The organism is Ruegeria sp. YKSD179 (assembly GCF_059612885.1).
Window position 1 is genome coordinate 1 of sequence record NZ_JBXWRL010000002.1, and the last position, 115,098, is coordinate 115,098.

General features: G+C 51.0%; 109 protein-coding genes and 2 pseudogenes (1 of these 111 only partly in view). 50 read left to right on the forward strand and 61 right to left on the reverse strand.

Features of this window, described 5'->3' with window-relative positions; translation table 11 throughout:
- The 5 genes and pseudogenes from AC2FNE_RS00270 to AC2FNE_RS00290 form a co-directional block, all read left to right on the forward strand.
- Positions 1–250, forward strand: a pseudogene (locus AC2FNE_RS00270) (CpaF family protein); the annotation flags it as partial.
- Positions 251–253: 3 nt separating this feature from the next.
- Positions 254–1,225: a type II secretion system F family protein gene (locus tag AC2FNE_RS00275; protein ID WP_170476439.1), complete on the forward strand. Its 972-nt coding sequence runs from the start codon at positions 254–256 to the stop codon at positions 1,223–1,225.
- Positions 1,226–1,235: 10 nt separating this feature from the next.
- Entirely contained in the window at positions 1,236–2,237 is a 1,002-nt protein-coding gene (locus AC2FNE_RS00280) for a type II secretion system F family protein (RefSeq protein ID WP_170476438.1), read from the forward strand.
- A 228-nt stretch (positions 2,238–2,465) separates the two neighbouring features.
- Positions 2,466–3,320, forward strand: a complete 855-nt coding sequence (locus tag AC2FNE_RS00285) for a helix-turn-helix transcriptional regulator (RefSeq protein WP_170610358.1) — start codon at positions 2,466–2,468, stop codon at positions 3,318–3,320.
- Positions 3,310–3,795 (forward strand): prepilin peptidase, encoded by a 486-nt coding sequence (locus tag AC2FNE_RS00290; RefSeq protein WP_170476434.1) that lies wholly within the window; start codon positions 3,310–3,312, stop codon positions 3,793–3,795. Before AC2FNE_RS00285 ends, AC2FNE_RS00290 begins: the two co-directional genes overlap by 11 nt.
- Positions 3,796–3,927: 132 nt before the next feature.
- Here the strand turns inward: AC2FNE_RS00290 and AC2FNE_RS00295 are convergent, their stop codons facing one another.
- The 3 genes from AC2FNE_RS00295 to AC2FNE_RS00305 are packed head-to-tail and all read right to left on the reverse strand — an operon-like array spanning position 3,928 to position 5,976.
- Positions 3,928–4,986 carry an adenylate/guanylate cyclase domain-containing protein gene (locus AC2FNE_RS00295; protein WP_170604198.1) on the reverse strand — a complete coding sequence of 353 codons (1,059 nt, stop codon included), beginning with the start codon at positions 4,984–4,986 and terminating at the stop codon, positions 3,928–3,930.
- A complete protein-coding gene (locus AC2FNE_RS00300) occupies positions 4,983–5,372 on the reverse strand; it encodes a DUF1987 domain-containing protein (RefSeq protein WP_217362361.1) in 390 nt (129 codons plus the stop codon). The genes AC2FNE_RS00295 and AC2FNE_RS00300 overlap by 4 nt, the downstream gene beginning before the upstream one ends.
- Before the next feature lie 10 nt (positions 5,373–5,382).
- The gene (locus tag AC2FNE_RS00305) at positions 5,383–5,976 is read right to left on the reverse strand and encodes a SiaB family protein kinase (protein WP_170476430.1); all 594 of its coding nucleotides are present in this window, start codon (positions 5,974–5,976) and stop codon (positions 5,383–5,385) included.
- An 81-nt stretch (positions 5,977–6,057) separates the two neighbouring features.
- On the opposite strand from AC2FNE_RS00305, the gene AC2FNE_RS00310 reads away from it, so the two are divergent.
- Positions 6,058–6,435 carry a hypothetical protein gene (locus tag AC2FNE_RS00310; protein WP_170476428.1) on the forward strand — a complete coding sequence of 126 codons (378 nt, stop codon included), beginning with the start codon at positions 6,058–6,060 and terminating at the stop codon, positions 6,433–6,435.
- A 25-nt stretch (positions 6,436–6,460) separates the two neighbouring features.
- Complete coding sequence (locus AC2FNE_RS00315; protein ID WP_496804556.1) at positions 6,461–7,927, forward strand: SpoIIE family protein phosphatase; 1,467 nt, start codon at positions 6,461–6,463, stop codon at positions 7,925–7,927.
- Positions 7,928–7,993: 66 nt separating this feature from the next.
- Here the strand turns inward: AC2FNE_RS00315 and AC2FNE_RS00320 are convergent, their stop codons facing one another.
- Both AC2FNE_RS00320 and AC2FNE_RS00325 read right to left on the reverse strand, forming a co-directional pair.
- Positions 7,994–9,076 carry a phosphatase PAP2 family protein gene (locus AC2FNE_RS00320; protein ID WP_496804557.1) on the reverse strand — a complete coding sequence of 361 codons (1,083 nt, stop codon included), beginning with the start codon at positions 9,074–9,076 and terminating at the stop codon, positions 7,994–7,996.
- A 27-nt stretch (positions 9,077–9,103) separates the two neighbouring features.
- Entirely contained in the window at positions 9,104–10,990 is a 1,887-nt protein-coding gene (locus AC2FNE_RS00325; protein WP_170604192.1) for an adenylate/guanylate cyclase domain-containing protein, read from the reverse strand.
- Between the two features lie 169 nt (positions 10,991–11,159).
- On the opposite strand from AC2FNE_RS00325, the gene AC2FNE_RS00330 reads away from it, so the two are divergent.
- From AC2FNE_RS00330 to AC2FNE_RS00370, 9 genes and pseudogenes are all read left to right on the forward strand, one after another.
- Positions 11,160–12,542, forward strand: coding sequence for a S8/S53 family peptidase (locus AC2FNE_RS00330; protein WP_496804558.1), 1,383 nt, complete (start codon positions 11,160–11,162; stop codon positions 12,540–12,542).
- A gap of 199 nt (positions 12,543–12,741) precedes the next feature.
- A pseudogene (locus AC2FNE_RS00335) lies at positions 12,742–13,191 on the forward strand (3-methyl-2-oxobutanoate hydroxymethyltransferase); the annotation flags it as partial.
- 29 nt (positions 13,192–13,220) lie between these two features.
- Positions 13,221–13,478, forward strand: a complete 258-nt coding sequence (locus AC2FNE_RS00340) for a hypothetical protein (protein ID WP_170476417.1) — start codon at positions 13,221–13,223, stop codon at positions 13,476–13,478.
- Between the two features lie 15 nt (positions 13,479–13,493).
- A complete protein-coding gene (locus AC2FNE_RS00345; protein ID WP_170604184.1) occupies positions 13,494–13,829 on the forward strand; it encodes a Rieske 2Fe-2S domain-containing protein in 336 nt (111 codons plus the stop codon).
- Complete coding sequence (locus tag AC2FNE_RS00350) at positions 13,811–14,305, forward strand: HpcH/HpaI aldolase/citrate lyase family protein (RefSeq protein ID WP_170604182.1); 495 nt, start codon at positions 13,811–13,813, stop codon at positions 14,303–14,305. Before AC2FNE_RS00345 ends, AC2FNE_RS00350 begins: the two co-directional genes overlap by 19 nt.
- 2 nt (positions 14,306–14,307) lie before the next feature.
- On the forward strand, positions 14,308–15,657 hold the full coding sequence (locus tag AC2FNE_RS00355) for a selenium-binding family protein (protein WP_170476412.1): 1,350 nt from the start codon (positions 14,308–14,310) through the stop codon (positions 15,655–15,657).
- On the forward strand, positions 15,654–16,019 hold the full coding sequence (locus AC2FNE_RS00360; RefSeq protein ID WP_170476411.1) for a 2Fe-2S iron-sulfur cluster-binding protein: 366 nt from the start codon (positions 15,654–15,656) through the stop codon (positions 16,017–16,019). The genes AC2FNE_RS00355 and AC2FNE_RS00360 overlap by 4 nt, the downstream gene beginning before the upstream one ends.
- 1 nt (position 16,020) lies before the next feature.
- On the forward strand, positions 16,021–16,485 hold the full coding sequence (locus AC2FNE_RS00365; RefSeq protein WP_170604180.1) for a CoA-binding protein: 465 nt from the start codon (positions 16,021–16,023) through the stop codon (positions 16,483–16,485).
- A gap of 189 nt (positions 16,486–16,674) precedes the next feature.
- Positions 16,675–17,307: a cysteine hydrolase family protein gene (locus tag AC2FNE_RS00370; RefSeq protein WP_496804559.1), complete on the forward strand. Its 633-nt coding sequence runs from the start codon at positions 16,675–16,677 to the stop codon at positions 17,305–17,307.
- A gap of 75 nt (positions 17,308–17,382) precedes the next feature.
- Here AC2FNE_RS00370 and AC2FNE_RS00375 read toward each other — a convergent pair whose 3' ends face one another.
- The 8 genes from AC2FNE_RS00375 to acnA form a co-directional block, all read right to left on the reverse strand.
- Complete coding sequence (locus tag AC2FNE_RS00375) at positions 17,383–18,204, reverse strand: citryl-CoA lyase (RefSeq protein ID WP_170604176.1); 822 nt, start codon at positions 18,202–18,204, stop codon at positions 17,383–17,385.
- Entirely contained in the window at positions 18,201–19,394 is a 1,194-nt protein-coding gene (locus tag AC2FNE_RS00380; RefSeq protein WP_170604174.1) for a CaiB/BaiF CoA transferase family protein, read from the reverse strand. The genes AC2FNE_RS00375 and AC2FNE_RS00380 overlap by 4 nt, the downstream gene beginning before the upstream one ends.
- 156 nt (positions 19,395–19,550) lie before the next feature.
- On the reverse strand, positions 19,551–21,074 hold the full coding sequence (locus tag AC2FNE_RS00385; RefSeq protein WP_496804560.1) for a tripartite tricarboxylate transporter permease: 1,524 nt from the start codon (positions 21,072–21,074) through the stop codon (positions 19,551–19,553).
- Position 21,075: 1 nt separating this feature from the next.
- On the reverse strand, positions 21,076–21,567 hold the full coding sequence (locus AC2FNE_RS00390) for a tripartite tricarboxylate transporter TctB family protein (RefSeq protein ID WP_170604172.1): 492 nt from the start codon (positions 21,565–21,567) through the stop codon (positions 21,076–21,078).
- A 77-nt stretch (positions 21,568–21,644) separates the two neighbouring features.
- Positions 21,645–22,631 (reverse strand): tripartite tricarboxylate transporter substrate binding protein, encoded by a 987-nt coding sequence (locus AC2FNE_RS00395; RefSeq protein WP_170604170.1) that lies wholly within the window; start codon positions 22,629–22,631, stop codon positions 21,645–21,647.
- 29 nt (positions 22,632–22,660) lie between these two features.
- Entirely contained in the window at positions 22,661–23,161 is a 501-nt protein-coding gene (gene rraA / locus AC2FNE_RS00400) for a ribonuclease E activity regulator RraA (RefSeq protein WP_170476399.1), read from the reverse strand.
- A gap of 1 nt (position 23,162) precedes the next feature.
- A complete protein-coding gene (locus tag AC2FNE_RS00405; protein ID WP_170604168.1) occupies positions 23,163–24,311 on the reverse strand; it encodes a 2-methylaconitate cis-trans isomerase PrpF family protein in 1,149 nt (382 codons plus the stop codon).
- Positions 24,311–26,890 carry an aconitate hydratase AcnA gene (acnA, locus tag AC2FNE_RS00410; RefSeq protein WP_496804561.1) on the reverse strand — a complete coding sequence of 860 codons (2,580 nt, stop codon included), beginning with the start codon at positions 26,888–26,890 and terminating at the stop codon, positions 24,311–24,313. The genes AC2FNE_RS00405 and acnA overlap by 1 nt, the downstream gene beginning before the upstream one ends.
- Positions 26,891–26,979: 89 nt before the next feature.
- On the opposite strand from acnA, the gene AC2FNE_RS00415 reads away from it, so the two are divergent.
- On the forward strand, positions 26,980–27,651 hold the full coding sequence (locus tag AC2FNE_RS00415) for an IclR family transcriptional regulator (RefSeq protein ID WP_496804562.1): 672 nt from the start codon (positions 26,980–26,982) through the stop codon (positions 27,649–27,651).
- 102 nt (positions 27,652–27,753) lie between these two features.
- Complete coding sequence (locus tag AC2FNE_RS00420; RefSeq protein WP_170604341.1) at positions 27,754–28,629, forward strand: isocitrate lyase/PEP mutase family protein; 876 nt, start codon at positions 27,754–27,756, stop codon at positions 28,627–28,629.
- Between the two features lie 108 nt (positions 28,630–28,737).
- Here AC2FNE_RS00420 and AC2FNE_RS00425 read toward each other — a convergent pair whose 3' ends face one another.
- Both AC2FNE_RS00425 and AC2FNE_RS00430 read right to left on the reverse strand, forming a co-directional pair.
- Entirely contained in the window at positions 28,738–30,006 is a 1,269-nt protein-coding gene (locus tag AC2FNE_RS00425) for a HupE/UreJ family protein (RefSeq protein ID WP_496804563.1), read from the reverse strand.
- A gap of 4 nt (positions 30,007–30,010) precedes the next feature.
- Positions 30,011–31,726, reverse strand: a complete 1,716-nt coding sequence (locus tag AC2FNE_RS00430) for a MerC domain-containing protein (protein ID WP_170610351.1) — start codon at positions 31,724–31,726, stop codon at positions 30,011–30,013.
- A gap of 302 nt (positions 31,727–32,028) precedes the next feature.
- Here AC2FNE_RS00430 and AC2FNE_RS00435 point away from each other — a divergent pair, with 302 nt between their 5' ends.
- The 5 genes from AC2FNE_RS00435 (at position 32,029) to AC2FNE_RS00455 (ending at position 37,148) form a co-directional block, all read left to right on the forward strand.
- Entirely contained in the window at positions 32,029–33,129 is a 1,101-nt protein-coding gene (locus tag AC2FNE_RS00435) for a mandelate racemase/muconate lactonizing enzyme family protein (RefSeq protein WP_367648109.1), read from the forward strand.
- A complete protein-coding gene (locus tag AC2FNE_RS00440; protein WP_496804564.1) occupies positions 33,126–34,166 on the forward strand; it encodes a zinc-dependent alcohol dehydrogenase in 1,041 nt (346 codons plus the stop codon). Before AC2FNE_RS00435 ends, AC2FNE_RS00440 begins: the two co-directional genes overlap by 4 nt.
- Positions 34,163–34,933, forward strand: coding sequence for an SDR family oxidoreductase (locus AC2FNE_RS00445; RefSeq protein ID WP_170604156.1), 771 nt, complete (start codon positions 34,163–34,165; stop codon positions 34,931–34,933). Before AC2FNE_RS00440 ends, AC2FNE_RS00445 begins: the two co-directional genes overlap by 4 nt.
- Positions 34,934–35,160: 227 nt before the next feature.
- Positions 35,161–36,330, forward strand: a complete 1,170-nt coding sequence (locus AC2FNE_RS00450) for a fatty acid desaturase (protein ID WP_170604154.1) — start codon at positions 35,161–35,163, stop codon at positions 36,328–36,330.
- Positions 36,327–37,148, forward strand: coding sequence for a 3-methyl-2-oxobutanoate hydroxymethyltransferase (locus tag AC2FNE_RS00455; protein ID WP_170604152.1), 822 nt, complete (start codon positions 36,327–36,329; stop codon positions 37,146–37,148). Before AC2FNE_RS00450 ends, AC2FNE_RS00455 begins: the two co-directional genes overlap by 4 nt.
- Before the next feature lie 532 nt (positions 37,149–37,680).
- Here the strand turns inward: AC2FNE_RS00455 and AC2FNE_RS00460 are convergent.
- Complete coding sequence (locus tag AC2FNE_RS00460; protein WP_496804565.1) at positions 37,681–39,006, reverse strand: sensor histidine kinase; 1,326 nt, start codon at positions 39,004–39,006, stop codon at positions 37,681–37,683.
- A gap of 399 nt (positions 39,007–39,405) precedes the next feature.
- On the opposite strand from AC2FNE_RS00460, the gene AC2FNE_RS00465 reads away from it, so the two are divergent.
- Positions 39,406–40,752, forward strand: coding sequence for a cytochrome P450 (locus tag AC2FNE_RS00465; RefSeq protein ID WP_367648108.1), 1,347 nt, complete (start codon positions 39,406–39,408; stop codon positions 40,750–40,752).
- Between the two features lie 61 nt (positions 40,753–40,813).
- Here AC2FNE_RS00465 and AC2FNE_RS00470 read toward each other — a convergent pair whose 3' ends face one another.
- Together AC2FNE_RS00470 and AC2FNE_RS00475 are read right to left on the reverse strand one after the other, a co-directional pair.
- Complete coding sequence (locus AC2FNE_RS00470; protein ID WP_170604146.1) at positions 40,814–41,947, reverse strand: response regulator; 1,134 nt, start codon at positions 41,945–41,947, stop codon at positions 40,814–40,816.
- A 284-nt stretch (positions 41,948–42,231) separates the two neighbouring features.
- The gene (locus AC2FNE_RS00475) at positions 42,232–42,981 is read right to left on the reverse strand and encodes an acyl-homoserine-lactone synthase (RefSeq protein ID WP_254442452.1); all 750 of its coding nucleotides are present in this window, start codon (positions 42,979–42,981) and stop codon (positions 42,232–42,234) included.
- A gap of 557 nt (positions 42,982–43,538) precedes the next feature.
- On the opposite strand from AC2FNE_RS00475, the gene AC2FNE_RS00480 reads away from it, so the two are divergent.
- The 5 genes from AC2FNE_RS00480 to AC2FNE_RS00500 all read left to right on the forward strand — a co-directional run bounded on the left by AC2FNE_RS00480 (position 43,539) and on the right by AC2FNE_RS00500 (position 51,316).
- Positions 43,539–44,480, forward strand: coding sequence for a response regulator (locus AC2FNE_RS00480; protein ID WP_170476373.1), 942 nt, complete (start codon positions 43,539–43,541; stop codon positions 44,478–44,480).
- A gap of 505 nt (positions 44,481–44,985) precedes the next feature.
- Positions 44,986–46,896: a CHASE2 domain-containing protein gene (locus AC2FNE_RS00485; RefSeq protein ID WP_170604144.1), complete on the forward strand. Its 1,911-nt coding sequence runs from the start codon at positions 44,986–44,988 to the stop codon at positions 46,894–46,896.
- Positions 46,893–47,579 (forward strand): DUF928 domain-containing protein, encoded by a 687-nt coding sequence (locus tag AC2FNE_RS00490; protein WP_170604142.1) that lies wholly within the window; start codon positions 46,893–46,895, stop codon positions 47,577–47,579. Before AC2FNE_RS00485 ends, AC2FNE_RS00490 begins: the two co-directional genes overlap by 4 nt.
- A 42-nt stretch (positions 47,580–47,621) precedes the next feature.
- Complete coding sequence (locus tag AC2FNE_RS00495) at positions 47,622–49,454, forward strand: caspase family protein (protein WP_496804566.1); 1,833 nt, start codon at positions 47,622–47,624, stop codon at positions 49,452–49,454.
- A gap of 188 nt (positions 49,455–49,642) precedes the next feature.
- Positions 49,643–51,316: a caspase family protein gene (locus AC2FNE_RS00500; protein ID WP_496804567.1), complete on the forward strand. Its 1,674-nt coding sequence runs from the start codon at positions 49,643–49,645 to the stop codon at positions 51,314–51,316.
- A gap of 55 nt (positions 51,317–51,371) precedes the next feature.
- Here the strand turns inward: AC2FNE_RS00500 and AC2FNE_RS00505 are convergent, their stop codons facing one another.
- A complete protein-coding gene (locus tag AC2FNE_RS00505) occupies positions 51,372–51,842 on the reverse strand; it encodes a c-type cytochrome (RefSeq protein WP_254442467.1) in 471 nt (156 codons plus the stop codon).
- Between the two features lie 420 nt (positions 51,843–52,262).
- Here AC2FNE_RS00505 and AC2FNE_RS00510 point away from each other — a divergent pair, with 420 nt between their 5' ends.
- The 5 genes from AC2FNE_RS00510 to AC2FNE_RS00530 all read left to right on the forward strand — a co-directional run bounded on the left by AC2FNE_RS00510 (position 52,263) and on the right by AC2FNE_RS00530 (position 57,100).
- Positions 52,263–53,150, forward strand: coding sequence for an NAD-dependent epimerase/dehydratase family protein (locus tag AC2FNE_RS00510; RefSeq protein ID WP_170476361.1), 888 nt, complete (start codon positions 52,263–52,265; stop codon positions 53,148–53,150).
- Between the two features lie 237 nt (positions 53,151–53,387).
- Positions 53,388–54,497 (forward strand): HlyD family secretion protein, encoded by a 1,110-nt coding sequence (locus tag AC2FNE_RS00515; RefSeq protein ID WP_170604131.1) that lies wholly within the window; start codon positions 53,388–53,390, stop codon positions 54,495–54,497.
- Positions 54,498–54,786: 289 nt separating this feature from the next.
- Positions 54,787–55,689 carry a LysR family transcriptional regulator gene (locus AC2FNE_RS00520; protein ID WP_170476357.1) on the forward strand — a complete coding sequence of 301 codons (903 nt, stop codon included), beginning with the start codon at positions 54,787–54,789 and terminating at the stop codon, positions 55,687–55,689.
- Positions 55,686–56,429, forward strand: a complete 744-nt coding sequence (locus AC2FNE_RS00525; protein ID WP_170604127.1) for a sulfite exporter TauE/SafE family protein — start codon at positions 55,686–55,688, stop codon at positions 56,427–56,429. Before AC2FNE_RS00520 ends, AC2FNE_RS00525 begins: the two co-directional genes overlap by 4 nt.
- 44 nt (positions 56,430–56,473) lie before the next feature.
- Positions 56,474–57,100 (forward strand): glutathione S-transferase family protein, encoded by a 627-nt coding sequence (locus tag AC2FNE_RS00530; protein ID WP_170604125.1) that lies wholly within the window; start codon positions 56,474–56,476, stop codon positions 57,098–57,100.
- Here AC2FNE_RS00530 and AC2FNE_RS00535 read toward each other — a convergent pair.
- From AC2FNE_RS00535 to AC2FNE_RS00560, 6 genes are read right to left on the reverse strand one after another with little or no spacing between them, the layout of a single operon-like run.
- Entirely contained in the window at positions 57,097–57,762 is a 666-nt protein-coding gene (locus tag AC2FNE_RS00535) for a fumarate hydratase C-terminal domain-containing protein (RefSeq protein ID WP_170604123.1), read from the reverse strand. The genes AC2FNE_RS00530 and AC2FNE_RS00535 overlap by 4 nt on opposite strands.
- Positions 57,759–58,715 carry a fumarate hydratase gene (locus tag AC2FNE_RS00540; protein WP_170476351.1) on the reverse strand — a complete coding sequence of 319 codons (957 nt, stop codon included), beginning with the start codon at positions 58,713–58,715 and terminating at the stop codon, positions 57,759–57,761. The genes AC2FNE_RS00535 and AC2FNE_RS00540 overlap by 4 nt, the downstream gene beginning before the upstream one ends.
- Positions 58,712–60,472 carry an L-aspartate oxidase gene (locus AC2FNE_RS00545; RefSeq protein ID WP_170604122.1) on the reverse strand — a complete coding sequence of 587 codons (1,761 nt, stop codon included), beginning with the start codon at positions 60,470–60,472 and terminating at the stop codon, positions 58,712–58,714. The genes AC2FNE_RS00540 and AC2FNE_RS00545 overlap by 4 nt, the downstream gene beginning before the upstream one ends.
- Position 60,473: 1 nt before the next feature.
- Complete coding sequence (locus AC2FNE_RS00550) at positions 60,474–60,827, reverse strand: succinate dehydrogenase, cytochrome b556 subunit (RefSeq protein ID WP_496772308.1); 354 nt, start codon at positions 60,825–60,827, stop codon at positions 60,474–60,476.
- Positions 60,824–61,156, reverse strand: a complete 333-nt coding sequence (locus AC2FNE_RS00555) for a succinate dehydrogenase (RefSeq protein WP_170604118.1) — start codon at positions 61,154–61,156, stop codon at positions 60,824–60,826. The genes AC2FNE_RS00550 and AC2FNE_RS00555 overlap by 4 nt, the downstream gene beginning before the upstream one ends.
- Positions 61,156–61,878 carry a succinate dehydrogenase/fumarate reductase iron-sulfur subunit gene (locus tag AC2FNE_RS00560; protein ID WP_437436809.1) on the reverse strand — a complete coding sequence of 241 codons (723 nt, stop codon included), beginning with the start codon at positions 61,876–61,878 and terminating at the stop codon, positions 61,156–61,158. Before AC2FNE_RS00560 ends, AC2FNE_RS00555 begins: the two co-directional genes overlap by 1 nt.
- Before the next feature lie 124 nt (positions 61,879–62,002).
- Between AC2FNE_RS00560 and AC2FNE_RS00565 the strand changes: the two genes are divergently transcribed.
- Positions 62,003–62,845 carry a nitroreductase family protein gene (locus AC2FNE_RS00565; protein WP_170604116.1) on the forward strand — a complete coding sequence of 281 codons (843 nt, stop codon included), beginning with the start codon at positions 62,003–62,005 and terminating at the stop codon, positions 62,843–62,845.
- Between the two features lie 138 nt (positions 62,846–62,983).
- Here the strand turns inward: AC2FNE_RS00565 and AC2FNE_RS00570 are convergent, their stop codons facing one another.
- The 8 genes from AC2FNE_RS00570 to AC2FNE_RS00605 all read right to left on the reverse strand — a co-directional run bounded on the left by AC2FNE_RS00570 (position 62,984) and on the right by AC2FNE_RS00605 (position 71,614).
- Positions 62,984–64,018, reverse strand: coding sequence for a zinc-binding dehydrogenase (locus tag AC2FNE_RS00570; RefSeq protein WP_170476341.1), 1,035 nt, complete (start codon positions 64,016–64,018; stop codon positions 62,984–62,986).
- A gap of 232 nt (positions 64,019–64,250) precedes the next feature.
- Positions 64,251–64,721 (reverse strand): TspO/MBR family protein, encoded by a 471-nt coding sequence (locus AC2FNE_RS00575; protein WP_254442450.1) that lies wholly within the window; start codon positions 64,719–64,721, stop codon positions 64,251–64,253.
- A gap of 16 nt (positions 64,722–64,737) precedes the next feature.
- On the reverse strand, positions 64,738–65,250 hold the full coding sequence (locus AC2FNE_RS00580) for an aggregation factor core (RefSeq protein WP_496804568.1): 513 nt from the start codon (positions 65,248–65,250) through the stop codon (positions 64,738–64,740).
- A 208-nt stretch (positions 65,251–65,458) separates the two neighbouring features.
- Entirely contained in the window at positions 65,459–66,994 is a 1,536-nt protein-coding gene (locus AC2FNE_RS00585) for a cryptochrome/photolyase family protein (RefSeq protein WP_496804569.1), read from the reverse strand.
- A 173-nt stretch (positions 66,995–67,167) separates the two neighbouring features.
- A complete protein-coding gene (locus tag AC2FNE_RS00590; protein ID WP_496804570.1) occupies positions 67,168–67,749 on the reverse strand; it encodes a molecular chaperone TorD family protein in 582 nt (193 codons plus the stop codon).
- Entirely contained in the window at positions 67,746–70,211 is a 2,466-nt protein-coding gene (gene torA, locus AC2FNE_RS00595; protein WP_496804571.1) for a trimethylamine-N-oxide reductase TorA, read from the reverse strand. The genes AC2FNE_RS00590 and torA overlap by 4 nt, the downstream gene beginning before the upstream one ends.
- An 11-nt stretch (positions 70,212–70,222) precedes the next feature.
- Complete coding sequence (locus AC2FNE_RS00600; protein WP_496804572.1) at positions 70,223–71,278, reverse strand: NapC/NirT family cytochrome c; 1,056 nt, start codon at positions 71,276–71,278, stop codon at positions 70,223–70,225.
- Between the two features lie 162 nt (positions 71,279–71,440).
- Positions 71,441–71,614, reverse strand: coding sequence for a periplasmic nitrate reductase, NapE protein (locus AC2FNE_RS00605; protein WP_170476331.1), 174 nt, complete (start codon positions 71,612–71,614; stop codon positions 71,441–71,443).
- A gap of 394 nt (positions 71,615–72,008) precedes the next feature.
- Between AC2FNE_RS00605 and AC2FNE_RS00610 the strand changes: the two genes are divergently transcribed.
- From AC2FNE_RS00610 to AC2FNE_RS00620, 3 genes are all read left to right on the forward strand, one after another.
- Positions 72,009–73,901 (forward strand): amidohydrolase family protein, encoded by a 1,893-nt coding sequence (locus AC2FNE_RS00610; protein WP_170604106.1) that lies wholly within the window; start codon positions 72,009–72,011, stop codon positions 73,899–73,901.
- 310 nt (positions 73,902–74,211) lie between these two features.
- On the forward strand, positions 74,212–75,036 hold the full coding sequence (locus AC2FNE_RS00615) for a class I SAM-dependent methyltransferase (RefSeq protein WP_496804573.1): 825 nt from the start codon (positions 74,212–74,214) through the stop codon (positions 75,034–75,036).
- Positions 75,037–75,089: 53 nt separating this feature from the next.
- On the forward strand, positions 75,090–75,470 hold the full coding sequence (locus AC2FNE_RS00620) for a group I truncated hemoglobin (protein WP_170604102.1): 381 nt from the start codon (positions 75,090–75,092) through the stop codon (positions 75,468–75,470).
- Between the two features lie 96 nt (positions 75,471–75,566).
- On the opposite strand, the gene AC2FNE_RS00625 is transcribed toward AC2FNE_RS00620, so the two are convergent.
- Together AC2FNE_RS00625 and AC2FNE_RS00630 are read right to left on the reverse strand one after the other, a co-directional pair.
- Entirely contained in the window at positions 75,567–77,069 is a 1,503-nt protein-coding gene (locus AC2FNE_RS00625; RefSeq protein WP_170604100.1) for a winged helix-turn-helix domain-containing protein, read from the reverse strand.
- Positions 77,070–77,254: 185 nt separating this feature from the next.
- On the reverse strand, positions 77,255–78,115 hold the full coding sequence (locus AC2FNE_RS00630; RefSeq protein WP_170610337.1) for a LysR family transcriptional regulator: 861 nt from the start codon (positions 78,113–78,115) through the stop codon (positions 77,255–77,257).
- Between the two features lie 116 nt (positions 78,116–78,231).
- Here AC2FNE_RS00630 and acdA point away from each other — a divergent pair, with 116 nt between their 5' ends.
- Positions 78,232–79,452, forward strand: a complete 1,221-nt coding sequence (gene acdA / locus AC2FNE_RS00635) for a 3-sulfinopropanoyl-CoA desulfinase (RefSeq protein WP_170604096.1) — start codon at positions 78,232–78,234, stop codon at positions 79,450–79,452.
- 80 nt (positions 79,453–79,532) lie between these two features.
- Here the strand turns inward: acdA and AC2FNE_RS00640 are convergent, their stop codons facing one another.
- From AC2FNE_RS00640 to AC2FNE_RS00665, 6 genes are all read right to left on the reverse strand, one after another.
- A complete protein-coding gene (locus tag AC2FNE_RS00640; protein WP_496804574.1) occupies positions 79,533–80,537 on the reverse strand; it encodes a D-cysteine desulfhydrase family protein in 1,005 nt (334 codons plus the stop codon).
- A 16-nt stretch (positions 80,538–80,553) separates the two neighbouring features.
- On the reverse strand, positions 80,554–81,282 hold the full coding sequence (locus AC2FNE_RS00645; RefSeq protein WP_170610334.1) for a TSUP family transporter: 729 nt from the start codon (positions 81,280–81,282) through the stop codon (positions 80,554–80,556).
- Positions 81,283–81,357: 75 nt separating this feature from the next.
- Positions 81,358–82,098: an aspartate/glutamate racemase family protein gene (locus AC2FNE_RS00650; protein ID WP_170476317.1), complete on the reverse strand. Its 741-nt coding sequence runs from the start codon at positions 82,096–82,098 to the stop codon at positions 81,358–81,360.
- Positions 82,099–82,146: 48 nt separating this feature from the next.
- On the reverse strand, positions 82,147–83,385 hold the full coding sequence (locus tag AC2FNE_RS00655) for an NAD(P)/FAD-dependent oxidoreductase (protein ID WP_496804575.1): 1,239 nt from the start codon (positions 83,383–83,385) through the stop codon (positions 82,147–82,149).
- A gap of 4 nt (positions 83,386–83,389) precedes the next feature.
- Positions 83,390–85,603 (reverse strand): TRAP transporter permease, encoded by a 2,214-nt coding sequence (locus AC2FNE_RS00660; RefSeq protein ID WP_496804576.1) that lies wholly within the window; start codon positions 85,601–85,603, stop codon positions 83,390–83,392.
- Between the two features lie 84 nt (positions 85,604–85,687).
- Positions 85,688–86,692 carry a TAXI family TRAP transporter solute-binding subunit gene (locus AC2FNE_RS00665; protein ID WP_170476312.1) on the reverse strand — a complete coding sequence of 335 codons (1,005 nt, stop codon included), beginning with the start codon at positions 86,690–86,692 and terminating at the stop codon, positions 85,688–85,690.
- Positions 86,693–86,821: 129 nt separating this feature from the next.
- On the opposite strand from AC2FNE_RS00665, the gene AC2FNE_RS00670 reads away from it, so the two are divergent.
- From AC2FNE_RS00670 to AC2FNE_RS00685, 4 genes are all read left to right on the forward strand, one after another.
- On the forward strand, positions 86,822–87,784 hold the full coding sequence (locus tag AC2FNE_RS00670; protein ID WP_170610331.1) for a LysR family transcriptional regulator: 963 nt from the start codon (positions 86,822–86,824) through the stop codon (positions 87,782–87,784).
- A 160-nt stretch (positions 87,785–87,944) separates the two neighbouring features.
- A complete protein-coding gene (locus AC2FNE_RS00675; RefSeq protein ID WP_496804577.1) occupies positions 87,945–88,763 on the forward strand; it encodes a polysaccharide deacetylase family protein in 819 nt (272 codons plus the stop codon).
- Positions 88,760–89,626 carry a GNAT family N-acetyltransferase gene (locus AC2FNE_RS00680; protein WP_170604082.1) on the forward strand — a complete coding sequence of 289 codons (867 nt, stop codon included), beginning with the start codon at positions 88,760–88,762 and terminating at the stop codon, positions 89,624–89,626. The genes AC2FNE_RS00675 and AC2FNE_RS00680 overlap by 4 nt, the downstream gene beginning before the upstream one ends.
- 57 nt (positions 89,627–89,683) lie before the next feature.
- Complete coding sequence (locus AC2FNE_RS00685; protein WP_170604081.1) at positions 89,684–90,445, forward strand: FkbM family methyltransferase; 762 nt, start codon at positions 89,684–89,686, stop codon at positions 90,443–90,445.
- Between the two features lie 83 nt (positions 90,446–90,528).
- Here AC2FNE_RS00685 and AC2FNE_RS00690 read toward each other — a convergent pair whose 3' ends face one another.
- The 7 genes from AC2FNE_RS00690 to pobA are packed head-to-tail and all read right to left on the reverse strand — an operon-like array spanning position 90,529 to position 96,216.
- Positions 90,529–91,599 (reverse strand): 3-carboxy-cis,cis-muconate cycloisomerase, encoded by a 1,071-nt coding sequence (locus AC2FNE_RS00690; RefSeq protein WP_496804578.1) that lies wholly within the window; start codon positions 91,597–91,599, stop codon positions 90,529–90,531.
- A 32-nt stretch (positions 91,600–91,631) separates the two neighbouring features.
- Entirely contained in the window at positions 91,632–92,471 is an 840-nt protein-coding gene (locus tag AC2FNE_RS00695; protein WP_496804579.1) for a 3-oxoadipate:acetyl-CoA acetyltransferase, read from the reverse strand.
- Positions 92,472–92,485: 14 nt separating this feature from the next.
- Complete coding sequence (gene pcaG, locus AC2FNE_RS00700) at positions 92,486–93,106, reverse strand: protocatechuate 3,4-dioxygenase subunit alpha (RefSeq protein ID WP_170604077.1); 621 nt, start codon at positions 93,104–93,106, stop codon at positions 92,486–92,488.
- 3 nt (positions 93,107–93,109) lie between these two features.
- Complete coding sequence (gene pcaH, locus AC2FNE_RS00705; protein WP_170476298.1) at positions 93,110–93,838, reverse strand: protocatechuate 3,4-dioxygenase subunit beta; 729 nt, start codon at positions 93,836–93,838, stop codon at positions 93,110–93,112.
- Between the two features lie 28 nt (positions 93,839–93,866).
- A complete protein-coding gene (gene pcaC, locus AC2FNE_RS00710) occupies positions 93,867–94,265 on the reverse strand; it encodes a 4-carboxymuconolactone decarboxylase (RefSeq protein ID WP_170604073.1) in 399 nt (132 codons plus the stop codon).
- Positions 94,262–95,047 (reverse strand): 3-oxoadipate enol-lactonase, encoded by a 786-nt coding sequence (gene pcaD, locus AC2FNE_RS00715; protein WP_496804580.1) that lies wholly within the window; start codon positions 95,045–95,047, stop codon positions 94,262–94,264. Before pcaD ends, pcaC begins: the two co-directional genes overlap by 4 nt.
- Positions 95,047–96,216: a 4-hydroxybenzoate 3-monooxygenase gene (gene pobA / locus AC2FNE_RS00720; RefSeq protein ID WP_496804581.1), complete on the reverse strand. Its 1,170-nt coding sequence runs from the start codon at positions 96,214–96,216 to the stop codon at positions 95,047–95,049. The genes pcaD and pobA overlap by 1 nt, the downstream gene beginning before the upstream one ends.
- Positions 96,217–96,316: 100 nt before the next feature.
- Here pobA and pcaQ point away from each other — a divergent pair, with 100 nt between their 5' ends.
- Positions 96,317–97,237 carry a pca operon transcription factor PcaQ gene (pcaQ, locus tag AC2FNE_RS00725; protein ID WP_496804582.1) on the forward strand — a complete coding sequence of 307 codons (921 nt, stop codon included), beginning with the start codon at positions 96,317–96,319 and terminating at the stop codon, positions 97,235–97,237.
- Here the strand turns inward: pcaQ and AC2FNE_RS00730 are convergent.
- The 12 genes from AC2FNE_RS00730 to AC2FNE_RS00785 form a co-directional block, all read right to left on the reverse strand.
- A complete protein-coding gene (locus AC2FNE_RS00730) occupies positions 97,234–98,517 on the reverse strand; it encodes a flavin-dependent oxidoreductase (protein WP_496804583.1) in 1,284 nt (427 codons plus the stop codon). The genes pcaQ and AC2FNE_RS00730 overlap by 4 nt on opposite strands.
- 48 nt (positions 98,518–98,565) lie before the next feature.
- On the reverse strand, positions 98,566–100,116 hold the full coding sequence (locus AC2FNE_RS00735) for an acyl-CoA dehydrogenase family protein (RefSeq protein WP_496804584.1): 1,551 nt from the start codon (positions 100,114–100,116) through the stop codon (positions 98,566–98,568).
- Positions 100,117–100,118: 2 nt separating this feature from the next.
- Positions 100,119–100,586, reverse strand: coding sequence for a DUF3237 domain-containing protein (locus tag AC2FNE_RS00740; RefSeq protein WP_254442449.1), 468 nt, complete (start codon positions 100,584–100,586; stop codon positions 100,119–100,121).
- On the reverse strand, positions 100,583–101,458 hold the full coding sequence (locus AC2FNE_RS00745) for an amidohydrolase family protein (RefSeq protein ID WP_170476284.1): 876 nt from the start codon (positions 101,456–101,458) through the stop codon (positions 100,583–100,585). The genes AC2FNE_RS00740 and AC2FNE_RS00745 overlap by 4 nt, the downstream gene beginning before the upstream one ends.
- Before the next feature lie 15 nt (positions 101,459–101,473).
- Positions 101,474–103,291, reverse strand: a complete 1,818-nt coding sequence (locus tag AC2FNE_RS00750; protein ID WP_496804585.1) for a feruloyl-CoA synthase — start codon at positions 103,289–103,291, stop codon at positions 101,474–101,476.
- 2 nt (positions 103,292–103,293) lie between these two features.
- On the reverse strand, positions 103,294–103,776 hold the full coding sequence (locus tag AC2FNE_RS00755) for a MarR family winged helix-turn-helix transcriptional regulator (RefSeq protein ID WP_170476281.1): 483 nt from the start codon (positions 103,774–103,776) through the stop codon (positions 103,294–103,296).
- A gap of 4 nt (positions 103,777–103,780) precedes the next feature.
- Complete coding sequence (locus AC2FNE_RS00760) at positions 103,781–104,548, reverse strand: crotonase/enoyl-CoA hydratase family protein (RefSeq protein WP_170476280.1); 768 nt, start codon at positions 104,546–104,548, stop codon at positions 103,781–103,783.
- 10 nt (positions 104,549–104,558) lie between these two features.
- A complete protein-coding gene (locus AC2FNE_RS00765; RefSeq protein ID WP_170476278.1) occupies positions 104,559–105,323 on the reverse strand; it encodes an SDR family NAD(P)-dependent oxidoreductase in 765 nt (254 codons plus the stop codon).
- 90 nt (positions 105,324–105,413) lie between these two features.
- A complete protein-coding gene (locus AC2FNE_RS00770) occupies positions 105,414–106,727 on the reverse strand; it encodes a TRAP transporter large permease (RefSeq protein WP_170604057.1) in 1,314 nt (437 codons plus the stop codon).
- The gene (locus tag AC2FNE_RS00775; RefSeq protein ID WP_496804586.1) at positions 106,724–107,308 is read right to left on the reverse strand and encodes a TRAP transporter small permease; all 585 of its coding nucleotides are present in this window, start codon (positions 107,306–107,308) and stop codon (positions 106,724–106,726) included. The genes AC2FNE_RS00770 and AC2FNE_RS00775 overlap by 4 nt, the downstream gene beginning before the upstream one ends.
- 59 nt (positions 107,309–107,367) lie before the next feature.
- Positions 107,368–108,408 (reverse strand): TRAP transporter substrate-binding protein, encoded by a 1,041-nt coding sequence (locus tag AC2FNE_RS00780; RefSeq protein ID WP_170476272.1) that lies wholly within the window; start codon positions 108,406–108,408, stop codon positions 107,368–107,370.
- A gap of 338 nt (positions 108,409–108,746) precedes the next feature.
- Entirely contained in the window at positions 108,747–109,190 is a 444-nt protein-coding gene (locus AC2FNE_RS00785; RefSeq protein ID WP_170604053.1) for a MarR family winged helix-turn-helix transcriptional regulator, read from the reverse strand.
- A gap of 137 nt (positions 109,191–109,327) precedes the next feature.
- Here AC2FNE_RS00785 and AC2FNE_RS00790 point away from each other — a divergent pair, with 137 nt between their 5' ends.
- A complete protein-coding gene (locus AC2FNE_RS00790) occupies positions 109,328–111,265 on the forward strand; it encodes an FAD-dependent monooxygenase (protein WP_496804587.1) in 1,938 nt (645 codons plus the stop codon).
- Positions 111,266–111,305: 40 nt separating this feature from the next.
- Here the strand turns inward: AC2FNE_RS00790 and AC2FNE_RS00795 are convergent, their stop codons facing one another.
- Positions 111,306–112,226, reverse strand: coding sequence for a LysR family transcriptional regulator (locus AC2FNE_RS00795; RefSeq protein ID WP_496804588.1), 921 nt, complete (start codon positions 112,224–112,226; stop codon positions 111,306–111,308).
- 131 nt (positions 112,227–112,357) lie between these two features.
- Here AC2FNE_RS00795 and AC2FNE_RS00800 point away from each other — a divergent pair, with 131 nt between their 5' ends.
- The 5 genes from AC2FNE_RS00800 to AC2FNE_RS00820 all read left to right on the forward strand — a co-directional run.
- Positions 112,358–112,582, forward strand: a complete 225-nt coding sequence (locus AC2FNE_RS00800; protein ID WP_496804589.1) for a DUF1127 domain-containing protein — start codon at positions 112,358–112,360, stop codon at positions 112,580–112,582.
- Positions 112,572–112,865 carry a DUF1127 domain-containing protein gene (locus AC2FNE_RS00805; RefSeq protein ID WP_496804590.1) on the forward strand — a complete coding sequence of 98 codons (294 nt, stop codon included), beginning with the start codon at positions 112,572–112,574 and terminating at the stop codon, positions 112,863–112,865. Before AC2FNE_RS00800 ends, AC2FNE_RS00805 begins: the two co-directional genes overlap by 11 nt.
- 461 nt (positions 112,866–113,326) lie before the next feature.
- On the forward strand, positions 113,327–113,776 hold the full coding sequence (locus tag AC2FNE_RS00810) for a phasin family protein (protein ID WP_496804591.1): 450 nt from the start codon (positions 113,327–113,329) through the stop codon (positions 113,774–113,776).
- A gap of 58 nt (positions 113,777–113,834) precedes the next feature.
- The gene (locus AC2FNE_RS00815; protein WP_170604046.1) at positions 113,835–114,242 is read left to right on the forward strand and encodes a universal stress protein; all 408 of its coding nucleotides are present in this window, start codon (positions 113,835–113,837) and stop codon (positions 114,240–114,242) included.
- 125 nt (positions 114,243–114,367) lie between these two features.
- On the forward strand, positions 114,368–115,098 hold the 5' portion of the coding sequence (locus AC2FNE_RS00820) for a zinc-dependent alcohol dehydrogenase family protein (protein ID WP_174823137.1). It continues 244 nt past the right edge of the window; the window shows 731 of its 975 coding nt (coding positions 1–731); it begins with the start codon at positions 114,368–114,370; its stop codon lies beyond the right edge, outside the window.

The following is a 115,098-nucleotide window of genomic DNA, read 5'->3' on the forward strand; positions in this document are numbered from 1 at the left end:
CTTTATCGTGCACCTGTCGCGACTGGCGGATGGATCACGTCGCGTTACCAGCATCTCGGAAATTACGGGAATGGAAGGCGAGATTGTCACTATGCAAGACATTTTCGTTTTCCAGAAAAAGGGCCGTTCGGAAAGTGGAGAGGTCATCGGACAATTTGTTCCTACGGGAATTCGTCCAAAGTGCTTTGATTTCCTTACATCCGCCGGTGTCGATCTTGCGCCAGAAACTTTCCGTGTATCGAGAGGGTAAGCCATGGACAGCGTATATACCGCCGAATTGCTGAATTATCTGACGCTGGCATGCGTCTTCGTCGGAATATTCATGCTGGTAACCGGGTTGACCCACTTTGCCAAGCGTGGAGAAAACCGAGCTGAGGCCAGAAATCGCCGTCTGCGCATGGTTCAGCAGGGCGTTTCAGATGAAGAACGCCTTTCAATCTTGCTTCCAGATAACCAGACGGGCATTTGGGCACGGGTTCCGTTTTTTGGAAAGCTGCCAGAAACGCTTTTGCAAGCGGGAGTGAATATATCCCCGCAGAACTTTCTGCTGCTGTCAGCAATGGGAACAGCAGCGGCGGCCGTTGCCGGCGTCTTTTTCCTTCCTGCTTGGCAGGCTGTTCCGATTGCGTTCCTCTTGGGTGCAGTCGTGCCCGCGTTGATTGTCAAATCGCGTCAGGCAGAGCGCCAAAAGTTGCTGACGGGTCAGTTACCCGATGCATTGGAACTGATGGCGCGGGGTCTTAGGATCGGTCATCCGGTTAATACGTCGATCAAGGCCGTCGCGGATGAGATGCAAGATCCCATCGGGTCAGAATTTGGGATCATCTTCGATCAGATCAGTTTCGGTGACGAATTGACCGATGCCGTTCAAGATTTTGCAGACCGTGTAGGTTCCGAAGACGCGCAATATCTGGCTGCCAGTATGGCAATCCAGCATGGAACCGGTGGTGATCTTGAACGGATCGTTTCCGTCTTGGCCAACGTGATCAGAAGACGGATCGCATTGCGCGCCCGGATCAAAGCAATCTCGGCCGAAGGACGTTTGTCCGGAGTTCTTCTTTCGATCATCCCGTTGGTGATCATGGGACTGATGTCAATCAATGCGCCGGGATACTACACCGACGTCAGCGACGACCCGGCGTTCATCAAACTCGCCATTTTGGTCGTCGTTTTGATGATCTCTAACGTCATCATCCTGTACAGACTCGTTAACTTTCGGATTTGAGGACAGTTCCATGGATCGTATTTTGGAAATGATATCGCTGCGTTTCGGACTTCCTACCGAAACTATATTGCTTACAATTTTTGGGCTGGGCGTGTTGCTGGTTTTCTTTGCGGTGAGTTCGGCCCTGAGCCGACGCCACCCTGCAGCAGTCCGCATTGCTAACCTGCGTGCCCAAAGGTTCGATTCACGCAATGATCGCGGTCTGTTGCGCGAAACAGTTGCCACCCCCAAGGGCCTTTTCAAAGCGGCGCTTCCAAGCAGGCAGTCCGAGCGGCGCAAGATCGAAGAAAAGCTGCTCCAGGCGGGCCTGACTGGTCCTAATACACTACGTATCTACACGCTGACACGTGTTTGGCTGGGTATTTTCGTTCCTATGATCGTGGCCTTGCTGATAGTCGCGTCAAAAACACCGGGAATTCCTTTCCCAAGGTCGATTGCAGGAACATTTGAATCCATTAGCAAGGCGAATGCGATCCAGCTTATCGGGTTGCTGACGGCAGTCGGTTATTTTCTTCCGGCTTTCTGGTTGAACCGGCGTCAAAAAGAACGCCAACAAAAGATCCGTGACGCTTTTCCAAATGCGCTCGATCTGCTGCAGATATCGCTGCAAGCCGGACTTGGTTTTGATGCTGCGATGACACGTGTAGGAAATGAGTTGGCCGTTGCCTCACCGGACCTCGCCTTTGAGTTTTTGAACACACAACACGAAATCCAGGCTGGGCGACCACGCGCAGAAGCGCTGTCTGACATGGCAAAACGCACTGGCATCGACGAGATCCGGTCATTTGCGACCGTTGTGCAGCAATCCATGCGTTACGGAACCAGTATGTCAGAGGCTTTGACTACTTATGCCTCGGAAATGAGAGACTGGCGTGAGACCAGAGCGCAGGAATTGGCTAACCAGCTGCCCGTAAAAATGTCGGCTGTATTGGCGGCGCTAATGCTGCCCACGTTGATAATTATCACGGCGGCGCCTTCTATGATTCGATACTTCCGCGGCTTTGGGGCGTAGTATTCGACCCCAACCGCGCTACAATAGGCCCTTCAGTGCACCTATGTTGCCAATTTTGTGAACAAAAGAAGGTCTTCTTCTTCCACTTTTTGCGCAGGTACAGAGATTAGTTCAAAGTTAATTTTGTGAATATGTGGAGTCCGGCCACACAAAAAAAACCGAGACATATCGACGGGTGGGGGCGTCTGTCGAAAGGTGTTGGTCAAAGTTTGACCGATGGTAAATGGTATGAGTGTTATGTTTTCGGCGCATAATTCTGCGTCAGCTGCGGTGGCTCCTACACCAGAATTGCTAAAGGTTGTTGCTGTCCTGTGTCAGGCTTCGCAAGGGAAAGTTCCACTGTTAAACGCACTGCGTGAAACAGCCCTGGCGATTGGGGCAGATGTTATCTCAATTAGTCGCGTTGATCTGTCCTGCGAAAAAGGTTCTGCAAAGGTGCTCAGCGCCGATGTCAGACATCAGCGGCCCAGCTCCTCGGGAAGTTTTGATTTCTGCGTAGCGCCAGCCGTCTGCGGGGTGAATATGAAACGCGCCAAGTCGGGATCGGCGTGGTTCGGATCAATGAACGATTTTGCTGATCACGCTCGTCTGTCCGAACTTTATAAAAACCGCCGATTGTCAGAGTCAGTGTCCATATTGCTCGAAAGGCAGAATGGAGTATCGGACTTTTTGGAATTGCATTTTTGCCGTCCTATTTCTTCGGCTTTAGCGAACGCCTTGACGCTTATGGGCCCAGTTCTTTCGGACTGCTGGAAAAAAAGGTCTCTTGGCAGATTCTCTGAAACACAGCTTGTGAACGCGCGTAGAAAATCTGTGCGTACGGAAGTCAAAGAGATTTTGTCCATGGAAAATCCGTGCAGATTGAGCCGAGCTGAATATAGGGTCTGTCTGCTATTGGCTCGGGGGTTGAACAACAACGCGTTGCTTTCCGAGCTCTCGATCTCGATTTCGACCCTTCGTACACATTTGCGCAATATCTACATTAAGACCGGAACGTCTTCACAAACGGAACTAATTCACGACTTGCTTACTCCGATTGTGAATCCCAAGCCAGCATCGGCAGGAGGCGCGTATGTCGCCTGAGTTCGTTCAGTTGGGGCCACTGATATTGATCGCGCCTTTATTGATCATTATGGCATTGCACGATTTGAAGTTCCTAAAGATCTCAAATTTTCTGGTGCTTGCGATGATCGCGGTTTTCTTGCTTTCGGCGCCATTCTTTCTTACGTGGCAAGAGATTTCATATCGAATTCTTTTTGCGGTCGCCGTGTTCTTCCTTGGCTTCGCTGGTTTTGCGTTTCGCCTTTGGGGAGGGGGAGACGTAAAGGCAATTGCCGCACTGGTGCTCTTCGTACCGAGCTATAGCCTGCTATTATTTTTCTTTTGCTTTGCTGCTTCGATGGGTATCGGCATGTTCGTTGTTGTTTCTTGTCGCTTTCTTGTCTTGCCGCAGTGCGTTTGGAGCGCATTGCGTCCAAAAGCGGGTTATCCGATGGGGGTATCAATAGCTATGGCCGGTATTCTGTTGCCTTTTGCTTCGTTGATGCTTGCTGCGTAGGCTGTTTTCACAAAGAAAGAAAAATGGCGAAACATATAGGTTTACGGCCTAGATTATTCTTTCGAAGATTGGCGGTTAACAATTTCCGACCATTGTCTGCGGTTACGAGGGAATTCCATCCGGTTTCCAGATTTATGAATCAAAGTTGCGCAATGACGTAAGAGCGGATTGTAAGATACTGGTACTTTCAGCACGCTCTTCTGGCGACATGGCTGCTGGGTCCAAAACCAATTGAAAATTCGGCTTGTCGCACCGGACTTTTGTAGAAAGGGTGGGTGCCCCTTTTTGACCTAAAACGCGGTAGGTCATGACGGGCTGCGTAACACCTTTTACCTGTATCGGTCCCACCTCTTCGGTACTGATTGCGTCTTTTATGTGTGCCCAAGTCTCGTAAGAGATAAATATTTCTCCCTCATCGGCCTGATGTTCAAGCCGAGAAGCGATATTCACCGCTCCGCCAATAATGGTGTAATCCATTCGGTCTTCGCTGCCAAAATTTCCGACAGTACAGTAGCCTGTGTTGATGCCAATTCGGCATTGCAATTCTTGTCTTATTCCTTGGCGTTTCCATTCGACCTGCAATTCAGCCAACTTGTCCCGCATCGCGATCGCCATGCGTACACAGGCCAACGCATCTTCACGCACCCCTTTTGTTTCGGGATCACCGAAAAAGATTAGGATGGCGTCACCGATAAACTTGTCAATGGTGGCGCCATGTTGCAGCGCGACTTGCGCCATCTCTGTTAGATAACTGTTCAGAAGTTGAGTTAGGTCTTCGGACTCCAACTGATCAGTAAGCTCTGTAAACCCCGCTACGTCGGAGAAAAACACGGTTAGTTTTTTCCTTTGGCTCGCAAGTTTCACCTCCTGACGACCGGAAAAGATAGAATTATATACCTGGGGGGAGAGATACTTTGCGAGTTTGCCCGATAAGGCCTCAAGTTCGTTGTTTTTACGCGAGATTTCCTCTGCAGCGATACGCTGCTTTTCTGCCAAGGCATTCAGCTCCCGTTCGTTGCGATCACTCAATCGCATCATGCGCCGCGTGGTTTTTAACAGTTTTCGGTATTCCACGACGAGCCGTCGAATTGGATCTCGTGTCTCGTCACTAGGGAACTTTCCGCTGTCCAAGGCAGATTCGGCGCTCTCAAGAACCTGTTGTTCCCGAGAAAATAGATCGTCGAGTGTCATCTATCCGACAACTTTTTTAACGTGAACTTGGCGTGCTGAAGATCCTCGCCAAACTCTTCCCCAAGCTCTTCCATGGTTTCATCTTCTGGATCGTGAAACCAGAAAACCTCTATTTCTTTTCCCTTTTCGGCCGCTGAGTCCAAGAGTTCCATTATCATCATTATGGCTTTTGCGCTCGACGAATTGAAATAGATGAGCTCAAAATCAAACCGACATTTAGAACTTGCGTCACCCGATAACCATTCTTTCAGGGCTTGAAACAACGGGTTGTAGAACGTGGTAACATCTTCGGGATAGGATTCTCCGATTAGCTTCAAGCGACCTGAGTCAAAGTCAAATTCGACTGTCGGTGTACGGTTTGTGGCGGGGATCTCAATTTTTTCCATAAGTCCCCTCTTAAACTGTAGCTTTAAGTGCAAAAAATGCGTGTTGATCATCAACTCGCATAAAGTCGAACTCAATTGGTTTTGATGCTCTGCGCGCAATTTCAATCAGCCCTATGCCTGCACCTTTGCTGACAGTATCGGGTTCTGAACGAAGTTGGTCTTTGTAGGCTGCTTTAAGTTCTTCTCGGTTCATTTTTCGCAAAGCTGACAGTCGGCTTTGCATGTTTTCTACATCGCTCGAAAGGATCAGGTTTCCGGCATGAACCACATAACTGCCGGCTTCGTTCCCAATGGTCAGGATGCCATAACTTATGTCCAACCCATCTGAATCCGTGTCGGCGGGCAACCGTTCAACGGAATATCGTATAATATTTTGCATTTGTTCGACGAAAACCGCGAAGACACTGCGAAGGGTTTTTGTGTCCGCGTCTTCGGAAACCAGTTTTTGTTTCAATGCGTCGCCAACGCCGCTGAGAATACCTTCGGTCACATAGCCACTGTAGGCAAAAACAACACCTTGTTTGCGTAGACTGGCGCGCAGCTCGTAAACTTCGTTGGCAAGCATTTGTTCCCCTTGATCGCGCACGAAAAGAACCAAGTTCATTTCAAGCCTTAATATCACATGATACACATTTGTGCATTTTTAGTGTATCAATTGCGCTTAGAATTGATTGGGGAGGTAGATATGATCAGGATATTATCGTGGGTTACCGGCGTATTGATTTCTGGCCCGGTCCTCGCCGCCGATATACCAACGGAAGTAAAAGCAAAGCTTCAATCTGCCATGATTGCACATGTCGACGGAGTAATGGTTGATGGTGCTTATACTTATCTGGATACTACCACCAACGAGATTGCGACTGTTTATCCAGCAAATGTTCACCCAATGGTTATCCCAGCCGGAGGTGACTATTTCGTCTGTTCAGAAATGATAACGGAAGGCGGAGATACGGTAACGGCAGACTTTCTCGTACGCGAAATTTCCGGGGACTACAAAGTCGTGCAGATGATAGTCAACAACCGGGCGGCCCTGCAGTCCGCAATGAAGAAAATCGGGAACTAGATGCCTGAAGAAGTAGGGGCGTTCAGTGCGTAACGTCTGGGACTTTTTAACGCGCCGAATATTTTTGAAGCACATTCTGGCGACCCTCGTGATCGGAGGCGCGCTAAATGCCGTAGTGCTCCTATTCTACTATGAATTCAAAAGACAAGCGCAGACTGATCAAGTTGCCGCTGAAATGGCCACAATAGCTAATCGTATTGCGCGCCCATTGGCAGAACTTGTAATGTCAGGAAATCAGGCACAGGCTCAAAGCCTGTTAGCAGTTTACTCTGGGTTTCCCTATTTGATATGCGCTGAACAACGGCTGGAGCAAAACCCGGAAACACTTGTATCGTGGCCCGCCATCGGGTGCGAAAAGATTAAAAAAACTGGTTTGGATATATCCGTTTCCGTGCCAACGGCAGCAGGACCAGCCGTTATGTTGGCGCGAATAGACCAGGAAATTCTCAACAGGGAATTGCGAACAGAAGTTGGCGTGGTGGTCCTTTTGGGCGTTCTTGGAGGATTTGCACTGGTCGTTGCAGGTGCGGCAGCCTTTTTGTGGCTTATCAACAGACCTCTTCGTCAAATGTTAAGCGCGATTGAGAAGTTTGAACTGTACGACGATCCTCAGCGGGTTACATATCGATCCGAGGACGAGATTGGCAAAGTTGTTCAAAGCTACAACTCGATGTTGGACCGTGAAGTCGAGCGCGTCTCTGCGATAAGGGAAGCTCATCACCAAATTGTTGAAAGCGTGAATTACGCCACGCGAATTCAGCAAAGCCTTTTGCCGACAACTAAACAGTGCAAGACAGCTTTTTCGGATTTTGCGGTCAAATGGGAGCCCCGCGATTTGGTCGGCGGCGACATCTATTGGCTGAGAAAGGACGGACCAATTTCTACACTCGCCGTTATTGATTGTACGGGACACGGTGTTCCGGGCGGTTTCATGACAATGCTGGCGATCGGAATTCTTGAGCGGCTGTATTTTGAAGATGGCACACTCAGCCCCTCATCGGCACTTTCTAAACTGAGCGATTTGACCAGAACGTTGTTGAACCAAGACCAATCTGGTGCGACCTCCAACGACGGTATGGATGCTGCAATCTGCCAAATTGATGTAAACAAAGGAACAGCGATCTTTTCCGGAGCACACATGTCTTTGTTGATCAAACAAGGGGAAAAAGTGGAACGGTTGCGCGGAGACAAATTGAGTTTGGGCTACATGGACACCCCAAAATCACCAAAGCTTTCTGAACAAAATTTCCAATTCGACGAAAACACGTTTCTCGCGATTGCTACAGACGGATTGATCGACCAATTGGGTGGAGAAAAACGTCTGGCATTTGGATTTCAAAGGGTGATTTCGACGATGAAGCAAGGAAACTGGTCGAGCTCGGCAGAACTCTTAGAAGCCATCGACCGAGTATTTAAAAACTACACCAAAGACGAAAACCGCCTCGATGATTTGACGGTAATCGCATTTCGTCCAATTATTATTAATAATTGAATATTTCCGTGGGTAGCTATTCTTGTCTTAATCAATTTTAGCAGAAATTACGCAAAAATTGTGGGATCAAATACCAACGTTTTGCCACTCTGCCCTGGCCCTCGCTGCCAAACCTCCGCCGGCTATAGTACCTACGGTTGGGCAAGTCAGGATTAACGGAAGCGCGGCTCGGGCCAGTACTTCCCCGGCGCGGCTGTCAGAAGGATAGTGAACGCCAAGTACTTCTCGGTTACGAGAGATTCGGCTTGCCATGTCTTCCAACGCATTGCGGACCACGCCATCGGGATGGGTCGTCTGCAAGATTTTGTTGCCCGAATTATCCAGCATGACCGTGTCCAAACACAGGGCCACAAGCCAGGCTTCGGTTGCGTGAGCGCTGGGGAAGGCTGAATGATGCGGAACATCGATCGGCGGAAAAAGGGCCGGATGTAATTGAGATGGCCTGGGACGGTTAAATCTCATTTTAAAGTGAAAGGCCAAAAACTGTGCAACAGTCAGTGCAATATGGCAAAGTTGAAGGGTGTTGGGATGCGACAGGTAATTGAAAGGCATTATCCCCTGGAAATACCCAATTAAAGTGCCTCGTTGTTGCAACGCCTCTTGCAGAACACCGGGTCGATACTCGATCAGGCCTACAAGCTCGGTCAGTTCTTCTTCGATTGTCCATGTAACAGCAGCGACCGTTGTTGTATTTGATACATTTGATCCTGTGCGTGCAGGTTCTGTAAGGACAGCACCCAGTGGCAGAAGCGACAGCCAATCCGGAACATTGTCACCATCTGAATCCTGCGTGGTAAATTCTGACAGAAAGGCAATAGCCCTGTTCCCGGGCGACCAGCTTCTGAAAGTTGCAGTATTGAAAGAGCTGTAGATTTCATGAAGACGGACCGGGTCTGGATCAGCAAGGCCACCAGTTGCGACCGGATGCGTGTGCGGCCATTGATTTCCGGGCCACCAACGGTCCTCGACAGGTATTCCACCTGCACCGTCGTGTTCCGTGTGCGGCGATATGCCGATACTAAGATTAACGGGACTGCCGCCGTAACCGGCGTCACGGGCATCCCGCGCATCCCTGGCATCCCGCGCGTCGCGTGCATCCCTCGCATCTCTGGCGTCTAATGAACTGATCGGGCCTGACGGTCCTGTCATATCGTTCTCCCCTTGTGTTGGCGACTGCTAGTCAGGCAACCCTGCCTGACGCAACCGTTCGCAAAACAACACCGACTTTGCCGGGTCGCTGTAGTGTTTGTGAGTCTCTTTGTATTTGCCTAGGGAAAAGGCAGGCTCTAACTTCATCAAGTCCGCCGCGCTCTTTTGCGCCTCTCCCGCTTTTCCAGCCGCAACTTGGGCAACCACAAGCGTTCTAAGAGCGCTGGTGTAACGCGGGTTTTCCGCCAAACCCCGTTGAAGCCAGGAAATGGCCTTTTCGTATTCCCCGGCATCGTAGTAGACCGTGCCTAGAAAAGCGTAATAAACGAATAATCTTTGATCGAATGGCGAAAGTCTTAATGCTCGCTCCGCTGCTTTGATTGCGTCGTCGTTACGGCCAATGCTGGACAATGTTACGCTGGACAACAACCAAGCTATTGAACTGCTGGGGTTTGCTTCGCGCGCGCGATCCAAATAATCGATCGCCGTTTCAAAATCCCCGAACATGTATGATTGAACATGCCCATAGGTCGCCAGAGCAAGTGCATTTTGACGGTCAAGTCGAATGGCGCGTGCCGCCAAATCAGCTGCCTTGCGGGAATCTCCTTTGGGATCAGTGGACCAACCTTGTCCGACTTTCAAACTGTGCCAACGCGCGGCCCAAGCCAACGGTGAAGGGAACTCAGGGTCCGCCTCAATCGCGCGTTCTAACAAGGCACCTGCTTGTTCGAAAGTTTCGAATTCGAGGCTGCCAATAGTGTCCAGTGCTTTCAGGTACATGTCATAAGCCGAAAACGAAGCCAGACGTTTTCGCATCGTGCGTCTGCGCTCGGCCTGAAGCATTTTAGGCAAAAGGTTGATCAGTGTCGTTTCGACGATTTCATCCTGTACGCCGAAGGTGTCAATTTCGTCAAAATCCCGCTTCAATGCAGCCAGTATCTGGCCGTTCTCTGTATCCAAAAGCTCTGTGGAAACGCGCACCCTTCCGTCCCGACGACGCAGCATGCCCATGATCAGGTAACGAACTCCAAGCGTTCGTCCAACCACCTGCGGATCTACAGCTTGTCGGGCGAATGAAAGGGTCGACGATCTGGCAATCACTGTAAGGTCATGATGCTGGGAAAGTTGGGCAACTATGTCCTCGACAATGCCCCAGGCGAAGTATTCATCCTCTTGTTTGCCGCTGATATTGGTAAAGGGTAGCACCGCAATTGAAGGCAGCCCAGACTGGCGTTCTTCGGCAACCATGTGCCGCCCATCAGTCGTGAGTTCAAAGGCTGCGACTTTGACGCCCATTTTACGCAGCTCCAGCTCGCCAACAGGACGCGTTTGAATCTCGCTAAGGTGTGAGATGTTGTCTTGAACAGATTGCGTTAGAATTATCCCACCAGCGGCCACATGTTCCTGCAGTCTTGCTGCCACGTTAACACCGTCGCCCAGCAGATCTTGGCCGTCTCGCAATACCCGGCAGTAATTTAGCGAAATCCTAAGAGCCAACCCCTGACGTCGTTGTCGCGCCTGGATCTGTAATTCCTGCCCCCAACGCACGGCTGCCTCGGGGTTGTCGAATGTGGCAAGGATCCCGTCTCCGGTCGACTTGACAAGGCTGCCTCCAAATTCTTTCAAAAGCGGCATCACGAGTTCTTGCCGCATGTCGACCCACCTGAAAAATGTGCTTTCCTCGTCCTTGCGCATCAAGGCCGAGAATCCGACCACGTCAACAAAGCTCACGCACAGCAATTGACGCTCAGCTTCGTCAGCCAGCCACTTTTCACCAGAAATCACGTCTGCAGATACGTCTGATCCACCATTGCCCGGCACAGATGATCCTAAACCGCCACCGCCCTCAATAATCGAGCTTTGAGAGCTCGATCGTGGCGGGGATGGTTTACTCGTGTAATAATCAACACGCATGATCAAATACCCTCTGTGGTGCATTATGCGTCGATTCGTTGTAAAAGTTAATTAAAAGACAAAGGAACATAGCTGGCCCGAAACCCGCATCTGACCGCTGTCAGTGAGCTTATGGCTTTGAATGCCGCGGTCTTGGGGGGGGCGTCATACTCAGGATTGAGGACGCGAAATGGCAGAGAAACTTTTTTTGTTTGACCTAAGCAAGGATGCACTTACCAGCAACCTGGCTATCTGCGGACAAGATCTGAACAACTTGATCGTCGATTTTGGGGTGCCAGGATTCATCATTCCCCCCGGACCGAGCAACAACCCTTGGAGAGCATACAATCGCGACGGATCAGTGGATTCTAGTGGATCTGTTGAAAACCTGGGATACGGGATTCCTTTGCTTTTGCCAGACAAGACCAAAGCGCGGAACCTTCTTGACCAGATGCTGCAAAAGGCTACCGCCAACGGAAATCCTGAGGCTGCCCGAGTTGCCGGCGTGGACGTCACCCCGTACTCTATGAACCTTGCTCCGCAAGGGCAGCATTGGTGTGCGGGTTCAGGGCGCGGTTACAGCTACGCCACTCGCCGACGAGCGCATCAGCTCATTGAATCCGAAGCACTGGTCGACAATGAGTTATTTGGTCGTGATGTGAAAATCTTGGTTATCGATCAGGGATTTAATAAGGACTATTTGGGATCCCTAAACGGTATTTATGGCGGTGGCATGGGATGGATCGTCGATGGTAAGGTTAAAATCCCCGGCGAAGGTAAGTGGCCATACACTTCACTTGAACAGCGGCATGGCTCCATGCTCTTGCGTTCATTGGTAAAAATCGCGCCGAAGGCGGAAATACGTGATATTCCCCTTATTCCAGAAAGAATAACAGATGTTGGATACTTCGTTTTGCATGCGCTTTTTGCATTCGCGTTTATCAAAGCGCTTTATCTAAGCAAACAGGGACCTTGGGTCCTTTTGAATGCTTGGGGGGTGGTCGATCGGTTCGCCGAAGGGCTTTGGGGAAGCTATACCAACAATAGAGATCACTTTTTGAATTTGATGATTGCCAGTATAGCCGAAAAGCACGACGTAGTTTTTGCAGCAGGTAACAATGGCCAGTTTTGCGCGGACCCAAGAGCGACTGGTTATGACGCCGGGCCCGGTAATAGCATCTTTGGCGCCAACGGCCTGCCCGAGGTCACTTCGGTCGGAGCAGTAAGAGCTGACGGTGCATGGATCGGCGCATCTTCCCAAGGTCCTGGTCCTGAGGACTTCCAAATAGGCAATGGTACGGTGGAAAAACCGGATTTTTGTGTTCCAAGTTGGTTTACCGAGGATCACGATCATTTCTTGCGTAGTGGTGGAACATCAGCAGCTTCTGCGCTAACAGCCGGATGCATTGCTGCGCTTCGTCAGGGTTGGGGTACTACAGCGGTTTCGCCGGCAGAACTGCGGGCAGCTATACGAAATTCATCACGCCAAGTTGCCCAAACTGGATGGAGTGCGCGGACTGGTACAGGTGTTCTGAAACTGGGCAGTTTAATAGGCCAACCGCCAATCGTGTAGTGGGCTTTGTTGGTCTGGAACCACCGTTTTGTGTTTCGAAGTTGAGCCTGTCAGAAGTGATTTAGTCCTGGGAGTAAGTAGGCGGAAGTTGCCTTGGATAGAAAAGACTGCCCAAAAATTTCCAGCGGCTTGTCGTGACCATTTCCGCCTTGGCATAACTCGTGTCTGTTTCGCGCGTACTTAAGGGCGCGGAGCGCCAAACACATTCTGTCTTGTCTCAATGCCTTTTGGTTCTTACGCCACGCCAGAACTGGCGGTTCTAAACGCAACCCGCCTTATAAAAGTAGGCTGCGCCGAGGCTGTTAAATTGCAACTGGGTCGCGAGGGGGTCGCAATTATCTAAGCTGCAGCAGATGCAGGGCCACCCGTGATGAGCCATGTCGGCCTTCTCCCCCATGAGGTAAATTTGATGGGTGGTTTCAAAATGCAGGGTCGAACGGCCGAGTTAGCGATGGAAGTCATCGAAGATGCTCGCGCGATTGAGGCTGCTGGCGTCATCGGGCCAGAGACAAAGGCCTTGCCTTACGAGGTCGGCAAAGCGGTCGACGAAGCAGTTTCCATCTTTACGTTTTCCATAGGGGCCGAAGCCGCTGGAACCTGCCAGTTTTTTTTAATGGTTACGACTTGTTGGTCGCTTTTGACACTTTAAAGCGAAAGTTCGCAAAGCGTTACGCAAGTATGGCAGACATCGCGACCAAAGCGTTTGAAGCATTCGCCAAAGAGGTCCGCTCAGGCGAATTTCCGGATGCAGAACACAGCTATGAGATGAAGTCCGATGAGACCACCAAGTTCAACGAGATGCTAGCGATGGATCAAGATCGTGAAGGCACAGCGGTTAGAAAGAGTGGTCAGCGCATTCCCAACGGAATGCTGGAAGACAATTATCCTCGTAACATGTGGTGGGTGGCTGCGTGCCGGGATGAGGTTACTACATAGCTTCTGGCACGTTGGTTGCTTGAAACACCCATTGTTCCTTACAGACTAGAAGACAGCACGCCAGCCGCGCTCTATGATCGACGTCCGCACCGCTGGGCTCCGCTTTCCGAGGGGCATGTTGACGGTGACAAGATCATCTGTCCCTCCCACGGGATGGAGTTCAACGCAGGTGGTTACTGCACCAAGTCACCGACACAGACAATGATGCCAAAAACCGCGCAAATCCCGGCGTTTGAGGAGCGGGAAGCAGGCGCGTTTGTGTGGATATGGATGGGCGCAAAGGAGGCAATTGATTGCGATTCGCCGCGGGTTGACTATCAAATTGATCCGGATTGGAGCTTTATCTACTAATTATTGAAACAAACGAAGGACTTGAGGCCGCAATTGAGATTGCCCGATGTTCCGGTCGAATTGACGCGATGTTTTTCGGTGGAGTCGATATGGCGGCAGAACTGCGATGCAAAAATACCTTCGAGTCATTGATCTACGCCCGCTCCCGCGTCGTGCACGCATCGGCTGCGGCCGGTTTGGATGCTATTGATGTACCTTTCCTGGATTTGGACGATCCTGACGGAATGCGCAAAGAAGCAGAGAAAGTAAGAGATTTGGGATTTTCAGGCAAAGGGTCAGTGCACCCAAAGCAGATTGCCGCCTTAAACGAAGTGTTCACCCCGAGTGACCACCAAATCTCGCGTGCACGCCGGATCATTGCGAAATTTGAAGAGGCCGACACAGGTCTTGTTGTGATAGATGGTAAGTTAATAGAGAAACCTGTTTTGCGTGATATGTACCGGGTAGTTGAAATAGCGGACCGGATGGAGGTGTAAGCATGGAGTGTTGTGGCCCGGGTTATGCTTCTCCTCAGGAAGCCATCAAAGCGCCGCGTGAGAAGCTGCTTTATACCATTGCGATATACACAGGGACGGGGATTCAAAAACCAGACTACCTGGCGACTATCGACGTGGATCCTGACAGCCCAACGTACAGCCGCGTCATTCATCGACTTGATATGCCGGGTATTGGTGATGAGTTGCACCACATGGGGTGGAACGCATGTTCTTCATGTTTCGATGACAGTTCAATGTCCCGGAAATACTTGCTGCTACCCGGTGTCCGATCCAACAACATACATGTTGTGGATACTGCAACTGATCCCCGCGCGCCGCGTCTACACAAGGTAATTGATGGCGCCGAGATTAAGTCAAAAACAAACCTTTCAGGACCGCACACAGTACACTGTTTAGGCAGTGAAATCATCATATCGATGTTAGGCGATGCTAAAGGAGAGGCACCTGGCGGTTATCTTCATCTGAACAAGGATTTTGAGATAGTTGGCCGATGGGAAAACTCGATGGGAGATATCCCGTTTGGGTATGATTTCTGGTATCAGCCTCGGCACAATGTAATGGTCAGTTCCGAGTGGGCTGCGCCGAACACCTTCATGCCGGGCTTTGATCTCGAAGAAGTCGGTCACCTGAAATATGGGCGTCGGTTGCACCTGTGGGACTTCGAAAAGCGCGTGCCGGTCGAGACGATGTATCTGGGCGAGGATGGATTGATACCGTTGGAGGTTAAGTTTCATCACAATCCTGATAGCACACACGGGTTCTGCGGTGCAGCTCTTTCAGCCAATGTGATTCATTTCTGGAAGTCGGAGACAGGAAAGTGGGAATGGGAAAAGATCATCGACGTTGAAAATGAACCCCATCCCGAATGGCCAATTCCCGTGCCCGGCGTGATGTCGGCCATCTTGGTGTCTATGGACGACAAATACCTATATTTGAACAACTGGTTGCACGGCGACATGCGCCAGTACGACATAAGCGATCCGCACAAACCCATTTTGACCGGCCAAGTTTTTATGGGTGGTCTCTTGGGTAAGGCCCCTGATGTAAACGGAGTGGAAGTCGCTGGCGGGCCGCAAATGTTCCAACTTAGCCTTGATGGGCGACGTCTTTATGTCACCACATCGCTCTTTTCTACCTGGGATAACCAATTCTACCCGGAAATTCGTGAAAAAGGTGGTGTGATGGTTCAAATCGACTGCGATCCGGTAAATGGCGGAATGACCATAAACCCGGATTTTATTGTCGATTTTGGTCAAGAGCCGAATGGCCCTTCCAGATGTCACGAGGCTCGCTATCCCGGTGGGGATTGCACAAGTGATATCTGGCTATGAAGACTTACACTGTTACATTGGCTAATCGTGATGGCAGAACAGTTAGCGTCGATGCACGGCGCGCGCTGTTGGATAGCCTTCGGGATCAGGGTGTGGATCTGCCATACGGTTGCAAATACGGGGGCTGTATCACGTGCGCCGCAAAGCTGACACAAGGCAAGGTGGATCAGAGAAGGCAAGTTGCTCTGAACAATCGTCAAATCAATGATGGCTATATCATTTTGTGCGTGGCGAGACCTAAATCAGATTTGACGATTGAAATTGGAGTTGAAAGCCATGACCGGCTTTATCGCAATCCTTTTCTTGATCCTTTGAAACCTCATGAACTTAAGGCGGACATCGCCAAGCCGAAGGAAATCTGACGTGCCGGACGCAAATATAGATCACATCTATAACTATGAACCTGGCTATATCGCCGATATTTTAAGATCCGTTAAAACCATCGCTATGGTAGGTGCAAGCGGAGATAAGACCAAGTTCAGCTACGGCGTACTTCGGGTGTTGCACGAAACCGGATACGATATGATTCCGGTCAATCCAAACCCAAAACTGGCTGAAATCCGCGGTATTCCCGTCGCGCATTCGTTACAGGAAATCGATCGCCCGGTGGACATGGTTGAAGTTTTTCGCCCGAAAGAAGAGCTTTATCAAATTGCGGAGCAGGCCATCGAAATAGGGGCCAAGGTTCTGTGGGGGCAAATTGGCGTTTACGATGATGATGCAGCGCAATTAGCCAAAGATGCGGGTTTGAAAGTTGTCATGAATCGCTGCCCGAAAATCGAGTTGTTTCGTCCATTTTGGAAACCACGACTTGACTTACCCATATAACCGCTGGTTTGCCTTTGGACGAAAAAAATCTTGTACCATGAACCTGCGCTACGAAATCTTGGCGTTTGGATTTCTTGGCAAGCAACAAGCATCGAACCTTTTGTAATTCAGAGCGCTTTGGCACCATTTCGGGAAAGCGGCAAGAGTTCCCCGGGTTGATGCGCAATTCATCGAAAGGAGTAAAAGACATTGGCAAACACAAGCGTACCTGATCGACAACTGATTGAAGGCAAACCAGCACTGGTTGTGATCGATATTCAAAAAAGTACTTTCATAGACAACAGCGCAGTTAGGTCGATCGACAACATGCCTGGTTACAAAGAACGCATGATTGCAGCGAAAGATTTGATAGATTCAGCACATGAAAGAGACGTGCCAGTAATATTCATTCAGGAAGTACATCGCCCCGATTTTGTCGATTTTGGTCGTGAACTGGACGGTAGCGAGGGCATCCACTGTCTGGATGGAGACCCGCGAACAGAGATAGCCAAAGAGGAAATGGGATTTCTGGATGGGGACTATATTGTTCCGAAACGCCGATACTCTGCCTATTTTGGAACGGATTTTGAAATTCTTCTTCGAGGGCTTCAGGTGAATACTTTGATCTTGTGTGGTGGGCTGACTGATGTATGCGTTCATTACACATTCGTCGATGCGCACCAATCAGATTATGTCTGCCGTGTCGTCGAAGATTGCGTCGCCGGTTCTTCGATCGAAGCGCACGAGGCCGCGTTGAATGCCATGGAATATCTTCAGACCGGTGCGAGGCAACAACGCTCTGCCGTTATCGAGGCTATTTCCGAATACAATGCGGCTGCCTGAGGCTTCAACAACGTTAAAATAGTTTGCGCGCGAGTGACCGATCAGAGCTAACCGAAGCAATTTCACAGAAAGCAATTACTTGTCGACTGAAATCGGATTTGGGCCCCGATATGCCCAGCGATAGCTTGGCGGGGTAGGCCCTTTGTTTCGACCACCCTGGTTCATCTGCTCCCAGGAATGAGCAACAAACCCGACGGAACGTGAAATGCAAAAAAGGCCGCGCGCCAAGGGTCCTGAGAACCCAAGTTCCGCATATATTACAGCAGTCGCCCCGTCGATATTCATCGGCACAGGATTACCAAACCGCGCAAGCAGAGACTTTTCAATCAAACGTCCGTAATCGGCGTACTGTCCGCCAATCACCCCAGCCTTCGCTGAGCTATCGACGAGTTCCAGCAACCGGGGCGCACGCGGGTCAACTGGTTTATGAAATCGATGGCCGAAACCCGGAATAAACTTCGTTCGCTCCGTCTGCCAGACATCGATTGTTTGCTTGACTGCTGAGTCCAACTCCTGACCGTTTTGAACTCGCGCATCGACCAGCCCATAAAACTCCACAGCCTGTTCACCTGCACCACCATGGACATCATCCAACATGTTAACAGCGGACGCCATCGCACCATTCAAACCAAGACCGCAAGTTACAGCCATCCGAGCTGCTGCAATAGAAGGGGCTTGCGGACCGTGATCAACCGCGGCCACTAATGCGCTTTCAAGAAGCTTTGCCTGTTCGTCGGTCGGAATTTCTCCTCGGGTCATCAACCAGATCATTTTGGGGAAAGAAAGTTCTCCGATCAGATCCTGAATGTCATGACCGCGAATCCGGATTTGGCCCGGTGCCATGTCAATAATCTCGGTCGTCCACCAATCCGATACATCGCTGCCGTCTTGTTTCATATAACCCCATCCTTTTGAAGTTCGACCAAATCGTTTTGTGTGAGTCCAAGCTCCTCCCAAATTTCACTGTTATGCTTGCCGAGGATCGGCGGCGGAGTTTCGACCGTGAGCGGGCGGCCATCCAGTTTGAAACCTGTTGTAACGACTTCAATATTGCGGTCTACGCCTGGAACATTTTCGAATTCACGTAGGAAGCCTCGGTCTGCGACTTGAGGCATCTCCAATACTTCCGGGACAGTCAAAACGGCGCCGGATGGCACCCCGATCCGGTTCAATTCCTTTGCCCAGTCTCGCGCTGGGCGGCGTTTCAATACTTTTTCCAGTTCGGTTTTCAACTGAAACCGGTTTTTCTTTCGGTCCTCTCGGGTCGCATATTCGGGGCGTTGCCGTAAATCGGCCAGCCCAAGGTGATCGGTTAGGGCGACCCACTGTTCATCCTTGTTTGCGGCGATGTTGATTAATCCGGCACTAGCCTGAAACGTGCCTGAAGGTGCGGAAGTTACATTTTCGTTACCATTCGCCGACGGTTCAACCCCCGCGATCAGATAATTGGAAATAACCCAACCCATGGTAGCCAATACAGACTCCAACATTGATACGTCTATGAATGTCCCACGAGGTCTGCTGTTTAGCGCCGTGGAAATGGCAAATGCGGCAGTCAATCCACCCACGGTGTCGGCAACGGGAAACCCAACACGCAATGGCGCGCTTTCGTCGTCACCGGTAATAGACATAACGCCAGCAGCACCTTGTATGATCTGATCATACGCCGGACGATGCACCCAAGGTCCATCCTGCCCGAACCCGGAAATAGCGCAGTAGATCAGCTGCGGGTTGATGGATTTCAGAACGTCATACCCAAGTTCAAGACGGTTCATCACACCGGGTCTAAAGTTTTCAACGACGACGTCGGCAGTTTCCACAAGTTTCAGAAACAACTCTTTCCCTTGAGGATGCTTTAAGTTGATTGTGACAGATTTTTTCCCAGCGTTTTGCGCCAGAAATGAAACTCCCATGCTACTTGCGTTTAGGGTTGGATCAGCACCGAGTTGACGCGCAAGATCGCCGCGCCCCACTGCTTCGACCTTGATCACTTCAGCACCGAGATGCGCCAGATGGTGACAGCAAAACGGACCAGCCAACACGTTTGTCAGGTCCAAAACACGGATGCCGGAAAGTGGATGCGCCATAGAAGTCCTCTAGTCGATTTGGCACCTAAAGTGTGAGCGGGACAGGCGCCAGCCCAAGTAAGCCTACCGATTTGGGGCGCGTGCCGAAGTTTGGCCGATCCGCCCACGCCTGCAATAGTTCAGACCAGTTTGGTGACTTCCGCTTGATTCCGGCTATCAATCACCATCAGCCACGCCCTCGGCGCGCGCACGTGCGCGACGTTGACGATAACTGGGCAGAACAACAAGTATCACCGCAAGCGCCAGCAAACCCAGTGTCATCGGGCGTTCCCAGATAAAGCTCATTCCATTGTAAAGCTGCATGGCTCGAGAAAAGTTGTTCTCTAACAGCGGCCCCAAAATGAACCCAATCAGCAACGGAGCAAGCGGGTAATCTGCAAATCGCAATAGCGTTGCACATACTCCGAAACCAACAAGTATAAGCAGTTCCGTCGCGTTGTTTTGGCCGATATACGCACCCATCAGTGTGAAAAACAAAATGAACGGAATTAGGAAGTTACGCGGAACGGCCAGAATTTTGGCGATATAGGGAATAAGTGGCAGATTCAGGATCAAAAGAACCAAGTTCCCAAGATACATCGAGATTATGACCGCCCAGAAAATCTGCGGCTCATCCACCATAAGACGCGGGCCCGGAGACACGTTCAGCGCGATAAGGGCACCAAGCAGGATCGCGGTTGTTCCTGATCCGGGGATACCCAGTGTCAGCAGTGGAACGAAGGAACCAGTACAAGCCGCGTTGTTGGCGCTTTCAGGTGCGGCGATGCCTTTGACGGAGCCTTTACCAAATTGCTCTTGTTCCTCTTTGGATGCTATGTTGCGTTCGACGGCATAACCAAGGAACGACGCGATAGTGGCACCCGCTCCGGGTAGCACCCCTATAAAGAACCCTTGGATAGACTGTCGTCCGATGACCGGTGTGATCCTGCGGGCTTCGTCGCGGGTGATGCGCAGATCCTTGATCTCGCCCGCATTCTCCCCGTCGCCCGTCTTGGAACGGTTAGGATCGAGCACGAGATAGATAGCCTCTGGCAGCGCAAACATCGCCATTGCAAGGGTGATAAAGCCAAAGCCTGATTGAAGATCCATTATGCCCATTGTGAAACGTGGTGCATTGAACAAAACGCCTTCGCCGACAGTAGCCATGATTAGGCCTACAAATGTCATCAAAAGAGCTTTGCTGACCTGTCCGGTGCCTGCAAAGGCAGCGATTGCGGATAAGCCAACCACCATGAGGGCGAAATACTCTGAGGAGTGAAACAGCAGTGCGACGGAAGCAAGGGCTGGGGCAAAAATCATTAAGAGAACGGCACCGATTGTTCCCCCGGCAAAACTTGAGATCGCGGCAACGGTAAGCGCTTTGCCCGCCTTTCCTTGTCGCGTCATCGGGTAACCGTCAAAACTCGTCGCGACAGTTGACGCCACGCCCGGGGCATTAATCAGAATGGACGAAGTTGATCCTCCAAATACTGCGCCATAGTAGACGCCTGCCAGCAAGATCAAGGCAGCTGACGGATCGCCGATTGTAATGGCGACCGGAATCATGATGGCAATGATCGACATGGGGCCCAACCCGGGCAGCATCCCGATGAATGTTCCAATCAGGCACCCGCCGATCACCATGAGGATATTCGTAAATGTGAAAGCCGTTGAAAGGCCCGTCATTAGTCCTTCGAGCATTTCAGCCTCCGTTCATGAAAGAAGGCAGCGGGCTCAGGAAGATACCCAAAACGGCATCAACCAGATACCATATGCTGCCCGCAGCAATCGCCGCAACGACCGCCATCAGAACAAAGCGTCGTTCGCCTAAAATGAAGCTTCCGCAGGCCAGAAACAGGAATGTCGCCGCCAGAAAACCAAGTGGCCTCAGTAAAAATGCGTAAGCAACCATCAAACCCAACAGCATCAGGGCCTGACCGACCTTGTATTCGCCCAGCCGTGACAAGTTGATATCGGCCGCATCTTCCTTTTTGGGGGCTTTTTCAAACCCAAGAAGAATGCTTAACGACAGTATGATACCGCCAGCGGCAAGTACCTTTGGGAAAGTTGATGGCCAGATTGGACGTTGTTTCATAATCGGTGGCAGAAGCCCGTCCATAGTGAAATAGGCCGCATAGCCATATGCAAAACATAGCATCAAGATGACAAGCGCTATCCAGCGATCAATAGCCATCTTCCCCTCCCTCGTTTTTTTCGTTACGCGCCCGAAAAGACCGGGCGCGCACATTTTTTTCGACTACGTGTTGCGGATCACAGGAACCCAAGCTTACGCATCAAATCGCCGATGACCTGTTCCTGATTTTCAAGGAAGGTCTGGAAATCGTCGCCGGGGTTGTGGATGTTCACCCATCCGTTGCGTGCGCGAACCTCTTCCCATTCTGGTGTTTCGTACATTTTGGCAATAGCTTCCTGATAGGCGGCAAGTTGTTCTGCCGGAAGGCCTGGTGCCGCAAAGAATCCGCGCCAGTTGACAAATGTGGTGTCGTTACCTTGTTCAACCATGGTCGGAGCGTCGGGATAAGCATCCACGCGGTCCGAAGAAGTCACGCCGATAATGCGGACTTCACCGGCCTTGGCCAGTTCGACCGCCTCTGAAAACCCGGTGGAAACTGCCTGAACCTCACCCGAGAGCAGGCCAGCCATCGTCGCGCCGCCGCCATCATAAGGTACGTATTTCATTGCGACCGGATCGGCTCCGGCTGCCTGAAAGACCATTGCAGCGACAAGATGGTCCATTCCGCCTGGGACCGAGCCGCCGCCAACGGCGACATTTGCGGGGTCAGCATTAAATGCTTCGATCAGGCCGTTGACATCTTGAATATCGCTGTCTGCGGGAACAACAAGCGCTGCATAATCACCGATAGTTCCAGCAACCAAAGTCAAATCACGAAAGCTTTGGGGGAACACACCGGTCAGCGAGCGGATCACGATAGGCGTGGAATTCACCATCAGCGTACCATGGTTGCTGGCAGCGTTTTCGATTAGATACCCGATGGCTTTTCCACCGCCGCCACCTGACATGTTTTCGTAGCTTGCCGACCCAACCAGACCAGCTTTGGTCAACGCTTCGCCGGTTCCCCGTGCGGTTCCATCCCATCCGCCGCCGGCTCCACCGGGGATCAGAAAGTGGATGCTTTCAACAACCTGATGGCCATCTGCCAAGGCTGGGCTGCCTAGTGAAACCGCGGCAACAGCGGCTGCCGCGAATGCACGGCGCGTAAAATTGAAATAAGCCATTAATACCTCCCAAGGGCTTGTTTTCTTGCTCAAAGATTGAGCGGTTCGTCTGCGATCAGCACTCCATCCTCATCGCAGTAAATGCAATTTCCCGGTTCAAAAAGAGCGTTTCCAAAGGCCACCGGCAAGTCCAGCGCACCGATACCTGTTTTGCCTGACTTCACGGGCGTTGTGCCCAACGCCTTTATCCCTAAGTCGAGCTGGGCGAGTTGCCTGCTATCCCGGACAGCGCCGTTGATGACGATACCCGCCCAACCATTTGCGATTAGCCTTTCGGCCATTCTATCCCCCAACATGGCAGTGCACAGAGATCCTCCGCCGTCCAGTACGATAACACCTCCATTTCCTTGAGAAGTAAAGAGTTCTTCCTGAATCAGCTTGGTGTCCTCTAGGGTCACAGCGGTACGAATGCGCCCGGCAAACATCCGTTTCCCACCAAAATCACAAAATGGCAGTAAAACTTGCCGCGCTTTGCCGGGGTTTGCGTCGCTAAGATCAGTGGTGGGATAGCTTTTTAGTGCGAAAGTCAAATCACGCCTCCAACATCTCTGATGGAAACAGAACTGCGCCTTCCATGATCCGCCTCTGTGTTCGAAATGTGCCTGCAGAAATCGCTATTGGCCCAGAAACGCCGTGTTGTACATCTGCGGTTGTCGGAACTACTCCAGAAGGCGTGCCTATTCGAAGCTCATTGCTTTTCGGCTGCGCCAACTTCTCAACCAAAGTGCCTGGTATTTGAGCCGCGACGGCGGTGCACATCGCCCCGGTCAATGTAATAGCACGATGAAAGTTGCCCATCGAAACCAGCCGAACGTTCAGATCATGAGTGTTTGGTGCATGGGAGCTGCTGTCCAAAGCCGAAAACTCCCGCGCAGCACCAATAATGGCAACCTTTGGATTTGACTGTTTTACGGTTTGGTACGAGGTTGCCATGCCCATCGCCACAGCGCCTGCAGAACGGACACGCTCGATCAGGCCCATAAACTCTGTATCGTCGTCCAAGCGTTGCGGAAGTTCAGTCGCAGTCCTGCCCAGATCAGAAGCCCGGCAGAATACAACGGGGTTCGTGGCATCTACCATCGTTGCTTCGAGCGAACCAATTCCTTCAACTTCTAAAACGTCCAGAACGTTACCGGTTGGTAAAATCTTTCCTGTGCTGGAACCACCCGGCGCCAGGAAATCCAATGTGACCTTTGCGCCTGATCCTGACACGCCGGGGATAACAAAATCGCCTTGCTCAACAGGTTGTCCATCGCGAACCGGAAAGCGAGCATGATATATGCTTTGCGTGTTGGTGCTGTAAATTCTAACCAGTGCTTCTTTCTGATCGGCGCTGACCTTTATCATGCCTTCAGTCAGCGCAAACGGGCCGACGCAGGACGACATGTTCCCGCAGGCCGAACCATAATCGGTCACGGCCTCGTTCACGGCGACTTGGACGAAAGTGTAATCAACATCCGCATCTTCGCGTTGCGATGGGCTTACAATTACGACTTTAGATAGTGAAGACAGGCCGCCGCCCATGCCATCAAGCTGTCGACCGTAAGGGTCCGGACTGCCCAAAACATGCAAGAAAATGCGATCGCAGAGCGCAGGATCATGTGGCAGGTCCGCACCGTTGAAAACCACGGCCTTGGAAGTTCCCCCGCGATAAAATGCGGCGCGCAAGCGTTCAGGCATTATGCTGCTCCGGCCAAGAAGTTTCGGAACGCGCGAGGCAACAAGCCGCCTTCGGCAAAAGTCGCCCGTTCCCCTTCGTTGTATAGCCGCAGGTCCAAAGGCGTAGTCTCGATGCTTCCGTCTTTGCGGTGAATTGTAAGGGTGGCTCCGGTCAGATCTTCGTTTAGATCGATGTCGAAAGTCTCTGAACCATCCAACCGAAGCGTGTTTCTGTTAACACCGTCAAGAAAACAAAGGGGGGCAATCCCCATGTTAACTAAGTTTGAGCGGTGAATGCGTTCAAAACTTTCCGCGATAACCGCCCGGATGCCCGCCAACCATGGGGCTTTTGCTGCTGTGTCGCGAGAAGACCCGCAGCCATATTCCTTGCCTCCGATAACGACAAGTTTTTGACCCCGTTCCAAATAGGTTTCAATAGCTTGGTAGATGCTTGCAACCTGACCATCGGGTTCAATCCGGGTCCACGATCCTTCCCGGTCCGGTGTCATTTCGTTACGCAGCCTGTAGTTGGCAAAAGTCGAGCGAATGACCACGTCTGAACAGCCTCGGCGAGTGCCGAAGGAGTTGAAGTCTCGGGGTTCAACGCCGCTTTTTTGAAGAAACTGCCCCGCTTCGGATTCGGGAGTAATAATGCCAGAGGGAGAAATATGATCGGTCGTTACGCTATCGCCAAGAATGACGAGCGGGCGAAGGCCTTTCAATTGAGCGATGCGGGAGTTTGCCGACTGAATATCCTTAACAAAAGGTGGGAATGAAACGTAGGTCGAAGGAGCCCAATCGTACGTGCCTGTTCCAACCTTCAAAGCATTCCACTTTTCGTTGATCTCGCCAATGGAAGAGTAATTGCTTTGAAACTCTTCAGGTGTCACGTGTTTTTCAACAATCTCCGCAACTTCGTCCGCAGAAGGCCAGAGATCGGTCAGCATTACTGGTTCACCGTTCTTGTCCAAACCCAAAGGCTCAGATGTGATGTCCTTCAAAATAGTACCCATCAAGGCATAGGCTACGACCAGCGGCGGTGACGCAATCATATTACGCGAGGCCAAAGGATGGATGCGTCCAGCAAAATTTCGGTTTCCCGACAATACCGCGATGCCTTTGATGTCATTTTCCTTGATTGCCGCTTCGTGGGCAGGGTGCAGCGGCCCGGACATGCCATTGCAAGTCGAACAGGAAAAAGCGGCCACTTCAAAACCCAGCGCATCAAGCGGGTCTTGCAGACCGCTATCCGACAAGTATTTTGCGACGACCCTTGATCCGGGTGCCAGCGACGTTTTTACGTGTGGTTTCACCGATAGACCACGTGCCACCGCATTTCGCGCCAAGAGACCGGCCAGCACCATATTCCGCGGGTTCGCGGTGTTTGTGCAGCTGGTGATCGCAGCGATAATTACATCACCGTCGCCAATGTCATAGTCGGTTCCCGGCACAGGGACTCTACGTTCGACCTCGCCGTCGAGAGTCAAGCGGTCAGTCGCAGCAGCCAAATCAATACGTTGTTCAGGGCGGGAAGGGCCGGATACGGAACGGCCTATTTGGCTGAGGTCAAGCGTAACTACCTTTTCATACTCGATCTTGAGGTCCACCTCTTCAACCCAAAGGTTCTGCAATCGGCAGTATGCTTCGGTTCTGGCTACGTTCTGACCCCGGCCAGTTTGTTGCAGATATCCGGTAGTGCGTGCATCAACGGGGCAAAACACCATAGTTGACCCATATTCCGGCGCCATATTCGCGATCGTGGCACGGTCCGCGACACTGAGAGAGTTGTAGCCGCTGCCGAAAAGTTCAACGAAAGTGTCGACAACACCAATTTTCCGAAGCTTTTCAGCAATTACGAGTGCGATATCCGTGGCAGTAACGTCATCCGACGGTTTGCCTATGACTTCCAACCCGATAACCTGCGGAACGTTTACGGGTGTTGTCTCTCCAAATAGCTGCGCTTCGGCCTCAAGCCCGCCAATGCCCCAGCCCATAATACCAAGTGCATTGATCATAGGGGTGTGACTGTCCGTGCCTAGGCAAGAGTCAGGGATCAGAATGCCGGGATCTTCGTTGGAAGGAACAACAGTCTGGCCCAAGTATTCCAAATTTACCTGATGGCAAATCCCACCCCCTGGCGGAATAACCCTGAGCCTCGGGAATCGAGCCTCGCAAGCTTTGAGAAAGGCAAAACGCTCTCGGTTAACCTCGAATTCGCGATCCATGTTTTTAGTGAGGGCAAACTTGTCAGCCCAATGATTGATCGACATCGAATGATCGATGACCAAATCAACCGGGAGGCTCATGTCGACCTTTGCTGGATTGCCGCCTTGTTCTTCCAGCTTGTTTCGCATGGCCATTATGTCGATCAAGGCCGGGATTCCCAACATATCGTGTAGCAGCAATCTGGCGGGTCGGAATGGAACCGCCTGACCGTCTCTTGCCAGAACATCATGCGCCGCAGCGCCTTCCTGGGAATGCCGGGCAGCGTTTTCAGCCAACACTCTTAGCGAATAGGGCAGGCTGCGGTACCCGCTGCCGATCATCTCGCAGTAGTCAACTGCTCGATACTGGGTTCCTACTAGGTTCTTAAATCGCAAAGCCATTCTCCTGAATTTGCCGTTAACTAGACAGTCCGGGCCAAATGCAGCAAGATGTTTGGGGACTGATTTCACCTGGTAGAACACATTTGACAGCCAATCGCACCGAATCTGTAGAACGCGCGATGTCGATCCTGAGCGCATTTTCCACGCAACGGCCAAGCATGTCCCTAGCAGAACTTGCTGAGGAAACGGGTCTGCATAAAAGCACAATACTGCGGCTGACGAACTCGATGGATATTTACGGTTTCATTCGACGGGACAAAGACGGAAGATTCAGTGTCGGGCCCAGTGTTTGGCGTCTTGGGCTCATCTTTCGGCGCGACTTTACCAAAAGGGAACATGTTGCGCCTTCGCTTAAAATCCTTGTTGAAGCTACGGGTGAGACGGCTTCATTTTATGTGCGAAATGGTAATGAACGTATCTGTTTATACAGAGAAAATTCCCCAAATCTGTTGCGGTTCCATGTAGAGGAAGGGATGCGTTTACGACTTTCTACCGGAGCGTCTGGTTTGGTCCTGAGTCATTTTTCGGGCGAAGATGTCGGCGATTTGAGCAAGTTCAACAAAAATGGAACTGCCAGCTCAGTGGGCCACACCAACCCGAATATCTCTTCGATTGCGACTCCGGTTTTTGACGGGTCCGGTAACCTTATGGGCGCCCTTACAGTCTCGGGCCTAGTCAACAGATTTGATGAAGAGGCGCGAGCGAACGCAATCCCCCTTTTGGAAAGTCTGGCGCGTGGATTGTCCTCTGGCTGAAAGGTACGTTTCACCTGACAGAACGGAAAACTGCATCTCTTGCCAGAGGTGAGCCACGCTCGTAGGGAGGAACACGAAACAGCCGTAAAGGAGTTTGCAGCGATGCTGAACCATGAAATTAACAAAGCATTTCGCGAACGACTGAACCAGGGCGGAGCAATCCTAATGCCGGGCGCAGCCAATGCCCTTGCGGCTCGAGTGATCGATCAACTGGGATTTGAGGCTGTTTATATTTCAGGTGCCGGCCTGACTAACACCTACCTCGGCATGCCAGATCTCGGTTTTGTTTCGCTGACCGAGATTGCTCACCACACTTCTGCTATTCGTAACGCAACAAACCTTCCAATTGTGGTTGACGCTGACACAGGATTTGGCAACGCGCTGAACGTTCATCACACTGTGCGAACATTAGAACGAGCTGGAGCCAGCGCAATTCAAATCGAAGACCAGATCAATCCGAAACGATGCGGGCACTTTTCCGGAAAAGATGTGGTCGATTTGGACGAAGCACGCAGCCGGATAAAGGCTGCCGCGGACACGCGTCTGGATTCCAATTTTTTGATCGTGGCACGCACTGATGCATGCGCGACACAAGGCTTTGATGCAGCCATTGAGCGTGCGCAGGCCTTTATCGAAGACGGTGCAGATATTACCTTTGTTGAGGCCCCGCGAACTGTCGATGAAATTCGCGAAATTCCCAAACGGCTTATCGGAACGCCGCAATTGGTCAATTTGGTTGTAGGCGGTAAAACCCCGATTATTGACTTTGACGAGCTTGATCAGATGGGATTTGGCCTGGTCCTTTATGCTAACGTGGCGCTTCAGGGTGCGCTTAAAGGAATGCACGACGCTTTGTCCATTTTGAAATCCGATGGTCGAATGGATGAAAGCGGTCCTGTCGCACGGTTTGAAATGCGGCAGGGGGCCGTAAACAAAGACTTCTATGATGAAATGGAAGCGCGGTACTCTCGAATCTAAATACTCAAAGGGTTATTGCCGCTAAATTGCGGCACAATGTACATGTGGGGCATTCCTAAAACGAACCATCAAAAACAGGGTTTGCTCCCCGCGATAAGCATTGGACCTTTAGGCAAAAACGCCCGAGATGCGTTCAAACGCCCAAATCATTGCGATGACAGAAACCGAGACGGCTACGACGCCACGCGCGCCAATCCAAACTTTCGGTGGCATTCTGCGAAGAAATACCACCAGCGGCCATACCATTGCGACGATGAAAAGCTGACCTAATTCGACGCCCAGGTTGAATGCCAGCAGGCTTTGCCACACGTTTGTGGCATCCACCTGAAGAATATTGCGTAGCATAAAAGAAAACCCAAATCCGTGCAGCAATCCTATCGCGGCTGTCACTGTGACGGCAGCAGTGTTTGATTGCGCGCGCTCCGGTCGTTGGAACACGGCGTCGGCTGCAGCTAAAATTATCGTCAAAGCAATCGCCGTTTCGACAGCGGGGATGAACCATGGTGCAGAAGGCGCAAACCCAAAGAAACCCGCAATAAGTGTAACTGTGTGCCCCAATGTGAAGCCCGTCACCCGCAACAACAAAGCGGGCAACGTCGCCGCCCCGATGACCATGCACAAAACGAAAAGCACGTGATCAATGCCCTCGATAATGTGCCTAATACCTTCGATCACAAATGTAATAGCGGCCGATGTCGCCGCCCCGGAAATTTCAATAGGTGAGTGCAAAAGACCGGTCGCCCGGTAAGTTCTGATCTTGTCGCCCCTGTAATCCAAAACAAGGTTCGCGGTTTCATCCTGACCATCCAACTCCGGGTTGGCAGACATCGAAATTTCGTAGGTCCCGTCCAGCTTTCCTACAAACCGGATATGAATATCGACTACGGTATCACCGACATAGACGTCCTCGCTGCTGGGTGAAAATGTTTTAGGGCCGGAAAGGGCCAAGGTTGCTTCATCCTTGGTCGCAAAACCGGGTTCTGTACCAATGGGATAAGCGTTCGCCATTACTGTCGCGGGGATCAACCGCCGTTCGTCTACTGCAAAAACTAAATCATCGGCGAGTATGTCGGCCAAGTTCAGCCGTTCTTTGCGAAACATGTCGGCATCGACAAGGTGCATCAGAACCCCATCTTCGACACGATTAATTGTGAAAGGGGCAGGGGCCGGCAACCCGTCCGGGCCAACCGGACCAAGTTTATCAGCGACAAGATATGCCATCGGAGTGCGAATGTAGACGTCGGTCGCGTCCAGCCCATGAACAACATGAAAGATTCGCACATTCTGGTTCAGTTTGAAATGGGCAAGCCCTGAAGTTCCAACGAACGTCATAGCAAGCACTAGAAGAATGGTTAATCGAACGAGTTGATGGCGCATTTGGCTATCCGTCCACCTTTGAACTGAGCACGGTCAGCCCGTCAAGTTCCCAGGTGTCACCTGACCTAGACACGTCTACCAGCCCACGGTAGGCAATGGCACGACGATGCAAGTGACCCCAATGCCCGCCACTCACAGACGATGTCCAATTAGCAAGTATCTGATGCGTATCGTTGTCCGGTTCCGATGTTATGGTTTCGATATTCACGTTGGAAATTTTGTCCGTACGAGCACGAGCCCCTGAAGGCAAAGTTACGGCCAATCCGCGCTGAAGTTCGGCGCTGACGGCGTCTCGGCTTTCCTCTGGTACAAATGCTGCGATTGCGGCGTTGATACCATCGGTCTCTGGCTCCAGCATCGCCACACTTACGTTGTCCAGCAATCCGTGAACGATTTGTTTTGATGCTATGTCGTCTGGCATGCCTTTTCCCGGCATAGAGATCGTTTGTTTGACAGGGAACAACATGGCCGCCGCCATAAGGCATAATCCGCTTGCGCCCCAAAAAATGAAGCTTTTGCGCCCAGTGCCACGCCATGCGCCAATTCCCGCACAGATGCTGATTAAGGCGAAAATGACCGCAAGAGTTGGAAACGAGATGACACTAGCGGTTTTTACCTTTACCGGAACAGTGCGGGGGTTTTCCCATGTCTTCAAATGGTTTGTCCATTTGACGGTATCGTCGCCTCGAAGCGCTTGCGCGGGCACCCCGCCTGCGGGATCTGTTAAAGTAACCGGAACGGCATCAATCCCATCGGGGAAAAGCTCCCAACTCATCGAAACGGTATCTGCCAATGCCGCTTGCGGATAGGACAAAACCACACCCAAAAGCATTGTAGTTCGATCGGCGGGAAGGGTATCGGGAAGAACCTGAAGCCCCTCTGCCCCAACTGCAATTCGCGACACACTGACCGACGAAGGCTCAGAAAGCTCACCGTTTATCACGAGCGGGTTTCGCGCTTCAACGAAAGACGCAGCCGCAACCTTGATGTCAGCAACATCCTGAGGTGTCAGGCGCTCGGTGCCGGACAGTGTCAAGTCTGACCAAGCTTCCAGATCACGGAGCCTAAAAATGATTTCGTGGCGAACTTCCCTAGGCTCCATCGATAGGAAAGACATCACTGGTGACTTGTGGTGCCGCGTCAAGTTTGGGTTTTCAAAAGTACTAAACCACGGATCTTCCCAGTCTGGCAGAATGGTTTCAGTCTTTGACAGATATCGATAATCTGTAACCGGTACGCCCATGTGTTTGGCCAGTACACCCAATACAGCAAGGGGGAATCCATCTTCACGGAGTGGAGGAGTGAAACTTATCCGTTCAGGTTGACCCGAAAATGGAAACCGCATTTCGACGAATACGACGTCATCGCTTCGGGGTCGCGGTGGCACGGTTGATGACGCGGCAGTTCGGCGTGGTAATCTGGGTCTGACATCGACCGCGTCAATCACGCGATCAAGAGGAATACCATCAGCCGAAACTGAGAAAGTTTGTCCCGTGCGCTCGGCGAGCGAAACGCCTGATCCATCGTCTTCGGATACAAATACCGGATAATCGCTTAAGTCGATTTCCAAAGCGACGCGCACGTGGTCTGTGTTGACTTCAAGTTCGGTAAAATTTGGTGCCGTCTCACCGCCATAGGGTGAAACAAGATCGGCGTGCGTCAAATGTGGACCATAAATTCCCACAATAAGAACTGAAACTAAAATGCCGATACGCGGCATTGGTGATCCCCCAAAATCCGTAATTGGCCAAAGCGGTTATTGCTCTGTTCAGTAAACACTACCACTCATTGCCAGGAGAAGGGAACTCCTGCTCAAATACTTTAGTACCATCGAATAGTTTCGAAATTTGACGTTGCCTGCACTACCATCAAGGCCGCTTTCGCAATTGGCCCGGTTCTGAAAATGGGCTTTTCAAGTTAGCTTCATCGAACCGCACTAAGCGGTTGAACTTGGGGCTTCCTTTTTGCAGTTATCCTTCTACAGTCTCGCTTTATTGCCAGACAGTGGAAGGTTTAAAGATCGTGACACGTATTACCAATGTTTCAGCGCGCCTGTTCAACGTTCCGTTGGCTGAGGTTTTGGTTGACGCAAAACATGGGGATCACACTTTTTTCCAATTGGTAACAGTAACGATCCATACGGCGGATGGGATCGAAGGGACAGGATATACCTATACAGGCGGCAAGGGCGGACACGCTGTTCTTGCGATGATCGAACACGAATTGGCGCCGTTTTTGATAGGGAAAAACGCGGGTCAGGTGGAAGAGCTGTACGACGCAATGCAATGGCATGTGCACTATGTGGCGCGTGGTGGAATAGCATCTTTTGCGATATCGGCCATTGATATTGCGCTGTGGGACATTCGCGGTAAAGCGACAAGCGCGCCGTTGTGGAAAATGGCTGGTGGCGTTTCAAATCGGTGCAAAGCGTATGCTGGCGGGATAGATTTGAATTTCCCTTTGGAGAAACTGCTGGCCCAAACCGAAGGGTATTTGTCCCGCGGCTTCAATGCTGTAAAAATCAAAGTCGGGCAACCAGACCTGGCCGAAGATCTCGCGCGCGCAATAGCGGTGCGCGACATGCTTGGGCCTGATCGGTTTTTCATGGTGGATGCAAATTATTCCATGACTGTTGAAGAGGCGATAGTGGCTGCTCGCGGATTTGCCGAAACCGATATTCTGTGGTTCGAAGAACCAACGATTCCTGATGATTACAAAGGGTACGGCCGCATTGCGGACGCAACAGGCGTTCCGCTGGCGATGGGAGAAAACCTACACACTATTCATGAATTCGAGTACGCCTTTGACGATGCCAAACTAAGTTTTATCCAACCTGACGCCTCCAATTGTGGCGGTATCACTGGTTGGCTTCGGGTGGCAGCGCTCAGCTCTCGACATGGAATTCCCGTTTGCAGCCACGGAATGCAAGAACTTCACGTGAGCCTTGTGTCTGCGCAACCCAATTCCGGATGGTTGGAAGTGCATTCTTTTCCGATTGACCAATACACGACCCGTCCGCTGGTTGTAGAAGACTGCCTGGCCGTGGCCCCAGATACGCCTGGCACCGGAGTGGTGTTTGACTGGGAAAAACTGAATTCGGAGCACAAGGAGATGCATCCATGACTGCCCAGACGATTTCTGCGGCCTACTACAGAGGTAACAAGAGCTTTGCCGTTGAGGAAACCGCGGCAACCGCGCCTGGCCCCGGGGAGGCATCGATCCGAATTGCCTATTGCGGCATTTGCGGGACGGACATGCACGTCTATCACGGGAATATGGACGCGCGTGTTGGGCTGAACCGGGTAATAGGTCATGAAATGTCCGGAGTGGTCGAGGCAATAGGTGAAGGCGTGGATAGCGTCCAACCAGGGCAGAAGGTTGTTGTGCGGCCGCTGGACCATTGTGGTGAATGCCCCGCATGCAAGCGTGGACACAAACACATTTGTCAGAACCTGAAGTTTTTGGGGCTTGATACAGATGGTGCGATGCAGGAAATCTGGACTGTTCCGGCGCACACTTTGCATAGGCTGCCCGATGATCTGCGAATGGACCATGCCGCATTGATCGAGCCTGTTGCAGTCGCCTGCCATGACGTCCGACTGTCGGGCCTGCAGCCCGGGGAAGACGTGGTCGTCATTGGCGGTGGTCCAATTGGTGTGTTGGTCGCCATGGTCGCCCGCGATGCTGGCGGCAATGTAGTGATATCTGAAGTGAATCCAAATCGGTTAGCGATCGCTGCGAAACTTGGCTTTGAAACCGTGAACCCAACCGAAACGGATCTTGCTGCTGCAATAAATGACCGCACGGGTGACAAAGGTGCGGATGTGGTTTTCGAAGTTTCCGGAACTCAACCGGGCGTGGATGCCATGACAACAGTTGCAGCAACTAAAGCACGGATCGTGATGGTTGCGATCCACGCGACAAAGCCTCAGATCGACCTTTTTCAGTTCTTTTGGCGAGAACTGCAACTAATCGGAGCCCGGGTGTACGAACCCGAAGATTACGAGAAAGCAATTGCCGTCGTCACCTCCGGCGGTGTCGACGCAGATGTCGTAATTACCGATGTCAGCCCTCTGTCGGATATACAAGCCGCATTCGAAGCGCTGGATCGCAGCCCAACGGCCATGAAAAGTTTAATCAAAGTGGGATCGCGCGCATGAATGTTCTGCAAAGCTTCGACCTGACCGGAAAAACTGCGCTGGTCACTGGGTGCAAACGGGGCATTGGGCGAGGGATGGCCGAAGCGCTTGCCTCGGCAGGAGCCGATATTATTGGCGTGTCAGCTTCGCTAGAGTTGTCCGGTTCTGATGTTGAAAAGGCCGTAACCGAAATGGGGCGCACCTTCAGGGCTTACCAATGCGACTTTTCTGACCGCGCCGCATTACATGGATTCATTGATCAAATCAGGGCCGACGGGATCACGCCAGACATACTTGTCAACAACGCCGGAACCATCAAGCGTAAGCCTGCGGCCGAACATCCCGACGAATGGTGGGATGAGGTGATCGAGGTAAACTTGTCTTCGCAATTCGTGCTTTCCCGAGAGATCGGCAAGGACATGGTCGCCCGAGGATCCGGAAAGATTATTTTTACCGCGTCGCTGTTGACCTTTCAGGGCGGGATCACTGTACCGGGTTATTCGGCCTCAAAGGGCGGTATCGGGCAATTGACGAAAGCGCTGGCAAATGAATGGGCGGCACAGGGCGTTAACGTTAATGCCATCGCACCCGGATATATTGCCACAGACAACACACAAGCGCTGCAGGACGATCCGGTTCGCTCCAAATCAATTCTTGAACGAACACCTCAAGGCCGCTGGGGAACTCCTGCGGATTTTGCGGGCCCGGTTGTGTTTTTGGCTTCGTCGGCATCGGATTTTGTAAACGGAGAAATCCTTGTCGTCGACGGTGGATGGATGGGACGCTAGTGCTGTCGAGCGTCCAATAGAGCGTTTCCGCGAAAATATAGCTTGCTAACCTCTAATCTGTCTTTGTTTTGAAATCATGGGAAAACGAGTTTTCTCTTGGCGATGAAGCTCGCTTGGATACACTTTGTTCGAACGTGATCCACGGTGAAGAAACATCGTTTGTGATCAAGATAAGTTTGCAGTTTTATATTTAAGGGCATGAAGTCTGCGGGGGAGGCGCAGAACGAATGGCATATAAACCGTTGTCCGAGGCTACCGAAGACTTAAAGGTGCAATGGTATCGCTCAAAGATGCCGCCGGAGCGATTTCGTGAACTCTCCAAGAGAATTGATCGAAAAGGGTGGCTCCAAGCCGGCGGTCACCTGGTTTTGTTTTGCCTGACGGGTGCCGCCTTACTTTATACTTGGACGCAAAGTTGGTGGATACTCTTCGCTATCGCACTGTTTGCCCATGGGACGGTTGCCTCTTTTTACAAGGGCACAGCTGTACATGAGCTTGGCCATGGAACGGTGTTCGAAACAAAGTGGCTGAACCAGGCCTTCTTATATCTTTTCAGTCTGATTAGTTGGTGGAACCCGTTCGACTATGCCGCGAGCCACACCTACCACCACCGCTACACCCTGCATCCGGAAGGTGACCGAGAAGTGCTGCTGCCGATACATCCAAACGTGGGGCGTGCTTTCTTACTTCAAATGTTCACTTTCAACTTATTTACGCAGCCAGGGCGTACTTTTGGTAAAGGAGGATTCTTATCGACCGTTTGGCTCACCTGTCTTGACGCCTGCGGCAAAGTTGGAGCGACCAATGTCCCGGCCAACGAATGGCTTGATGCTTTGCATCGAGACCAGCCGGTTCAGCGCACAAGGTCGATTTGGTGGTCGCGACTTTTGATTGCGTTTCATTCAGTCGTGCTTTTGTTGGCTCTGACCACTGGTGTCTGGGTGCTTCCTTTGATTTTCACGGTTCCGAGTTACATCGCAAATTGGTTGAGCTACGCCTGTGGATTAACCCAGCACTGCGGATTGATCGAAGATTCCGCTGACTTTCGTAAGAACACCCGCTCAATAAGGCTGCCTAAGTTTGTCGAGTTTCTCTATTGGCACATGAATTGGCACACGGAACACCACATGTATGCTGGCGTGCCGTGCTATAATCTGCCAGCTTTGGCAAAGGAGATAGAGAACGACATGCCTGCCCCGCGTAGCTTGCAGGGCGCATGGCGTGAGATGTTGGAGATTTGGGATCGGCAAAAAACTGACCCGGACTATGCTTGGGACACGCCACTTCCTGCGTCGGCCAAGACGAAACGGAACAAGGAAAGTGTGCTGGCAGAGCGTTCGATCGGTGATTTGGCGCCAAAAGAAATGACGATTGCCAAGTCAGGGGAAAAATCGTGAAACGCATCTATGACTGGGACGCCAAGTTTTCTTTGCGCAATTACACCGCAGCAGACTTACGGGAATTTAAGGGTATCAGGAAACTGGTGCAGACTACCGCAAATTCTGAAGAAGAAGCCTCTGCCGCGGCTGACGCGGGTCTAGATTTGATCATGGGAAATGCCATCAACGCAGTGGCTGTAAGACGCGGTGCGCCAAATTTGTTCTATACAGCAGCGATCCCTATGCCGGATCACCCAACCGAGAAAGACGTTTTGGACCAAGCGTTTCTTGCCATGAAAAACGGCGCTGACTCTGTTTATACGGCGCGCGGTCCGCATATCGTTGAGCTATTGGCGCGCGAGCAGATACCTGTGATGTGCCACCTCGGCTTAGTTCCGCGCCGCTCGACTTGGAACGGTGGATTGCGCGCGATAGGGAAAACCGCTGATGAAGCTTTGGAACTTTGGCGGGCTTTTCGGCGAATGGAAGACGCCGGAGCCTTTTCAGTCGAGGCAGAGGTTATTTGTGATCGGGTCATGGCCGATATTAGCAAACGCACAACCCTCATTACGTCATCGTTGGGTTCCGGATCGGGTGGCGACATTATCTATCTTTTCCAAAATGACGTCTGCGGCGAGCAACCTGACAGACCTCGCCACGCGCGCGCTTTTGGAGATTTGTATGCGTTGCAGCAACAAATCAGGTCTGCTCGTCGATCGGCTTTGAAGGCGTTTAAAAAAGCCGCACAAACAGGGGCTTATCCCGACCAATATGAAACTGCAGATATCTCCGACTTAGAATACGAAAAGTTCGCTGAACATTTGGACAGAGAATAGTGAAACGCAGTTTAACAATCTGTTATAAAACGATTATATCCGATCGGTAGAGATGTCATCCTGCGGTAAATTACCAATGTTAGGGAAGTTTGGACATCAGCCAGTTCAATTCCTGCTGGGTTCCGCAAGAGTCATCCGCCCGAAAGTGCCGAATCGATGGCGTGGTTTCAAAACATTTACAATGCGGTGGCTGAGAGGTGTTTTGTTTCCCCATTCCGTCCCTGAAAACAGCTAATTGGCGTAAAAACCGGGATATTGCCAATGCGTAGATAACACTCCCTCTGTAGTGGGTAGTATGAGATCGCCGCCTAAACATTGGTGGCTTGTTAATCCGAATGATGTGGACCTACCGCAAGTTCGGAATTGTATATGGTAACGAGTGTGCCGTTCCGATCCCATTCGGAACGGCATTAACTTTTTGAAGCGTTAAGTGTTCATTTTTTGAAAACCTGCTTTCTCTGACGGCCAGCATGGCGTCGGTTTGGTAAGAGGCGTTTCGAAGACACGATGCAGCATTCTTAATATCTCCATGTTATTTGGATTGCGCGGCCCAAGGGTGTAACGAATGCGCGCGCCCAATGGATCGGGAATCGCCGGTATCCGCGACCGGAAGCTCAATGAAAAATTCTGTGCCTTTGCCGAGCGTGCTTCGGTAGTCAATTGTGCCGCCAAAATGCTCGACAATTTCTTTTGAGATGTTCATCCCAAGTCCAGTACCGCCCGCATGACGCTCATCAGAGGAGTCAATTTGGGAAAAGCGGTCGAAGACTTTGTTCCTGCTACCTTTCGGGATACCAATGCCTTGGTCTTTTACAAACAGACGAACATTTTCGCCGATTTTTTCGCATCCAACAGTGATCTCGCCACCGTCGAATGAAAATTTGGCAGCATTGGATATCATATTCGCCAAAACTTGCAGGAGACGCGATGAGTCCCCCTTGATGAAGACTTCTTCGTCTCCACGAATATCCTCTAAAATTTCGACGTTATGAGCGCTGACATAACCCAGATTGCAGGAAATCGCTTCTCTTACCAAAGAGTGAACATCGATTATTCCATCACGATAGTTCATTTCGCCGGCTTCCATTTTCTGAATATCCAATACGTCGTTGATCAGGGAAGCGAGGCGTTCGCTGTTTTTGCCAGCCAAGTGGATTAGGTTTTGCATCGACTCAGGAACTTCACCCAGGGCGCCAGTATTGATCAGGTCCAAAGATCCCTTGATTGATGTCAAAGGTGTTCTCAATTCGTGGCTGACCGTAGAAATGAACTGGGTTTTCGCTATGTAAGCCGCTTTCGTTCTTTCGTGCTCTTCCTTGAGCTTTTCGAGTTGTTCCAAGTTCTTGCGGTAAAGCTTTAAAAATACCAGCGAGCAGTCGATCAGAAAGTACATTACAAAAATCACCGTAAAGAAATGTAGCCATAGTTCGGAGGAAAGGTCAGGCCGTTCGACCCAGATGTCTTTCACTACAATCACCATGAAAGAGACACCGTACATCGCCAGGCGAACAATCATTGCCCACACGAACTGATGGTTGTTCATTGCTGCAAATAGAGCGGCGGCAAACAGGAAAAACAGTGGCGTAAAATGTCCACCCGTTGGCTGTTTCCAAGCCACCGAAACCGCGTACAAACAAATCGCGGTCGCACTTAGGATGGTGTTCAGCAAAATCCAAACAACCATCATCGCAATTGCTTTATGTTGATCAGGTCTGAGACGAGGTACCCGCTTAGCGAGCATCAAATCCTGCACTTCGCAAATGAGGATCGTCCCGTAGAACAACAGCGCGTTGATAGGATCAAAAAAGAATCCGGTGAGGATAGTCGTGGCAAGGAAAATAGCCTGCCGTTGCCACAAGAGCGCAAAGCTCATGGCAGTGTAATCTTTTATGTTTTGCAGAAGCCGGTTTTCCGGTTCCCCGGTATCCCGGTCCGGCAGCTTTGCATCGATGGCTGTCATTTAAAAGTCTTCGTTAATCGCGCTCTGGGCCAATTAGTAGCGGAACAATGAGGACTTAGTTGGTCGGAAATTGGTTCACAGTTTGGCACTAATTCAAAAAACAGAGTGTAACTGTTGCGTGACAAATGCGAGGTCTTCATCGTTGGCTAGTGTGCCGTTTTGTTGCTCAAGTGCCTAACTTGGCTGCAAAAATTTGTGATCGCGTTGCTAAAAGGGCAACTTTTCACCTAAATGGAACCGCAGGAAGGTGGAAATGCTCAAAAGGACCGAGCTGTGACTGCAATTGGGAAGACGAATGTGACGCAATTTGACGTCGTTCCAGTTTCGGCGAGACTGGCAGAAAAGCCTGTGTCGTTGCTTCAGTTTGCTAGGTCCGCTGGCCGAAACATGCTGGAAGTTATACCTGCCGAAACTTTGCGCGAAACTTATGTGCGTGGACCTTTGAATATCCACTATTTTTGCGACCCTGAAATGATCACCGAATTGCTGGTCGGGCAGGGACGGTCGTTTCCTAAAGCCAAGTTCACAAAAGACATTATCGGATCAGCGGTTGGTAACGGGCTGATTCTCTCAGAAGGGGAAAAGTGGCGTCAGCAAAGGCGCAGGTATTCTCCGTTGTTCGCTGCCAGAAACCTTCCGGTGCTTTCGCGTCATTTCGCTGAAACTGGGACTGAAGTTGCGGAGTCTCTGGCGGAACATCAAGGTCCCGTGGATATCGCACAAGTGGCGCCAGCATCGACTTTGACAAATATCTCCAGGGTTATCTTCTCGGGGAATAAGGAAGTCAGTTCAGAACAGATTCGCGTCGGGCTAATCAAGTACTTTGAGTATATCTCAGATATTTCATTGTTTGACCTAATGGGTTTGCCAAAGTGGTTACCGCGCAAAAAGTGGATACGAAGCATGGCCCCGGTCTCCACAATGCGCGACCTTGCCCGGCAGGTCATAGAACAACGGCGATCCGAAAACCGGGTTGAACCGCAGGACTTTCTTGATTTCATGATCGAAGCCCTGAAAACGGATTTCGAGGATGAAGAGACGACCGTAGACAATCTTCTGACCTTTGTTGTCGCTGGACATGAAACGTCGGCTAACGCATTGGCTTGGGGTTATTACTTACTTGCATTGAACCCGGAAATGCAGGCCCGAATTCGTCATGAGATTCGGTCGGTTCGCTCAGATGGGCCGATAGAGTTCTCGGACCTCGAGTCGATGCCGCTATTGCGCGCTCATATCAAGGAAACACTTCGCCTCTACCCTTCCGCGGCATTTTTCGCGCGGGACGCATCGGATGATGTCGAAATCAAAGGGGTAGAGATCAAAAAAGGGGACGCTCTGTTTTTTCCGGTTTATTCATTGCACAGAAACGAGAAACTGTGGGAGGCCCCGGAGCAATATCGACCCGAACGTTTCCTTGGCACATCTTTCCCGCGCGGGCAGTACATTCCGTTTGGCGATGGACCTAGGATTTGCATTGGTGCGCAATACGCCGAGACAGAGATCATGGTTTTGATGGCCTCAGTGTTGCGCCGCATAGAATTTTCATTTGCAGATGCGGAAATGCCCGAACCGGTTCTGACGTTTACCATGCGCACCAGTGGTCCTCTGATACTAAACGCTAATAAAGCTCGCGACAGCGATTGAACGCCATCCGAACTTGTTTGACAAGGGTCTAGCTAGGTCTCAGAACACTTGGTACTGGCCGCTATTTGCGGGCCAGATAGGTATTGTCGCCGTACATCTCCTTGAGCACTGTATCGAACAGCCTTCCCTCGACCTCTTGTTTGCGGCTGGTTGAGGAATCTGGATGATGCGTCGACAGTGCAGCCATGCCTTTTCTTAGTCCGCTTTCGCGCTCCTTCACGTTTTCCAGGGCCTTGTTCAAGGCGACAAACGCGCCTGACTTCGAAAACGAGCGCATCGCGACTGGCGAGCTCTTTACTGTTTTGAGATGAACAGAGGCGCAACGGTTGCTGAGAACCGTCCTCAATTTCCTATTGAGGTGCTCCTCGGTTGGAAGCATTTCAGTGTTCTTTCGTCCATGCGTTACTACTAGAAACACGCCAGCACCCCGATAGGAGTAAACTGCTCCGGCAGCTTGTGACGTTTTTTCAATGCACATGCCTATGTCGGAGATCGCATGCCGGAAGGCGCCAAAATCATTCAGGTCAAATCGATATTCGGCATCACGCAGCTTGATTGCGGTAACCCAGGAATCAAAACGGCTGCTCCGTGAGAGTTGTTCGATATAGTTATCAAATTCAACATAACGCAAACACCGCTCTAGACCCTCGATCGAGAGTGGATCCTCGAAGCTGAAACGCTGATTGAAGTCCAATTCTTCACGCAGGTTTTTAATCGAAGCCGAAGAAGACTGGGTCTTTATTCTTTCCATCATCAACAGATGAGCTGCGTTCATTCGGCTGCGCAGTTCAAAGAAATCGAAAGGCTTGGTGATATAGTCGAACGCGCCTTCTAAAAAGGCTTCTTCGATATAAGCCCTGTCATTCATGGCGGTTAGCATTATGACCGGCGTCTCAAGATTGCCAGGAGTGTTTCTGATTTGCCTAAGCAGCTCAATTCCAGTGGTTCCGGGCATTTGGATGTCTACAAGCAAGCAGTCAAAAGGCTTTTCGGCGGCTTCAATTTTTTGAAGCGCTTCTGCGGCCGAAGCAGCAACTGTCACGGTGCAATTTTCAAGTTCAGGAAGCGCCGATTGGAGCAATTCCAAGATACTAGGCTCGTCATCGACGGCCAGAACGTTCAGCGTCGCCTGTTTAAGAGCTCGGAGTTCCAACTTGCTTTGGAACCGATCATTACCGAGGGCAGAATGTCTCATCACTGGTGAACCGTTGTTATAGTTTTAACGGATGCAGCCTAGGAGACGAGTGGGACGAAACAGCGGCAAAAATACAGAAATCCCGTGGGAAAAGGGGTAATTTCTTGACCTTATTTTGGCAGGAGTCGGCACGCAGAGGGCTTGCGGGCTGCGGAAAACAAGTCACAGAACACCCAAAGCGCTAATTTCTGCGAGTTCAGATTTGGCTATGCTTTAGAACGGGTGGTCAATCGGTTCTTCTGAAATATGCCCCAAAAAGGTTTGTGAACAAGCCAAAACCGTTATTATTCTAATGCACTATTGATGTTGAACAAAACGGACTGACTTACGGTTCCATCAATAGAGAATTTAGCGCCGGCAGGAGACGCATTTACGCCCAACCGCCTCGACCAACGCGACCAAACTGATGGAACAATGCCCAGAATACTTGAGGCTCCATTTTCTCTCGCGACGACAGTCATTTGATGAAACAACTCTCGTTGCACTGCAAGCCTTCGAGTTGACGAAACACCATCTGCTACAAAAAATCTTGATGCTTCCCAAATGTTCGATTTTACCGGAGCGTCAAAAAAGAGGATGTCAGTGGGTATGCCTGCCAGCACCCCCCTTTGTGCATCCCGCAGCATGTAACTGTACACCCCGCATTTTGCCGTGGTGGGCAACAGGCGCACGCCAGCAAGGATTTCACCGAACTCATGAAGGACCACCCAGCTGCACGCCGGAGTGTCATACTGGTCGTATTCCATCCCATCCGCTTCGCAAACCTGCCACCTTAGCCGATCAATAAAGATGGACTTTCGCGTCTCGAGGTATCTGGCAAGAAGCGTTCCGTGTTCATGAATGTTGCGAAAATTCATAGTAGTCGCACGAATATCGCCCAGCTCAACCAGTGGCGTTGGCAAGCTACGATTGAATCCAAACAATTTTCGTCGCGCCGGAGCTTTCGGCGCGCCAGTGGTGTCATTGGCAGGGTTTAGGTCCGGAAAAACTTCCTGAACGGGGTACGCCTGCTCATACCTGAGTGGTCGGTCCATATTTTTCTCATAATTTCGCCACACTTATGGCAAGATTCCACTCGGTAAGTCCACAACCTTATGAGGAATATTTTTTAAATGCCAAACAAGTGTGGCTTAATCACCTCCCTGGAACAGAAAGGGTGGCATATTAAGCTTTAACCCTAGTGAAATCTTCGTGTTGCTTGCAGTTTCTGACAGCTTTTCTTATGCGCCAAGCCTTATAAGGCTTTGAAAAGGCAATATCTAAACCAGAAACAGTCCGAATCTTTCGCGTTCAACGCATTTTTGGATTGTTGTGTCGGCAGGTTATTCCTACGATCTTGACGCCGAACTCAGTTCGGGTCCTTCACCGGAAAAATATCGGTTATTTTCTGATAAGTGAAAGCGGTTAGGAACGCGTAGTTAAGCATACGCAAAAAATACGGGTAGTCACAGGGAAGCCTACCTTAGGTCACCGTTTTGCCGCCTTTGTCCGACAGGATTGCCCAACCCTGAGAGTTTTCTCACCGATCAACCGCTGCTCTTAGTCTGCAATGCCCGGCGGTTGGTTAGGTGGCAAAGTTTGGTGAATACTTATGCGTATACTAGCTGTAGACGACGACCCGAGCATTTTGGAATTGCTGAACAGCGTGTTAGCTGCTTTTGGCTACAAAGACGTGGTCACCGCCCGGAGCGGAGACGAAGCGCTTGAAATCCTTTCAAACCCTGATGAAGCTTTTGATTGCTTACTTCTCGACGTTCAGATGCCGCAAATGAACGGCATTGCTCTTTGCGAAGAGGCCCGAAAGCTTCCCGGGTATACGTATACGCCGATCATCATGGTAACCGCCATGGTTCAGAAGCAGTATATTGACGAGGCGTTCGAAGCTGGCGCGACAGACTATGTTACAAAGCCGTTTGAGTTTTCCGATCTGAAAAAGAGACTTTCGGACGCTTACAGAATGGCAGCGGAACGCAGAGCGGCCATCGAAGTGTTTGAAGCGGACGAACACGCAGATTTGGGTTCTGAAGTATACCCTGACGTTCGGCTTAGCGACCCGCAGTACTTTGGAGATTTGCCAGGGTGCATTGGGTTGGCTGAATTTGAGAACTACGTCATTCAGCTTTCGACAATGCACTCGAAAGCGGCAAAGATCGTCGCGGTTAAATTCGTGGACGCAGAGCGAGTTTACAAATCAAGCTCTGTCAGCGAATTTCGCAAGGCCATGGCGTCAGCCGGGGCGGCGCTTCTTTCTGCAACGCAAGAAGGGCGTAAAGTGGCGACATACTGGGGTAACGGCGTATTCCTGGTGATTTATGACAATCAACACGAGTCTAGTGCTGATCGATTGATTTCTTCAAATCCAGAAGTTTCGAAAAAGATAACGGAACGAGCTAAGACCGACCTTTCACTGGACTTCCAGGTGGGTCAAGAGGTTCCGCTGGAAGCTAAGACAAAAATGGAAGCTTTGTATTTGATCGACAAGGCTGTTGAAACGGCGGAAATGTCTGAAGGTCGAGCGGCGAACTTCGCCTAGCGGCAAACATCTATTTTTTAAATCTGAAAATGGAACTGGAAGAAGTACTTCTTCTTGTTCTAATGCGACTCCTCCTTGTCCTGCGAACCGGCAGCCACGGCCATCCTTTTGATGCCTGGGTGTGCAATCGGCAGTTGACGTTTTAGCAGAACATGGATTGGGAGCGACGCAAATGACAAACAAAGATCGTCGCTGACCCTGCAATAAGGATCATCAATGTCCCAAATGCCGCGTCGATGTTGGGGAAAGTTCCGGGAAAGTGCGCTGACTATGACGCCCTGCACACCGGATAGGCGTAATTCATGCCGGCAGCGACTGTTGCAGCTCCGCGCTGATAAGCTTTGACAAGAATGATCTGGGTGCCAAGAGGGCTTCAGTCCGTATCAGACAGGGGCGTTTCTATTGGGCTATTCACATCAAATGCTGCTGTAGCTGGTCTGGCTTCGCCAAAGCATAAAAATTTTAGAACCTACCCAAGCTAAAAAAAAGAAGCCATTGTTACAAAATGGAAAGCCGCGTTCTTAACCCGGTGCAATTGTTCTTGCTGGCAATCGTTGTATCGATAGTAATTTTTTCTGGTATTTTTGTTATCCGAGCTTCGGGTGCTCTGCAGCGGCTTGAATTTACACATTTTGACTGGATGATTGGTACAATGGCGTCTGAGCATCCAAGTAGCGACGCCGTCGTAATCGCAATTGTTGACGAGGATCTGCGTAACTGGGGTTGGCCGCTACCGGATCAAAAGCTTGCTGAGATAATCGAAACCCTTACCGATGCAAAAGTTGCTGCAATTGGGGTCGATATCTACCGGGACAATGCCGTTGTTGATGGAAGAGAACGTTTGAAGGCGGCCTTTAATGATGCCGACGCGGTGTGGGTCACAAAACTGGCTTCGTCGGGCGGATACAGTATCGAGGCTCCGGATTTTGCTCATGAATCCGACAGTGTGGGATTCGCTGACATCCCAGTAGATTACGATAGCGTGGCGCGCAGGGGCCTTGTTTTGGTGGGGCAAGAAAGTGGTTTGTCGCTTGCATTGGGTACCAAGCTTGCACTTTTGGCGTTAGCTCAGAACGAGCTTCAAGCCTGGAGTGATGATCCTAGCGTACTCTTATTCGGCGACACACCTGTTCCAAGGCTGGTCGACGGATTTGGGAGCTATCGAGGGTTAGACGACACCGGTTATCAAATATTATTGGAGTTTGGAAACGAATTACCCATAGCGGAAATGGTAAGAGCAAAAGACTTGCTTAACGGCGATGTCCCAATTGATCAACTCAGGAACCGGGTAGCAATTATTGGCGTTACCAGTGAATCTATAAAAGACGACTTTAGGACTCCGTTGAATAGCTCGGCAGGATCGCTGTTTACATATGGCGTGCAAATCCACGCTGCATTTGTTCAACAATTGTTAAACTATGCGGCCCAGCGTTCTATCCCTTTGAAAAGCCCGAACCGTGTGTCGCAAGCCGTGTTGTTCCTGATTACAGCGATTGGCGGCGCAACGTTGGGTGTCGTATCAAGATCAGCTATCGTCGCGCTTCTTTTGGGTCCAGGGTTTGGCTTGGCAATCTTTGCCGGGACATCCGCAATTATGTCGCGAGACCTTTGGTTGCCTGTAGTGCCGATGTCGCTTGCGTGGCTGCTTGCTTTTCTAATTACGTTTTTGATTGTTGGATGGATTTCGCGCAGTCAGAGACGCGCCATAGCGCAGTTGTTTTCAGATCACCTTTCGCCAGCGTTGGCGGATCAGATATGGAAAGAGCGCGATTACATAATTGCCGGTGGAAGATCACGCCCAATGCGTCTTCAGGTATCCGTGCTTTTTGCAGATCTCGCAGGTTCCACGACAGTCGGTGGTTCAGCCGACCCAGAGAAGTTCATGAACTGGGCAAGTCGAATTCTCAACGAAATGAGCCGCATCGCCCGTGAAAATGGTGGGTTCCTTGAGAAGTTCACAGGAGACGGTGTGTTGGTGGTATTTGGTGCACCAGTGCCCAGAACCACAAAAGATCAGATTACCGATGATGCCGTGGCCGCCTGCCGTACCGCACTTCAAATCGCCGACTCTGTTGAAGATTTTAACAGGCAAACGGGGCTATTGGCTGACTACAACGTAAGGATCGGTTTGAATAGCGGCACTGTATTAAGTGGTACGTTGGGAACTAAGGGTAGCTTTCAATACAACATCATGGGCGATACCGTGAATGTTGCTTCTCGGATTGAAGCTTTTGGAAAAACGCTGAAAGATCGACACAAGAACGCAACTCGAATATGTTTGAGCGAAGATTTAAAGGAGCTAACGGAAGGTCTGGTTGTTTGCGAACCCGTTGGGAAACTACGACACGACGACGAAAAAAGTGAAATTGAAATTTATCAGCTAATTGGAATGGCGAAACGGGGGGTTTCGCGATGATTTCGAAAAGGTCGATAGCGATAAGGTGTTTTTTCCTGAGCGCGCTAAGCGTTTTGTATTTTTTCGCAAGCCTTCCCGAGGCGACAGCCCAGCAGTCGACTAACGACCAGAAATCAAAGACAAAGCCAATCGTTTTCAAGCCCCCGCCCAATGGTGTACCGGCAGATCGAGTCGGTGCAGCAACCCGCGATATAGAACAGCAAGACGGTATCTTGACGTTGCTTGTTCCAAAGGGCGGGGGTCTTACGACACTTCAGCGACCACCTTTGGTTTGGTTTGTTGGTGAAACTTTTGGCGGACAAATGCACGCGCAGATTGCCCGAGTTGGAGTGCCACAAAATGGGGCAATGAAAACAAGTCAAAGCCGCTACCGAAAAGGTTATTATGCGCTGGATCTGGCGCGCTCCGACTTTGTTCTTGAGCCTGGAGCCATCTACGAATGGACCGTCGTGTTGTCCGATCCACAAACCGGTCAAGTAAACTCGCAAGTAACAAGTTATGTTGAACTGACAGATGGACTGACAATTGAATCGCCAGAAGACATAACGGCGTTGGCTGCAGAGGGTTTGTGGTTTGATGCGCTGGCACCCTTTGTCGAAACAGAATTGTCGGGTAGAGTCCGAATTGACGAGAATATGGCTTTTTGGGAATTGATATCATCTGCAGGTTTGTCCCTGCCATAACGCAAAAACCGTTTGCTATGCATGCCGAAAGAGGATCAGAAGATGTCTCAGTGGGCGATTTTTTCAGCATTTTTTCCGCGACTCTTGTTATTTGCTCTGATCTGTTTTTTGGCAGCGTATGACAATGCGGCCGCCGAACCAGAGAAACGTGTGGCTGTTGTAATTGGAAACTCTGCCTATCAGCATGTTTCCAGCTTACCTAATCCATCCAACGACGCCGAGGACATTTCGAGATCTCTGGAGCGCATCGGGTTCCAAGTTACCAGGGGTCAGGACTTGGATTATAACGGAATGCGTATCGCATTGCGCGACTTTGCCGAGGTTGCAGCCAATGCCGATGTTGCACTTGTGTATTTCGCAGGGCATGGGATCGAAATTGAAAACACGAACTACCTGATACCCGTAAGCGCGACTCTGAAAAGCGACCGAGATGTCGAATTCGAAGCTATTCGTTTGGATGCAATCGTCGGATCGATTTCCGACACCGCAGGACTAAAAATTGTGCTTGTCGACGCCTGCCGCAACAACCCGTTTGTGGCACAGATGGCAAGGGCATCCTCCACTCGCTCCATTGGTCGCGGATTGGCGGCAGTGGAGCCGGGCGGTGTAATCGTCGGCTATGCCGCTCGGGGCGGTACGTTGGCTCAGGACGGCGATGGCCGGAATAGTCCGTACGCAAAAGCTATTTTGGAACACATCGAGCAACCCGGATTAGAGCTTGGCAAGATGTTTCGACGTGTCAGAGATCGTGTTTTCGAGCTGACTGATGGTTTTCAGGAACCTTTCATCTATGGTTCTCTTCCTGGTGAGGACATTTATCTGGTTCCCAAAAGTGAACCGGTCGCGATGCAGTTGCCGAGTAATCAAGTCTCTAACGCTCCGATCAGCGAGGCAGCTCCGACGAAGACAGAAGACGTGATCGCCGCCGCCATGAAAACGAACACGATGCGCGGTTGGGACCTTATCCGCCAAAAATACCGATCCGTCCCGGTCTCGGAACCAGAAGTGTTGAAACGTATGACCGAGATCACTCCTGACTGGGCGAAAGAGAGAGGGCTGTTGCTTGCGCTTGAAGACACGCTAATACCGGGGCGCGAACGGAAAAAACAGTTGCAAGACAATCTCAATGATGCCGGGTTTGACGTTGGAGCCTCTGATGGTGCGCTGGGCCCTAAGTCGCGATCAGGGATAAAGGAACTTCAGGCGGCTCATGGCCTTGAGCAAACCGGATATGCCGACCCTGCGGTTCTTACAATTTTGGGTATGGGAACATTTCAACAGGGTGAGGATAGCTTTATTAGTAACCCATTCGCAGTGCGTCAGAACGCCGAAGATTTGGATTTGCTCGGCGAGTCCGAAGAAATCACGCGAATTTTAAAGTGCTTAGGTCTGCGCCAAAGTATTTACGGCAAGTTTCGCGGCAATCTATATGTCGTAATGGTGTATTCGGGCAACCTATTTGGCGCGCGCAACGAAGCGCAAAAGTGTGGCGTAGACCTTGCATCAATAACATCTGCCGAGGAGAACGCATTTATTGTGCGAATGATGGCCAACGATCCTTCGTTTTTTTCAGTAGGCTACGACAGTAAAACGAATGTCAGCTATAAGGCGGGGCCGTATTTCGGTTTCCGAAAGGATCCTAAAGAAGACAATGCCGTAATTGGTTGGAGATGGTACAGTGGTGAACCAGTGAAATACACGAACTGGTTGCCCTCAAAGCCTAACAGAACGCATGGCAATGGTAACAAGGCTTATGCGCAATTCCAGTACGAAGCACGCGGACGGCGTGACCTCAGTAACGTGGTGCCGACAAAATGGTTTGACGGATCAGGTGGTTACGTGCGTTCGGTTGTGCTGAAAGGCAGCCTGCAATGATGAACTGCATTATTAAAGGTTCTGCAATTTAGGTCGACTTCGGAGCATTGCAGAGTATTAATCGCCAAGTTTGAAATCGTTCATAGACCTAACGCGCTTTTTCGCAAAGAACCCAATTTGTGTTATCCTGAACAAGAGACAATTTGGGTTTCCCCGGGGGTAAATTGGTTTTCGGTTCGTTCTGGCTTTTGCGTAGACTGATTTTAACTTTGGCTTTCTTTGCGGCGTGGTTTGCGTGTTCAGTAATTGCCGCAGCTGGAACCGAGCGAGTCGCGCTGGTCATCGGAAACGCCAAATATGATCATGTCGCAAATCTGCCGAATGCAGGTAATGACGCCGCAGACCTTGCCGATGCTCTTGCAAGGATTGGTTTCAAAGTTTGGGAAAGCCAGAATCTGGATTATCGGGGAATGCGCCTTGCGCTACGGGACTTTAGTAGAGACGCAAGAGATGCGGAAATGGCCGTTATTTATTTCGCCGGCCACGGAATAGAAATCGACAATAACAACTTCCTCATCCCTGTAAATTCTGAGCTTCGAAGCGATCAGGATGTCGAATTCGAAGCGATCAGATTGGACGCTGTCATCAGTTCTATTTCGACCGCCAAGGGGCTTAAACTTGTTTTGATTGACGCCTGTAGGAACAATCCATTCCTCATTTCAATGCAAAGAGAGGCAGGAACAAGGTCCATTGAGCGGGGACTGGGCCAAATTGATCCAAGTGGTGTTTTGGTAAGCTATGCGGCGAAAGGGGGAACTTTGGCGCTGGACGGCGAGGGACGTAACAGCCCTTATGCTACAGCATTGCTGAGACACATCGAGGAACCCGGATTGGAACTTGGCAAGATGTTTCGCAAGGTGCGGGACACTGTTTATCAACTGACGGATGGATATCAGGAACCATTCACTTACGGCTCTCTGCCCAGCGAAGACATTTTTCTTGTTCCGACCGCCGCAGAAGTGCGGCCTGACCAAAGCGTATCTGAGAGCCTCTCCAGTCAGATTTATTCGGACTTCGAGTTGGCGCGATCGGTTGCCACACTGGAAGCTATTGATGCATTTCTGAAGCGTTATGAAAATCAAAATGAGCATTTTGCAGTAGCGCTTGCCCTTTCTATGAGGGATGACCTATTTGCAAAAGTTCAGCCCAAGACGTTTTCAGACGATGACGGAAATTCGCAAGAAATAGCTTTGGTGCCACCACCGACGGAGAAAGACAATGCCGAGCAAACTCGTAGCCTAATTCGTGATATTCAGACCGAGCTGAACCGCGTTGGATGCAGCGCTGGCGCAGCAGATGGCGTGGCGGGGCCTCGCACCAGATCGGCATTTTCGAGGTATCGCAGTGCGAGAAAGAATCTTGGGCTACGTGCCGATGGCTGGGAAACGCAGGAAACACTCTCAGCTCTCAGAAAGGAAAACGGGCGCGTTTGTGCGGAGGTTCCCACAGCGGTACCGAGGACCTTTAACGGAGATTATGTAATTTCGATTAGGCGTCGATGGGACGACGATTATTGGCAAACGACAAACCGCCCAGACTCGGCCTATTACCCCGGTAAAGTTGAACCGCTGGCCTCGATGAGGATTAATCGGAATGGAAACAGGTTGACTTTGGTTTCGGCTCAGGCGTTCACCGGAGGAGGGCCCTGGTTTAAGGACTTTAAAGGTTCATTTGACGATGACGGCCAATTGAACCTGCGTTTCACCCTCAGTTCGCATTTTGGCCCACCTGTGACGCCTTACAAAGTTCGAATTGATGTCAAACTACCCCAAGGCTTGGAGCCGGGTCGAAGGTTGGTCTACGAACCCCGCCGAATTGACGGTCAGTTCTTTCTGAATTTTTTAATCCGCCGAGCGAACTGACGCCTCTAAATATGTTCGCTGGCCGTTAGTTGCTGAGCGCTTGCCTGAGCGACCTTCAGGGTACGTAACTCTCGGGTTTTGGAGATTGGATGGCTTCCAAGTATTCAGTCAACGCTACAAGCTTGGCAGGAACTGACGTAACCAAACCGTTCCCAGTATCAAACTCTATAGTTGGACCTTCATTTAACTCAGTGATAACAGGCATATCATCGCGCGGGTTGGTGGATTTCAAATAGCCATCCAAAATTGACATTACCTCAAGCATTGGCCAAACACCGTTTCTGCGATCGGCTATTTTTTTCAAATCCAAGGGTTGGGTTTCTAGATCGGCGGCGTCAGGACCATTTCCGCCGGCATCGAGACCGTGGCATCTGGCACAGAAATCTATGTACAGGGTTTTGCCTTGAGTAGAATCTGTTTCTGCAAAAGACTGGGAGGCGATCAAGCACACGTATAGAACAACCGCGTTGCCAAATAATCTTAAAACGTCAGCCATTTGTGAAAAAATCTGACAGGTTCTTTTCATGTTTTGCACCAATCATTAGGCCGCTGCAGAATTGGTGATCTGCTTCGCGTTAACATCGCCAGCACAGAAGAGCCTGAATTGATATCCTGCTGATTGTGTCTTGGACCTTTAACAAAAGCCATTCTGTCATCCCGAAAAGTCTTTGGCTGCCGACTGTCAACAGCTCGATTTAAGCGATTTTACCACTTAACATTCACTTATTGGGGCTTTTATTCGCAAGTCGCCTTGATGTGGATCACATAACTCTCGCGCGACGCTAAAAACGGGTTCAGAGTGTTTTTTTCATCCAGGCTGTGATCATCTCCTTTGTCTGCAAATTTTCGCTATTCAGGTGGCTTTACCTTTTCAAGGGATTTATTGAATTAATAGTTGGGCGGACAAATCAGGTATTCCGCACAAGGCATAGTTAAGGGGGCTCCAATGCGCATTTTATTTACCGGCGGATCGGGCAAAGCAGGGCGGCATGCTGTCGCCTATCTCGCTGCTCAGGGCCACCGTGTCGTAAACGTCGATAAAGTGCCCCTGAACCACCCGGGAGTCAGCGACCGTTTGGCCGACATCACCGACGCGGGCCAAGTGTACGACATTATGGGCGCCTATGCGGGATACGATGAGTTGGAAGCCGGTACAGGTGTTCCGTCGTACGATGCTGTCGTGCATTTCGCGGCGGTGCCCCGTCTACTGATGACGTCGGACAATGAATGCTATCGAGTAAACACGTTGAGTACTTACAATATGATAGATGCGGCGGTAAAATTTGGTGTCCGTAAGATCGTATTTGCCTCGTCGGAAACCACCTATGGCGTTTGTTTTGCTGACGGCGAACGCAAACCGGAATACTTGCCAGTCGACGAAGAACATCCGGTTGTTCCCGAAGACAGTTATGCAATGTCAAAGGTCGTTAACGAAGTAACAGCACGAAGTTTTCAGTGCCGTTCCGGATTTGATATATATGGGCTGCGGATAAACAACGTAATCGAGCCACACGAATACGAACGCGACTTTCCACATTATATTGCTAACCCAGAAGTGCGACGCAGGAACATTTTTGCCTATATCGACGCCCGCGACCTTGGTCACATGGTTGAGTGTTGCTTAAAGACTGATGGTCTGGGTTATCAAATATTCAATGTATCAAACGACGATCATTCAGTCGATGTTCCGACCAGTGACTTGATCGAATCCTTTTATAAAGATGTTCCGGTAAAACCGATGGGGTCTTCTGAGACTTTTTACTCAAATAAGAAGGCCAAGGATTTAGTCGGATTTGAACCAAAATACAGTTGGCGTCAGATATTGGGAAAATAGGTATTTCCGACCATCAATATTTTCGATTGTAATCGATTGGGCACAGACAGTTTTCTCAATGTGGCGTCCTTGTTCTCAACTCGCCATTTGGGGGCCTTTTGAAGGGCCAACGCAGGTTCATGAGAACTCCCTTGAAAAGTTTCCAATTTGCCGTGTGTTAATGCATAGTTCGAACTTATTAGCGGTTGAGGGTTCTTTCACCGCTCCAGGTTGAAGCAAATATTGCGAGGTTGATCGATGCTGATAGTGCTTGGCCTCTATTTCGGTCTTATCTGGTTGCTATTTGCAAAACTGAAGCTCCTACCGTGGAATGGTTTTTGGAAGTCCGTAGCCTACGGAGGTGCCGCAGTGATTGCGCTCGTTGTTGTTGGTGCCTTGAATCACACAACGCCAACGGGACCAGTTTCGGTGCAAGGCATCGAGACAAATATTGCTCCAAATGTTTCGGGCACAGTCATTGAAGTTGCAGTCGAAGCCAATCAATCTGTCAGCGAGGGTGATCTTCTATTCAAAATTGATCCTGAAATTTTTGCCGCCGAAGTGTCGCGACTTGAGGCATCACTTGAAACTGCAAAGTCTTCGGCGGACAAGTTGATAACAGATCTTGCTGCGGCAGAAGCGGAAATCGATTCACTCAATGTGCAGCTTCTATTCGGAGAGCAAAGGCGTGATGACATAATAGAATTAGAGGAAAGAGGCGCTTCGACGACCTTTCAACTTCAAGAAGCCGTTGCCACCATTGACCAGCTTTCCGCCGGCATTCGTGCTGCGGAAGCTCGTAAAGCGGGACTGGAACGCCGGATTTCCGCAACGATCGACGGACGGGACGCTGAAGTCGTTGAAGCGGAAAAGGCGCTGGAGCAGGCCAAATGGAACCTTGAACAGACAGAAGTCCGTGCGCCTGGCGACGGTCTTGTCAGCGCGGTTACTTTGCGCCCCGGAAATCGCGCGACGACGCTTCAGGCAGCTATAACATTTATTGACCCGGCTGACTTTGCCCTTGTCGCTTCGCTACCACAGTCAAGCTTGGGCAATGTTGATGTCGGCGATGAAATCCGTCTTGCGCTGCGTACTCAGCCGGGGACTGAATTGGTCGGCACGATTACAGCAATGCCAGTTGGTTTCTCAGAGGGGACGATCGACTTGCGGACTGGCCTGCCGTCGATCCGGGAACTTGCCGGAATTTCCAGCTATCCTGTGTTGGTTGAATTGCCCGATAACGTTACGCTGAAAGCATTGCCTTTTGGAACGTCTGGTACGGCACTTGTGATGACTGAAAAGGCCGGTGCAATTGGTATTCTTGCCGAGATACTCTTCTGGGTCACAAAGAAACTGAATTACTTGTGATACCTCAGTCGACTGGGAGTGCGAGGCTCTATTCGCACCTAAGATACTCTTTTTTGTCGCAAACCCTAACCTTTAGTTCGACCGCCATAGGTTCGAACGTTCAAGCAAGGCTCGCTGTAAATTGGACACTTCTTAGTGGCCTAGTCCTGAAAGGTTGGGAATTTAAGCCGAAAAAAACCGTACTGGTGGATTAAAATTTTTACCAATGGCTTCGTTTGTAAGCATTCATTAACATTTATCTTAATCGAGATTCTTTATAGACAGTTTTTCTTAAACTTGGGCGCGAAAAATGACTATCCGAAGGCTTCGTACATTGGTCGCAATTGCAGAAGCGGAAACGTTTAGCGCAGCCGCAGACATTGTGCACGTGACGCATGCAGCTGTTAGTCAGCAAATGCAGGCCTTGGAATCTGATCTTGGGGTCGAGCTGTTCAACCGGGATACCAGAACACCGCAATTAACCCCAATTGCCCGTCAGATTGTTGTTAAGGCTCGAAACTTAATATCTGACTATGACAACTTGGTGCCTTCTGTATTAAATGACGGCGGATTGAGTGGCACCATTTCTTTGGGGGTACTTCGCACCACTTTGACTGGTTTAACACCAAGGGCAATGGCGGAGCTTAAGTCAAACTACCCGTATATTGGCTTGCATATTCGCCCCGGGTTGACCAGTTCGTTGCTTGCCGAAGTTGAACGTGGAAATCTTGATGCTGCGATCACGTCCAAGCCGCATCTGTTGCCAGCAGGCGTTGTTTTTCGCGAGTTAGCCCGTGAACCGATGCAGCTGATAGCTGCAATAGAAGAGCCAATCGAAGATCCTGTAGAGCTGTTGAAAATACGCCCCTTTATCCGCTTTGACCGCACCGCAGTTGTCGGAACGCTTATCGAAAACTGGATTATGGCGCATCGCATTCAAGTCAATGAGACCATGGAATTGGATAGCCCAGAAGCAATTTCCAGCATGGTTCACGCAAACCTTGGCGTTTCGATCGTCCCGGATCTTGCTGTCAAGCCGCAGGACGCGGTTCCCGTAAAACGTTTGAATCTTGGTTCAGATGCTCCCTTCAGAACGCTCGGTTTTGTGCATCAGGAAAACCAGCTAAAGATGCAGGCGCTTGATGAACTTTTTCGGGCGCTGACAAAGGTCATTAGCATAGCTTCACGAAACAAACCGATCGAGAACTTATGAGTGCAGAATTTGTCGTCTACCTTCTGATGGGTGCTTTTGCAGGCGGGTTTATCAACGGATTATCAGGTTCTGGCACTGCCCTCTTCGCGCTAGGGTTTTACCTAATGGTTCTCGACCCGATTAGGGCCGTTGCTATCGTTGCATTGATGTCGGTTTTGGCTGGTTTGCAGGGTCTTTGGATCGTTCGCCACGAAATTTTTGCGCAACCGCGAAGGCTATTCCGGTTTTTGATGCCGGGGCTTTTGGGTGTACCACTCGGCCTTTCATTGCTTGTGGTTATCGATGCTGGGGCATTGCGGATCGCAATCGCGGTAATGCTTATTCTTTATGGCAGCTATTTTGGGTTCCGCGCGTCTTTACCAGCTTTCACGCGTACGACACCGTGGATCGACTCGCTGATAGGGCTTGTCGGCGGAGTGCTTGGCGGTGCCGCGTCAGTCTCGGGTGCTTTCCCGGCAATGTGGCTATCCCTGCGGCCTTGGACCAAGGCAGAAACACGCGCGGTTTTACAACCTTATAACGTGGCTATTTTGACCACGACCGTCAGTCTTCTTTTTTTCAGAGGTGCCTATGACGACATCGCTTTAACGGCGTTACTAATAACGGTTCCCTGTGGGTTGATAGCGGCCCAGATTGGCATCGCAGTATTTCACCAGCTAAGCGATACTGGTTTTCGGCGGCTGCTAATTATTCTTACACTACTGATGGGATTGGGAATTTTAGCGAGCGAGATCTTATAGCCCTGCCATTGGCGGTTATTCCTTTTATTAGAGAGGCGCAGAAGATGTTGAAGTTTTATTATTCAAAAGGTTCGTCTGCGCTGGCTGCCCATATTTTGCTAGAGGAAGTCAGAGCGAATTATCAAGCGGTCGAGATTTCAATTTCCGACGGAGAGCATCTTTCTGAACCGTTCCTTAAGCTCAACCAAAAAGGTCGCCTACCAGTTTTGGAAACCTCCAAAGGAATTGTCACTGAAAATCCTGCCATTCTCGAATACATAGCGGCAATTCATCGGGACTTTGGTTTTCTGCCGGACGGCGCTTTTGTGCAGGCACAAGCCAGATCACTGTGCGCCTATTTATGCTCAACGGTGCATGTTGCTTTCGCTCATCACAAAAGAGGGAAAAGGTGGGCGGACCAACAAAGCTCAATTCGGGATATGAAAGACAAAGCACCCCAAAACTTACGTGAATGCGCGGAGTTTTTGGAGGCGACATTGCCGTTGTCACCGTGGGCATTGGGATCACGATACAGTTTCTGCGACCCTTATTTGTTCTTACTTCAGGGTTGGCTTCGCGGGGTTCATGAATCGTCGGTCGGTTTACGCCGCCTTCAGGCGCACGCGAAAGAAATGTGTGCAAGGTCAGCGACGCAAAAGGTTCTTGCCGAGCACGAAATCGAAGGTTTCTAAATCACCTCGTCTGTCCGGTCGTCACTCTCGCCATAGCGCTTTAGAACGGCGGGCTTGGTGCCTTCGTAAACGCGCGCCACGTTTTCGGCGATCTTAGCGTTCTCCCTTTCAAACAAGCATTCCCCGTTGAGGTTAGAGGCGACAATGAAAGGACCCATTTTGTTGCATTTGATTACCCACATTGCTTGGGCAAGTCCAAGTTCTTCGTTCCAATGCACGGCCTCTACATTCTCGACTCCTCGACCCAACAATGCGCCAGTACCGTAACCGACTGTGGAAAGATACACCGCGCCGTTCGGTACGAAGTAATCTTTATAATCCCTTGAGGTCATGCCGCCTTTGCCGACAATTAACTTTGCTCCGGTTTTCGCCATCCACTCTGGCAGCCATTTGGCAAAGCGGAATGAAGCAGTTGCTGTCACGGCCCCCATATCGAAAGAACCGTCTGCATTAATTCTGGCGGCCGGTGAACAATGGAAATTTGCTGCCGACTGGCTGGGCAACTCCATAGGGATGTTGGCCTTTTCTTCCAGCGCGCGCATGTAAACGCCTTCGCGAGCGGTGTACATCAGGCCGTCCAGATATACGACGTCGCCTAATTGCAGTCCTGCGATAGCTTCGGGGGTCGGGGTGGTTGATAGGTGGATTTCTCGTGGGCTCATTCTGCGGCCTCATGCATTGGTTCCCAATCGATCGTTTCCCGACGCTGATAATCTGTGAACCAGTCGGGATCCGTTCGATGTTCCACGCGCCCATCTGCGTAAACACGTGCAACTGCGCGACGGGATGACAAGCAAAAGGCATGCACGGACATTGGCATGCCGCCCGTGTGGCAGTACCCGACCTCGATATTACAATCTATCACCATGTTTTTTCCGACAAAGCCCATCGCACCCATACCAATGGAATTGCCTAAGTGCTTGAACTCGTCCTCCATCTTGGCGATTTCAGGGTCAGAGTTTCGCGATCCGACGACGCGCAGTGTCGAGGCGCGCTTGCCCAAAGTCATGCAAATATCTTTTGAACCCCCCAGTCCGATTCCAATGATCGCCGGCTGGCAAGCCAGTCCACGCTTACCGAATGCCATCAGACTATCGAGATAGAAACGTTTGATCCCCTGAATGCCATCCGATGGAAATAGCATCCTGTAATCCGTTCCAAAAAGGCCACCTTTGTGCACGGTGATCAGGTCGATCCAATCCCCCCCCGGTTCAAAACCATATTCGATTTCGGGAGCACCGATACCGACGTTGTTATCGTGATCTGTTCGCCAAAGAGGGTGGACACGATTGGGCCTAAGAGGAACGCCATTCGTCGCGTTGGCCGTCGCGCGGCGGAGCGCAGTTTCAAGCGCAACCATTCCCCCCTCGACCCGGGCCTCATTGCCTAACTTTACAAACCAGCGTGGAACGCCGGTATCACCGCACATCGCACGGCGGTCTTCTTTTGCTGCCTCATAGTTGTCGAGCATGGCCTTTAATACGAAGGATGACAGATCGCCGTCCTCTGTCCTCGCGGCCTCTTGCAGTCCGTCAAGATAATCTTGCGGAATCTCAATCGCGGCCTTGTCCATAAGGGTTTCCGCGGTTTCTTGGATAAGCTTTATCGGTATCATTGCGTCGCCACCAAGGTTTCGGGTGCATCTGCAGGCAAAACTGTCTCACCTGGTTTTACTATAGTAAATTCAACGGGTTCACGCATCACAGAGACGTTTCCGTTTTGCATCTGTGCTACAGTGAACTCACTGTCCTCCATCGCGCCGGGCTCAGGAAAGTCTTCCCTGTAGTGAGCGCCTCTGGAATTTTGGCGGGCAAGGCCGGCTTTGGTTATAACCTCAGATATATCACACAAGGATCGAAGGTTTAGCCAATCGTGCCACGTTAAGTTAAACGCCAGATTACTTCCGTCTACCCCGATGGTCATCAACTCTGCTGAAACTTGTGCAATTCCTCCCAACCCTTGCTTCATCCCGGCTTCGGTACGCATCACACCCACATTGTCCCACATGCAATCTTGCAGTTTACGGCGCAATGGCATGATCAGATCAGGTTTCTGACGGAGGGGATAAACCGCACGATCCAATTCCGCGGCGAGGACATCATTATCAGGATCGCGAAAATATACGTGTTTCTTTACATCTACACCCATAGTGTCGCCAGCTATGCCGCCATAAACCGTTGAGTTGGCAACTCCGTTACCACCCAGACGGTTTGAACCATGCGCTCCGCCTGCGTCTTCACCAGCTACGTAAAGCCCCTCCATTGCGGTGCGCGTGTCAACGTCGACCACGACACCACCCATGAAGTAATGCGCTGTCGGCACGACTTCGACCTTTCCTGCCGCCAGATCAAAGCCACTGTCGGCACAGCGCTTGACCATCCCTTTGAATTTCTGGCGCACGTTCTCGGGGCCAAGGTGCGACATGGAAATAAATACGCCTTCTTGGTCCGGGTTATTGTTCTTTCGCATCTCAGCATAAATGCCGCGACTTACAATATCGCGGGTCGCACGTTCGCCATTGGCATCGTAGTCAAACATGAACCGCTGACCCGCATGGTTGACCAATTGACCGCCAGCACCTCGCAAGCCTTCTTCAAGAACGGTACCGGTCATTCGCGTGTGATCGCCGGCCAACAGGCCCGTCGGGTGAAACTGCACCATTTCCATATCCCGCAGTTTGAGGCCTGCGCGTAACGCCATGGCCAACCCGTCCATCGTTTTGTCACCAGACGGCGTATGGTACTTGTACATTGTCGGCCCGCCGCCTGTAGCCATCAAGACAGTCTTGGCGCGCACGAAACGAAATGCGCCAGTGCGCATATCGATCATTAGAACACCTGCAAGTGCCGCACCGTCTTTCGTTGGTATCAGCCCAACGGCGCGGTGCTCCTGCAGTTTTTCTACGCCGGAAGCGAGAACTTTTTCCATCAACCGATTAATGATCTCGATGCCGGTCAGATCCCCCTTGTGAACGGTGCGATCCGCTGTTTGTCCAGCGAAAGCCTTTTGGTGCAACGAGCCGTCTGCGTTGCGGTCAAAGAAACAGCCAACCTCGTTTTCCAGCTCCCGTATTCGCACAACGGCCTGCTCGCACAACCGCCAAGCCATGTCTTGATTGGGCAACCATTTGCCGCCGTTGATAGTATCCATAAAGTGACGCTCGACCGTGTCGCCGCCGCCCAAGGCAACGTTGTAACCGCCCTGTACCATCCTTGTGCAACCGCACTTGCCGATTAACCCCTTGACAGCGATGGTTATTTTCGTGGCCTCGGGCGCGGTTTGCTTTGCGTGCAACGCAGCAAAGAGGCCCGCGCCGCCGGTGCCAAGGATCAGTATATCTGTGTCGTGTCTTTCGATTTCGGAAACACGCATGTTAGATAGCCTTCAAAAGGAATAGTGTTGCAACCATGAACGAAACAGCAGCGGCACCTGCAGCCAAGGATTTTTGTGGTGCGGTCCAAGGTAACCATTCCAGCGCGATCAGCCGCAAGCCGCCGAAAAAGTGGACAGCAAGCAGAAACACCAATCCGAATTCTGCCAGCTTTACAATCCCAGAATCCGTGAGCTGCAAAAACCTGTCCAGCTGCCCGGGATTTGTCACAGCCAGTGCCAATACCCAAAAATGCAAGGGTAGGAACAAAGCTAAACCCAACCCCGATAACCTGTGCAGTGCGTAAGCGAGCCAGAGAGGATGCGCACGCGGCGTGATGCTCTTGGACGCCTTCATGCGAAAGTCACCGCCCAAACGGCGCGCGCTCCCAATACAAAAAGTCCCACGTATGTCAGCCAACCAAAGCAGTTCAAAGCCAAGCCTTTTAGTCCCGCCCATTCAGAGACGATCGTTCGCAATCCAATGGCACCGTGGATCGAGGCGGCAAGTACAAAGGTGCCATAGAACAGGAACCAAAAAAACGACCCTTTGGTTCGCCCCAGAATTTCGGCTGTGCTTAACCCTCCTTGTACGGCGTATATCATCACTAACAGGTGCCCTAGAACCAAAGGCGCCATTGCTACAGCGGTAATTCTCTGAAGCATGTAAAGACGCATGCTGAGCATCAACGACCCTTTCTGAAAAATGACTTGGCGCTTTCCCTCTTTAGCCCTGCAATTGCGGACATCGGGTCAAGCTCGTTCGGGCAGTAAGCTGTGCACGAACCCATTGAGTGACAATTTTGGCATCCTCCGGCTCCTGTCACCGCATCAAGGATTTTTTCCCGCCCGTTGTCCTTGGTGTCATTCAACAACGTCCATGCGCGTTGCAGAGCCGCTGGGCCTAGGTATTCTTGATTGACTGAAACCGTGTCGCATGCAGCATAGCAGACCGCGCAATTGATGCATTCAACCCCCGCATCCGATGCAACTCTGGCAGAGGATGTGGGGTCAACCTTTGCAATCGGGTCTTCGCGGGTCAGCGCTCCGTGGTGCAAACCTTCTGCCGCTATCCATTTGTCAAAGAAAGCGTCCATGTCGACCACAAGATCTTTGACAACTGGCAGATTTCGGAGCGGAGCTATCGTAACCTCGTTCCCGACCAGCACTTTGGAAATATGCGTTCTGCATGTCCAGCGCGGGACACCGTTAACCATCATAGCACAGCTACCACACATCCCGACCCTGCAAGCAAAGCGATAACTGAGGGTCGGATCAATATTTTGTTGTATCCATGAAACTACATCCAAAACGGTTTGATTGTCGTAAGCCGGCACATCAAATTTCGTCTGAGAACCCTGAGCATTCGGGCCGCGCTCGATTGTTGCCTTGATGGTTTGTTCAGTCACTGATTGGGATGCCTTCCAAAAGGTTCACTGTCACTATACTGGATGGCCGAGCTCAATAACCGCGAATTTTTCTTTCGGTTTTTGTTAGCAGAGCTTGCATGGGAAATAGACAAGAATTGAAGTCATGAAAAACGAAACAAATCTCGGACTGCAGCAATTGCTTGATTACCGGTTCAGCGATGCGCCTAGGCTTGATGGAACCGAACCGCATGGCAATCTTATTGACTCGATGGCGGCACGTGGTTCGTGCAGGACGTTTTTAGACAAAACCGTGCCAGATGGGTGGGTGGAAATGTTGTGCGCGGTCGCTCTTGCGGCGCCAACCAAAAGCGATTTGCAGCAACGCGATATCGTGCTGCTAAAGTCTCCGATCGTTCGAAGGAGTCTTGTGGACCTTATAGAGGATCAGGATTGGGTGGCCGAGGCACCGATGATGGCCGTTTTTTGTGGCAATAACCGCCGCCAAAGGCTTTTGCACGAACGACGCGGAATCCCATTTGCCAACGATCACCTCGACGCGTTCTTCAATGCAACAGGTGATGCCGCAATCGCACTGGGCGCCTTTGTAACCGCTGCCGAGGCACTTGGCCTTGGGTGCTGTCCGATTAGTGCGGTCCGCAATAAGGCTGCAGAGGTTTCTGTGCTCCTTGGCCTTCCAGAGTATGTTTTCCCTTTCGCAGGGCTGGCATTTGGCTTCCCTACAGAAGCTCCAGCGGTTTCAAAGCGCCTGCCATTGAACGCCACATGTCACACTGACCGTTATCAAGAGGACAAAATTCTTGAGAAGGTTGATCGCTATGATGCAGAGCGGGCAATGGCGCAACCTTATGGTAAACAGCGTTACCCGTTGATCTTTGGCGAAAGTAATAACTACGCATGGTCTGAGGACAAAGTACGTCAATATAGCCAATCTGAACGGGGTAACTTTGGGCAGTTTGTCCGTGCTCAGGGTTTTTCATTGGACTGAACAAACTTTGGTGCAAGAGGCTCAGGCATGAGCAGCCCGGATTTCGGAGAGTCTTGGAAAAGCTCGAGTTACGACGCTTTCAATACCGATTTGATGAGCTTGAACTAAAGAACCATTTTTAGTTCATACGCGAATATACTAACTTGAGAAGTTCGTAATCACCGCCGTGCCAGGAGGTGTTGGTCCGCTCATTGCGCGAAGCTCTGCGCTTGCATCAGAAAGGTTTACCTCCCTGTCAAGCATTGGGCTAAGATCCACATCGCCACGCTCGATCATACCTAAAAGCGAGGGGTATTTCCACGATGGCATACCCCGCGTGCCATAAAACGCCAACTGTTTTGAATAGATAGCACGCATGTTGATATTCATCATCCCGTCACCAGAAGGCATGCCAATGTGGACATGACGTCCCAGTGTCGCCAGACACTCAACAGAAGCATTCGTCGTCGCCTCGATACCTAGCGCCTCGATGGAAACCTGAGCACCGCCGTCTGTTAAATCTTGAATCGCCTGAACAACGTTGTCCCGTTGTGCGTTTACAATTGCGTCTGCACCTAAACCTTTTGCATGAGTGAGTTTTTCATCAACGACATCAACTACGACCACACGCGCGCCAAGCATTTTGGCCAAAAGCAAAGCCGACAATCCAATCCCACCTGTCCCGTGAACAGCAACCCATTCACCGACGCGAACATTCGCACGATCCGTCAGCGCGTGCCATGCTGTCGTGACCCGACAGCCTAATCCGGCTGCAAGGGCAGGGGATAGAGTGTCCGGTAGATGTACTAGGTTGTGGTCAAATGGAACCGCAACAAATTCTGCATAGGCCCCAGGCGAACCGAACCCTGGAACCACGGATTTTTCGCATGTGTTAGATGCGCCTGTCTGGCATGCAGGACAATCTCCGCATCCCAGAATAAACGGGGCAATTAACCTGTCACCGACATTGTGCTTGGCGCTTGCGCCGGCTTCGACAACCGTTCCACAATATTCGTGCCCTAGAATTGAGCCGTTGGAAACTTTTGGATGTCCTCCGACCCATCCATGGAAATCCGATCGGCAAATCCCGCAAGCGGCGACCTCAAGAACTACGCCATTTTCTGGACAACTTGGGGAAGGAACATTTTCGATCGATAAGTCTTGGTTGAATTCTCTTACGACTGCGGCACGCATTTTTTCCCTCGTAATCGTCTTTTTACAGGAGCCTAAGCCAACGACTCTGGTTTTTTTGTTAGAACGATGGCTTTCCAAAGTTGGGTCACTGTAGCCTACTTCCTGCCCAAGTCACGACGAGTGTTCACCCCAGGGACAATTAAATGGGACCGCATCCATTTCGTTTAACCAGGGGCAGCCATTGCCGGGTTGCAAACGGTGCGTCAAAGTTTCTTGACAGCAAAGTTTCTGTTCAATTCAAAACCGCGACTGACAAATTCAAGATTGATGCAAAACCGACCCACAAAAAATACGGTATAAATGCCACGGCAGAAACCCGATCCGCGACCCAATTCCTCCGTATGAATATGATAATTGTTGTTAACAACAAGACTATTACGCCAAGGGCTACCCACGGTTGATGCAAGACGAAGAAGACGGGGGACCAGACAAAATTTAGTCCGAGCTGAACCCACCAGATTTTCATTTCCAAAGAGGGACGATTGTTTTCGAAAGTTCGCCAACCTGCCAATGCGATTAGCACGTAAAGGACGGTCCAAACCGGGCCGAATATCCAATTGGGCGGATTAAAAGCCGGCTTGTTTAGGTTTGCATACCATTCTCCGGGACCCGTAAGTATGCCGACCGTTATTCCTCCACCGATGACGAGTAAAAGAAAGGCAAGGCGTGTCGCCAGTTTACTCATCTGCGTCTTGTCCCCCATCGAGCCACTCCCGCCATCAGCAGTCTTTTATCGCAATTTCGGCCTTGGACTGCGATGAAAAGACACCCGCGGCGATTTGATCATTGCTGGTGAATGATATTGTTGCGCCTTCGATCTCGGCGCCGGTGACAGTGATTTCCCGACCTCCCAATGTATCATCAACGTCGATCTTAAAGGAAACCAATGCTCCCGGAGGCATATTACCTATGACCAAATCGATCCCTGACATGCCATCTGTCACTTTTGGTTCGCCGTTTAAGATGGCGCTTCCCTCCACTAGTTCGAAGGGCTGAGAAACTTCTACGCCTGCGCCGCTGGACGTAACGTCAAAAATTAGCGCCCCTTTCGACGTTCCGAGATCAAGCCGCAGGGTCGACTCTGTGATATTGCAATTACCCGTGTTTTTGATGTTGAAGCGGTCCTTTGGGGCACCTTCTAAAAAACTCACTTGCAAATCAGCCGAAGCTGCGGTTGCAGCAAGAGCAAAGACAGCTAAAAAAGCCGTCCGGGATATTAATAATGAGCCCATTACTTTCATCCTGTAATTTTATAGATTTGTATTTGAGTTACGGCCAAGACGTGTTTCAGGATCAGTATTGATGAGACGACACGGAAATCACTTAATCATGCTGCTAAGTATGCCTTTAAACCCTGATATTGAAACAACGATCCAATCCAGCGACGTGGAGTGGATGGCGAAGGCGAAAAAATTATTATTTTTTAGATACTAATGGAGTTTAGTTAATGCTTTTCAACACCTTTTTTGCACTTTCCAAATATTCGCTTTGTTTTGCTTCCGACATTCGATCCCAAGTTCTGTAAACATTTCCCAGACGTGGGTTGTCTCGCAGATTATCCGAATTGCGCTGCAGAAAATCCCAATATAGCGGGTTGAATGGGCATGCGTTTTCGCCGGTTTTCTCTTTCACATCATACCGGCACGTAGCGCAATAATCCGACATTTTGTTTATGTAATTCCCGCTTGCCGCGTAGGGCTTTGACCCAAGAAGCCCGCCGTCAGCAAACTGGCTCATGCCGATCACGTTGGGCGCCTCTACCCATTCGTAGGCGTCCGCGTAAACGGCCAGATACCATTCATGTACTTCGGCCGGATCTATTCCCGCCAGCAAGGCGAAATTGCCTGTAACCATCAGTCTTTGGATGTGATGGGCGTAAGCTTCGTCGCGCGTCTGCGCAATCGCAGCGGCCATGCACGCCATGTCAGTTTCGCCTGTCCAGTAAAAGGTTGGCAGAGGGCGTTTGGCGTTAAAATAATTCTCTTGCGTATAGCCCGGCATTCGCAGCCAATAGATGCCACGAACAAATTCTCGCCACCCGATTATCTGCCGGATGAACCCTTCTGCCGCGTTCAATGGGGCATTACCTTCGTAATACGCTCGCTCAACCCGGCGACAAATCTCTATCGGAGACAGCAGCCCTGTGTTCAAGTATTGCGCCAGAACAGAATGATATAGAAACGGCTCGTTGGACAACATTGCATCCTGATAGTCGCCAAACTGGGGCAGGGCGACATTGACAAAATGCTCCAATGCCATTTTTGCGTCATTCCGCGTGACGGCAAACCAAAAGGGGTGAAGGGATCCAAAGTTTTCGCCAAAGTTGTCGTCGACCAGCTGCAAAACGTCCCTGGTTGTTTGGTCTGGCTTAAACTTCATTGGTTGAGGCATGAACAGATCCGGGATGGCGGGCTTACGATTGTCGGAGTCATAGTTCCATCGCCCACCTTCAGGTTCGTTTCCTGACATCAACAACCCTGTTTTGCGACGTATCTCGCGATAGAAATATTCCATCCGCAGTTGTTTTCGTCCCTCTGCCCAATCGCGAAACTCCTGATGACTTACGAGAAAACGGTCATCTGGTAGAACGGCCAATCCAGCACAGTTTGTAAACGCTTGGGACAACCTGAATTCTCCGGGCTCGGTTACAAACGCTCGAGCAATTTTCAGTTCGTTCTGAGCACGAGCAATTTCTCCGGCCAAGCTGTTTGTATTCTCAGGATCATCCAAGCGCACGTATCGAACACTCCAACCCAGAGACTTAAGCTCTTCGGCAAAGTGACGCATTGCGGACAGCACAAACGCGATCTTTTTCTGGTGATGCGGGACATATCGCGCTTCGGCCATAACTTCGGCAAACAAAACAATGTCCCTTTTTTGATCTGCAGCACGCAGAGCAGCGATATCCTTCGATAGCTGGTCGCCCAAAATCACGATCAGTTTTGGCTCTGGCTGTATTTTGTTGACCGTCTCCATCCTCAGAAGGATAGGTTCATTATGCTTAGAAACGAGCGTCCAAGGGCAGTTTGTTTCAAATATTGTGCCGTCCGAATACAGGTGCGGGTCTCAGTTTCAGACTTATTGGGAATTTCGTTCAATGCGTAATCTCTTTCGGTCAAGGCCAACTTGCGATCACGCACAGAGGGCACCTATGTCTTTGCTGTTTGCGCAGCGGCGCATTCCACCACAAAAGCCTCAGTCAGCGTCACGAGGTACGAGTAAAACGGTGCAACCCAACGATGACTTTGAACCTTGGCAGAAAACACTTTGTACCAAGGCAAGATAAACTCAGAGGCAAATACAGCTGGATCCATTGTGTCAGGTTTTTGTTCCAAACACATCGCTAGGTATTCCAGGATTATGGCCAGATGATCTGCTGGTTCAGAGAAATTGAGAGCAACTTCTTGGCCGGATTGCTGCAAAAGCGACTGCATCTTCGAATGGGGGGTAGACATAAGCGCCCCATCTCCTTGCCACGCCGACGCATAGAGCGGTGCAGAGTCTTTGCCAGCGGTAAGAAATAAGCTGGCGTAACTGATTGCGAGATCCCTTTTGGTTTTCCGGGGATCGGACCACGTTTTCATTTCATCCAATAGATTGTGAGCTCCGGCCACTTCAGAAAGTAACGCGTCCGCAACCCCGTCAAAACATGCACAGATGGTCGCTTCGTCAAGTTCACGGGCAAACATGGTAGACAAGAAACGTATCAGTTCCGGGGAATGCTTAGTCATACAGTGTTCGGTCCGCCAAAGGCTGTAACAGCGGGTACTTCGCCTTCGAATTTCTCTATCTCAACAATACAAGTGTTGGCCGATGTTGCTTGCGACAGTTTTGATGCTCCGACATCTAAAGTTACCGTATTGGGGTCACCGTACGTGTCGAGCGAGCCGGGTGTTGCGTCGACGGGGCCGTACCAGGCTCCCTCGTAAATTCGGATTACGCCCCTTGGGTAATCGTCGCTCAGGACCGCACCAGCCAACAATTGGCCGCGATCGTTGAAAACGCGCACGATATCCCCGTTTTCGATCCCTCGTTCAGCAGCGTCGTAAGGATTTACGTAAACAGGCTCCCTGTCTTGCACGGCGTAGGTCGCTCGGTAAGGATCGCTCTCGCACATCTGCGAATGAAGACGTTGATCCGGGTGGCAAGATTGTAACCAAAGCGGAAACTTGTCGGACCCTGGCCCACCGTGCGAGCGTTCGAGCTTTTCCATCCATTTCGGATGTTCTCCACAGTCATCGTATCCATAATTGCCAATAGTTCGGCTGGAGATTTCGATGAAACCAGAAGGGGTTCCAAGAGCATTGATTTCCGGGTCTTCGCGGAAATCTGCATGGCGCACCCATGGTTCGCCTCTTTCAAATCGAACAATCCCATTTTCCCAAAATTCTTCGAAAGAAGGCATCTCAAAGCTTCCTTCGTTGGCACTGCGGGTCGTTTCGTAAAGGCTTTCGATCCACTCCATTTCGTCCCACCCACGCGTGTATTCCGTTTCACGGCCAAAGCGTCGGCAGAACAGCGAAAAGATCTCAAAATCAGTTTTCGAGTGGAATAAAGGGTCAACTAACCTCTTCATCGCAATCACGCCAGAACGGGAATAGGATCCGTAGCTGTCGATATCATTGCGTTCGAATTGAGTACACGCTGGCAAAACCAAATCAGCGTGCCTGCAGGTGGCTGTCCATGCATAATCAATGGCAACAATGGTTTCCAGCTTTTGGATTGCTACGCGCATCTTGTTGTGGTCTTGATGATGGTGGAACGGATTGCAGCCGGTGAATATAGCCATTCGGATGTCAGGGTATGTGACCGTGTGCCCGTTGTGCTCCACAGTGCCCCCGGGGTTCATCAAGCAATCAATCCATCGCGCGACAGGGATTGTGCTGCTGGCGCCCAGAAAATTGTCGTCCGAGCGCACAGGATTCACGCCGATATCCAGGTTGAGAGGAAATGCACCTGGCATACTGGCACCCGAAGTTGGCACGCCTATACCGCTGTAGTGATGAGAATAGCTGATCCCGCCACCCGGCAGTCCGATCTGACCCAGCATGGCGGCTATGATCGCACCCATCCAGTATGGCTGTTCTCCGTGCTGTTGTCGCTGAACTGACCATCCAAAGATGAGTTGCGTGCGATCTGACGCAAGTAATCGCGCAAATTCTTTGATCGTATCAACTGGAACACCGCAAATTGGCGCAGCCCATTCAGGTGTCTTTTCGACGCCGTCCTCCGCTTCGCCCATAACATAAGCCATGAAAGGCTCAAACCCGAGGGTGTATATACTAAGGAACTCTTCGTCATGCAGGCCTTCGGAATACAGCGTGTGTGCGAGCGCTAGCATGAAGGCCACATCCGTCATTGGATTGATATAGAGTTGTTCAGCCCCGATGTGTTTTTGCGTTTTGGTGCGAACCGGATCGACGCTTATTGCTCGGATATCACCAGCGGCTATTTTGTCCTTCAATTGATCGAAATATTCAAAAGGCTCATGTGTTTCACATGTCCATCCAACTTGCAGATTCTTTAGTGGGTCGTTTGCCCAGAAAATGATGTTTTTGGCGTTTTCCAGAATCAATGGCCAACTGGTTCCCTGTGAGTAAACTTCTGTAGAACCAAGCACATAAGGTAGGATAGTCTGACCTGCACCGGTAGAATAATCGCCTGCTTTTTTGACGTACCCGCCATACATTGAGACAGCGCGGTTCATGTGATTTATGCAAGAGTGGAACTGTCCGGTTTGGCGCCAGCCAGTAGCCCCGGCATAAAGACCCGAAGGCCCGTGTGAAATCTGCACACGCTCCATTTCTTCAAAGAAAAGATCAAGGGCCTCATCCCACGTCAGGCGAACAAAGCGGTTGTCGCCTCTTGTCGTTCGGTCGGCATCTTTCCGATTGTCGAGCCATTCAGCCCGAGCCATTGGGTAACGCACGCGGGAAGGGGAATAGATCAGGCCTTTGATTCCGTTGATCATATCTGTCGGATGCGGGTCATCCGCCAGCGGTCGCACTTCCGCCACCTGTCCACCTTTGACCAGGGCTTCGATCGCGCCCCAATGCGAGCCTGTCGTTTTCCAGCTGCCGACAGACGTCAGTTTCTCAGCTCGAGCCGTAGTCGGCTGAAGGAGGCTTGGGCCCAGAACTGCGGACAGTCCTGCCGCCCCGGAGCTTTTCAAAAATTCACGGCGCGTTGACATTGGTGTCCCCCTCAGTGCGAGCCGCTATAGTCTGCGGAATGTTTCTGCAGGTAGGTCAAAACCAGATTGGCTTGTGCTTCATCCATGTTGGTGAACCCGACCATGCCATTGAATTGCGCGGGCCAGGAATTGGTACCGAAGTGATCAGGGTCAGGTTGAGCGTGACAGGTGGAGCAATTGGCTGTGTAGCTTTCTTCAGCTACGTTCCAAAGCTCGTCGATCTCATCCACAAATCCCTGTTTGTCTGACCAAAGCGTAACGGTAACTGGTGCCCAGTCCAGCCCGGTTGCTTCGTCGGTTTGTGGTGCAGATACCTCGACAAGGCTGGCGTCCTGAGCAGTGCCCTTGGAAAGGATTGCAACTCTGATGTTGTGCCCGAATTCGTCGAAAATCACCCGGCCAAAACCCTTGTCCTTTCGCCAAGCCTTAAGCGCGAACTGAATTCGATTATTGTTTTCATCCAGCACTTCGACGGCGGCGCCAAGGGTCAGATTCCCTACTGGCTCCGTACCGTCTGCGCTGTCGAAAACAGGGATATCCCGAATTGCGAAGTAGTCCTCGCCAACAGATAAACTGCCTGAGTTTGCCTTGTTTTCCAGCTTGGCCATTGCCGGGCTACCGACGGCAACATTGTCAGGAAGGTGATGAGCTATCCCTTTATGGCACTCGATACAGCCTGTATCCAGCGCCGCAGCTGACTCCATATAGAAACGCGCTTCGGCAGACATGGCGTTCCAGTCCATGCTGTCGTAGTCATGGCAATTTCTACACTCGAGCGAGTTATTGGCTTCTAAACGCGCCCATTCATGCTTGGCCAGTTCCGCGCGGCGGGCTTCGAATTTTTCACGAGTGTTAATGGTTCCGAACACTGCCGCCCACACTTCCTTGGACGCCTGCATTTTTCTTGCGACCTTGTTGGTCCATTCGTGGGGCACATGGCAATCCGGGCAGGTGGCGCGCACGCCGGTTCGGTTTTCCCAGTGGACCGTAGATTGAAGTTCTACGTATACGTTGTCGCGCATTGCGTGGCAGGAAACGCAGAATTCTTCAGTGTTCGTGAACTCCATAGCGGTATTGAAGCCACCCCAGAAAATGATCCCGGTGATGAACCCCCGAGACTGATAACGCCAAGGCTAATTGTCGTCGCGGGGCGCGAAACTGTGTTCCAGAATGATGATAACGTGGACTTCAGAGACATTTTAACGTGCTCCTCGGTTCATTTCCGGGTTTTACAGAGATCCGGTTGGTGGCCCATAGATCATTTGAAGGAGCCAGACGGTAAATCCATACACCCCGACACCAAGGACTGTAATCCCGGGCAGTAAAATCAACGTAATAAATAGGAAGGACAGCCATTCACGCCGGGCTGTACCTTTTGATCTGCTGACGGATTGATCTGACATAATCACATCGCCTGCTTTAAGATTGTAATCTCAGGCCAATGTTACCACCATCTGAATACCCTAAAGACAGATAAGTCGCGGCAGAATGACGCACGTATGAGGCAGAGCAGAAAGCGGTGTTTTCATCGCGTCGACAGCAGATTCCGTTTCGTCCTTTGGAGCTTGCAAAGAGAATTGAGGTCCCCTCTGGCACAGCTCAGCATGAGAACAGTTCTTTATTATGTCAGGGCTGAGCCGACCAAAGAACCTTCTTTGGCGAAGCCTAGCGGCGCCCTGCCATCAGAACAGCCAAGGCAAAACGGTGTGAATATTTCTTGGACCAAACATGGTTCAATCCGACAGAGTTGCATGAATTTGAATACTAGTTATCGTTCTGCAAAGGGAGGACCATCTGATGCGAATAGGGTTTCTTGCAATAGCATTTTCGGCCTTTGCGACGGCGCCGATTGCACAAACTTACGACATCGTCATCTTGAATGGTCGCGTTATGGACCCTGAAACGAATTTTGATGCCGTCGCCAACGTCGGAATATCAGGAGGATGGATTGTTGAGATCACCGACCAACAAATAGAGGGCGACGAGGCGATTGATGCGACTGGGCATGTCGTTGCCCCTGGGTTCATCGATCTTGAACAACACGGTCTCGACCCTTGGGGAATAAAGGTTAACCTGCGGGATGGTGTGACCACTCAAATGGATTTTGAGCTTGGGGCGTTGAATATCGACGAGTGGTACGCAAAGCGGGAAGGGGCGACGCAGGCGAATTTTGGTACTGTCGTTGGCCAAGAATATGCGCGGATGCGTATCCATGACGAAATGGCTCTAGAAGGTCCTGATGTGTCCATGCCGCTGACATTGTCAGTGCATCGAGCAAAAGCTGCCGAAGATGGCGTTGACGGCTGGTCAGTCACCAAAAGTTCTTTGGATCAGATGAACCAAATTACGCAGATTCTTGACGAAGGTCTGAGGCAAGGTGCAATCGGCGTTGGGTCCACAATTGGTTATGCCAGAGAAGGTATTACGACTTACGAAATGCTAGAAGCCCAGAAGATTGCGGCCAGATACGGACGCCTTACATCTGCGCATCATCGTTTTCACCCAAGTGCCTCTACGCCGACGGAAACCCAAACTGGTGTAAATGAACTCTTGGTAAACGCTATGGTTCTGGATGCGCCGCTGCATATTCACCACGACAACGATTATGGATGGTGGGAAAACCAGGAAAAGATGCAGTTGGCCCGCGCCAAGGGGTACAACGTATGGTCCAGCTATTATCCGTGGACGGCAGGATCGGGAAATTACGGCGCTTCGATTGTTGCTCCCTCGAATTGGGAAGACAACATGGGATACAAATATGAAGAGACTATTTTTGACCCTCAACTTGACCGCTATGTGACTCGTGGGGAATTCGAAGAATTTGCCGCGAATGAGCCGGGGCGAACGCTGATTGCGTTCAGCCCACCTAGGGAACAATGGCTTTTGGACTGGATCAAGATTCCGGGTTTTGGTGTCTCGGGGGATGGAATGCCCAGTCTTAATTCCAAAGGCGAGCCTCTGACGTGGGATTCTCCGTTCGAAGATTATGCAGGTCACCCAAGGTCCGCGGGCACACATGCCACCGTTCTGCGACTGGGGCGTGAAAACGATGTTCCGCTTATCTTTACGCTGGCACAGCTCAGCTATTACCACGCTAAGTTTCTCGGCGACACCGGATTGCAAGCCATGAAAGTCCGCGGCCGGATGCAAGAAGGAATGGTTGCGGATATCACGATCTTTGATCCTGAAAATGTTAGAGAACAAGCGACATATAGCAATGGAAGCAATGGCTTACCGTCAACCGGCATTCCGTTCGTGCTGGTAAACGGACAAATTGTTGTAAGAGACAGCGTTGTGCAAAAGGATGTCTATCCAGGTCAGGCAATCCGCTTTCCACAAGAGGAACAGGGCCGCTTTGAGCCTGCTTCGCGCGAGCAATGGTTGAACACCTTTGCCATCGACAGCGGAGGCGCACGCCCGACCTTGATCGAGGATATAACCGATGACGAAGCGTTCCTTGAGCCTTTAACGCCGACAGCAACAATTATAGCAGAGCTTTCGCCTGTCAAAACTGCCCCTCAGGACTGGTTCGCCCAAGCCAATGCAATAGACGATTCCCAGTTGTTCCTTTGTCGTGTCCATGGCGTCCTTGAAGATCGCGCCACGGCAGAACGTGATTGGGCAGAGGCGGTTCTGGCGAATTGGGGCGAAGACCAGTCAAAGCGATTTGATCCCTTATACGTGGATTGAGACCTAGTCATTTAAGCATAGGGCATGAGCATTAGCTTGGTTTGATGCATCCACGTACCACGCTGACCCCGCATAGGAATCCGCGGGTGATTGCGTATAGCTTGCGCCGACACTTTTCAGAGAAAACTAACTCACGATGCCAGGGCCTTGTCACCAGAACGTTCAGCTGTCTGCCGTGCTCCGGCGACAGTTTATGTAAATTCTAGCTATTCTTCACGCGTCTCCACAAATTCTCCAGATTCTCTTCAAGCACTGTTCCTGCCCTTACGGCATTTGTTGAGAGAGGAACGATTTGGGAAGGGAGACTCACATGCACGTCGCTGAAGTCGAAACCACAGCACTCGATCTTGCCGCTATAAAAGCTAAGCAACACGCGACTTGGTCTTCAGGAGATTATGCAGCTGTGGGTACAACCCTTCAGATTGTAGGGGAAAATCTGGCCGAAGCGTTGGATCTCCGCCCTGATGCACGAGTTTTGGACGTCGCCGCTGGAAATGGCAACGCCACTTTGGCCGCGGCAAGGCGACACTGCAACGTTATGTCCACCGACTATGTTCCCAGTCTATTACGTGCAGGTTCTGCGCGCGCCGAAGCTGAGAATGCCGATGTTGATTTCCGAGAAGCCGATGCCGAAAACCTGCCTTTCGACGCTGGTTCGTTTGATGTTGTCATGTCGACTTTCGGCGTAATGTTCACCGCCGACCAAGAGGCCGCCGCCCAAGAGATGCTGCGTGTATGCCGCAGAGGCGGCAAGATCGGTTTGGCTAATTGGACACCGGAAAGTTTCATTGGAGACGTTTTTCGTACCATCGGTCGCCATGTCCCGCCGCAAGCCGGGGTTCGGTCACCTCTGGAGTGGGGTACCGAAGCGCGATTGAAGGAACTATTTGGTGACGGGGCTGCTCGGATCGAGATTACAAAACGCAACTTTGTGTTCCGGGTGCGCTCACCAAAGTACTGGGTTGAACATTGGCGCGAGGTCTACGGTCCGGTTCACAAAGCCTTTGGTGCTGTTGGCAAACGCGCGCCCGAACTTGCGGCGGATCTGATCGCAGTGGCGCGTGAACATTCTGTTGACCCAAACGCAATGATTGTCCCCGCAGAATATGCGGAAGCCGTCATTTACCGCTCATAAACAATTGACGGCCTTGCGTTCCGGGCTGGGAAGGCAACAGAAAGGTATCGGCTATGACTGCTCAAATTCGGACGTTTCAAACTCCTTCGCTGTTCGCTAAATACGGCGGTCTGGGCGCGTTGCGAGCAGTCATTTTCGACTTCTACGACCGCGTGTTGGAGAGTGATGTGGTCGGCCATTTCTTCGAAGACGTGGACCTGGCTAAACTCGTTGATCACCAGACCAAGTTCTTTGCTTCGGTCTTAGGTGGCCCAGCGAATATTGCCGACCAGCGTTTGGCCTATGCACACGCCCATTTGCATGTCACGCACGCTCATTTTGATGAGATTGCAGGCATCCTTCATGCTACGCTGACGGATGCCGGTTTCACGCCGGAAGATTTAAAATTGACACTTGCGGCAGTAGAGGCGCGACGATCGATTATTGTAAAATAGTGTGGCGCGACGAAAGAACTTGGCACCGGGCATATTTGGCCCAATAGGGTTTTAAGTTAGCTGTGTGGATTACTAATTTCTTTTATTGGTTTGGCGTCACTTGAAACCCGCCTTGCGAAAGGAAGCGGCAAGTCTGTCCCGATAGCCTTGGTCGCGGATTGGGGCAGAATCGACAAGTTCCTCAGCTGTCGCATGTGGTTTTAGGCTCCGAACAACCTTGGCGACTTCATTCATGCGCTGCGTATTTCCCATTTCAGCCGCGCATGCCATTATCAGCCGAGGTGCCCACGTAGACCCCGGAGCTTCAATGTAGCCTTGTTCCAGCATTGGCAGCGCGCCTTCGTAGTCGCCGGTTCCGTAGCGCGCCGCGCCAATCCCAAAATAATAACTGAAACGCATTGGGTCGTGCGGGCTTAGACGCAGCGCCCTTTCATAGTTTGCGATCGCCTTAGACAGCCGACCGGAATAGGTCTCCAACGCACCAAGCATGGCCCAAGCCCACGCAAGACTGGGGTCCCTGTCCAGTGCTGTTTCCAGATGATGTCGCGCCGCGACATGTTCGCCCGCAGCAACCTCTGCGCTGGCTACAAATGTCAGGACCAGCGCGTCTCTGGGCGCGAGCGTCAAGGCAAGTTGGCCGTGTTCCATCGCCGAAGCAAAAGCGGCGTCTCTGTCAGGCGCCCATTCCGACAGTGCTTGCTGACCCAGACACCAGGCAAGCATTGCGTGCGAAAGCGCATGTTGAGGATCGGCGATGAGTGCGCGTTCCAAGTGAACAACGGCTTGGCGGTTGTCCTTTGCATCCATCCTCATGCAGAGCGGTGTCGCGCGCAGTAGCTCGTGATAAGCATCCGTCACGCTTGTCTCGGATGCAGCTCGCTGAACTTCGACCATCATCACGTTTGGTACGAGCCGGCCCAAAACTGCGGAAACGACTTGATCTTGGGCTGCGAAAGGATCGTCTAGTTGCCCTTCGAAGCGGTCTGCCCAAACCTCTTCCATGCGCTCTGCATAGAGTAGCGACGCGTTCAGCCGAAAAGCTTCACCTGAAAAACGCAACTTGAGCTCTAGTACATATCGAACGCCAAGTGCTTCGGCCAAGCTCTTTAAGTCTGACCCGCCAGAGTGGCGAGCCACGTATAATGTGCCAACTCGTCCCAATGCAGCGCTTATGTCATCCTCAAGGCCCTCTCCAAAAGCACGTTGAGCGTCCGTCGGCGAGACCATCATCGTCGGCAGGATCGCTATTGAAGGTTGCGCAGATGCTGGCGAGGTTGACGCTCCGTCGAAACGTTCCTCTGCCTGCCCTACAAACTGAAATCCGCGACCGTGTAATGTCTTTAAAAACTCTTGGCGGGTACCATCATCACCAATGGCTGCGCGCGCTGCCTTAATACGGCTGCTCAACGCCGCATCCGATACAACTCGATCCCGCCATATTACGTCAAAAATCTCGTCTCGGGATACGACCCGATCCCGATTTTCTATCAGGTGCCGCAACAGCGCGAATACTTGCGGCTCGGTCGGTACTGCCGCACCGTCCCGCATCAACTGCAATCGGCGAACATCCAAAGTGTATGAACCAAAGACATATTTCATAACTCATCTTTGCCCGTTTCAGCATATTTCGCAAAGGCCAACCCGGCCCAGATTTACACTTTCTCAAATTTCCATTGAGACACGCACGCCAGCGTTTAGTTTCGCACTGTCTTTGTAATTGCCAAGTTAGGATTACGGGAACCTTTGAGCGGCGGGGCGAAGTTTAAAATCAGATTAGCATCGCACTAACTTCCCAGCAAAGTCGCCAGGTCGGTGCGATGACGAACCAGAATACTTTCACGAAGCATAACAAGAACCAATTCGCGCTGAAGAGATGCTTGTGCATCGATCGCTTCTACTCCCGACACGCGGTAACGCTCTACATCTGGGGCTGGAAGCATTGTAAAACCTAGCCCTGCCGAGACACACTCCATTATCGCCTCCAAATTATCAAGTACGACTGTTTTGGAATGCGCTGGGCGTTCAAAATCAAGCATGACGCGAGCGATTAACTTTCCAATCCCCGTATCTGGCATAAAGTGGAAGAATACGCCCTCGGACAAAAGATTATTCAAGCCCTTTTCAAGCAGGTTTTCATGGGCTGCGAACACGAAAGGTTCCTGTCGCAGAACCTGAGATGAAAGTTGATTGGGAAGCCCATTGGCATCTGTGATAACCGCCGCATCCAAAAGGCCTGACAGAACTTTTTGCTCCAAGTTGGCTGACAATCCCGTTTCGAACTCGAAAACAGCGCGTGGCATTTTCTTGTTTGCGGATCTGAGGAACATTGGAAGCAAACGTACCGCTGCCGTTGTCACAAATCCCAATCTAAAATTGCCGGCAAGGTCGCCACTTGGACGGCAAATTTCGCTTAGCTTTTCCTCGTGCCTAAGCATTGGGATGGCTTCTTTGACGATTGCGCGTCCGATTGGTGTCAACCGAGGAGGCCGTACTGATCGGTCAAACAATTCGGCGCCCAGCACATTTTCCAAAGATTTCATCTGCATGGAAAGTGCTGACAACGTCATACCTAGTTGTTCGGCGGCCTCGGTAAAGGAATCAACTTGCGAGACTTTGACGAGGCTTCTGAGGGACCGTGTGTGCATTATTTCAGTTTCGTTGAACTAGACTTACACTTTAACTTTGTTTTCTTGAACAACAAGCTCTGTTAAGGGTGTTCTATCACGTTTCCGTGACCCAACTATTAGCAGGTATTCAAGCAATGACTCACTCACTTGTTAAAGCCGCTAAAGAACTTGCGCCGGGTTTTGCAGCTAAAGCTGCCCATTGGGACAGGACCCGCAGTTACTGCTGGAGCAATATCTCAAAATTGGTGGACGCAGGCATCATGGGAATGACTATTCCCAAGGCATTAGGTGGTCGGGGGGCAAGTTATCTTGAAGTTGTGGAAGTTGTCGAAGAAATCGCAAAGGCATGCACGCTAACGGCGCGTGTTGTGGTTGAATCCAACATGGGTGGAATTAGTGCTGTCATGGCCTATGGAAATAAGGAGCAAAAGTCTTTTTGCGCACCACTCGTTCTGGCTGGCGACAAACCGGCAATTTGCATAACCGAACCCGAGGCAGGAAGCGCCGCAACAGAGATGCAGACAACGGCTAGAAAGTCTGGAGACAACTACATTTTAAACGGGGGAAAACACTGGATCACTGGCGGGGGTGTATCGAAGTTGCATCTTGTTTTCGCCCGCGTGATTGACGAAGCGAACTGCGACAAGGGCATCGGGGGGTTTATTGTCTACGCCGATCCCACCAACGGAGAATTGCCCAAAGGATTTGAGATAGTTGGACGAGAAAACACACTCGGATTGTGCGGCATGCCAGAAGCCGAGCTGCGTTTTAACAATCTCGCGGTGCAAAGCCGCTGGCTGATCAATCCGCCGTCCGGGCTTGAACGTGGGTTTTCTGACCTCATGCGGGCCTATAACTCACAGAGAGTGGGCGCAGGAGCGATCGCTTTGGGTGTCGCGGCAGGAGCTTTCGAGCATGCAAAGAAATACCTGCTAAAACGCGAACAGTTTGGGCGTCCGTTGGCCGAATTCCAGGGGTTGCAGTGGATGATTGCGGATATGGATACACAAATCCATGCCGCGCGGCTTTTATTGCGTGAGGCTGCATGTTCGGGGGGCGTTGACGGAAGCCAGTTCCCTGAAATGGCGACGGCTGCAAGAGCCAAACTCTTTGCTTCAGAGATGGCGATAAAGGTCGTGAACGATGCGCTTCAAATGTTCGGAGCACGCGGGTACAGCGACCGGGAACCATTGGAACGAATGTACCGTGACGTTCGCATGTTCACCATTGGTGGCGGGACCGCGCAGATTTTACGCAATCAGATTGCCAGTTCGGCATTGGGCAAAAAGTTCCCGCAGACCCGCGACGGATACCAGACTTCAAGCACTGCTTTGAATGATTTGGCCGCTGAATAGACTGTGCCGGGAACTGCATTTCGGTATTTTATTGCGACTTATCGATTGCTTGATTGCCCTTTTCCAATCGACCATCAAGCTTATTCAAGTTCTTTTTGGTATCCGAACAGAGCAGGCAAGCCGCCAGTGTGTATCATAACCACTTTTTGCCCGCGCCGAATTTCGTTCCGTTGGACCAGATCCAGTAAACCGGCGAAGGTCTTGGCTGTGTATACGGGGTCCAGAAAAATACCTTCGGTTTGCGCCATTAACTCTAACGCTGAACGTGATTTTGGAGCGAGCCGTCCGTAACCGGGCGCAAGAGCCTCATCCCGAGTTTCAATGCCACGCACCAGAGCAGACGGATCAATACCTAGTAAGTTTGCAAGTTTCTCGACAACCGTTACCATCCGTTCATGCTGTAACTGGCAGTTTCGACGAACGCATATTCCCATTACCTTGGCAGAACTTCCTGAAGTTTTTAGGCCCGTTAGCAACCCAGCATGAGTTGCGCCACTGCCTGACGGAACAACTACGGCGTCAAAATCTTGCATTTGTTGGTGCAATTCCTGTCCTGCAGCAACGTAACCAAGGGCCCCCAATGGTGGATGATGAAGTCCTAGATGAATGACATAGGGGTTTCGTCCTTGCGCTCTCAGTTCATCGGCGCGTTTGTGCAAAGCTAAGTCCGCCCCGGCTTCGTCTTCACCGACCGGGAAACTTATGTGCTCGGCGCCAAGTATTTTCGCCAATAATACATTTCCAGACTGATAATACTCTGGCCCCATATCGGGGACCCGCTCCTCTAACTGCAGAACTGACTTCATTCCAAGGCGGGCCGCTGCCGCCGCTGCCGAGCGAACGTAATTCGACTGTACGGCACCGGTGATCAAAACTGTGTCCGCGCCTTGTGCCAACGCGTCCCCAAAATAAAACTCGAGCTGTCGAGTTTTGTTTCCTCCAAATCCAAGCCCGGTGAGATCGTCGCGTTTGAGCCAAAGCTCGATGTTAAGTTTTTCTGACAGGCGGTCCAGTCGTTCCAGCGGCGTTGGGCCCGACATAAGTTGGGCTCTGGGAAATTTGGACAACAGATCATCTTGTTTCATAGCTCACCTGTTGAGTTCACAGCGCTAGAAAAGCACGACGCAAGAGAACATAGCAGGCCAAAAGAGAAATTACTCGAATGGCGGATTTGACAAGAGTTTGCGGCAAGTACGGACGCACTGCACGCCCGCAAAGGCTTCCGATTACTGCGGCGCCGGCAAAACCCATTAGCTGGGAACCAAATGGAATTGATTGCCAGTCAGAGATACTGTGCAGCAGAAATGCGACCCCATAGGCAACCAAGGCAATGGGTTGAACCAAAACCGCAACCTCCTTTGAGGAAAATCCTTTTGCGATCAGTCCAAAAACCATAAGCGGACCGGGTGTTGCGGCCCATACTGTCGCTAATCCTGACAGGCCGTTGACGGTCACAAAGCCTTTTGTTCCAAACGATTTATGCAGTGGGATTAATGTCGTAACAACGCCAATCAGCAGAAGAAATCCGGTTAGTGCCAATACGAAGGCTTCGCTAAGCAACGGATAAACGACCAGACCAGCGACCACGCCTGTCAAGCACCCAAGCACTGCCATTTTGATGGTGCTCAGTTCAGCAGGCACGGCCCGCCAGTCTGTCGCTACCGCCGAAACAATTGTGTTGAGCAGCAAAAGCGCAGGCACAGCCGTGGCCGTGCCAAGCAGGATCATCATGGAAGGTCCGGCCACAATGCTAAATCCAATGCCGACCCCAACCTGCAGCATGGCGCCAAGAAATACAGCGATGACCAAAACGGACAATTCCAGAAGCAAGTTATTCACCCTTTGGCAAACCAGTCTCTTTCACGGTGCGAAGGTATATTTAAACCTTCGGCTCTTTCGTGGAAATTACGCCCAAGGCATAAGACCGTTATATGGTGTGCGTGCCGAAACCGAATGTGCCATTTGCGCCAATGTAGTAAGATCAAATACCGGCAACCTCAATTCTTGCTGAATCTTGGCAGCATAGGGCGGTAAATCGGTGCACTCCAACACAATAGATCGAATTTCAGGCGTTTCGAGTTTGAGTTCGCGCACAGCCTGCAAAACTTCGGCTTCGATCAGGTTGGTATCCATCTTTGTACGCGAGTTCCGCAGGATTACTTCGGCGAACTCACTTGTATTTTCCAGCCCTTTCACTGCAACAGGGATACCATTGGCACCAACACCTTCAAAGTGATTGGTTGTCAGCGCCGAGGCGTCTGCAGTGATCACTCCTACTGGCGCTGTGGCACCCGTCATTTGATAAGCCAAAGGCACTTGAATAAGGCTCGATGCGAAAACCGGAACCGAAACGGATGCTGCCAATTCTTTTTGAAATAGCGCCAGAAACCCACAACTTCCTGTGATCGCGCGAACACCCTCAGCCTCCAGCCGCTGGGCACCTTTTAAGAAGGGCTTCAACAATTCGCGTGTGGGATTGTTCAATAGATCCGGCACAGTAACGCCGTCGATCATCTCGTACAAAATGGGGAAAGGCAGGCTCGATGGATTTTTGATATGTCCGGGTGGCTTAGGGAAGTAGCTTTCCAGACAAAGAACGCCTATCGAAGCCCCGCAGATGTTCTGACCTCCGTTGTAAATTGGCATTTCGTTCAGATCCTTTGTCAAACAAGGTGTGGGGATTAGTCATTGGACCTAGAACCGCGCCAAAGCAAAGCGGTTCAAGTCAATGTTTAGGTGACGTTCCGACAGCAGGTCGGCAACAAGCTCGCCTGTTTTTGGCGCCATCATGAGTCCATAGTGTGAATGCCCAAAAGCCGTATAAAGCCCGGGTTGTCCCGCCAACTCGCCGATGGCCGGAAGGCTGTCGGGGAAGGACGGCCGTCGCCCCATCCAAAACCGAGACCCGTCTTCGTTCAAGTCTGGCAACATTGCCTTGCCCTTCTTAGCAAGGATCGACTTTTTGCGTGGGTCTGGCGGCGCATCGATGTCCCCAAATTCCGCAGTTCCCGCAACACGCAGACCGTCCTGCATTGAACTAGCGACAATCTTTTCCTCAACATCCATAACCGAGTGATTGAGTCTGCTCGATGGGTTTGGAAATTCGATATGGTAACCGCGCTCGGCAACCAGAGGCACCTTAATTCCCAACGGTTTCAAAAGATTTACCGACCAAACTCCGGCCGCGAGCACGATTTTTCGAGTTCGCAGTGTTCCGCCTGAAGTTTCCAGTTCCCAACCGCCGTCTTGAGCGCGAGCGATGGCATTGACCTCGGTTTTAACAATCTCAGCGCCTTTGCTGCGTGCCTTTTCCGCAAGAACTGCGCCGACACGCCCCGGAGATGTAATGCGCGCTTGTCCTTTGATCAGAACGGCAGCCTTGAAATCACGCGACAACGCGGGTTCTAAGTGGCTTAATTCTTCCCCGTCAATTCGCTCCAACCTTGCGCCTTTCTCCTTACGTATGCGGTAGTCTAAACCGTCAAGGTTGGCCCGTTCCGGACGTCGAAAAGCGTGAACATAGTAGCTGTCGACGATCAGGTCCTCGTGACCAGTGCCATTTAGATGCAGTCGGTACAGATCAATAGACGGGCGACACAACAGTTCCATCGCATCGGAAGTATCTCGGACAGCTTGCTCTTTGGAGTTTCCAAGAAACCGCAGCCCCCATGGGATCATCTTTGGCCAAAAAGCTGCGCGGACCGACAACGCACTTTTGGGGTTCAAAAGCATTGCCGGTAGTTGCTTCCAAACGCCGGGTACGGATTGAGGGATTATCGACCAAGGCGAAACCACTCCGGCGTTCCCGAACGATGTCTCCTGGCCCGGTTCTCCACGATCAAGTAGACGTACAGGAATGCCTCGCTCAATCAGGGACAAGGCGCAACAAATTCCGACGATTCCGGCGCCAATGACTGTAACTTGCTCTGTCATTTGCTCAGGCCGTGGATCGGATGCGACTGCGCGCAATCAATTGGGTAACAATGACAGGTGAAGCGACCAACAATGCAATAAGGTCGGCAGTCAAAGATGGCGCGACAAAAATCACGCCAGCAAACGCGACAAGAATTCGAGACGCCAAGTTCAATGGTGTCAACCAATACCCGACCACTGCGGCAGAAAGGGCGATTACACCGGCGATGCAGCTTGTCGCCGTATATGTAAATTCCCATAAATTGAAGCCGGTGGAAGACACGAACAACAGCACTGGTGCGTAAACAAAAGCCATTGGAGCAATAACCTTACCAAGCCCTAACGTGAACGCAGAAAGGCCGGTTCGGAAAGGGTTGGAGTTTGCGATTGCGGCTGCAGCATAGGCCGATGTGCAGACCGGTGGCGTAATCTCGGATACGACACCGTAGTAAAGTACGAACAGATGGCTTGCGATTGGCGGAACACCCAATTGCGCCAGCGCCGGCTGAGCAACAGAAACCAACATGATATACAACGCGGTCGTGGGGATGCCGGCCCCCATCAGAATGCAGACTATCGCAATAAATACCAAAGAAATGAACAGTTGCAGGTCTTCCATGGCAAAGAATTGAAAGCTGCCGAACGAGATCATGTTGTACAAATCAGAGGCGAGATTCCCGGCGCCTTGGGTGACCATGAAGCCTATCCGGAAACCAATACCAGTTGTGTTGATCACTCCCACAACGATGCCGACCGCCGCGGCCGCCGCGCCGACTGCCAGCGAGTACTTTACGCCCAACTCGACCGCCTGCAACATTTCAGGAACCTCTATGCGTCTTTGTGGGTTCAACGTTGCAACGATGGAAAGCGCGCTAAGGATCGCTGTCATTGTCATATCAAAGCCACCGTCGGAAAACTTCCATATGACAAACGCAAGAAACGCTGCCGCATAGATCAATGTTGGCGGCTGTTTCAGGCGGGACATTCCTGCGATTACCGCAAGTGAAATGCCGCAAAACGCCGACATAAATGGAGTGTATCCTGAAAACAGCACTACGAGCAGGCCAATCAGTGGAACAATATTGGCCCAGCCTTCGCTCCAAACTGCCTTTAATTGCGGCAATTGCTCTTTGGCGAGGCCCTGCAGATTTAGCTTTCGCGCCATCAAGTGCACAACAGCAAAAACGCCTACGTAGTGAAGGATAGCCGGAAAAATCGCCGCGATCACGATTGTCGTATAAGGCACTTCCAGAAACTCGGCCATAATGAACGCTGCTGCGCCCATGATTGGTGGCGTAATTTGCCCGCCGGCCGAGGATGCGGCTTCTACACCGCCGGCAAAGTGACCTGGGTAACCAAGGCGCTTCATGTTCGGAATAGTCAAGGCACCGGTCGACACGGTGTTCGCCACCGAGGATCCGGAAATAGTTCCGAAGAAAGCCGAAGAAACCACCGACACTTTTGCCGGGCCGCCGGTATACCGTCCAGCAAGGATGGTGGCGTTGTCTATGAACAATTGGCCCAGACCGGTGCGCTGCGCAATCACGCCAAACAACACAAAGTGGAAGACGATGGTCGAGACAACCCATAATGTGACGCCATAAATACCCTCTTGGGGGAAATACATGGACGACACGAAAGTTTTAAAATTAACGCCTGGATGTTGAAGCAAGCCGGGGAAATACGGCCCTAAAAGAGCATAAGAAATGAACACGCAAATAATAAGCGGCAGCACCCATCCAAGAGTGCGGCGTGCGATATCCAGAACCAACAAAATTATGACGACACCCAGAAATACATCATAGTTGTTCGGATTTCCCATCCGAAAGGTTTGTTCCTCGATGCCAAGGAATGGTATTCCGCGCCATGCAAATCCCACGTAAAGGGCGGCAAGGACGCCAAATGCCATAAATACAAGGTCATAAAGTGGGATGTTTCCAATCCGAAAACGGCTAACCTTTAGCGCGTACAGGTTTTTCGACCCGATGATTGGAATTGTCGCGTAAATCAGAATGAATAGCCCCGCCAGGTAAATGCCCATATGCCAATGATCGGCGGGCAACCCAAATCCTGCAGTTATAAACTCGTAAAAAGCAAAGATCAGGGCGACAACGCGCAACACTTTGCCAGCAGTTGGCGTCACCTTTCTAACTTGTGCACCTTCATCGAACTGTTCCTCAATCGCTGCAAGTTCTTCTGCTGACAGTTCGTGGTCATCAAGGTTCTGGGAATCGGACATAATGGCACCCTGATTTGAGTAAACTCTATGGTGCGGTACCCCATGCGGGGTACCGTCGTACTGGTCTTGGTCAGAAATTTAGGCTTAGAGCAGACCGGCTTCTTTATAGAATTTTTCGGCACCCGGATGTAGCGGAACGCCAAGGGCTTCCACACCGTCCAGCGCTGTGTCTGGTGTAATCTGCTTGCCTTTTGCGTGGCCGTTATCCAAGAGCTTGCGGGTATTGTCGTTCCAAAGTGCTTTGGTCATTTGATAAACGAGATCTTCCGAAAGATCGGAAGAAACAACCAACATCGCACTTACAGCAGGCGTTTTGGTTTCAGACTCCACGCCTTCGTAAACGCCGCCTGGAATGGCAGAGGGGATATATGCGGGAATGATTTCGTTGATCTTGGCGAGGTCTTCATCTGAAAATGAGTGCAGGCTCATTCCCTTGGTAGAAGATAGTTGAACCATAGCAGCCACAGGCCAACCCGCAGCATAGAAATATGCGTCCAGTTGACCGTCAGCCAAACGCTCGGCGCTTTGACTGTTGTTCAGTTCAGCTTCGTCCATGTTGTCGCGATTGACGCCCCAAGCTTCGAGCATCTGAAGTACTGCGACTTGAGTACCTGAACCTGCTTGGGCGATACCGACACGTTTTCCTTCCAAATCGCTCAGATCATTGATTGTTTCTCCTGCCGGCAACACTAGGTGCAAATCTTCTGGGAACAAGTTGGCGACAATACGCAGCTTGGGATGCGGTTTGCCTTCGAATTTTCCTTCTCCCAAATACATAGAGCGGGTGACATCAGCAGCAGCTAGTCCAGCTTCTAGCTCACCATTCTGCACAGCCGCATTATTGAAGACAGAAGCAGTAGTGGACTGCGCGATTGCGATCAGGCCAGGAACACCGCACTGGCCGCCTTCTTCACATGGGCGGGATCCGGGAGGGGCCGAAATTCCGTTGGCAATGGTGCCGCCGATCGGAAAATACGTTCCTCCTGCGCCACCCGTGCCAATGCGGAAAAAGGTGGGGTCTTGTGCCATTGCAGGCGCTGCAAGAACACTGGCCAATGCGAGGCCCTTCAAGGTTTTCACAAAGTTCATTTCATTCTCCCGGTTCTGGAACATCAGATTCGGTTTGCCCGAATTTCGATCCTGTAAGCGTAGAGGCAATTTCCATAAATACAAATTTGTTATATTTTACAAAACTGAGATTTCACTTATATACAAGAAATGAATCTTACGCAGCTCACAGTCTTTCGCGAGGTGATGGAAACAGGTTCCATCTCTCAGACCGCAAAGAAGCTGAATCGTACTCAGCCAGCTATCAGTCTCGCCATCAAGAACCTTGAAAAAAAGCTTGGGCTGACGCTATTTGAGCGCCGGGGGCGCCGGCTCGTCCCGGTTCCTGAGGCGCATTATCTGCTGGCCGAAACCACGGGTATCCTGGACCGCATTTCAACCATTTCCAGAACTATGGAAGGGTTGGTCAAAGCCAGCAGTGGCAGTTTAAACATAGCCACCATGCCGGGACCTTCAGCTTATCTTTTCCCTCGATACATCAGCAACTCAGTTGGTGAGAATCCGGATATTGAAATTACGCTTTCCACACGCAGTTCGCCACAAATCGTGGAATTGGCGGGTACTCAAAACATTGATTTTGGTTTTGCGGATTTCGAATTTTCTACTGGCAGGCAATCCCAGTTTTCTGCTGAAATAATTTATGGGGATTGCTTTTGCGCCCTTGATCGAGACAACCCTCTGGCCGCGAAAAGCGGTATATCGATTTCAGATCTGGACAGAATACCAATGGGGGGATTGCATGCAACGCATCCCTTTCAAAGAAAAATAAGGGCGGAATTTCAAGCCGTCTCATCAACGTATAGTCCAAGCGTCACGTGCCAGTACTTCCTTCCGCTCATCCCCTTTGTCAGCTCTGGCCAGTGTTGCACTATCGTGGATCCTTTGACGGTCGCTACCGAACAGGAATTGAACCTTTCCAACGGAAGGGTGGTGTTCGTACCATTTAAGAAACCGCTTAGATACGAGTACGCAATCTTGGTACCTGATCATCGGCCACCTTCGCAATTGGCGCTCAAGATCAAGGCTGGATGGAAAGAAGAGGTGTTGAAAATGTTGAACGATGTTGGTGCGAATCCTCGATCCGAAGTTTTGTTCCACAGGCAGGAACCTTAACGCTCGTTGACGCTTGGCACACCATGACAACACTGCGTCGGACTGCGGTTCTTTTCAAAACGCTTCTGACGCTTCCCTATTCTTAGTCGGTTCAATAGGTATAGCTAAAGTAGCTGTTGTGATTTTCAGAAGATCCGCCAGCGTTGAGATAGGAAGGTTAATGGAGCGGATGGAAAGTGTTGAGAGCTTTTCCAAGGTCGGGCCTGAGAACGTGGCTTGGGAAAGTTTAAGGAACGAACTGAACAATTGGGCCAAGCAAGGGAAGAAAGCCTCTTTCTGGTGGCGCGATGACGACGCGACTACGACTGGGCCACAGCTTTCAAGGCTCTTAGCCCTTTCCGAAAACTACGAAGCTCCGATCGGGTTAGCAGTAATTCCAGCTTACGCTGATAGTCAGTTGGCGGAAGCTGTCCACTTGAACGAGTACGCTTACGTTCTCCAACATGGATATGCTCACACAAATCACGCTTCGGGAATGAATGTTCAAGGAGCTTGGGAACTCGGGTTACAACGACCGTTGGGTGTAGTGTTGGCCGAACTTGAGAAAGGGAAGTCTTTGCTGCGCGGCCTTTTTCAAGAAGATCGTTTTGTGCCGGTTGCGGTTCCACCATGGAATCGAATTGATCCCCTGATTGTCGAACATCTTGCAGGCTTGGGTTTTGTCGGATTATCGACTGGCGAAGCACGGCACGCAAAGGAGGCTGCACCGGGTCTTAACCTTGTGAATGTGCATTGCGATCCAATCAAGTGGAAAGGCGGAGCGCATTTTACAGGCACGGAAAAATCGATTTCATTTTTGACTGACCATCTGAGCGCAAGACGCAAGGGTCTGGTCGATTCCGAAGAGCCTACGGGTTTCATCACTCATCACGCCGTTCATGATGATGCAATCTGGGATTTCAGCGAGAAATTATTGTCAGTTCTTCACGAACACTCGGCAGCATATTTTGTGTCGCCTAAAGAAGCATTTTTACCATGATCATAAGACCAGCAGTGCAAAGTGACATTGCACCAGCCATCGAGCTTTTACACGGAAAGATGAGCCGAAAGATTTCTCCTGAACGCTGGCGCAGAATATTTGAGTACGACTGGGGGATGCGCAAGCCGAATTACGGATATGTTGCCGAGGTCGACCAGCGTATTGTCGGCTATGTTGGCGCGATTCATTCCGACCGAATTGTTGATGGGAATCGCTTGGGCATCACAAACATGTGCGCGTGGTACCTTGAAAAAGATCATCGGGGTAATGGCGCTGGTCTGCGACTGATGGCCGAAGCGACCTCTGACCCTGAGCGTCATTTCACCAGTATGACAAGCACAAGCAATCCAAGAACAATGGGTGTTCTGCGGGCGGCTGGTTTTGAATCTTTGGATGACTTCCGGTGGGATTGGCAGCGAAACGCGCAAAGCACAGACAACATTGAAGCTATTTCTGAAATCGAGGAAATTCTGTCTCGATCCACGGAGCAAGAGCAGGATATTCTTCAAGATTTATTGCCGTTTGGAGTGGTGCCCATAGTATTTCGCAAAGGCGACTTTGAAACGCTGATCGTGTTCGCAAGTACTGTAAAAGGCGACGACCAACCTTGGTTGGATGTTCTTTACACCCGAGATGCCCGATCTGGGTTTTTGGCTGAATTTGGACAGCAGATCGCAAATATTTTGCTGCCTTCGAACGATGCGGTCTTGTCTGCGGACAGGCGCTTTTGTGGAAAAGACCCCGCTTCTGGCACGCAAATCACGCTGCCAGCTCCACGCTTTGTAAAGTCTCCCAGTTTGTCTGGAAGTGCAGTCGATCACCTCTACACAGAGTTGCAGTTACTGTCTTTAAAGCTCGATTAAAGATCTTCATCCTGCCAATAACGGCAAAACAGAACGAATAATGACCGGAGACAACTCGTGATCACAAACGCGCAAAAAATGTTCTACCGCGCGCGCGGGTATTTCAATGGAACTCTCAACGGCGAACCTTTTCGCCTTGACCCTTACCATTCCAAGTTCTGGAAAAAAGCATCTTCTGGCCTTTGGGAACCTGAAACCTTTGAGGTTTTGGATCGATATCTTTCGCCTGACTGCGACTATATCGATGTAGGGGCGTGGGCTGGCGCAACGGTGTTGTACGCGTCTCGCCGGGCGCGCCATGTTTGGTGTTTCGAGCCGGACCCGGTCGCCTACAGGTTTCTTAACTGGAACCTCGAATTGAACAATATTCGTAATGTAACGGCTTTTGGTGTGGCTCTTTGGAACTCAACCGGGATTCTACGCATGTCCAGCCTGGGCGGCGAACCAGGAGATTCTATGACGTCTGTTTTGGCGGCAAATGAAAACGGGACAGATGTTGTTAGCTTGGCTTGGGAGCAGTTCAGTGAAAAAGTCGATTTGAGTGATGTTTCATTGGTAAAAATGGACGTTGAAGGAGCAGAGTTTTCGTTGGTACCGGCCCTTCAACCTTGGTTGAAAGTGCAAAAACCAGCTTTTTATCTTTCGACGCACGTCCCTTTTCTTAATGAGAGCGAAAAAAGTGCCGCCACGCAATCGCTGGCTGATAGCCTGGCCTTTTACAAAAACTGCACGTTGGATGGCGTTGACCATGACGTATCTGAAGCGCTCCTATCAAAGCGTGTATCCGAGCAATTCCCGAGTATTCTGTTTGAACCATAGCTTGTTGGGGATCTAGACTGTCCAAATTAAGCAGTTTCTGCATTCAGTTTTCGCCGCAACATTCCAAGTTTAATTTCCTCAAATTAGGCGATTGGGGCATCGCTTCCGATAGTTTCTATCTGTTCAAGAAAGGTGTTTGAAGCGACCAACGCGCGTCCGGTCGTCATTATTTGTTGGGGAAGAATGATCCATTCAAGCGTCCATGCAGTTCCTGAGCGTTCTTGCTCATGCACGACTGCGTGATGCATACCCGAAACCAAAGTCGCATTATAGCGCGCAAGCGTGACCAGCAGCTCGGCAAGGATCGGGTTTTGTTTGTGCGGCATGGCTGAAGACCGACCGCCCCCGCTGAGGCGCATTTCGTCCACACCCTGTTGCGTCATGAGCGCGACGTCCTGTCCAATTTTTCCTAGCGCTCCGGTCACAAGGGAAAGCCAATTGGCGAAATCCGCAAAAGCGCTGCGATTAGTGTGCCAACAAACACCTGAATTGATAAGGCCCAGTTCATCGGCCATTTGGTCAGCAATTTCATTTGCATTCGCACCTATTGAATCGCGGGTGCCGACCGGACCCCCGAGCTGTAGGCGGAAAAGACAAGCTTGCTGCTGGTGCAAGCGTTCGAGAAGCTCTGCAAGCGGGCGCGTCCAAATGCTCAACCTGTCGGAAACTGCAATGGGCAGAGCTGCTTGCATTCTGGTTCGCCCCATTATCCATTTATTTCCATGTATTTCATTGAGGGCTGCGAGTGTCCCTGTTACTGCCTCAAGCCGTTTTGCAAACAGGTCGCAAACCTGCTTGAACATCATTACCGTGGCTGTGTCGATCACATCCTGAGACGTCAGTCCGATGTGTAGTGCCTTTTCACGCCGCTGTGGCAGGCCAGTACGAAGTGCAGTTACCAAAGCTGGGACAACGACGCCGTCTTCGGCCGTGCCTCGACGAAGTTCAGCCATATCTGGAGAAAACTGCAGAATATGTTCAGCAGTTTCGTTGGCGGTGTTTTTGTCCACAACTCCAACGACGCCCAGAGCGCGGGAATAGGCGGCCTCGACAGCAAGCAAACGTTTCAACGTCGCTTCCGCCGAAAGCAGGGCCTCAGTTTCACTATCTCCGAATAATCCACCAAGCCAAGGATGGGTGAAAACATCTGCCATTAATTTCTCGCCGCCGTTACGCGCCGCAATGATTACACGACATCTGGGGACTTCAACCCCAGTAATTCCCTTGCTTGTCGCCACGTCGCCACCGGGCGTTCATGTTTTTCACACAGTTCAACGGCCCGACGGACAAGGGCCGTGTTCGACGGAGCCAATGTTTCGCGATCTAGACGCACGTTATCCTCTAGTCCCGTGCGGGTATGACCGCCTGCAGCGATTGCCCATTCGTTCACCACGATCTGGTTCGCTCCGATACCTGCCGCACACCATTCCGCATCTGGTGCGCGTTCCTGCATCATCTTTTTGTAGAAATCGAAAACTTCTCGATCGACGGGCATTGCGTTTTTGACGCCCATCACGAACTGAACATACAGTTTGCCAAAAAGCTTTCCTTGCTGATGCATGCGAATTGCTTGGAAAATGTGGCTGAGGTCAAATGCCTCTACTTCTGGCGTTACGTTGTATTGGCGCATGACTTCGGCCAGCCAATCGACAAGATCCGGCGGGTTTTCGTACACTCTGGTTGGAAAATTGTTGGAGCCCACGGAAAGAGACGCCATATCGGGCGATAATGGTAGCATGCCTCCGCGTTCTTTCCCCGCGCCAGAGCGTCCACCGGTCGAGAATTGTATAATAATTCCAGGGCAGTGCTTCTCAATGCCCTCCTTAAGACGTGCAAAGCGTTCCGGATCTGAACTGGGCGTCTGGTCGTCGTTGCGCACGTGGGCGTGTACGATGCTGGCACCTTCCTCAAACGCTTCGTGAGTGCTTTCAACCTGTTCCTGAACTGTAATTGGCACTGCGGGATTGTTTTCTTTCCGCGCCACGGATCCGGTGATTGCGCAGCAGATTATGCATGGTTTTTTCATTTTACTATTCTGGATCAGATGTCGAAAAAGACTGTTTCATTGTGGCCTTGCAACTTGATGTCGAAACGATACACGACATGCCCGTCGCGATCATTGCGCTTTGCAAGAAGTGTGCTTCGTCGCGTTTCCCACTCAATTAGATTCAATACAGGGTCAACAGCGTTAGCCTCTGTTTCGTCGTCAAAGTACAGGCGGGTGTTCAAGCCAACGTTGATACCACGGGCAACGATCCACAGGTTGATGTGGGGTGCTTGTTGGCCCACATCGCGGCCGCGCGTGCGACCCGGTTTGATTGTGTCAAATGCCCATTCACCTGTTTCGAAGTCGGTAATCACGCGGCCCCAACCTTTGAAACCGTCTTCGACAGTTCCACCCTCTTCAGGATGAGCATAGTGCCCTTCCGAATTGGCCTGCCACGCCTCAAGCATGACATCTTTGATTGGCGACCCTGTACCGTCGATAACGACGCCCTCGATGCGAATACGTTCACCATTTGCATTTGGTCCCGCTATATCCCAACCTAATTCCTTCTCATAGATGTCAAAACCAGCTGCACCTGGAGCAAGGCCAATGTGGACGTAAGGCCCGGCGGTCTGGGACGGTGTTTCCTTCAGATAATCCAATTTCTGGATCATGGATCAGTTCCCTTCCAGCCGGTTTTCAAACAGGGTCGAGCGTCGGCCCCGTAGTACAATATCAAACTTGTAGGCGATGCTGTCCAGTGGAACAGAAGCGTTCATGTCGAGCGCTGCGACAAGCTGTGCGCGGGCCTGAGCGTCCGGGATTGTGTGAACGATGGGGCACTTATCAATAAGGGGATCACCTTCGAAATAACATTGCGTTATCAGCCTTTGCGCGAATGCTGTCCCAAAGATCGACACGTGAATATGCGCGGGTCGCCAGTTGTTAACCCAGTTACGCCATGGGTACGCGCCGGGCTTTATCGTACGGAAAAAATAATATCCACTCTCGTCTGTCAGAGTGCGCCCACAGCCCCCGAAGTTGGGGTCTATCGGGGCGAGATAAGTATCCTTCTTGTGGCGATAGCGACCACCTGCATTTGCTTGCCAAACTTCCACCAGCGTATTCGGAATTGGCCTGTGGTTTTCATCTAAAACCCGGCCATGCAGGATGATCCTTTCACCGATTGCCGCATCTCCGGCTTGGGCGTAGTTGTGTATTAGGTCGTTATCCAGTGCATGGATGTCGTTGTGGCCGAATACTGGTCCCGTAACTTCACTGACTGAGTTTTGCAGAGAAATTAGCGAGTACTGCGGCGATCGGGTGACGCTGGTTTTGTAATCAGGTGTTACCGCAGGCGGGTGCCAAGTTCGGTCTCGCTGGTAGAATTCGCCGTTTTTTGTCATTGGGCGGTTCTCCTTTTAGTATTCGGGATCATCGGGACGCTTGCGACCTTTGTTCTGTTTCCATTTCCGCGTAGGTATCTTTGGCCAGTTTCAACGCGTGGTTGGCTCGGGGAACGCCCGCATAAATTGCTACGTGTTGGAAAGTTTCCAAAACATCCGATTTGCTGGTTCCGGTTCGTTCTGTGGCGCGGATATGCATTGGTATTTCCTCAAAGTTGCCCAACGCGGCCAACAGAGCAAGTGTCAGCATTGAACGTTCCCTGTCGCTTATCCCATCCGAGGCCCAGACTGTCCCCCAAGCGCTTTCGGTAATCAGTGTCTGGAATGGAGCATCAAAAGCGGTTTTGTTGCTTTCGGCGCGGTCTACATGTTCGTCGCCGAGGATATTTCGGCGGACACGGGCGCCGGTCTCGAATCGATCGCTCATCTAAATATCTCCTTCAGGAACTCGGTTAAAAGATCGGCATACTGGGCGGGTTTCTCGACGCAGGGCAGATGTCCCGCCCCTTCGATCAATTCAAACCGGGCGTTGGGGATCATATTAATTGTGTGCCGAACCAAGTCAGGTGGGCTGGCGCCGTCCATTGTGCCCGCGATCCCAAGCGTGGGCAGGCGCAAAGTTGGGGTCGTGAAGCTTAGGTCGGCTTCGGCAATAGCCAGACAACAGCCGACGTAGCCCTCGACCGGCGTGCGAGTTAGCATATTTCGCCAAGCGTTAACTTCGCGATGATCGCGAAAGTCCGGGCCAAACCAACGATCAAGAATTTGTTCTGACAGGCCTTCTATTCCACTCGACCTGATCGCCTTGACGCGATCCTGCCATAGTTTTGCACCCCCCATTTGGGCAGCAGTGTTGGAAAGGACCATAGATTTTATCAGATCCGGGCGGCGTGCGGCCAATGCCTGTCCAATCATTCCTCCGATTGAAAGGCCTACAAATACACACGACGAAACATCGAGATGATCCATCAAGTCTTCGGTATCGGATACCAGTTCGTCGATTGAGTAGGGGCCGGATGGACAAGAGGACAGACCGTGTCCGCGTAAGTCAAACCGGATCAGCCGATAATCTATAGGCAATAAGGGAATAATCTTGTCCCAAAGGCGCAGATCGGTTCCTAAAGAATTAGCGAATACAACCACATGCCCATCATGGCTGCCGTCCTCACGCCAATGCAATTGGACACTTTTTAAATCGGCCATTCGCATCAGTAGGGCAGTCCCACATAGTTTTGGGCAAAAACTGATTGCGCCTCGCGGTTGTCACTTAGAAAGTCCACATCCGCTTGCTGGATCTTTAGGTCAAAGGCATTTTGGTCCGGGAAATTATGCAGGAGTTTGGTTGCGGCCCAACTGAAACGCTCGGCTTTCCAGATGCGGGCCAGGGCCTTTTCCGAGTATCGGTCGATCCCCTCACTGTTACCTTCTTGGTAGAACTGTAACAGACCATTATTCAGATAATGGACATCGCTGGCCGCAGTGTTCAATCCCTTGGCCCCAGTGGGAGGAACAATATGGGCCGCATCACCGCAAAGAAATAAGCGACCCCAGCGCATCGGTTCCGTTACGAAAGACCGAAGTGGCGCGATAGATTTTTCAATGGATGGTCCACTTATCAACTTTTCAGCAAATTCTTCAGGAATGCGGCGCTTGAGTTCTTGCCAAAAAGCTGCGTCGGTCCAATCGTTCGGCGTATCTGACAGAGGACACTGGATGTAGTATCGGCTTAGATTTTGATTGCGCATAGAACATAAGGCAAAACCTCGATCAGAGCCGGAGTAAATGAGCTCATCATGAACCGGCGGTGTTTCGGATAAAATCCCCAGCCAGCCAAATGGGTATAGTTTTTCGTACTCTCGGCGAACCGACAAGGGAATCGTGTTTCGACTGACCCCGTGGAATCCGTCGCATCCCGCCACAAAGTCGCAGTCGATACGGCGTTCGGCACCACTTACGTTGTAAGTGACGTATGGTGTTACAGTGTCCGCATCGTGGATTGTGACACCTTCGGTATTAAAGACAATCTTTCCGTCCATCGCATCGCGGGCTTCATACAAGTCCCGAGTAACTTCGGTTTGGCCGTATACCACAACATGACTGCCGGTGAGTTCTTTGAAATCAATTCGAAATTGGCTGTTCCCATATGAAATCACCGTGCCATCATGGATCATGCACTCTTTGTCCATGCGATCTGCCACTTTGGCTTCTCGCATTAGGTCCACAAAGCCAGTTTCCAAGACCCCTGCGCGAATTCTACTTAACACGTATTCTTTCGTTTTACGTTCCAGAACAATGGTATCGATACCATTGCGGTGGAGAAGATGGCTTAGCAACAAACCAGATGGGCCACCGCCGACAATTGCGACCTGCGTACGCATAGATGTCTCCTCCCATGTTTTTCACTACACATATTGATTGCATGAAATGGTGAAGTAAAATGATAATACGTCCGAAATAATTTCCTTAATTGGCAAGTAAATGATCGACCGCCGTATTAAATTCCGACACATTCAGAGCTTCGTCGAAATCTGTCGCGAGCGGAGTTTGAAAGTTGCGGCAGAAAAATTGTATCTGACACAGCCGGCTATCTCAAAGACACTGAAAGAGCTTGAGGAGATTATGGAGGCGACGCTTTTGGTGCGAAATCGTGCCGGCGTATCATTAACCAAACAAGGAGAGGTGTTTCTGCATTTTGCTGAAATGTCTCTGGCTGCCATTCAGCAAGGTTTGACTGGCGTCGAGCAGGTCGGGGCACAAGGTAAGATCCGGTTGTCTGTCGGAGCCTTGCCATCGGTTGCTGCAAGGCTGATGCCAACCGTTTTCACAGAGTTCATGGAACTTAACCCCAATACCAGCTTACGTATTATTGACGGGCCGCATGGCTATCTTGTCGAGCGCCTGCGCCTTGGTGATCTGGACCTTGTGATCGGTCGGCTTGGGCAGCCGGACACCATGCAAGGAATTTCGTTCACGCAGCTTTACGAAGAGCGGGTCGAATTTGTCGTGCGCGCTGGGCATCCACTTCTGCAAAGGCCGGACCTTCAGCGTATTGGTGAATGGCCAGTGATTTATCCACCAAAAGGTTCGGCAATTCGGCCATTGGTCGACCGATATCTTATTGCGCATGGCGTCGGAGAAATCGAACGCAAGCTGGAAACAGTTTCTGGCGCGTTTGGTCGGGTTTTTACCAGACAATCTGACGCAATCTGGATCATCTCGGAGGGCGTGGTTGCCAACGAAATAGCGGATGAGCGGATGGAGGCCTTACCTTTCGATACTACGATTACACGTGGACCTGTCGGATTAATGCACAGACCCGATGAAATTCTGTCACCGCAGGCCCGAGTCTTCGGCTTGGCTGTCAACAACGCGCTCAAAAAGCTTAGCCTACTATCCTAGTTTTTCAATCGAGCACCCGGTGCAATCGTTGGCTTGGCCCGGTTTAACGCATCGCGCGCAAAACCCGCAGCAGCCTTGTATTTGGCCATGAACTCCGAACGCTCCGCAGGAGAAATAACATTGTCAATATCGTCAAAATCTCCGCTGCATCGGTCATTGACGATGTTCAAAAGGCCAAAAGGTCCGGCGTTCCGATTGCGCAAAACAAGGTCAGAAATTGGACCGCAAAGCGCTGCGTCGTATGCAGTCAATGCTTCGTTGCTCAGTCCATGTTCCAGCAGCATTGACCCTAAAATACGAGCGTCCATTATAGCCTGGCTGGCACCGTTCGATCCAGTTGGATACATCGCGTGGGCGGCGTCTCCGAGCAAGGCAACGGGTCCGTGGACCCAAGTCTCGACCGGCTCGCGATCAATCATTGGGTTTTCATACGTGACTTCGGCCCCGCGGATCAGGGCAGGTACATCCAGCCAGTCGTAGGTCCAATCATCAAAGTGATGAGCGAAATCGTTCGTTTCTACTTGTCGAAACCATCCGGTTGTCTGATGTGCGCTCGGGTCTTCGTATGTAACTTCGGCAATCCAGTTCACTTGTGCCAAACCAGTATTTGGATCGGGGTGCGAGATTGGATACATCACCATTCTGTGCTTGTGTGTCCCGAGTCCGACAAAGGATGACCCTGTGCGGACTGGCTTTGCTTGCGTAGTGCCGCGCCACATCACTGAGCCGCCCCAATGGATCGGAGGCTGACAAGGGTGCATTTGGCTCCGGATGGATGAATGAATGCCATCTGCGCCGATCAGAAGCGTCCCGGTTTCGCGCGTTTTACCCGATCCGGTCTGTAACAGGACAGAGACCGAGCCATCAGGGTTAATTTCGTAACCAGTTGCCCGCGAGCCTAACCTAACGGCATCAGGACCCGCTCTTTCCAACAACCGTTGGTACAACGCCATGTGGAATGACCCTCGATGAACGGCATATTGTGGCCAGTCATAGCCAGCCAGCGTGCCGCGAGGTTCGGAATATATCTCTTGCCCATTCAATCCAACCAGCGCCCATTCCTTTGCTGGAACTCCGAATGCATCAAGATCGTCTGATGTTAACCCAAGATCGAACAACTCGCGCACAGCGTTTGGCTGAAGGTTAATCCCCACGCCTAATGGACGCAGATTTTCCACACTTTCAAAGACAATACAGTCAACACCGATTTGGTTCAGCGTCAAAGCCAGAGACAGGCCTCCGATTCCTCCACCGGCAATCATTACTCTTTGATCTGCCATATCGCTTTCTTCTTTCTCTGGATGTGGGAGTTTGTTCTTACATCTTGTTTAAACGGTGCTTTTGACGGTCCGATCGCAAACACGGGTAATTCTTTCCGGCTGTGAATGCTGGCTCGCCGCCCGGCGGATTCGGTTACGTATACAAAGCAAGACTGTGGAAATGGTTGCTTGCATGAACTCGTTCGCCAATGCAACTCCGTCTGATTTTACCAGCCGCGTGCGTGCGGATTGCCAATCATCCAATGCATGAGAGATTTCACATGACGAGTTCCCTTCATTTTCCAATGCAACAAACTCGGCAAAGGCGTCACCTGCCGCCGCTGGCGCCAATCGCGTGGCCAGCATGCGAGCGTGAATTCCGTTTGTACCCTCGTAGATTGATGTAACTCTGGCATCCCGATAGGTTTGCTCCAATCGGTACTCTCGCAAGTAACCATATCCTCCAAGAACCTGAATGCCTAACTCGGACGCTTTTATACCCGCTTCGGTACAATAAACTTTGGCAACTGGAGTCAGGAATTCGACCAGATCGGGTGACTCACCGTGTTCCAAATTTACGTAAGCCAAATGTGCAAGGCTGCGACTGCTTAGCGCCAGCCAGTCTATCTCGTCCAGCATGCGACGCACGTCGGTGTGTTGGCTCAATGTCACTGGGTTACCGCTTTCTCCACGCCCTTGAACACGCTGGCTTGCATAGGTTTCGGCAATATCATGCGCGCGCGCAGCATGAGCGACACCTTGAAGAGCTACATCCAGTCTGGCGTGGTTCATCATCGTGAACATTGCCTGCAATCCCTGGCCTTCACTGCCCAATAGTTCTGCTTCGGCCTCCTCAAAGGTCAATTGACACGTTGGTGAGGCATGCAGGCCCATTTTTTCCTCGATCCGGGTCACGAAAACTCCGTTTCGAGTTCCGTCAGGGCGCGTACAAGGGCAAAGAAACAGCGACAGGCCTTTGACGCCGCCGCTGGACGTGCGCGCAAGCACCAAATGATAGATGCGCTCGCTCAAGTTCTGATCGCCCCCGGATATAAAGATTTTCTCACCTGAGATTGTCCAGCCGTTGCGATTGGGCCGTGCCTTGCAAGTCACGCGCGACAGATCGGACCCAGCGCCGGGCTCTGTCAGACACATCGTAGCCAACGCTTCACCTGATGCCAGCGAAGGAATAAATCGAGATTTCTGTTCGGCGTTGCCGAAATTCAAAAGTGTCCGCACGGCTCCGGGAGTAAGTCCTGTTACCATCTGAAGGCTGTGATTGGCTCCCGAAAAGATTTCGGATGTGATCGCGGAAACCAACGCGCCTACGCCTTGCCCGCCGAATTTTTCGGGCATGGTGAGCGACTGCCAACCTTGTTCTGCATACGATTTGTATGCCTCGGCGAAGCCATCGGGCATGTAGACTCTATCGTCTTTTACGACGCAGCCTTGAATGTCGCCGGGTTCATCTAACGGTGCAAATTCAGCCTCAGCAAAAACAGCGAAATGTTTGCCTATTGAACTAGCCAATTCGGGGTCCCAATCCGGCAATTCGGTCGCCCGTGCTATGTGGTTGAGAGAGAATAAAATGTCTTCAAGAGGAGCTTGGAAAGGCTTCATGATCAAGTTACCCGGTAATATGCAACTTCCACGGCTGAAGAGTGTCTGACTCCAGAGCATACGAACAATGTGTGGTTTACCCAGCCATAATGATTATCCCCGGTTTCCAGACGTGCCGCTGTGCGCATGTAGTAGAGTTTAGGGTCAACGTCTTCTCCGGTATCCAGCTTAGCCATGATCTGAGGAGGGCCGCGCCGAGTTCCAATGTTTACGATCTCGATGACAACGCCATCGTGGGTTTTCAGCGCGTACCGTGTATCCAAGTGGGCTGCTCCGTCGGTAAATATCGTCTGCCAATCGGCGCCGAGGTTCATCACCTCGCCGGTGATGTCCGGTCCGATCGCTTCGCCGCCAACAATCGGTATTATGCGCCGCTGACCGGCGCGACCTTGACCCAGTTCCAACGGAGCCCCGAGTTGAATCCGAAGGGTGAATGAAAGGGCAAGGGAAGGGGTAGGGGGCAACATCATTCAGCCAGCCCCAGCAGTCGGGCGGCATTGCCCTTGATGATATCGGGTCGAAGCTCGTCCTTAATGTTGATCTTTTCAAAATCCGACAGCCAGCGTTCGGGGGTGATCATTGGCCAGTCCGATCCAAACAAGACCTTTTTTCTTAATATCGAGTTGCAGTATTTGACCAGAATTTCCGGGAAGTATTTGGGCGACCAACCCGAAAGGTCGATATAAACATTCGGCTTATGTTGAGCTACGGCAAGCGCCTCTTCCTGCCAAGGAAACGATGGGTGCGCGAGTATTATCTTCATGTCGGGAAAGTCGACGGCCACATCGTCCATGAACATTGGGTTCGAGTATTTCAACCGCATCCCATTGCCACCTCGCATACCTGAACCGACACCCGTCTGACCGGTGTGAAAAAGCGCAATACAACCCGCTTGCGCTATTTCGTCGTACAACTCGTACGCCATTCGGTCGTTTGGGAAGAAGCCTTGCATCGTGGGATGGAATTTGAACCCCTTTATCCCAAAATCCCGAATGAGGCGTCGCGCTTCGCGCGCGCCCATTTTGCCCTTGTGCGGGTCGATCGAAGCAAAGGGGATAAGCACATCGTCGTTATCAGCAGCTAGTTCAGCAACCTCTTCGTTCTTATAGCGCCGGTAGCCGGTTTCGCGCTCGGCATCGACCGGAAAGATCACGGCGGCAATGTTTTGATCTCGATAATGCTGCGCGGTCTCTGGAACCGTCGGAGGATGGCTCCACGGCGCACCGAAATACTTAGCCATTGTCGCCTGCAAGTCGTCGTACCCGTCGTCTGAGTGGCAACCGCAAGGTTCCTCGGCGTGAGTGTGGATGTCGATCGCGCGAACTTTGGAAATATCGACCATTTGCCTTTTCCTTTCTCAGATATTGATGGTTGCGGGGTCGGCGTCGTCATAAAGACGCTCTAATAATCGCTGACGTTCCGTAAGCACCTTGCGAAAATTGAGATTGCCCTTGGCGGTTATTTCACCGTCGGACATTGACGCGGGCTTGCTAAGAATAATTGCCCGGGCAACGCGGGTGGAACTGCCTGAAACTTTGCTCGCACGTTCCGCCAGACGGCGGCGGATTTCACCCTGCAGCAAATCGCAACGGTAAGCACCGTTGTCATCAATCAATTCATATCCCTGTAACGTTAGTTCTTCTTGGTCAGGGAAGATTAGGAGACCAATTTGATTTCTGTCTGCGCCGGTGACGACGATATCGTTCGCTATAGGCGCCAGCCAGGTCAGCATATCCATACGAAGCTGCGCAGCCCGCACCCAGGTACCGGTGAGAAGTTTGAAGTCTTCCGATATGCGGCCATCGAACATCATGCCCTTGTCTAAATCCCTTGGGTCAACGAACAGCATCGCGTCCCCGGTAATCAAGAATCCTTCGTCATCGAAAGCTTGGTCCGTTTTTTTGGGATCCTTGAAGTAACCTGGCATAACGTTGGGACCCTTTACGCGGACTTCGCAGCGCATTTCTTCATCGGGTATCAGTTTGAGTGTGACGCCGTTCATGGGAACGCCGACAACGCCAGATCGATTGATTGGCTCACTTTGCATCATTGTTGCTGGCGCGGTTTCCGTCAGCCCCCACGAGGTGGTCATCAGGGGGATTTCACCTTTCATTTCCATCGCCATTTGTTCAAAGCCAGACCAGATGTCCTGTGGCAAAGAGGCACCAGCGTAAAAGATCAGATCCAGATCCCTGAAGAAGCGTTGGCGAAGATCAATGTCGCTTTGCAACGCCCCCAACAGCATTGCGTACCCAACCGGCACATTGAAACTGAGCGTTCCCGTTTCCATGGCAAGATTTTCCAACGTACGTTCAAACAGACCTTTTACGGGCTTACCATCGTCAATGAATAAGCTGCCGCCATTTGCGAGCATCATGTTGAAATTATGAGATCCGCCAAAAACGTGGTTCCAAGGAAGCCAGTCAACGATCCGCGGCGGACGTTCGCGCAGAAATGGCAGCGCATCGGCAAGCATTGTTTGGTTTGCGCACATCATTCGCTGTGTCGTGATCACTCCCTTTGGCGCCGAGGTCGATCCGCTGGTCATCAGGATTTTGGCGATCGAGTCCGGTCCGACCTTGGAATGCGCGTCATCCAGATCGACCCCGTTGTCACCAAACAGGAGATCCTCAAAAGAGGTAACTGCAGAATAGCTTCCTGTGCGGCTGGCGATTACTTCAACTGAATTCAAGGCCTCAATCGACAGCGCTTCACCGTATTGTTCTGCGTCTGAGACATAGGCCATCTTGGGCCCAACCAGTTCGATGGCATGACGTAGGCGGTCATGAGCTCCGCGGATCAACGAATATTGCTCTGCTACCGGGGCAGTTGGCACGCCGACATATTGCGCGGCCAAGCTCAAAATACCATGATCAATTCCGTTGCCCGACATGATAAGGATTGGGGTTTCAGGTCCCATTCCTCTTGCCAACAGCGAGCTGGCAACGGCTCGCACTTTTTGTAAGGTTGCCGCGTAGTTTTCCTTTCGCCAACCAGCGCCGCTTCGTTCTGCGACGAAGGTTTGGTTCGGCGATTTCACAGCCCACTTATGAAGCCAGTCGCTGGAAGATTTTACAACAGGTCCCAGAGGGTGTTTCGACCGCAGAAGGATAGTGCCATCCGCGCGATCTTCCCGAGCAATGGAATGGGCAAGAAAATCAGAGGTACGCCGCACTTTCAGGTCCTCCGCTTTGCTTGCTCGATAACGCTGAAAGCGTCAAAAACAATTTTGATGGTGCCTTGATCGAGGTTGGCCAACAGTTTTTCTTCGTGCGAAGTGACGGCCGCAACAGCCCTCTCATAGAGTTGCCGACCCGCCAAAGTTGCCTTAAGCGCATACGCACGGCGATCGGTGGGAACACGATCCCGGATTATCAGATCTCTGCGTTCCAACTCGTCAATAATGATCACGAGGTTTGGGCGCTCGATGTCCATTGCGTCTGCCAGTTGCGATTGTCGCAGGCCTGGGTTGTCGACGATCAAAACCAGTGCAGTGTAGGTCAGCATACGCAGATCAAACGCCCGAAGCGTGGCGGTAAGGTCGTCGCGAACGACGTTAAAAGCACGCTTCATTCTGTAACCTATGAACGCGCGCAACGTGGCGTCGCTGACAGCATGGGTTTCCGTCGAATTCGTAAGGTTTTGCTTTTCTGTGTTCATCTGACTACCTGAACTGTGGGGCACGCTTTTCCAGAAAAGCTCTTAAACCTTCCTGGGCATCCGTTGTCGTTTGTGAAAGAGCTGCGGCCAATGACTCGGTGAACAACCCATCGCCGTGGGACATCTCGTTGATCCTGGGAATTGCTTGGATCATCAGATAATTGGACAAAGGGGCGTTGCGGGAAATTTTGCCAGCCAGCTTTTGCGCAAGCGCCATTGCCTCACCTTCAGCCGTGGAATAGTGGGCAAGGCCAAGGGACACGCCTTCTTCCGCGCCGTACTTTCGGCCAGTCAGCATCATTTCCGTCATTCGGTCTGGTCCCAGCAAACGTCCAACCCGCGCCGTTGCGCCACCGCCAACAAATATCCCGCGGCGGCCTTCGGGAAGTTGGAAGATTGTTGATGGTTCGGCGATACGCACATGTGTGGCAGCAGCAAGCTCCAGCCCACCGCCGATTACGGCACCAAACATCGCAGAAATCACGGCTAGTCCGCCGAACTGGATTTTGTCCATTACGCTGTGCCAATGACGCGAATGGTGCAGGTTTTCTTCAGCGGACCTGTCTACATGCTCGGACAAATCAAGCCCCGAGCAAAAGTGCCCGGCAGTTCCCGTCAATACTACAACTCGGACATCTTTAGGCGGATCTGAAAAATATTTATCCAGTGAGACCAACAATTCCTCGCACATCGCATTCCGCTTATCTGGGCGGTTCATGGTAAGCGTTGCGATCGGCCCTTCGCGGTCAACTTTCAGGATTTGGGCGTCCATGTTGGTCTCCTTATCGGGGTGGAAGGCGTACAGCACCGTCCAGACGAATGGTCGTGCCGTTCAGGAACGGGTTTTGCACAATGTGTTTGGCAAGCAAGGCGAACTCGTTGGCTTCGCCAAGACGCGCTGGAAAGGGAATGTTTGCTGTGATTTTGGCGGCGACGTCTTCCGGCAATCCTTCCATCATAGGGGTGTTAAACAATCCTGGCGCAATGGCCATCACGCGGATACCTGATTGCGCAAATTCCCGTGCGGCGGGTAGCGACATCGCGGTGATCGCACCTTTGGAGGCGGCATAGGCTGTCTGCCCAAGTTGCCCGTCCTCCCATGCGACTGAAGAAGTGTTAATGATAACACCCCTTTCACCATCTTCGAGCGAACTCAGCTTGGCTATTCGCAATGCTGCATGGCTCATCACGTTGTATGTACCGAAGAGGTTTACGCGAAGGGTCTGTTCAAATACGTCAAATGACAGTTTGTCTTCCCGACCAACTATTCGAGCAGCCATGCCGACGCCGGCACAATTGACTACGATCCTCGGCGGGGACCCAAAAAAATTTGAAACGGATTCGAATGCTTCAGCAACAGCGGCTTCGTCTCTCACATCTGTTGCTACAGCAAAGCCTTTGAGTTCTTCAGCAACAGCGTTGGCCTGGGCTTCATTGAAATCCAAAACGGCGACTCTGGCCCCATGTGCAGCAAAATGTTTCGCCGTTGCTGCACCCAGACCACTGGCGCTTCCGGTAACTAAAGCAATGGTATTATTTAGTTCCACGGCAGGCCTCGATTTGCATATAGTTTGTCATTGTTATGTTCCATATCTATTTTTACACAATTCATTCGCGAACGGCCTCTGGCACCGGCTCTAAGGTATCAGGAATAACGTGATAGCAGGGAAAAGGACCAGAATTACGACCCTAACGATGTCAGACGTCACGAACCACATAACTGATTTGTATGTTTCAACCATCGGCGTTGACCGATCCATTGCGTTAATGATGAACAGGTTCATCCCTACTGGAGGAGTGATCAATCCGACTTCGACGACGATAAGTACAAGTATGCCAAACCAGATTGCCACATGCTCGGGACTCATCCCAAAGTCCAGCGTACTGATCACGGGAAAGAAGATTGGGATAGTCAGCAGGATCATTGAAAGACTGTCCATGAGGCAGCCGAAGATCAAGTAGAATACCAAGATCAGGCACAATACTGTCCACGGACTGAGGCCCAGGCTCACGACCCAATTGGATAATTCCTGCGGAACCTGCGTAAGAGCGAGAAAACTGTTATAAAGCCCTGCGCCTAAAACGATAAAAAAGATCATCGCGGTGCTTGTGGCGGTAGCAATGATACTTTCAACGAATACCTGCCAGTTCAGATTACCCGAAAGCAGAGCGATGAGACCAGTTCCAGCTGCGCCAACTGCGGCACCTTCTGTCGGCGTAAACCATCCCAAGTAAATGCCGCCGACCACGAGACCAAATACCAAAAGGACTGGCCAGACATCCAGCAACGCGCGAACACGTTCCGCATAAGGGACTGCCTCGCGGGTACCAGCGGAGTCTGGATACATACGAACATAAACTGATATTGTGACGATATACCCAAGCGCCGCGAGGATGCCTGGGATAAAGGCCGCCAAGAACAGTTTTGCAATATTCTGTTCTGTCAAAATTGCATAAATGACAAGAATTACCGAAGGTGGAATCAGAATTCCCAAAGTACCCCCAGCGGCCAGCGTGGCCGTTGAAAACCCGCCAGAATAACCATATCGGCGTAGTTCCGGCAGCGCGACCCGGCTCATTGTAGCGGCAGTGGCGAGGGATGACCCACAGATTGCACCGAAACCAGCGCAGGCACCCACGGCTGCCATTGCGACACCGCCCTTTCGGTGGCCCAGGCAACTCTCAGCTGCTTTGAACAGAGCCGAAGACATACCTGACAGAGTTGCAAACTGCCCCATCAGTAAAAACATCGGAATAATGGTCAGTGAATAACTGGAAAAAGTCGAATAGGTTTCAGTTTTCAGCTTGGACATGAACATGTTAGCGCCGCCCATGGCGAAATACAGCCCGCCAATTCCGCACAATAGCATCGCAAGTCCGATCGGTGCGCGCATAAAGATCATGATTAAAAGGATGGGAAATGACAGGTAGCCCATTTCTAGTAGTGTCAATGTGCCGCCTCCCCACGATGCGGCAGGATTAAGCGCCCTGTCACAAGTTCAATAACTTGCGCAACAGCGCAATAAACAGCCACCAAGGACGCAATTAGCGCGGCTATGAAACTCAACCCATAGGCCCACCAGACAGGAAACTGTAACAGAAAGGTCGTTTCGCCGTTGTCCATTTTACCTTGCAGGCCGACAAACAGCCTCCAGGTAATCAGCAATATCACAAGTGACAACACTACTTCCCAGAAGGTAACAATCACTTTGTTGGCCTTTGGTGGCAGAATGTTTGTAAAAACGTCGACTGTCGCATGCGCTCCGTAGAGCTGACATATCGGCAAGAAGGAGAATATGGCGAACGCAACTCCGGCCTCGACGAGTTCGAAATCACCGTTAACAGGTCCAACGCCTGTTGCAATCAACGCTTGCGCTGCCGATTCCGAAAGGGCGTTCAAAAAGTCCGAATGCCCAAACGTGTTAAGGCCGCGCCCCAGAACACTGATTGTTGTCAACAAGACCAGTAGCGTCAGCACAATACCGCCAAGAATGGCCATGTAACGCGCCGTGCGTTCCACCATGTTCTGCATTATTTACTCCAAAAGACAGCTTCCCCCGCAGGCACTTGTCTGCAGGGGACGCAATCGGATCAATTACCTGAGTATTGCGAGATTAACTCAAGAGCGCGAGCTCGAAGGCCCGTGCCGTCCATACCTTTTTCGTCCATCTCGGCAATCCAAGCATCGGTGGTGGGTTGCGAGGCAGCCTTCCATTCTTCGACCTGTTCAGGGCTTAGTGTTATTATATTATTGCCGCGTTCCATGGCCTGTTTGTGTGGCCCATCGTCGTCAGCCTGCATTTGCTTTCCCGCAAAAGCAGAGAACTCTGCACCGGAATTGGCATCAATTATGGCCTTCAGATCGTCCGGCAATGCGTCCCAACGATCTTTGTTCATCGCAAAGATGAAAGTCGTCGTATACAATGAATCGTCACCGAAAGTAGTGTGATTTCCCACTAATTCATTGACTTTCAACGCTCCGGTCACCTCCCATGGAATGACGGTGGCATCGATCACACCTTTGGACAAAGCCTCCGGTACCGCAGGTACTGGCATCCCGACCGGGGTAGCGCCTAACGAGCTGAACAAGCCGTTGGTTACACGTGTCGGTGCGCGCAGTTTCACGCCGTTAAGATCCTCAATACTTTCAATAGGATCTTTCGAATGGATCAAGCCGGGGCCGTGCACCCAAAGCCCAAGAACTTTGAACTGTTTGAAGTCGTCGTCCATCATGGTTTCTTCGGCCAAATCCCAATAGGCACGAGAAACCGCTTCGGCGTTGGTCATTGTGAAGGGGAGTTCAAATACTTCGGTCCGGGGAAACCGGCCGGGTGTGTAACCAGATACAGTCCAGACAATATCTGCAACCCCGTCAATGGCCTGGTCGATCAGTTCGGGGGGCTTGCCGCCTAGCTGCATGGCTGGAAAGCGTTGGATTTCGATACGGCCATCTGACTCCGCCTCGATCTTGTCAGCCCAGACGTCCAATATGTTCTTTGGAACATTAGCCTGCGCGGGCAAAAACTGATGCATACGCAAAGTGACATCGGCTGCGAAAGCTGCGGTGGCCATGGCGCCGAAAGCAATCGCCGCGACGGCGGATTTCAGTAAAGTTCTGCGCGAGTTGGTCATGGTCTCCTCCCTTAATGACCTATGAGTATCACCCTTCTCTATGTGATATCTCTTTGTAGTTATAAGCTATAACGATCTTGTGCCATTTTGTTGTGGTGTTTCAAGTGGTTCGACTTAGGAGTTGCGTTCCTTGACCGAACCTCGTGGTTCCTGACCGTGTCACCATACAATCTGGGCTTGGACATCATTCTTCCTCTCTCTTGCTCACATTGCCTTTATGTTGGGCTGAGGTAAATTGAGCTTTCTTCTCCGTTAGTTTCAGAAATCGGCAACTAAATCGATTTTTTTTAGGATTTGCTTTCTATTTCAGTGTTGAAGACATTGGCGCAACATATTGCTCAGACGCTTGGATTTTCATCGGAATTGGCCTCGATAGTCTTTGTCGCGAATTCGAGAAATGCTTCACGCTCGCTGGAACTCAGTCCACGCAAGATTTCGTTTTGAAGGGCTACGACGACAGGTAAAGCCTTGGCGTAGATGTTTTCTCCTTCCGCAGAAAGTGTGACTTCACGAGCCCGCCTGTCTCGCTTGCTGATCGATCTTGTCACGTATTTTTTTTGTTCAAGCCTATCTATGACCCCGCCGATTGTCGCCCGGTCGTAGGCTATCATCGTCGCAATCGTCGCTTGATCGATTCCCGGGCGGGTACGAATAGCGTCCAGTGCCGCGAACTGAACCGAAGTCAGATCAATACCGGCTTCCATCATTCGGGTTGAGAATACATGCGTCGAAATTTGATTGAGTCGCCGGATAAGATGACCCGCCATTCCGTAAATTTGCACCTTAGCCTCCGCCACTTTGGTTCACTAATGCTACAATCGACCATAGTTTGATAAAAAAATATGTATACATACCTTTTTTGCCTCAATATAGTAAGTACAAATATCATATCCCGCAAAACAGTAACTGGGCAGTGGTCATGCAATATTACTTAAATGGTTTTCGACCTGGTGATCCGGACATAAAGCCAGCTGATAACGGCGGGTCCAAAAATAATGACGAGAATAGAGTTCTTCCCGAAACCGTTGATGTTTTGATCGTAGGGTGCGGCCCAGCAGGGCTATGCCTTGCGGCACAACTTTCACAGTTCAGCGAATTTACAACGATAATTGTGGATCAAAAGATGGGTCCAATGGAAAAAGGGCAAGCTGACGGGGTTAACGTCCGTTCGATGGAAATGTTTCAAGCATTCGGATTTGCGGACAAGATCAAGCGTGAAGCTTATTGGGTAAACCAAACAACATTCTGGGCACCAAACCCTGCTAACCCCGGTCACATAAAACGGGCAGGCATTGTTCAAGATGTAGCCGACGATCAATCCGAAATGCCGCACACTCTGATGAATCAAGCTCGGATACATGAGCTTTTCTTAGATGTTATGAGAAATGCGCCAACGCGGTTGGAGCCTAGATACGGTTTTAACGTCCGCGATCTGACGATTGACACTGTTACTGCTGACCACCCGGTCACAGTAGTGCTCGACCCAGTGAAAGAGAATGAGGATGCTGCCGAACCAATTCAAGTGCGCGCCAATTACGTTGTCGGTTGCGACGGCGCGCGCAGCAATGTGCGCAAAGCCATTGGCGGAAAGTTGCAAGGAGATGCAGCCCATCAAGCCTGGGGAGTAATGGACATCCTCGCCAATACTGACTTTCCAGACGTTCGACGTAAATGCCTTATTCAATCTTCGGCCGAAGGGAATGTTCTGATACTTCCTCGTGAGGGCGGATATCTGTTCAGGATGTATGTCGAGCTGGACAAATTGAATCCGGCAGAAAGGATCGCAAACCGAAACTTAACCGCCAACGACATTATTGCTGCGGCCAATCGGATCATTCTGCCATATTCAATTGACGTCAAAGAGGTGGTTTGGTGGTCGGTTTACGAGATCGGACATAGGCTGACTGATAAATTCGATGACGTACCCACAGATGAAGTGGATACCCGGACGCCCCGTGTCTTCACTGCTGGTGACGCGTGTCATACGCATAGCCCAAAAGCGGGGCAGGGAATGAATGTGTCGATGGGAGACACATTCAATCTCGGATGGAAACTCGTACATGTTTTGACTGGGCGTTCAAAGCCAAGCCTTTTGCACAGTTATTCCGCTGAACGGTTGTTGGAAGCAAAGCGGCTTGTGGAAACCGACCATAAATGGGCGCGTATCATGAGCGCACCCCCTAGCGAGGCAGAGCTAGACGGCACCGATGTGCCCCGGATTCAGAAGCAGTTCATTGAAAATCTGGAATTTACTGGCGGACTCGCCGTTCGTTATGAACCATCCGACTTGATCGCAGAACCGACTTATCAGCATCTGGCCAAGGGGCAGGTCATCGGAAAGCGGTTTCACTCCGCTCCAGTTGTGCGGCTCGCTGACGCCATGCCTATGCAATTGGGGCATACTGCCGAGGCAGATGCCCGCTGGAGAATTTACGCCTTTGCCGGATCGGGCGATATAGGCACTCGGGATGGTTCTATTCATCTCCTATGTAATTTTCTTCTGAACGATCCAAGCTCACCGATTAAACTTTTCGGGCGTCATGGCGAGGCTATTGACGGCTTGATTGACGTTCGCGCGATTTTTCAACAGGACTTTAGGTCGCTAAGCTTCGAGGATATGCCCTCGTTCTTAAGGCCAGCAAAAGGCAAGTATGGTCTGCGCGACGCCGAAAAGGTCTTCTGCGTCGACCACAAAACTGGCAACGACATCTATACCATGCGAGGAATTGATCGAGACATCGGATGCATGGTGATCGTTAGACCTGACCAATACGTTGCCAATGTCTTGCGTCTGGGTGATTATCTTGGTTTGACAGACTTCTTCGCCGGTATATTAGTTGGCGAAGCTGAACATTGAAGTCTGGAATAAGCCGCTTCAGCTAATGAACGACAAGGTCCTACGGACAAGTTTCAATCGCCAGATCTTTAGAAGAGTTTTTAAATTGACGTGCCAAGAAGTCTATGAATGCGCGGGTTTTTGGCGCCAAATTTCGCTTGTCCGCGAACATTACGACAATGTCGGTACTGTTCGGCGAATATTCGGGCATGACCTGAACCAACTCGCCCGAATTAAATTCTTGCTCAACCATATAACAGGGCAGTCTGGCGATCCCGAGACCTGCAAGAGCCGCCCGGTATATCACATCTGTACTGTTACCTTCAAAATTCCCTTGCGCCACAAATAACTGGTTGCCGTCGATCTCTGCTTGCCCCCAAGAATTCCGAAACTTGCTTCCCGCAACCCTTAAGCAATTGTGTTGTGCCAAATGTTCAAGGTTCGAAGGCGTTCCGCAGCGCTCTAGGTATTTTGGTGATGCGCATAAAACCCGACGGCTTTCCATAATACGGCGCACGATCGTGTCAGGGCTTTTGTGTTGTTCGTCAAAGCATATGGCCGCGTCAAATCCTTCACTTTGCAAATCAACTTCCCTGTCCGTCAGGTCAAGTGCGACCTCAACTTCAGGGTTTTCTTCCATAAATTTGGGAAGTTGAGGGATCAATTGCGACTTTCCGAATGCAACGGTTGACACAACCTTGAGTTTGCCGCGAGGCGTTCCATCCTGATTTAATATAAGTGCCTCGGCCTCTTTGAATTTGTCGGCCATGGCTCTGCATTTTCGGTAAAATTCCATACCTTCTTGCGTAGGCGACACACCGGTTCGAGTTCTGTTAAGAAGGCGGTAATGGGCGCGATCTTCAAGCAATCCGATTTGTTTGCTTACAGCAGAAGGGGTCTGATCCATTGACCGGGCAGCCGCAGAAATACTCCCGCGCTCAACGACGGTCGCAAAGATCAACATTTGCGCAGATATATCCATTTCACACCATTGGCCTGTTCCAAATTGGAATGGGTCCTGTTCCAATTTAAGAAATTGTGAGCGCTATCAAGCTCGGGTACTTCTGCAATGCAGCATAAATACTGCAATGCAGCAATAGACGAGGCGCAATTATGGCAAATACAAGATCGATTACCTCGTTAGAGATCGTTCTGCATGCTGGCCGCACAGTCTTTCAGCAAAAGCGGGATGCCGTGCGGGCCGCCATCACCAAAAGAAAGGTCTATCTAAACACTTATCGCGAACTTTCTAATCTCACTGACCGTGACCTCAATGATTTAGGTATTCCGCGTGGCAGTATCAAAGGACTGGCAAAGGAGGCAGCAAATGACCTTTAAATCGCAAGCAGTCGGGTCAAACTCGGATAACACATTGTTATATTTGAGTTCCATGTCACGTGGGGCCAAGAGTATATTGCCTCTGATCCTTTCGCGACTGAACAAAGTATTTGCAGGCATGCGCGGAGTATTAAGAACACTTCAAATGGCGCGAATGATGTCAACTCTATCCGAAATGAGTGATCACCAACTTACCCAGATCGGGATCTCGCGGGCAGACATACCAATGTATGCCGAGAAATTGCTTTCAGATGATTGGGGTGGCGACGCCGAAAACCTGTAAAAACATGTAATTACCAGGTGTTTAATAGGCACTATGAATCTGCTGGTTCTCGCTCCTCCCAGAGAATGCCAGCGCAAGCGGCGGCGAAAGTTCAACAGTGTACGCCAACGCAAAGGACCAGCCTCTTTATCTCCTCCCAAAGGGGCTGGTCTGATCTTTTATTTCGGCTGCGGGTAGTTGTGACGAATCTCCGTGAATTTAGGGCAGATTTTTTCTGAAAAACCTCGTCACCAACTCATGCGAAACTGGTGGCCTTCCAAACAAATAACTAATGATGACTCATTCAATGTCCGCATCCCTTGATTTTAAAAGAAGTTTTCCAGGATGCCTGTCGCGTAAGTGAATAAACGAATTTCGTTGAATGGTCATGGACAAAGATGATCGATGAAATTGATCTAAATTAAAGCGGAATTTGTGAGCATCGGCACAATGGCTGGCGAGAGAATGAGGAGGAACTTTCGATGCCAGATAAGACGCCGAAAACAAAACACCCCACAACATTGATCGACGTGTTCAAACAAATGCAGCCTTCGGAGTCTGTGAATCCTGTTCTTGGCGCTCAGATTGAGCAATTTTGGGACGCGCAGGAGAAGATGCTGGAAGAAGCAGAAAACTTTGCACAACATTGGTTTGAAAGGCGTCATGAGGCTGTTCGGTCTGCACTTAAGGCGGCGCGTACCGCGTCGTCGGCCAATGTAGGCGACCCATCGAAAGCCATGCAAACGATTACGGAATGGCAGCGTCACTCAGCAGAACGTCTGATCGCGGACGCTCAGGAATGGTTCGAAACAGTTGCCCGTTGTGCGGCATATGCGGCAGAAACTGAAGCGGAAGCCGTGGAGAAAACAATTGACGATGTTACCACCACAGCGAAAAAAGTTGGGCAGTCTTCAAAGTCAGAGCCGGTTTAGGGTGTTAACATTGGAAGTTTCCACTTGAATTTAACCCGATCAGTCGAAAGGACTGTACATGTACAAGAAAATTCTAGTCCCTGTGGCGCTGGATAGTGACCATGATACTCGGGCTTCTTTTGAAGCGGCGCGCCTGCTGGCTGACACCGATGCAGAATTCATTATGCTCCACGTGCAGGAACCTATTCCGGCGTATGTGGCGTCTCAGATTCCAGAAGAGGTTTTCAAGAACACACGCCATGAGATTCAGGAGAACCTACTCAAGAGTGCGTCAGAGTTGCCCGGCGCTCAAGCGAAGTTGGTTTCTGGGCATGCTGGCAGGGCGATTGTCGATTTCGCCAATGAACAAAATGTTGACTGCATTGTAATTGCTTCGCACAAGCCGGGCTTTGAGAATATCTTTCTAGGGTCAACTGCGAACAGGGTTGTGCATCATGCAAAGTGTGCGGTTCACGTAACCAGGTGAATCCACATCCACGTTGACTTAGCTTCAAAAACTATCGGGACGTTCAATGTCGCGCGTCGGGGCAAGCTGGAGCTTGGTCGCTGTTTTCGAGATAGTGCACTGCAAGGAGGTGTGCTGTGCGAGCAATGGTTTTCGATGGGAAGAGTCCCAGTCTGCGACTTTGTGAATTACCTATTCCAGTATCTGGCGCAGGGCAGGTGCAGGTGCAAGTCGAGGCGTGTGGTGTCTGCCGAACTGATTTGCACATCGTTGATCGTGACCTGAAAAGCCCCGTACTGCCGCTGGTCCCAGGACATGAAATCGTCGGGCGTATCAGTGACTTGGGAGACGGGGTGGGCAAGCTAAAAATTGGTCAGCGAGTCGGCGTTCCCTGGCTGGGACATACATGCGGTAGGTGCGAATTTTGTAGATCTCATCGCGAGAACCTTTGTGACGAGCCGGGGTTTACAGGATACACAATTAACGGTGGCTACGCCGAATACTGTGTGGCGGATTCGAGTTTTGTTTTCCCGTTGCCGGAAGAAAAAGAAGCGGCGGATTTGGCTCCGCTTTTGTGTGCCGGTCTGATCGGTTATCGCAGCTTCAGGATGGCTGGCGGTCCAAAATCCTTAGGTATCTATGGTTTCGGCGCTGCAGCTCATATCCTTTGTCAGGTTGCTACGTCGCTTGGCGTCGATGTCTATGCTTTCACAAGAGATGACGACATCGCAGCACAAAAGTTTGCCTTGGAATTGGGTGCTAAATGGGCCGGTGGCTCTTCTGAAAGTGCTCCTGAAAGTTTTGACGCATCAATCATATTTGCTCCGGTCGGCGCTCTTGTCCCACTTGCCCTTAAAGCAACCCGCAAAGGAGGGCG

What these genes read in the sequence shown, in the direction of transcription:
- AC2FNE_RS00380 (WP_170604174.1), bottom strand. Translation starts at nt 19,394, where the DNA reads ATGGCGCATCCACTTTCCGGCATCCGTGTTTTGGACCTGACAAACGTG.
- AC2FNE_RS00330 (WP_496804558.1), top strand. Translation starts at nt 11,160, where the DNA reads ATGGCAGAGAAACTTTTTTTGTTTGACCTAAGCAAGGATGCACTTACC.
- AC2FNE_RS00290 (WP_170476434.1), top strand. Translation starts at nt 3,310, where the DNA reads ATGTCGCCTGAGTTCGTTCAGTTGGGGCCACTGATATTGATCGCGCCT.
- AC2FNE_RS00580 (WP_496804568.1), bottom strand. Translation starts at nt 65,250, where the DNA reads ATGGGCTCATTATTAATATCCCGGACGGCTTTTTTAGCTGTCTTTGCT.
- AC2FNE_RS00640 (WP_496804574.1), bottom strand. Translation starts at nt 80,537, where the DNA reads ATGAAACAAGATGATCTGTTGTCCAAATTTCCCAGAGCCCAACTTATG.
- pcaD (WP_496804580.1), bottom strand. Translation starts at nt 95,047, where the DNA reads ATGCGAATGGCCGATTTAAAAAGTGTCCAATTGCATTGGCGTGAGGAC.
- AC2FNE_RS00405 (WP_170604168.1), bottom strand. Translation starts at nt 24,311, where the DNA reads ATGCCTGAACGCTTGCGCGCCGCATTTTATCGCGGGGGAACTTCCAAG.
- AC2FNE_RS00605 (WP_170476331.1), bottom strand. Translation starts at nt 71,614, where the DNA reads ATGTCAGATCAATCCGTCAGCAGATCAAAAGGTACAGCCCGGCGTGAA.
- AC2FNE_RS00760 (WP_170476280.1), bottom strand. Translation starts at nt 104,548, where the DNA reads ATGGACGCCCAAATCCTGAAAGTTGACCGCGAAGGGCCGATCGCAACG.
- AC2FNE_RS00775 (WP_496804586.1), bottom strand. Translation starts at nt 107,308, where the DNA reads ATGCAGAACATGGTGGAACGCACGGCGCGTTACATGGCCATTCTTGGC.
- AC2FNE_RS00470 (WP_170604146.1), bottom strand. Translation starts at nt 41,947, where the DNA reads ATGAGACATTCTGCCCTCGGTAATGATCGGTTCCAAAGCAAGTTGGAA.
- AC2FNE_RS00545 (WP_170604122.1), bottom strand. Translation starts at nt 60,472, where the DNA reads ATGCGTGTTTCCGAAATCGAAAGACACGACACAGATATACTGATCCTT.
- AC2FNE_RS00480 (WP_170476373.1), top strand. Translation starts at nt 43,539, where the DNA reads ATGCGTATACTAGCTGTAGACGACGACCCGAGCATTTTGGAATTGCTG.
- AC2FNE_RS00630 (WP_170610337.1), bottom strand. Translation starts at nt 78,115, where the DNA reads ATGCACACACGGTCCCTCAGAAGCCTCGTCAAAGTCTCGCAAGTTGAT.
- AC2FNE_RS00420 (WP_170604341.1), top strand. Translation starts at nt 27,754, where the DNA reads ATGCTGAACCATGAAATTAACAAAGCATTTCGCGAACGACTGAACCAG.
- pobA (WP_496804581.1), bottom strand. Translation starts at nt 96,216, where the DNA reads ATGCGTACGCAGGTCGCAATTGTCGGCGGTGGCCCATCTGGTTTGTTG.
- AC2FNE_RS00655 (WP_496804575.1), bottom strand. Translation starts at nt 83,385, where the DNA reads ATGACAGAGCAAGTTACAGTCATTGGCGCCGGAATCGTCGGAATTTGT.
- AC2FNE_RS00475 (WP_254442452.1), bottom strand. Translation starts at nt 42,981, where the DNA reads ATGGACCGACCACTCAGGTATGAGCAGGCGTACCCCGTTCAGGAAGTT.
- AC2FNE_RS00280 (WP_170476438.1), top strand. Translation starts at nt 1,236, where the DNA reads ATGGATCGTATTTTGGAAATGATATCGCTGCGTTTCGGACTTCCTACC.
- AC2FNE_RS00360 (WP_170476411.1), top strand. Translation starts at nt 15,654, where the DNA reads ATGAAGACTTACACTGTTACATTGGCTAATCGTGATGGCAGAACAGTT.
- AC2FNE_RS00575 (WP_254442450.1), bottom strand. Translation starts at nt 64,721, where the DNA reads ATGGGGGACAAGACGCAGATGAGTAAACTGGCGACACGCCTTGCCTTT.
- AC2FNE_RS00275 (WP_170476439.1), top strand. Translation starts at nt 254, where the DNA reads ATGGACAGCGTATATACCGCCGAATTGCTGAATTATCTGACGCTGGCA.
- AC2FNE_RS00610 (WP_170604106.1), top strand. Translation starts at nt 72,009, where the DNA reads ATGCGAATAGGGTTTCTTGCAATAGCATTTTCGGCCTTTGCGACGGCG.
- pcaG (WP_170604077.1), bottom strand. Translation starts at nt 93,106, where the DNA reads ATGATCCAGAAATTGGATTATCTGAAGGAAACACCGTCCCAGACCGCC.
- AC2FNE_RS00390 (WP_170604172.1), bottom strand. Translation starts at nt 21,567, where the DNA reads ATGGCTATTGATCGCTGGATAGCGCTTGTCATCTTGATGCTATGTTTT.
- AC2FNE_RS00510 (WP_170476361.1), top strand. Translation starts at nt 52,263, where the DNA reads ATGCGCATTTTATTTACCGGCGGATCGGGCAAAGCAGGGCGGCATGCT.
- AC2FNE_RS00450 (WP_170604154.1), top strand. Translation starts at nt 35,161, where the DNA reads ATGGCATATAAACCGTTGTCCGAGGCTACCGAAGACTTAAAGGTGCAA.
- AC2FNE_RS00385 (WP_496804560.1), bottom strand. Translation starts at nt 21,074, where the DNA reads ATGCTCGAAGGACTAATGACGGGCCTTTCAACGGCTTTCACATTTACG.
- AC2FNE_RS00495 (WP_496804566.1), top strand. Translation starts at nt 47,622, where the DNA reads ATGTCTCAGTGGGCGATTTTTTCAGCATTTTTTCCGCGACTCTTGTTA.
- AC2FNE_RS00375 (WP_170604176.1), bottom strand. Translation starts at nt 18,204, where the DNA reads ATGAAACAAGACGGCAGCGATGTATCGGATTGGTGGACGACCGAGATT.
- AC2FNE_RS00485 (WP_170604144.1), top strand. Translation starts at nt 44,986, where the DNA reads ATGGAAAGCCGCGTTCTTAACCCGGTGCAATTGTTCTTGCTGGCAATC.
- AC2FNE_RS00525 (WP_170604127.1), top strand. Translation starts at nt 55,686, where the DNA reads ATGAGTGCAGAATTTGTCGTCTACCTTCTGATGGGTGCTTTTGCAGGC.
- AC2FNE_RS00665 (WP_170476312.1), bottom strand. Translation starts at nt 86,692, where the DNA reads ATGAACTTTGTGAAAACCTTGAAGGGCCTCGCATTGGCCAGTGTTCTT.
- AC2FNE_RS00285 (WP_170610358.1), top strand. Translation starts at nt 2,466, where the DNA reads ATGAGTGTTATGTTTTCGGCGCATAATTCTGCGTCAGCTGCGGTGGCT.
- AC2FNE_RS00565 (WP_170604116.1), top strand. Translation starts at nt 62,003, where the DNA reads ATGAAAAACGAAACAAATCTCGGACTGCAGCAATTGCTTGATTACCGG.
- AC2FNE_RS00615 (WP_496804573.1), top strand. Translation starts at nt 74,212, where the DNA reads ATGCACGTCGCTGAAGTCGAAACCACAGCACTCGATCTTGCCGCTATA.
- AC2FNE_RS00620 (WP_170604102.1), top strand. Translation starts at nt 75,090, where the DNA reads ATGACTGCTCAAATTCGGACGTTTCAAACTCCTTCGCTGTTCGCTAAA.
- AC2FNE_RS00660 (WP_496804576.1), bottom strand. Translation starts at nt 85,603, where the DNA reads ATGTCCGATTCCCAGAACCTTGATGACCACGAACTGTCAGCAGAAGAA.
- AC2FNE_RS00675 (WP_496804577.1), top strand. Translation starts at nt 87,945, where the DNA reads ATGGAGCGGATGGAAAGTGTTGAGAGCTTTTCCAAGGTCGGGCCTGAG.
- AC2FNE_RS00805 (WP_496804590.1), top strand. Translation starts at nt 112,572, where the DNA reads ATGACCTTTAAATCGCAAGCAGTCGGGTCAAACTCGGATAACACATTG.
- AC2FNE_RS00535 (WP_170604123.1), bottom strand. Translation starts at nt 57,762, where the DNA reads ATGAGCCCACGAGAAATCCACCTATCAACCACCCCGACCCCCGAAGCT.
- AC2FNE_RS00735 (WP_496804584.1), bottom strand. Translation starts at nt 100,116, where the DNA reads ATGAAGCCTTTCCAAGCTCCTCTTGAAGACATTTTATTCTCTCTCAAC.
- AC2FNE_RS00795 (WP_496804588.1), bottom strand. Translation starts at nt 112,226, where the DNA reads ATGGATATATCTGCGCAAATGTTGATCTTTGCGACCGTCGTTGAGCGC.
- torA (WP_496804571.1), bottom strand. Translation starts at nt 70,211, where the DNA reads ATGTCAACGCGCCGTGAATTTTTGAAAAGCTCCGGGGCGGCAGGACTG.
- acdA (WP_170604096.1), top strand. Translation starts at nt 78,232, where the DNA reads ATGACTCACTCACTTGTTAAAGCCGCTAAAGAACTTGCGCCGGGTTTT.
- AC2FNE_RS00300 (WP_217362361.1), bottom strand. Translation starts at nt 5,372, where the DNA reads ATGGAAAAAATTGAGATCCCCGCCACAAACCGTACACCGACAGTCGAA.
- AC2FNE_RS00780 (WP_170476272.1), bottom strand. Translation starts at nt 108,408, where the DNA reads ATGACCAACTCGCGCAGAACTTTACTGAAATCCGCCGTCGCGGCGATT.
- AC2FNE_RS00505 (WP_254442467.1), bottom strand. Translation starts at nt 51,842, where the DNA reads ATGAAAAGAACCTGTCAGATTTTTTCACAAATGGCTGACGTTTTAAGA.
- AC2FNE_RS00740 (WP_254442449.1), bottom strand. Translation starts at nt 100,586, where the DNA reads ATGATGTTGCCCCCTACCCCTTCCCTTGCCCTTTCATTCACCCTTCGG.
- AC2FNE_RS00325 (WP_170604192.1), bottom strand. Translation starts at nt 10,990, where the DNA reads ATGCGTGTTGATTATTACACGAGTAAACCATCCCCGCCACGATCGAGC.
- AC2FNE_RS00650 (WP_170476317.1), bottom strand. Translation starts at nt 82,098, where the DNA reads ATGCCAATTTACAACGGAGGTCAGAACATCTGCGGGGCTTCGATAGGC.
- AC2FNE_RS00430 (WP_170610351.1), bottom strand. Translation starts at nt 31,726, where the DNA reads ATGCCGCGTATCGGCATTTTAGTTTCAGTTCTTATTGTGGGAATTTAT.
- AC2FNE_RS00425 (WP_496804563.1), bottom strand. Translation starts at nt 30,006, where the DNA reads ATGCGCCATCAACTCGTTCGATTAACCATTCTTCTAGTGCTTGCTATG.
- AC2FNE_RS00340 (WP_170476417.1), top strand. Translation starts at nt 13,221, where the DNA reads ATGGCAGACATCGCGACCAAAGCGTTTGAAGCATTCGCCAAAGAGGTC.
- AC2FNE_RS00690 (WP_496804578.1), bottom strand. Translation starts at nt 91,599, where the DNA reads ATGGCAGATGTTTTCACCCATCCTTGGCTTGGTGGATTATTCGGAGAT.
- AC2FNE_RS00310 (WP_170476428.1), top strand. Translation starts at nt 6,058, where the DNA reads ATGATCAGGATATTATCGTGGGTTACCGGCGTATTGATTTCTGGCCCG.
- AC2FNE_RS00555 (WP_170604118.1), bottom strand. Translation starts at nt 61,156, where the DNA reads ATGCTCAGCATGCGTCTTTACATGCTTCAGAGAATTACCGCTGTAGCA.
- AC2FNE_RS00530 (WP_170604125.1), top strand. Translation starts at nt 56,474, where the DNA reads ATGTTGAAGTTTTATTATTCAAAAGGTTCGTCTGCGCTGGCTGCCCAT.
- AC2FNE_RS00790 (WP_496804587.1), top strand. Translation starts at nt 109,328, where the DNA reads ATGCAATATTACTTAAATGGTTTTCGACCTGGTGATCCGGACATAAAG.
- AC2FNE_RS00305 (WP_170476430.1), bottom strand. Translation starts at nt 5,976, where the DNA reads ATGAACTTGGTTCTTTTCGTGCGCGATCAAGGGGAACAAATGCTTGCC.
- AC2FNE_RS00670 (WP_170610331.1), top strand. Translation starts at nt 86,822, where the DNA reads ATGAATCTTACGCAGCTCACAGTCTTTCGCGAGGTGATGGAAACAGGT.
- AC2FNE_RS00550 (WP_496772308.1), bottom strand. Translation starts at nt 60,827, where the DNA reads ATGAAGGCGTCCAAGAGCATCACGCCGCGTGCGCATCCTCTCTGGCTC.
- pcaQ (WP_496804582.1), top strand. Translation starts at nt 96,317, where the DNA reads ATGATCGACCGCCGTATTAAATTCCGACACATTCAGAGCTTCGTCGAA.
- AC2FNE_RS00320 (WP_496804557.1), bottom strand. Translation starts at nt 9,076, where the DNA reads ATGACAGGACCGTCAGGCCCGATCAGTTCATTAGACGCCAGAGATGCG.
- AC2FNE_RS00815 (WP_170604046.1), top strand. Translation starts at nt 113,835, where the DNA reads ATGTACAAGAAAATTCTAGTCCCTGTGGCGCTGGATAGTGACCATGAT.
- AC2FNE_RS00445 (WP_170604156.1), top strand. Translation starts at nt 34,163, where the DNA reads ATGAATGTTCTGCAAAGCTTCGACCTGACCGGAAAAACTGCGCTGGTC.
- pcaC (WP_170604073.1), bottom strand. Translation starts at nt 94,265, where the DNA reads ATGAGCGATCGATTCGAGACCGGCGCCCGTGTCCGCCGAAATATCCTC.
- AC2FNE_RS00570 (WP_170476341.1), bottom strand. Translation starts at nt 64,018, where the DNA reads ATGCGTGCCGCAGTCGTAAGAGAATTCAACCAAGACTTATCGATCGAA.
- AC2FNE_RS00585 (WP_496804569.1), bottom strand. Translation starts at nt 66,994, where the DNA reads ATGGAGACGGTCAACAAAATACAGCCAGAGCCAAAACTGATCGTGATT.
- AC2FNE_RS00540 (WP_170476351.1), bottom strand. Translation starts at nt 58,715, where the DNA reads ATGATACCGATAAAGCTTATCCAAGAAACCGCGGAAACCCTTATGGAC.
- AC2FNE_RS00520 (WP_170476357.1), top strand. Translation starts at nt 54,787, where the DNA reads ATGACTATCCGAAGGCTTCGTACATTGGTCGCAATTGCAGAAGCGGAA.
- AC2FNE_RS00440 (WP_496804564.1), top strand. Translation starts at nt 33,126, where the DNA reads ATGACTGCCCAGACGATTTCTGCGGCCTACTACAGAGGTAACAAGAGC.
- AC2FNE_RS00730 (WP_496804583.1), bottom strand. Translation starts at nt 98,517, where the DNA reads ATGGCAGATCAAAGAGTAATGATTGCCGGTGGAGGAATCGGAGGCCTG.
- AC2FNE_RS00625 (WP_170604100.1), bottom strand. Translation starts at nt 77,069, where the DNA reads ATGAAATATGTCTTTGGTTCATACACTTTGGATGTTCGCCGATTGCAG.
- AC2FNE_RS00680 (WP_170604082.1), top strand. Translation starts at nt 88,760, where the DNA reads ATGATCATAAGACCAGCAGTGCAAAGTGACATTGCACCAGCCATCGAG.
- AC2FNE_RS00490 (WP_170604142.1), top strand. Translation starts at nt 46,893, where the DNA reads ATGATTTCGAAAAGGTCGATAGCGATAAGGTGTTTTTTCCTGAGCGCG.
- AC2FNE_RS00745 (WP_170476284.1), bottom strand. Translation starts at nt 101,458, where the DNA reads ATGGTCGATATTTCCAAAGTTCGCGCGATCGACATCCACACTCACGCC.
- AC2FNE_RS00295 (WP_170604198.1), bottom strand. Translation starts at nt 4,986, where the DNA reads ATGACACTCGACGATCTATTTTCTCGGGAACAACAGGTTCTTGAGAGC.
- AC2FNE_RS00755 (WP_170476281.1), bottom strand. Translation starts at nt 103,776, where the DNA reads ATGAACACAGAAAAGCAAAACCTTACGAATTCGACGGAAACCCATGCT.
- AC2FNE_RS00515 (WP_170604131.1), top strand. Translation starts at nt 53,388, where the DNA reads ATGCTGATAGTGCTTGGCCTCTATTTCGGTCTTATCTGGTTGCTATTT.
- AC2FNE_RS00800 (WP_496804589.1), top strand. Translation starts at nt 112,358, where the DNA reads ATGGCAAATACAAGATCGATTACCTCGTTAGAGATCGTTCTGCATGCT.
- AC2FNE_RS00355 (WP_170476412.1), top strand. Translation starts at nt 14,308, where the DNA reads ATGGAGTGTTGTGGCCCGGGTTATGCTTCTCCTCAGGAAGCCATCAAA.
- pcaH (WP_170476298.1), bottom strand. Translation starts at nt 93,838, where the DNA reads ATGACAAAAAACGGCGAATTCTACCAGCGAGACCGAACTTGGCACCCG.
- AC2FNE_RS00810 (WP_496804591.1), top strand. Translation starts at nt 113,327, where the DNA reads ATGCCAGATAAGACGCCGAAAACAAAACACCCCACAACATTGATCGAC.
- AC2FNE_RS00695 (WP_496804579.1), bottom strand. Translation starts at nt 92,471, where the DNA reads ATGAAAAAACCATGCATAATCTGCTGCGCAATCACCGGATCCGTGGCG.
- AC2FNE_RS00395 (WP_170604170.1), bottom strand. Translation starts at nt 22,631, where the DNA reads ATGGCTTATTTCAATTTTACGCGCCGTGCATTCGCGGCAGCCGCTGTT.
- AC2FNE_RS00590 (WP_496804570.1), bottom strand. Translation starts at nt 67,749, where the DNA reads ATGACTAAGCATTCCCCGGAACTGATACGTTTCTTGTCTACCATGTTT.
- AC2FNE_RS00600 (WP_496804572.1), bottom strand. Translation starts at nt 71,278, where the DNA reads ATGGAGTTCACGAACACTGAAGAATTCTGCGTTTCCTGCCACGCAATG.